The sequence below is a fragment of the Mesorhizobium sp. BR1-1-2 genome, from assembly GCF_020165435.1.
GTDB lineage: Bacteria > Pseudomonadota > Alphaproteobacteria > Rhizobiales > Rhizobiaceae > Mesorhizobium.
The window spans coordinates 1-114863 of sequence record NZ_JAIUID010000009.1 but is presented as its reverse complement, the minus strand read 5'-3'; the positions used below and the strand labels follow the sequence as shown (position 1 = coordinate 114863).

Here is a 114863-nt window from a genome sequence, read left to right as displayed (position 1 = left end):
CGGCCCTCGATCAGCTGCGCGGTGCGGGCGACGATGAACAGCGCATCGCCATACTGCTCGATCTTCGGCCGCTGGTGCGGATGCTCGGCATCCTCGATCGCGAGCTCATGCAGATGAAATTGCGCCTGGACGCGCAGCAGAAGCTCGCGATCGGGTTCAAGCAGCCCGATCCACACGACGTGGCCCGCTTTCCTGGCCCATTCGCCGGCTTCCTCGATCGGGATGTCGGCGATGCGGCGCCCGGCTGTGTAGACGCTGGAGGCGATGACGGCCGATGTCGGCGGCGCGGGCTTGAAACCCCGGACATATTCCATCGCAGCCTCCCGAAGCACTGCCTTTCCTGGGGAACCAGCAGGCTTGCCTCAGGGATATTCTAGCGCAATACGACCAAGCGTTCGAGAGAAAGTGCGTTCACTTGACCGGCTGCGTTGCGGAAAGGCCGATCTTGTCCGTCTTGTCGCCCTTCGGCCGCTCGGCAGGCATCTGGTCGCCGGTGACGATATAGTAGATCGTCTCGGCAATGTTGGTGGCATGGTCACCGATGCGCTCGATGTTCTTGGCGCAGAACAGCAGATGCGTGCAAGGCGTGATGTTGCGCGGATCTTCCATCATGTAGGTCAGCAATTCGCGAAACAGCGACGTGTACATGGCGTCGATCTGGTCGTCGCGGTCACGTACGAAGCCGATCCTTTCAACCGAGCGCGAGGCGTAGACGTCGAGCACTTCCTTGAGTTGGGTCAACGCCAGGTCGGCCAGGGCTTCGAGGCCGCGGAACAGGCTGGTCGGCTGGCGCCCGTCGGCAACCGCCACCACACGCTTGGCGACATTCTTGCCGAGATCGCCGACCCGCTCGAGATCGGCCGAGATGCGGATTGCGCCGACGATCTCGCGCAAGTCCGTCGCCATCGGCTGGCGCCTGGCGATGATGATGATTGCCCTGTCGTCGATTTCGCGCTGGCCTTCGTCGAGGACGGCGTCGTCGCGGATCACCTTCTGGGCAAGGCCGGGATCGGCGTTGACCAGGGCGGAGATCGCCTGTTCGACCATGCGTTCGGCATGTCCGCCCATGGCGGCGATGCGCTTCGACAGATCTTTCAGCTCCTCGTCATAGGCGCTGACTATGTGCACGGACTGCATGACCGGATGCCTTCCCACGGATGATCTGATTTTGAGTCGTTTCCTCGAATCCCCGCTGATACGCTAACCGGATGACAGAAAAAAGAAATGGCACCTTGGAAACTAGGGCGGCTCAGGCCGCCGGCAAATGGACCGAGAAGGCGGCGCCCTTGCCGACTTCGGACTTGATCGAGAGCCTGGCGTTGTGGCGCGTCAGGATATGCTTGACGATCGACAGGCCAAGGCCCGTACCCTTCTGGGTTCGACTGCTCTCGACGTCGACGCGATAGAAGCGTTCCGTGATGCGCGGAATGTGCTCCTCGGGAATGCCAGGGCCAAAGTCCCTGATCGTCACGTCGATGCCCGCTTCGCCCTCGGCGTCGCCGCGCGCGATCGACACCACCACGCGGCCGCCCGACTGGCCATATTTGCAGGCGTTTTCCAGAAGGTTCTCGAAGACCTGGAACAGTTCGTCGCGGTCGCCCGGCACGTCGAGAGGGCCGTCGGCGAAATCCCGCTCGATGACGACGCCGTTTTCCCGCGCCAGCGGGGCCAGCGAATCGATGACGCTGTCGACGGTCTGGCGTAGATCGACCTCGGTCCCCGGCCGCAGATAGGGCTTCATCTCCAGCCGCGACAGCGACAAAAGGTCATCGATCAGGCGTGCCATGCGGCCTGTCTGGTTCTGCATGATCTGCAGGAACTGTTCGCGCGCCGCCGGATCGTTGCGGGCCGGTCCGCGCAACGTTTCGATGAAACCGGATATCGAGGCGAGCGGCGTGCGCAATTCGTGGCTGGCATTGGCGATGAAATCTGCGCGCATGCGGTCGATGCGGCGCGCTTCGCTCTGGTCCTTGAACACCATCACGTAGAGATCAGTGCCGTGGCCGACCGAGGAGGCACTGACCCGGTAAGTCCGCTCGACCGGCAGCCTCTCGGTGTAGTCGATGACATCCGATGCGACCTCGCCCGACAGCACGCCGTCCAGAAGAGCCTGCATTTCGGGCGCCCGGAATTTCAGCGACAGCGATACGCCCGGGGCGATGCCGCCAAAGGCGGCGAAGGCGGCCGCATTGGCATGGACGATCGCCGCGGCATGGTCGAAGATAATCAAGGGGTCGGCGACGGCCGCCGCCAGATATTCGCCGGACAGGCGTTGCAGGCCGATGGCCTCGATCGCCGCGCCGCTTTCGCCGGGCTGGCGCGTGGCTCCAGCCGGCATCATCGCCGCCACCAGCAGCAAAGCCAGGGCCGGCAGCAGCACATAGGCGGAAATGCCCGCAAAGGCATAAACCGCCATGACCGCGACAAGACCGGCGACCAGCAACCACCGGCTGTTCCACAGCCGCGCGGCAAGCGCTTGCGCCATACCCTTCTCGTCTGCGCCCTGGTCAGCCATTCGCGCCTGCGCCCCGCTCCCGGTCCGGCAATTTCGCTGGACCGGCCTGGCGCATGACGCCGAAAAATCAGAATCGATTTTCGGAAAGGATCATGCGCAAAATCCAAAAGTGCAGCGCCCTTTGCGTCTGAAGCGGCGCGCGGCACTGCAATGGCTCAATAGCACGAGTCCGTAAGCTGGAAAGGTTCGTCTCGATGAAAAAAGCCAAGGAAAACACCGCCGCGCCGACCCCGGGGCCGCTGAAGCTCAGGATCGACGGCAAGGAGCGGGAGTTCGACATCGAGAATCCGGCACTGCCGGACTGGGTCGAGGAGCGCAAGCTGACCGCGGGGGGCTATCCCTACGACAAGAAGATGAAAAGCGACGAGTACGACGAGACGCTCGAGGCATTGCAGATCGAGCTGGTCAAGGCGCAGGCGTGGCTGCTGTCGACAGGCAAGCGGATGGTGGCGCTGTTCGAGGGCCGCGACGCGGCCGGGAAGGGCGGCACGATTTTCGTCCTGCGCCAATACCTCAACCCGCGCACGGCACGCAACGTGGCGCTGACCAAGCCGACGCCGACCGAGTTGGGGCAATGGTACTACCAGCGTTATGCGGACCATTTCCCGACCGCGGGCGAATTCGTCACGTTCGACCGTTCCTGGTACAACCGCGCCGGCGTCGAACCGGTGATGGGCTTCTGCACGCCCGAACAGCACGAAAAGTTTCTCGACGAGACGCCGCACTTCGAAAGGATGATCGTCAATGACGGCATCCACTTCTTCAAATTCTGGCTGAACATCGGCCGGGAAACGCAGCTCGAGCGATTTCACGATCGCCGCCACAGCCCGCTGAAGAGCTGGAAGTTTTCGCCGATCGACATTGCCGGCATCACCAAGTGGGACGATTACACCCGGTCGCGCGATACCATGTTCGAGCGCACCCACAAGGAATTCGCTCCGTGGATCATCGTGCGGGCCAACGACAAGCGCCGCGCGCGGCTGGCGGTGATGCGGCGCATCCTCCTGTCGCTGCCTTATGACCGCCGCGACCTCGACATCATCGGCAAGGAAGACAAGAAAATCATCGGCGAAGGCCCGTCATTCCTGGCAAAACAGGACTGACGGTGCCTGCGCCACGCGGCAGTGCACCGCGTGGCGCAACGCCTTCGGCGCGACGCTCAGGCCGCCAACCGGGCAATCCGCTGCAGCCGCCGCAGCGTGGTGTCGTCCTGCAGCGCCTGCTGGAACAGCGAAATCTCCTGATCGATGCGTTCGCAAAGTTCCGCGGGGTTCCCCTTGAGCAGGCCGCGCGTCTGCAGCAACGCGGCGACCGGTTTCCTGGCGAGCTGCCTTGCCCGGCCGAGGGTTGCCTCCTCGACGCTGCCTTCGGAGACGATCTCGGCGACCAGGCCGAGCGCCCTGGCGTCGTCGGCGCGCAGCGTGTCGCCGAGGCAGAAAAAGCGGAAGGCGCCGGCATAGCCGAGCTTCTGCGGCGCCAGGATGCTGGTCGCGGCATCCGGCACAAGGCCGAAATCGACGAACGGCACCCGGAACGTGCTTTCGGCGGACGCGATCACCATGTCGCAATGGAACAGGATGGTGCAGCCGACGCCGACCGCATCGCCGTCGACACAGGCCAGTATGGGTTTGGGGAATGTCGCCAGCGTGCGGAACATGTCGGTGACGGCGGCGATCAGCTTCTGGTGCTTGGTAGCGTCGAGGAATTCGGAAAAATCGCCGCCGAGGCAGAAGCAGCCCGCCAGGCCGCGTAGCACGACGACACGCACATCGTCATTGTCGGCGGCTTCATGAAATGTCCTGGCCAGGCTTTCATAGGCCCTTCTGTCAAGCACCGGCCGGCCGTCGGTCGACGATACCGTGACGATCAGCGTGTGGTTGCGCAGTTCGGGTTGCGGGTGCGGGCTCATGGCCGTTTCCGATCTCATGACGCCCGCCTTTGCCCGAACATATCGGGATATCCCCTGGCCAGAACGGGAGCGTGGTGATTGCGGCGCGAACGCACCACATCCAGCGTGTGCTCGTTGAAGGTGAGCAGCGTCGCGACGACCTGCTGGTTGCCATAGGTACGCTGATACCCCAGCGGCGTGGCCAGGAAATGCAGCTGCAGCGCGCGCAGCACCCACATCGGCTCGAACTCGATGATCACCTTGTCGACGCCGCGCTTCAGCCCCCACTCGACGAAGCCGGCAATGAGCTCGGTTCCGACGGTCGAGACGCCTCGGCGACCGTCGCGAAAGCCGGGGGCGACCGCATAGCGGGTCAATTCCCAGATGTTCGGACCCGAAGGCGGCGTTCCCACGGAAAGATCGGCCAGCACCTCGGTCAAGAGATGCGGCCGCGTGGTCGGCAACATCCTCTGATAGCCCGCGACCTCGTTGCCTCTGATGACGATCTGATGCACCGCTTCGTCATGATCGAACTGGTCGATCTCGAAGCCATCGGGGCGCCGCAGGTCCTCCCACCCCATTTCCTCGACAAAAATCCTGTAGCGCAGCCGATGCACGGCCTCCCATAGATCGGGATGTTCCATCAGTTCTTTTGTTGTAAGGGAAAAAATCATTTTGCCGTCTCCTGTTCAAGAGGAAGATACGGCCGTGCCCTCGCAAGAAAATTACGCGATCACGTAGGCAGGAATTTCTAGGCCGACCCGGCCGACCTAACTAATATAGCCGCGCCTTATCGCTTCAGCGACTGCCTGTACGCGGTTGACGGCGCCGAGTTTGCTTTTGGCGTTAAGGAGGTGTTTCTCCGACGTGTGTTCGGAAATGCCGAGGATTTGCGAAATCTCCCATTCGGACTTGCCGACGGCCGCCCATTGCAGGCATTCGCGTTCGCGCGGCGTCAGCTCGACGTTATCGATGGTCTTGCTGGCCTTCGTGTGGAGTTGCATGGCCCGGCCCACCGCATAGGTCGACACCAGCGACACCAGGCCGAACTCGGCGGCGGACAGTTCCACGGCCTCGCCGCCCAGTGACACCATGACGATCTGGCCGTCGAGCGTGATGAGCGGGAAGGCCAGCCCGTCGCGCAGCTTGAACACGACGGCGTCGCCCATCACCTCGCCGCTGCTTCTGTCGATGCTAACGCCCTGGGCCGCTTCCCTCCACTGGAACGGCGCCTGCAACTGTTTCATGTGGCTGACGATCGGGTCGTGATCGACATAGTTGCGCGCCACGTAGCGCTCCAGCCATTCGACAGGCCAGTCGCAAAGCAGCACATGCTGCTTTTGCTGGCCGGTCGGCGTGCCCGGTTGCGGCACGGTGCCCGCCATCAGAGCGGTCAGGCCAAAATCCGACGTTATGCCCAACAGCCTCTCGCAAACCGCAGCCGCCGTTCCGGCATGCTGCAGGTGATCTATATATTCCAGCGTGCGATCGAACTGACCCATCGCAACATCAACCCCATGTTGCCTCGTTGAAATCGATGATCCGTGCCTTGTTGGCACTTCGCCACCGACCAGGGATTGCAAAGCGTTGCCTTGTGGTTGTGGTTCTCGACCCTGGTCCCCCACCAAGGCAGCCACCGCTGTTTGCAAACCTGCTAAAGCATATCCTGAAATCGACGCGTTGAAATCAAAAAGCATTGTGCCTGTACTATTTTCGTACCAGAACCGATGCGAACACAGGTGCGGTGGAAGTTTTATCATGGCGTTCCAGCGGAGGTCCCTCGTTCTTGCGTCGATGCTGATCGCGTCGCTGGCGTTGGGTGAGGGCGCGCACGCGGCCGAGCCGCAGGTGCCGGTGCTGTGGGATGCCAAGGAGCGGCTGCCGAAACCGGACCTCTCCGCACTGCCGCGGCTGCGGTTCCTGACCACAACCGATTTCCCGCCCTTCAACTTCCTGGACGGCACGGGAAAGCTGTCCGGTTTCCACATCGACCTGGCGCGCGCCATCTGCGCCGAGCTCGGCATCGTCGACAAATGTCAGATCCAGGCATTGCCCTGGGCCGAGCTCGAAGGAGCGCTTGAGAAAGGCGAAGGCGAAGCGATCATCGCCGGCATCGCCGCGACGCCGCAGTCACGCCAGACATACGCCTTCTCGCGCTCCTACCTGCAATTTCCGGCGCGCTTCATCATGCCGAAGGGCGAGGCGCTGACCGAGCCGCTGTTCGCCAAGCTGCGCGGCAAGCGTGTCGGCGTGATATCAGGCTCGGCGCATGAGCGCATGCTGCGCGATTATTTCAATACCGTTCAGGTCGTCACCTTCGACAGGCCGGAAGACCTCTACGCCAACCTCAAGGCCGGCAAGATCGACGCCGCCTTCGGCGACGGCATGCGTTTCGCCTTCTGGCTGGGCGGTTCGGATGCGGCCGGCTGCTGCCGCTTTGCCGGCGGACCTTATCTGGCGCCGGAATATCTGGGTTCGGGCATGGCCATCGCCGCCCGATCCGATGACCCGGCGCTGGCCGCCGCTCTCGACTACGCGCTGCAAGAGATTTCGCTGAAAGGCACGTTCGCCGAGTTCTACCTGCGCTATTTCCCGGTCAGTTTCTTCTGATCCGGTCCCGGTCAGCTTTTTCTGATCCGGTCCCGGTCAGTTTCTTCCGATCGGCTGAGTTCTGCGCTCAGGTCAGCGTGCGCAAGCGCGCCTTGGCCGCGCGGGCGATCGCCGCGACGGTCAGCGTGTCGAGATCGAGCTTGAGGCGAATAAGCTGGAGCACCCGCACCTCCTCCATCCGCATTTCGAGATCGACGGCCGCGACCTCGAAGGCGGCCGCATAGGCGGTGTCTCGCAGGCGCTCCGGCAGGGCCTCGGCCACGCCTGCTAGGACACCGTCCAGCCCGCCCTTTTTATGCAGCTTCTTCTGGCAGGCTTGGGCGACGCCAATCAGGCGGTCGTGGTCGAAATCCTCGAACACCGGCCATGAGCGGACGACCTCGCCGATCCGCGCCAGCTCGACATCCGTCATGTCGCGGTCGGAGGCGGAGGTGATGACCATCAGGTAGATCAGCGCTTCATGCGGGGTCGGCATTCAACAACTCCTCGATAAGGGCTGCGAAGGTAGGAACGCGTTCCCTGCGCTGCAAGGAAAAAGCGCCGCGCTCGTTGACGCTCCGGTCAGGCGCGCATAGAGACCGGTTGAAAATCCTCACTTGCGGCTTTGCCGGCGTCTAATTTTGGAAAACAGTGACATGGCGGGATCAAACATCATCGATCTCAATCCCGAAGTGCTGGCGGCGGCCGCCGAAAGCAAGGCGTGGCCGTTCGAGGAAGCCCGCAAGATCATCGAGCGCTACAAGGGCCGCGAACTCCCGCAAACCGTGCTCTTCGAAACCGGATATGGCCCGTCCGGCCTGCCGCATATCGGCACGTTCGGCGAGGTGGCGCGCACCTCGATGGTGCGGCACGCCTTCCGCGTCATCACGCAGGACAAGGTCGCTACCAAGCTGCTGTGCTTTTCCGACGACATGGACGGCATGCGCAAGATACCCGACAGCGTGCCGGATCGCGCGGCGCTGGAGCCGCATCTGCACAAGCCGCTGTCTTCGGTACCCAACCCTTTCGGCGGCGATTATGCGAGTTTCGCCGACCACAACAATGCGATGCTCTGCCGCTTCCTCGATACGTTCGGCTTCGACTACGAGTTCGCCAGCGCGACGCGGTACTACAAGACCGGCCGCTTCGACGCGATGCTGTTGCGCGCGGCCGAACGCTACGAACAGATCATGGCGGTGATGCTGCCGACGCTGGGCGAGGAGCGGCAGGCGACCTACAGCCCGTTCCTGCCGATCTCGCCGAAGAGCGGCCGCGTGCTCTACGTACCCATGAAGCATGTCGATGCCAGGGCGGGCACCATCACCTTCGACGATGATGGCACCGAGACCACGCTTCCGGTTACCGGCGGCAAGGTGAAGCTGCAGTGGAAGCCCGATTTCGGCATGCGCTGGGCGGCCCTCGGGGTCGATTTCGAGATGTTCGGCAAGGACCATCAGACCAATGCAGTGGTCTACGACCGCATCTGCAACATCCTGGGCGGGCACGCGCCGGAGCATTTCGTCTACGAGCTGTTCCTGGATGAGAACGGCCAGAAGATCTCCAAATCCAAGGGCAATGGGCTGACCATCGACGAGTGGCTGACTTATGCGCCGACGGAGAGCCTGAGCCTCTATATGTACCAGCGGCCGCGGCAGGCCAAGAAGCTCTATTTCGACGTCATCCCGCGGGCCGTGGACGAATATTACACATTCCTTGCAGCCTATCGGAGGCAGGACTGGAAGGAACGGCTGGGCAACCCCGTCTGGCACATGCACGACGGCAATCCGCCCGCCATCGACATGCCCGTGCCGTTCTCGTTGCTGCTCAACCTGGTCAGCGCCTCCAATGCGCAGAACAAGGACGTGCTGTGGGGCTTCATCTCGCGCCACGTGCGTGGCGTGACGCCGGCGACCCATCCCGAGCTCGACAGGCTGACGGGTTATGCGATCCGCTATTTCGACGATTTCGTGAAGCCGACGAAGACCTTCCGCGCGCCCGACGACGTCGAGCGGCAGGCGCTGGAAGCGTTGGAACAGGCGCTTGGCGCCCTGCCGGCGGGCTCGGACGGCGAGGCGATCCAGAACGCCGCGCTCAACGTCGCACGCAAGGTGGAACGCTATCAGGATCATTCCAAGAAGAGCCCCGAAGGTGGCCCCGGCGTGTCGGGCGCCTTCTTCCAGATGATCTACCAGGTGCTGATCGGCCAGGAGCGCGGACCGCGCTTCGGCTCGTTCGCGGCACTCTACGGCATCGCCGAGACGCGCGGGCTCATTCAGAAGGCGTTGGCTGGTCAGCTGGCTTGAGGATGCCGCCGACCTCTTCCAGGATCGAGCCCGGCGCTTGCGGCGCCGGGGCGGGCGCGGCCGGCATCGAAGGCACGCCTGAAAGGCTTGGCGCCGATCCAAAAATGCCTTTCCTTTCGCTGCGCGCCTTTTCCCCGGCTTCGACATAAGGGCCGCCTTTGGCGGCGCGCGCCCAGCCGTTCTCGACCAGCCATTGGCCGACATCCTGCTTGCCGATCCGGCAGTCGGCCGCGATCAGGTCGCGGCCGCCTTCCGGCGGCACGGCGCAGACCACCGCCCGGCCGCGCAGGAAGGCGCGGAACGCCGTGCGCGCACGGACACCGCAGGGCCAGGATTTACCGTCCGAGGTGCAGGTCTCGTCCTGCCCGATGATCTCGATGCCCGAAATCGCGACCGAATAGCCCTTCGCCTCGATAAGTCCGGCGGCGGGCGCGACCGGCTGGAACAGCTTCGTCCCTTTCCAGTCGTCCGGCATTTTCGGCTTGGGCGGCATGGCCAGCGCCAGCTTGCTCAGCGGCGCGCGCGGCTCCACCCGCTCCAGCTCCTTGCTGGGAAGTTCCGGCGGCGCGACGACCTGGGGATCGATCGCACGCGAGTGCGGGCTAGCGGCAGACGGCGGCGGAGCGGCAATGGCCGACGTGGCCGGCTCCTCCGGCACGCCGTCGGTGCCTGGCTCGGAGACCATATCGGCGCTCGGATCGATCTGTTCCACCGCGACGGCAGTTTCGCCGCCCTTCAGCGCGCGGCCGCCGGCGACCACCAGGGCGGCCATCACCGGGATCATCAGAACCGCAAGGACAAGATGAGGAAGCCGCACCCGCCCGCACCCTATTGGCTTGCCCAGACGATCCGCGCCACCCATTCAACCTCGCGCATCGGAATGTCGCGGTCCGGATGATCGGGATTGAGCGAAACCAGTGCGATCGACCTAGCGGTCTGGCGATCGAGCACCTTGGCCATCACTTCGCCGCCGGTCGTCTTGACGACGACGCGATCGCCCTTGCGGATGAGGGCTGCCGGCTCGACGATGAGCACGTCGCCATTGCGGTAGAGCGGCAGCATGGAATCGCCTTGCACCTGAAGCGCATAGGAACTCTCGGTCGATTGCGCCGGCAGTTCCACCAGATCCCAGCCTTGACCGGCCGGGAAGCCGGCATCGTCGAAAAAACCGCCGGCGCCGGCCTGGGCAAAGCCGAGCAACGGAACGGCCCGCCCGCGGGCGGGCATCGCGCCGTGGCCGGCCCGACCTTCTATCAGCCCGGTGAATTCGTCGAGCGAAGCGCCCGTCGCCTCGATGATCTTGGCCAGCGATTCGGTCGAGGGCCAGCGCGGCCTGCCGTCCGACGACAGTCGCTTCGACTTGTTGAAGGCGGTCGAATCAAGGCCGGCCCGCTTCGCCAGGCCGGAAGCCGAGAGCGAATACCGCTCGGCCAGAGCGTCGATGGCGGCCCAAACACGGTCATGCGAGAGCAATTCCGCTCTCCTTGCAAAAAGGAAAAAATGCCTTTCCTTTCTAGTCTTCGAATGAAGGTTTGTCCACCGGCTGTGCCATCGCACCACATCTTTGCTGGCCGCGCCAATTCCGGTTTCCAGGTCAACCCGTCCGCTTGGCCTGATCGCGCAGGTTTTGATGCGAGGCCATGAACGCCCGCTCGGCTTCGCTGGGCGGACGCGGCCGGGCGGAGCGGCCAAGCGCGGCGACGACCTCGTCAATATCGAGAAAGCGCCGGGCGTTGCGGTCGTAGACGCCGGCCGTCGCCATGATCAATGCGGCGGTCTCGCCGTTGTCGAGGACGAAACGGTGCTTGCCGATGACCTGGCTGTCTTCCCAGGTCTCGATCGAAGACACCACTTCGAAACGCCGCCACAGTTTGATCTCACGCACATAGGCCGATTGCAGCCCGCCGATCATCGGCGCCCAGCCATTCGTTCTCGCCAGCCTGATGAGGCCGGCGCGGATGAAGATATCGATGCGGCCAAGGTCCGCCAGCATCATATAGCGGGCATTGTTGAGATGGCGGTTGAAATCGATGTCCGTCGGCAGGCAGCGAAAGGCCAACCGGCTTTCGTCACCCATCTGGTAGGAGCCACGGCTGCCCGCCGTTGCCATCATACGCGCAAGGCGTCCCCAGACATACATTAGGGCGCGGCGCGTCTTTTCGGACGCGCAAGGGATGCCGCGGCACCTTTGATTCCGGCCACGCTCAGGCCGCCTGCTTCACGTCGCCCTTCGCGTAGGGGTCGAAGCGCTGGTAGAAAGTCTCGCCCTTCTCGGCCATGTCGAGCAGCAGCCTGGGCGCCTTGAACTCGGCGCCGTATTTCTTCTGCAAGCCCTTCGCGATCTTGACGAACTTCCCGGCGCCGATGCCATCGATGTAGGACAGTGCGCCGCCCGTATAGGGCGCGAAGCCGAAGGCCAGAATCGAGCCGACATCGGCCTCGCGCGGATCGGTGACGATGCCCTCCTCCATCACCCGAGCCGCTTCCAACGCGATGGTGACCAGCAGGCGCTGCTGCAATTCCGCATAGTCGACCTTCTCCGGCTTGAGCTGCGGATAGAGCTCCTTGAGGCCCGGCCACAGCTTCTTCTTGGCCGGCTTGGCCGGATAGTCGTAGAAGCCCTTGCCGTTCTTGCGGCCGAAGCGGCCGTGGTCGTCGACCATGGTGTTGATCAGCGCCATCTGCTTCGGGTCGACCGCCTTGTCGCCGAGATCCCTGATGGTCTGCTTCATGATCTTCTGGGCGAGGTCGATGGCCGTCTCGTCGGTCAACGCCAGCGGGCCGACCGGCATGCCGGCGGCCTTGGCGGCGTTCTCGATCATCGCCGCCGGAACGCCCTCGATCAACATCTTATAGGCTTCCGACATGTAGCGCAGGACGCAGCGGTTGACGTAGAAACCGCGCGTATCGTTGACGACGATCGGCGTTTTCTTGATGGCGCGCACGAAGTCGATCGCGGTGGCCAGCGCCTTGTCACCGGTCTTCTTGCCAAGGATGACTTCGACCAGCATCATCCTGTCGACCGGCGAGAAGAAATGGATGCCGATGAAATTCTTCGGCCGCGCCGAATTCTTGGCCAGGGCGGTTATCGGAATGGTCGAGGTGTTCGACGCGAAGATCGCCGACGACTTCAGCGCCGCTTCCGCCTGTTCGGTAGCGCTTTTCTTCACCGCGGAATCCTCGAACACGGCCTCGACCACGAGATCGCAGCCGGCAAGCTCGGCATAGTCCGATGTCGGCGTGATCAGCGACAGGAGCCTGTCCTTGTCCTCGGGCTTGGCACGACCCTTCTTCACCTGATCCGAAATCAGGCCATCCGAATGGGCCTTGCCCTTCTCGGCGGACTCCATGTCGCGGTCGAGCAGCACCACCGGAATGCCGGCTTTGGCCGTGACATAGGCGATACCGGCGCCCATGAAGCCCGCGCCGAGAATACCGATCTTCTTGAACCTGGTTTCCGGCACGCCGGCCGGGCGGCGCGCGCCCTTGTTGAGTTCCTGCAACGACACGAACAGCGAGCGGATCATCGCCGCCGCTTCCTTGGTCTGCATGATCTCCGTGAAATAGCGCTGTTCGATCCTGAGCGCGGTGTCGAACGGCACCAGCAGGCCCTCATAGACGCATTTCAGGATCGCCGCGGCGGCGGGATAATTGCCATAGGTCTCGCGGCGCAGGATGGCGATGGCCGGAGGCCACAGATTGGCGCCCGCCGCCGAATAGACCGGGCCGCCGGGCAGCTTGAATCCCTTCTCATCCCACGGTGCCACCGGCTTGAGGCCGTTCCTGATCATGGCCTTCGCGGTCTCGACCAGCTTGGCAGGCTCGGCGACCTCGTGGATCAGCCCCATCGACTTAGCCTTTTGCGGCGACAGGTTCTGGCCCGATGTCAGCATTTGCAGCGCCTGCTGCTGGTCGGTGAGACGCGGCACCCGCTGGGTGCCGCCGGCGCCCGGGAAAATACCGATCTTCACCTCGGGAAGCGCCATCTTCACCTTGTCGGAATCGGCGGCGACGCGGCCATGGCAGGCCAGCGACATTTCGAAGGCACCGCCCATGCAGGTGCCGTTGATTGCAGAAACCCACGGCTTGCCCGATGTTTCCAGCTTCCGGAACAGGGCGGTCATGGTGCCGGCATTTTCGAACAGCGCCCTGGTGGCCTTTTCGAGATCCTTGCCCTTTTCAGCCGCGAAGGTCGTCAGCATCTTCTGGAGCATGGTGATGTCGGCGCCGCCTGAGAACGTGTCCTTGCCGGAGGTGATGACCGCGCCCTTGATGGCGGCGTCGCCCGCCACCTTGTCGACGATGGCGTTCAGCTCGCGCATCACCCCCTCGGTGAAGACGTTCATCGAGCGGTCCGGCATGTTCCATGTGACCAGTGCAATACCGTCGGCGTCGATGTCGAGGGTGAAATTGGTGTAGCTCATCGTTTCTCTCCCCGTCAGACGCGTTCGATGATGGTTGCGGTGCCCATGCCGGCGCCGATGCACAGCGTCACCAGCGCGGTGTTCAAATCGCGGCGCTCGAGCTCGTCCAGCACGGTGCCGAAGATCATCGCGCCGGTGGCGCCGAGCGGGTGGCCCATGGCGATTGCGCCGCCATTGACGTTGATCCTGTCGTGCGGGATCTCGAAGGCCTGCATGTAGCGCAGCACCACCGAGGCGAAGGCCTCGTTGAGCTCGAACAGATCGATGTCCGACAGCTTCATCTTGGCGCGCTTCAACAGCTTCTCGGTGACGTCGACCGGGCCGGTCAACATCAGCACCGGCTCGGAGCCGATGTTGGCGAAGGCGCGGATGCGGGCGCGCGGTTTCAGGCCCATGGCCTTGCCGGCCTTCTTCGAACCGAGCAGCACGGCCGCCGCGCCATCGACGATGCCCGACGAATTGCCGGCATGGTGGACGTGATTGACCTCCTCCACTTCCGGATGCTTCTGCACCGCGACGGCGTCGAAGCCACCCATTTCGCCGGGGATGACGAAGGAGGGATTGAGCGAGGCCAGCGACTGCATGTCGGTCGATGGGCGCATATGCTCGTCATGGTCGAGGATGGTGAGACCATTCTGGTCCTTGATCGGGATCACCGAATTCTTGAAGCGGCCATCGGCCCAGGATTTTGCCGCGCGCTTCTGGCTCTCGACGGCATAGGCGTCGACATCGTCCCGGCTGAAGCCGTATTTGGTGGCTATCAGGTCGGCCGAAATGCCTTGCGGCACGAACCAGCCGGGCAGGCCGACTGAAGGGTCCATGAACCAGGCGCCACCCGAGGCGCCCATGCCGACGCGCGACATCGATTCGACACCGCCGGCAATGACGATCTCATCGGCGCCCTGGGCTATCTTGGCGGCGCCGAAATTGATGGCGTCGAGGCCCGAGGCGCAGAAGCGCGAGATCTGCATGCCGGGTGCCGAGGTCGCGTAGCCGGCCTCGAAGGCCGCGGCGCGCGGAATGACCGACCCCGCCTCGCCGACCGGGTCGACACAACCGAAGATGATGTCGTCGACATTTGCCGTGTCGAGCCCGTTGCGGTCGCGCAACGCCTCCAGCGTCCTGGCGGCGAGCCGCACCGCCGGCACTTCATGCAGCGAGCCATCCTTCTTGCCCCTGCCGCGCGGCGTACGAACGGCGTCATAGACGTAAGCTTCGGCCATTTTCCTGCTCCTTGGGTTTGCCGATCGATGCTCAGAGCGAGCGGCCGATCAGCAATTTCATGATCTCGTTGGTGCCGCCATAGATGCGCTGGACGCGGGCGTCGCGGAACATGCGGGCGATTGGATATTCATTCATGTAGCCATAGCCGCCATGCAATTGAAGGCATTCGTCGACGACTTTGCCCTGCAGGTCGGAAAGCCAGTACTTGGCCATCGACGCCGTCACCGGATCGAGGCCGCCATCGATGTGGCGCGCCACGCAATCATTGTAGAAGACGCGGCCAATCGTGGCCTCGGTCTTCAGTTCGGCCAGCTTGAACTGGGTGTTCTGGAAATCGATGACCGCCTTGCCGAACGCCTTGCGCTCCTTGACGTATTCGATGGTCAGGGCCAGCGCGCGCTCGACCATGGCAATCGCGCCGGTGCCGATCTGCAAACGCTCCTGCGGCAATTGCTGCATGAGCTGGATGAAGCCCTGTCCCTCCTCGTGGCCGAGCAGGTTGGAGGTCGGCACGCGCGCATCGTTGAAGAACAGTTCGGATGTGTCATTGGCCTTCAGGCCGATCTTGTCGAGGTTGCGGCCGCGCTCGAAGCCGTCGACCTCGTCCGTCTCGACGACGATCAGCGAAGTCCCCTTGGCGCCCTTGTCCGGATCGGTCTTGGTGACGACGATGATGAAATTGGCGAGCTGACCATTGGTGATGAAGGTCTTGGAACCATTGATCTTGTATCGGTTGCCGTCCCTCTCGGCCCGCGTCTTGACGCCTTGCAGGTCGGAGCCGGCACCGGGCTCCGTCATGGCGATGGCGCCGATCAGTTCGCCGGTGGCGAGCTTCGGCAACCATTTCTTCTTTTGCTCCTCCGAGCCGTAGTGGAGGATGTAGGGGGCGACGATCGAATTGTGCAGACCGATGCCGAAGCCGTCGACGCCGACATGGCCGATGGCCTCGATGATGGCGCTCTCATGGGCGAAGGTGCCGCCCGATCCGCCATATTCCTCCGGCATGGAGGCGCAGAGCAGGCCGGCGGCACCGGCCTTCAGCCAACTCTCGCGGTCGACCATTTCGTTCTTCTCGAACTCGTCGTAACGCGGCGCGATCTCTTCGGACATGAAGCGGTGCGCCATGTCGTAGAGCATGCCGACCTCGTCCGCCGCCCAGGCGGGCTTCGGCAGGCCAAGGATTTCGGCTGGGTTGGTCATGCGATGATCTTCCTCCCAAGGTCTGCCATCGAAATTGAGATCCGCGCACTGTCGCGGCGCCCCCTCCCGGCCCTTTGGACCGCCCTCCCCTCAAGGGAGAGGATATTTCTAGAACGCTTCCGCCGGCAGTGCCATCAGCGTGTCGGCGCCACTGGAGATGCGGGCGAGACGCGTCGCGGTTTCCGGCATGATCCGCTCCATGAAGAAGCGCGCCGTCACCAGCTTGTTGTCGTAGAAGGACGACGCGCCGTTGGCGCCCGCCTTGCCTTGAGCGGCCCTGGCCATCTGCACCCACATATAGCCGAGCGCCACGAGGCCGAAGAGATGCATGTAGTCGGTCGAGGCGGCGCCGGCGTTGTCAGGCTTGGCCATGCCGTTCTGCAGCAGCCACATGGTCGCCGCCTGAAGATCGTTGAGGCTCTTCTTCAATGCCTTGGTGAAGGGGGCCATCTTCTCGTCGGCGCGGTTCTCTTCGCAGAACTCGCCGACTTCCTTGAAGAAGGCCTGCACGGCGCGGCCGCCGTTCAGACCCAGCTTGCGGCCGACGAGGTCGAGCGCCTGGATGCCGTTGGCGCCTTCATAGATCATGGCGATGCGGGCATCGCGCACGAACTGGCTCATGCCGTGCTCTTCGATATAGCCATGGCCGCCGAACACCTGCTGCGCCATCACGGCGTGATAGAAACCCTTGTCGGTGAGCACGCCCTTAACCACCGGCGTCATCAGCCCGGTGTAGTCGTCGGCCGCCTGGCGGTCCTTGTCGTCTGCGGAGCGATGGGCGATGTCCGACTTGATCGCCGTCCACAGCGCCAGCGCGCGGCCGGCCTCGTTGAAGGCCCTCATGGTCATCAGGCTGCGGCGGATGTCGGGATGGACGATGATCGGATCGGCCTTCTTGTCCGGCGCCTTCGGCCCCGACAGCGAGCGGCCCTGCAAGCGGTCCTTGGCGTAGGCGACGGCGTTCTGGTAGGCAATCTCCGACAGCGACAGCCCCTGAAGGCCGACGCCGAGCCGCGCCTCGTTCATCATCGTGAACATCGCCTTGAGGCCGCCATTGGCCTCGCCCAGCAGCGTGCCTTGCGCCTCGTCATAATTCATGACGCAGGTCGAATTGCCGTGGATGCCCATCTTCTGCTCGATCGAACCGCAGGAGACGGCGTTCCTCTCATCGGGATTGCCAGAAGCATCGAGCTTGAGCTTCGGCACGATGAACAGCGAGATGCCCTTCACCCCTTCGGGCGCCCCCTCGATGCGGGCCAGCACCAGGTGGACGATGTTGTCCGCCATGTCGTGCTCGCCGGCCGAGATGAATATCTTCTGGCCCGAGATCTTGTAAGTGCCGTCGCTATTCGGCACGGCCTTGGTGCGCAGCAGGCCCAGATCGGTGCCGCAATGCGGCTCGGTCAGGTTCATGGTGCCGGTCCAGGCGCCCTCCACCATCTTCGGCAGCCATTTGGCCTTCTGCTCGTCGGTGCCATGGGTGATGATCGCCGCGATCGCGCCCTGCGTCAGGCCCGGATACATCATCAGCGACATATTGGCCGACACCATATACTCGGCCACGGCGGTATGCACGGCATAGGGCAGGCCCTGGCCGCCGAACTCGACGGGCGCCGCCAACCCCATCCAGCCGCCCTCGCGATACTGGTCGAAGGCTTCCTTGAAGCCCTTCGGCGTCGTCACGGAGCCGTCGTCATGGCGCACACAGCCTTCCATGTCGCCGACACGGTTGAGCGGATGCATGACGTTTTCCGCGAGCTTGGCGCCCTCGGCGAGGATCGCCTCCAGCACGTCGGGCGTTGCATCGGAAAAGCCGGGGAGATTGGAATAGCGCTGGTAGCCCAGCACCTCGTTGAGCACGAACAGCGTATCCTGCACCGGCGCCCTGTAGATCGGCATGCTCTTCCTCCACCCTGCGGACCTGATCCGAAACCCCCGAATTCATGTCAGGGTGGCATGCGGACCCGTGTTGCAGCGGGAGATAACAAAAATTGACGTTTGCGTAAACGTCAATTCAGCTAATGCGACAAAATTTCTCCTGCATCGCAGCAAACGGGACGCGATGCAGTGCATGCGGTGGAACCCTCAATGAAAAAAGCCGCGTGGCGCTCGCCACACGGCTTTTTTCGATCATGGATGTTGCGCCGCAAGGCGGCGGGGCCAAATCAGCCGGCGACGCTCGCCTGCGGCGCCGAGCGCTCGACCAACATCTGCCGGACGGCAGCCATGGAGGTGCTCAACTCGCTGATGGCGTCATCGATGAGCGTGCGCTGCTTCTGGAGGCGGGCAAGCTGCTTCTCCGACTTGTCCAATGCCAGCCGCAACTGCTTGGTGTTGGAGCCGGTGGGATCATAGAGATCCATCATCTGCTTGACGTCGCGCAACGAGAACCCGACCTTGCGGCCGAGCAAAATCAGTTTCAGCCGAACCCTGTCGCGGCGCGTGTAGAGGCGGGTTGAACCGTCGCGCTGCGGGTTGAGCAGGCCCTTGTCTTCGTAGAAACGCAGCGTGCGTAGCGTCACGCCGTATTTCTTGGCCATTTCGCCGATGCGGACGAGGTCCTCGCCCGAGTCAACGGATATAGTGTTGGTATTGGCCGCGGTCTCGCCGGCCGAGATAAGCTTCATGGTCACTGGCTTTCCCCGTCTGTGGCGTCGCGGTCCTGGACCAAGCGATGCCTGACTGAAAGCGGGGGCGTGCTTCCAGCCGTGGTTTCGACAAACAAATCGCAAACAGCACGCTTGATGCGCCTTTTACGTTTACGTCAATTCTATACCGATAGCCCTCTCATGACGCAAGGGCGTTGTGCGGGCGGCGCTTTATGCCGCAGCGGCCGGTTCACCGCGAACTTCGTCGCAACTTCTTAAGCTTGGTTAACGCGTTGTTTACCACGTTGGGCGAATTGTGCGCATGTCGGCTACCCGTGTTTATCCTGTATCGAATTTTTCACGGTTTTTCGGAGCGCGGGTGAACCCCGGGAAGCTTGTCTTCCACCGTGGTGCGGCCGCCTTCGTTCCGGCGAGGATTTGGGGAGCTGGTCGCAAACCGGCCAATCTGAAAGACGGACGCACCGATGAACAGCAAGCGGTCCTACCTCGATACACTCAACGCCGGCAGGCAGCGCAGGCCTCAGACCACGCTTGAGCAGCTGAACCGCTCGCTGGAGACGCTGGAACAGCGCCTCGAGAGGACGCGCGAGGACACGATAGGACGTCCCGACCCCCGCCAATATGGCGCCGAACCGCGTTATCCCGCAGCACAGCCTTCCGCTCAGCCGCGCTGGTACCAGGAGCCGGCGCCGCACCCGCAGGCTCCGATGCCGGCGCCGGCCGTCGGCCAGAACTACCAGAACCTTGCCCGCGATATCGACCGCATCCGCGGCCAGGAAGACAGCGTTGCCATGGTCGGCAAGATCGCCGGCGAGCTGCGCGGCATGCGCGAGGAATTGCGCCACCAGATGACTGCCGGGCTGCAGAGCGAATTCGAGGCGCTGCGCAAGGACATCGACCGCGCACTGCTGGCAAACGCCAAGTCAGGCGCTTCGGGCAAGGGCAGCGCCGAACTTGGCCTCGAATTCGAGCGGCTTTCCGGCGCCATCAAGACGCTGTCGGAAAAAAGCGACGACAGAAGCGTCAACATGCTGCGGCTCGAACTCGAACAGGTCAAAGCCGCGCTCGACACGCTGGCGCGCGAGGAGAGCGTGCAGAAGGTCGACCGCCGCTGGGATGATTTCGATCGGCGCTGGACGGCCTTCGAGGACCGCGTCGACGCCGACCAGCGCAACCGCTCACCGGACCCGGCCATTTCGGGCCTGAACGATCGGCTGGAGCAGATCAGCAATGCCGTCAACAACCTGCCGGAATCGCTGTCACTGCGCTCGCTGGAGGAAAAGGTCCGCACGCTGGCCAGCGCGGTGGATCATTTCGCCAGCCAGCAGGACAATCGCGGCGGCAGCACGCTGGCCATGATCGATGAGCGGCTGGACGAGATCTCCCGCGCCATCGTCGCGTCAACCGTCGCGGCACAGGCCAATTCGCTCGACCATGAAGCCTTCGAGCGCATCGAGAAGCGGATCGATTCGCTCGCCCGGCAGATCGAGGAAGTGGCGCAGGACCACCCCGGCAACGCCGTCGTCGACCGGCTGAACACGCTGTCGAGCCGGGTCGACGAACTCGCCGGACGCGCCGCCCTGCCCGAGCAGGCAATGGAACGGCTGGCCAAGCAGATCGCGCTCATCGCCGACAAGATCGACCAGGCGCCGGCCGTGCCCGACGCCGACTATATCTTCCACGGGCTGGAGCAACGCTTCGACGTGCTGTCGTCGATGATGGAACGGCGCCAGGGCGACGCCATCGAACAGGGCAACATGTTGTTCCGCGATCTTGAGCGCCGGCTGGACGAGGTCGCCGACCGGCTCGACCAGCGCATGCCGCAAGTCGACGGCGCCGGCATCATGGAAGCCATCGATGCCCGCTTCACGGCGCTAGCCAAGCGCATGGAAACACGCATTCCCGATCCCGCCGGCGAGGCCGCGATCCGTGGCCTGGAAAGCCGGCTCGAAGACATTTCGAGCCGGCTGGACTCGTCCGCCGCCCAAGTCGCCGGCATCGATCCGGCGCTGATCCGCAGCCTCGAGGCGCAAGTCGCCAGCCTGTCCGCCCACCTGTCCAGGCCCAGCGCACCGCTGCCGGAATTCGAGGACATCAGCCCACGCCTCGATGAAATCGAGAAGGCGCTGGCGGGAACGCGCGATTCCATCCTTGGTGCGGCGCGCGAGGCGGCCGAGAACGCGGTGCGCTCGCTGGCCGGCTCAGGCGCCGACACATCGGCGGTTTCCGGCCTTGCCCAGGATCTGAAGACGCTCGAAACGCTGACGCGCCGTTCCGACGAGCGCAACTCGAGAACGTTCGAGGCCATCCACGACACGCTGCTCAAGATCGTCGACAGGCTGGGTTCGCTGGAAACAAGCGAACCGTCCGAGGCGATGAGCGAGCTCCTGGACGCGCGCCCGGATGAAGCAATCGGCAGGCGCCGTGCGCGAGCCGGCAAGATGGCCGTGGATGCTCCGTCGATGGATATCGACGAGCCCATGCCGCTGACCGGGGACATGGCCGATCTCGACGGCCGCGCAGCCGCGATCATGCGCAGCCAGCCGGCTTCGCCACGCGGGCCGGGTGCGCGCTCGCCCGCGGAGGCCGCCGCCGCTGCCGCCATGGCCGCGCTTGGTTCCGATCCGATCGCCGGGAAGGGCGAGCCGGCAGGCCGCCGCAAATCGATGTTGGGCGGCCTGGCGCGCGCCTTCAAGGGCAAGAAGGAAGCAGACGTTCCGCCGCCGGCGGGCTCGGTGCCGGGCGTGGAAATCCCGAGCGTCGATCTCGACGAGCCGCTCGACCCGAAAATGGCCAACCGGCCACTGGAGCCCGGCTCCGGCGCGCCCGACCTCAACGCCATCATGAAGCGCGTGCGCGACGAGCGCGGGCAACCGGCAAAGCTCAGCGACAGCGATGCCGCGAAATCGGACTTCATCGCGGCTGCCCGCCGCGCGGCGCAGGCCGCCGCCGCCGAGGCCGACGCCTTGAAGCGCCAGTCGACGATGAAGGGACCGGTGAAGGCGCTCAGGATCGGCGACCTGCTCAAGGCGCGGCGCAAGCCGATTCTGATGGCGGCCGCCGCGATCATGCTGGCGCTTGCCGGCCTGCAGCTTGGCAAGGCGTTCCTCGCCGATCCCGCCCAGGTGGCAAGCAATGACGAGCCGGCCGTTGCCTCGCAACCGCTGCAAACCGCATCCGTCGACCCCGCGAGCCCGCCGAAGGCGGAAACCCAGTTGGGGGCAGCGAACAGCGAACCTGCCCGTGAGGTCAGGCAGGCCGAGCCCTCCGCTCCGGCGGCCAAGGACGACATGGTGGCGCAGACCGCGCTCGCCATGCCGTCGGACGGCGATGGGCCGACGAACGCCGGCCCGGCGGCGGAACCGGCTCCGGCGGCGATGGCTCCCATTCTGCCTGCCGGCGCGGCAGCTTCCGACGCGATGGCTTCGGCAGAACCCACTTCCGCCGGTCCCGTCACAGCGGCTCCGGCTACTCCGGCACCGGCCGTTGCAGCCGGCGAGGCGCAAACGGCGGATGTGAACGCCGGTATCCAACCGACAGTGGCTGTACCGGCCATGGCCAAGGACAGCACCGGCGCCGTCGTGTCCGCCGGCACTTCCGCGGCCACGGCCAAATTCGACATTCCCGCCGATGCAGGCCCGGTCGCGCTGCGCGACGCCGCAGCCACCGGCGACGCCAAGGCGCTGTTCGAGATCGGCTCGCGCTATTCCGAGGCACGCGGCGTCAAGGAAGACATGGCGGCTGCGGCCAAATGGTATGAAAAGTCCGCGGAACTCGGCTTCGCTCCGGCCGAGTATCGCATCGGCAATTTCTACGAGAAGGGCATCGGCGTCCCGCGCGACATCAAGAAGTCGAAGACCTGGTACCAACTCGCCGCCGAGCAGGGTAACGCCAGCGCCATGCACAATCTGGCCGTGCTGTTCGCCATGGCCGCTGACGGCGTGACCGACAATGAATCGGCCGCGCACTGGTTCCAGGAGGCCGCCGATCTGGGCGTGAAGGACAGCCAGTTCAATCTCGGCATCCTCGCCGCCAAGGGCGTCGGCATGAAGCAGAACCTTGAAGAGTCCTACAAATGGTTCGCGCTCGTCGCCAAGACCGGCGACAAGGACGCTGCCGCCAAGCGCGACGAGATCGCCAATGCGCTGCGTCCCGAGCAACTCGAGCGCGCCCGCGCCGCCACCGAATTGTGGAAGGCCAAGCCGCTCGACCAGGCTGCCAATTCGGCCGACATCCCCGAATCCTGGCAAGACGGCACGCCCCAGACGACGGCCAGCATCGATATGAAGAAGGCGGTCAAGAACATCCAGCTCATCCTCAACAAGAACGGCTACGACGCCGGCGGCGCTGACGGCGTGATGGGCGCGAAAACCAAGAACGCGATCGTCGCGTTCCAGACCGACAACAAGCTGCCTGCGACCGGTGCGGTCGACGAAAAGCTGGTCAAGGCGTTGCTGGCGCGCAAATAGCGGCAGGAGCGTCGTATCCGCGACGCCCTGCCACACATTTGCCTGTTAACTGCTTGAGATGTTTTTTGTTTCGGGGCGGGGGGGGGGGGGGGGCCCCCCCCCCCCGCTTCGGCGCAAGGAAAAATTGGCTTTTCGGTGGGATACTATCCGCAACGGCGGTATTCGCCGACTGGCAAACTGATCGAGACCGACGGGTGGGCATCTATCTCCCGATTGCGGAAATTTCCGTCAACGTCTTCGTGCTGCTGGCCATGGGCGCTGCGGTGGGCTTTCTGTCGGGCATGTTCGGCGTCGGCGGCGGTTTTCTCATCACGCCGCTCCTGATCTTCTACAACATCCCACCGGCAATCGCGGTGGCGACCGGCGCCAACCAGGTCATCGCCTCGTCCTTCTCCGGCGCGCTGTCGCATATGAAGCGCGGCACGCTCGACTTCAAGCTCGGCGGGGTGCTGCTTGCCGGCGGCATCGTCGGCTCCACCGGCGGCATCTACGTCTTCGCTTTCCTGCGCAGCCTCGGCCAGCTCGACCTGTTCATCTCGCTGCTCTACGTCATACTGTTGGGCACCGTCGGCGGGCTGATGCTGGTCGAAAGCATCAATGCGCTGCGCGCCACGCGCAGCGGCGCGGCGCCGGTGCTGAAGAAATCCGGCCAGCACAACTGGATCCACCGCCTGCCGCTGAAGATGCGGTTCAGGGCCTCGAAGCTGTTCGTCAGCGTCATCCCCGTACTTGGGCTCGGCGCTGCGATCGGCTTCCTTTCGTCGATCATGGGTGTCGGCGGCGGCTTCATCATGGTGCCGGCGCTGATCTATCTGCTGAAAGTGCCGACCAACGTCGTCATCGGCACCTCGCTGTTCCAGATCATCTTTACCTCGGCCTACACCACTCTGGTCCACGCCACCACCAACCAGACAGTCGACGTGATGCTGGCCTTTCTTTTGATGGCCGGTGGTGTTGCCGGCGCGCAATACGGCGCCAAGGCCGGCCAGCGGCTGCGGGGCGAGCAGCTGAGAGCGCTGCTGGCGATGCTGGTGCTGGCGGTTGCGATAAGGCTTGCCATCGACCTCTTCGTGACGCCGCCTAATCTTTATTCGCTGTCCGGCGCGGGCTTCAACTGATGAATGGCCTGAAAGCGCTCGCAACCGCGGCTCTCCTATCATTGATCGCCGCCGCAGCCGCGAAGGCGCAGATGCCGCCGACCGAAGGCATCCAGATCGGGCTCTCCACCGACAGCGTGTCGATCACGGCCGGTTTTTCCGGTGCAGACCTGACCATTTTCGGTTCGCTGGAAAATCCCGATCCGCTGGTGGCACGCCAGGGCCGCTACGACGTCATCGTCGTGCTCGAAGGCCCGCCCAAGCCGGTGGTGGTGCGCCGCAAAGACCGGGTGCTCGGCGTCTGGGTCAATCTGGAATCCGAGACCTTCGAAAACGTACCGGTGTCCTATTCGGTGGCGACGACGCGACCGTTGCAGGACATCACCGAACCGAACAGCTACAGGCAGTTGTCGCTCGGCGCTTCCAATCTCTACATGCAGCCGGCCGACGCCGGCGACAGCCCGGCCACGATCGAGGAATTCACCGCGGCGTTGCGCGAACGCAAGGCCGCGACCGGCCTTTACAGCGAGAATGTCGGCGGCGTGCAGTTCCTGTCGCAGACCCTGTTCCGCGCCACTGTGCGGCTGGCGCCGAACGTTCCGGTCGGGACCCACAAGGCGCGCGCCTTCCTGTTCAAAAGCGGCCTGTTCATCAAGGAGAGCTCGGCCCAGCTCGAAATCCGCAAATCCGGTTTCGAACAGTCGATCTTCCGTGTCGCCCACGACTATTCCTTCCTCTACGGCGTCTTCGCCATATCGCTGGCCATGGTGACGGGCTGGCTCGGAAGGTTGATATTCCGCAAGGACTGAGGCTCCTACAAAGGGGTTTCCCTTTCCCGGATCATGCTATAGACCGCCACCTCCCGGCCCCCGGGCAACATGCACAATTCAATTCGGCAGAGCGGTCCGGCCACCCGGACGACAGAGAGCGCACGCTTCACGGGCGGCGCCGAACCGCTGCCTTGGCAGAGATGACAGGAGGCTGCGATGCGATCAGCATTCGCCGGCATCGATTTTGGCACTTCCAACTCCACCGTGGGCGTGGTCAGGAGCGGCCAGCCGCACCTCGTCGCGCTGGAAGGCGGCGAGGTCACGCTGCCAAGCGCGGTGTTCTTCAATTTCGAGGACAACCGCACCTGTTTCGGCCGCCACGCCATCGCCAATTACACCGACAGCGTGGAAGGCCGGCTGATGCGCTCGCTGAAGAGTGTGCTCGGCAGCGCGCTCGCGCAGGAAAAAACGCGCATCAAGGCGCGCTCGATCGGCTTCATGGAGATCGTCGGCCTGTTCCTCGGCCATCTGCACAAAAGGCTGGAGGAGGATGCCGGCGGCGCCGTCGAGAGCGTGGTGCTCGGCCGGCCGGTGCAGTTCGTCGACGACGACGCCGAGGCCGATGCCAGGGCACAAGGCGAGCTCGAAGGGGCTGCCCGCGCCCAGGGCTTCAAGCATATCGCCTTCCAGTTCGAACCGATCGCGGCGGCCCTCGACTACGAGCAGAAGGTGACGCGCGAGGAACTGGCGCTGATCATCGACATGGGGGGCGGCACATCGGACTTCTCGATCGTAAGGGTCTCGCCGCAGCGAGCCCGCTCGCTTGACCGCAAGGACGATATCCTGGCCAGCCGCGGCATACATATCGGCGGCACCGACTTCGACCGATTGCTCAGCATTGCGCATGTGATGCCGGAACTCGGCTACCTCAGCCCGACCAAGGACGGCAAGCGCAACCTGCCGGCCAGCTACTTCATCGATCTTGCGACATGGCAGCGCATCAATCTGGTCTATACGGCCAAGGCGATGACGCATCTGCGCCAGATCCGCTACGAGGCCGAGCGCGCCGATCTCGTCGACCGCTTCATCCATATCGTCGAGCACCGGTATGGGCACGCGCTGGCCGCTCTTGTCGAAAGGGCCAAGATCGAGCTGACCGACAAGGTCTCGGCCGATGTCGAGGTGAGGCTGCCGGAAGTCCAGTTCGCCGCCGAGATCACCCGAGAGGCGCTGGACGCCACGATCGCCAGGGACATCGAGCGCGTTGCCGCCACGGTCGGCCAGACCATCGGCGACGCCGGGGTCAGGCCGACCGACATCACCGCCGTGTTCCTGACCGGAGGATCCACCGCGATCCCGCTGGCGAGACAAAAAATCCTGTCGCTGGTGCCTCAGGCTTCGGTCATCGAGGGCGACATGTTCGGCTCGGTCGGACTTGGCCTTGCGCTGGACGCGCAGCGAAAGTTCGGCTGATATCCGGACAATTCACGAACGCGCGGACGCCTTCTCGTCGGCCCCCAAATGGGCCTTGAGCGCCATCTGGGCCAGGCTTGCCTGGCGATCGCGATGTGTGATCATGGCGAAGTCGCGTTTCGGCAGTTCGAGTGGCACGGACCGCAAGCTGCCTTCGGCGACGGCGCGTCCAACGACGAGCTCCGAAATGATGGTAGCTCCGGCACCGGCCTCGACCGCCTGGCGAACCGCCTCGTTGCTCGGCAGCACCAGGAATATCTGCAGATCGTCAAGCGAAATCCCTTCGCGGCGCGCCAGATCCTCCAGCACCTCGCGCGTGCCGGAACCGCCCTCGCGGATGATCCAGCGCAGCCCTTTTATGTCGGGGCGGCCCGGCGCGATTTCGGCGATCTCGGGATGAGAACTGGCAACCACTAACATCAACCGGTCGATATCGACCTTGGCGCGGCGCAATATATCGGACTCGGTGCGCCCCTCGACCAAGCCAAGATCGGCGGTTCCATCCAGCACGCTGGCTTCGACCTGCCTGGTGTTGCCGATGCTGACGCTCAGCCTGACCGCAGGATAGGCTTCGTGGAAGGACGCCAGCCGACGCGGCAGCCAGTAGCTGGCGATGGTCAGACTGGCGGCGATGGAGAGGCTGCCGGCAACCGTCTGCGAGACATGTTCCAGCACATTGCGTGCTGCGGCGGCTCGCTCCAGCACGGCCTTGGCTTCGGGCAGGAACCGGTGACCGGTCTGGGCAAGCTCTATGTTGCGGCCGACGCGGTTGAACAGATGGACGCCGTGCTGCTCTTCAAGCGCGCGGATGGCGGCCGATGCCGCCGACTGGGAAATGCCCAGCAACTCCGCCGCCTTGGTCATGTGGCCACGCTCGGCGACAGCGACGAATATCCGCAACTGGTCAAGTGTCATAAGGCATTAAGAACCAATATCGATCGAATTTACAAGAACAACTGATTAGACGGGTTGATAGCTTTATTCTAAGTTTTCAATCGAAGTTAGAAAAAATTCGCCACCGATTGACAGAGAATGAAATGATCGGGCGGTTCAAGTCCCTGTTCGCGCATTGGACCCGCGGTCTGCGGCGGCGGCTGTCCGGCGATCGCTATCATCCGGAAGAGCATTACATGCGCGGTCCCGGGCCGAAAACCAGGGCCAAAGCTGCGAACCGCAAAAGCGCTCGGGGATCATGACCCAAGGACCCCTCCGCGGCGCGAATTCCGCCCCGTCCCAACGCCCGCTCGCCGACACGAACGCACCCGACGAGGACGATGGCGTCGACACCTCGCCCGCCGTCTCCGACCGCGTCGCCAAGACGACCTGCTATATGTGCGCCTGCCGCTGCGGCATCGACGTGCACATCAAGGACGGCAAGGTCCGCTACATCAACGGCAACAGGGATCATCCCGTCAATCGCGGCGTGATCTGCGGTAAGGGCAGCTCCGGCATCATGCAGCATTACAGCCCTGCCCGGCTGAAAAAGCCCCTGCTGCGCACCGGCCCGCGCGGCTCGGGAGAATTCCGCGAGATCGAGTGGGAGGAGGCCTTTTCGATCGCGACCGGGCGGCTGTCGAATATCCGCCGCAGCGACCCGAAGAAACTCGCCTTCTTTACCGGCCGCGACCAGTCGCAGTCCCTGACCGGCTGGTGGGCAAGCCAGTTCGGCACGCCGAACTTCGCCGCGCATGGCGGCTTCTGTTCGGTCAATATGGCGGCAGGCGGGCTTTATACGATCGGTGGCTCGTTCTGGGAGTTCGGCGAACCCGACTGGGACAACACCCGATATTTCATGCTTTTCGGCGTCGCCGAGGACCATGATTCAAACCCGATCAAGATCGGCCTCGGCAAGCTCAAGGCGCGCGGCGCCAAGGTGGTGTCGGTCAATCCATGCCGCACCGGCTACAACGCAATCGCCGACGACTGGATCGGCATTCGGCCGGGCACCGATGGCCTGTTCGTTTTTGCCCTCATCCACGAGCTCCTGAAGGCCGGCCGCGTCGATCTCGACTATCTCCTGCGCTACACCAACGCCCATGTGCTCGTCATCCAGGATCCGGGCGCGGCCGATGACGGGCTGTTTGTCCGCGACAGCGCCGGCAACCTGCTCGCCTGGGACAGGGTGGCGAAGGTGCCTGTCCGCGCTACCGACGCCAGCGCCAAACCGGCACTGACCGGCAGCTTCACCCTCGACGGCCGTCGCTGCGTTCCGGTGTTCCAGCTCATCGCCGATCGATACCTTGATGAGAGCTATTCGCCCGATGCGGTCGCGGAGCGCTGCGGCATCGCCGCCGACACAATCCGCGGGACCGCCGCCGAGCTCGCTCATGTCGCCTTTGAGCAGACGATCGAACTGCCGGTGGCGTGGACCGACTGGGCCGGCCGCCGCCACGAGACGATCAAGGGGCGGCCAGTGTCGATGCATGCGATGCGCGGCATCTCAGCCCATTCCAACGGTTTTCATTCTTGCCGCGCGATTCATCTGCTGCAGGTGCTGCTCGGTACGGTGGACGTCCCTGGCGGCTTCCGCTTCAAACCGCCCTATCCGCGTTGTGCGCCGCCAGGACCGAAGCCTGCCGGCAAGAACGTCCGGCCGATGACGCCGCTCGAAGGGGCGCCGCTCGGCTTCGTCTGCGGGCCTGACGACCTTTTGGTCGACGAGGCAGGCGTGCCGGCCCGCATCGACAAGGCCTATTCCTGGGAGGCGCCGCTCGCTGCGCACGGCTTGATGCACACCGTCATCCGCAACGCCTGGGCCGGCGATCCATACAAGATCGACACGCTGATGATGTACATGTCGAACATGGCCTGGAATTCCTCGATGAACACCGTCGAGACCATCTCCATGCTGACCGACCGCGACGAGACGGGCAATTACAAGATCCCCTTCATCATCTATTCCGATGCCTATTATTCCGAGACCGTGCCGTTTGCCGACCTGGTGCTGCCCGACACAACTTATCTCGAGCGCCATGACTGCATCAGCCTGCTTGACCGGCCGATCAGCCATGCCGACGGACCGGGCGATGCCATACGCCATCCCGTCGTCGAGCCGGACCGCGACGTGCGCCCATTCCAGTCGGTGCTGATCGAACTGGGCGCGCGGCTCGGCCTGCCCGGTTTCGTCGGGGAAGACGGGGCCGTCAAATACGCCGACTACGCCGACTACATCGTCAATCACGAGCGCACGCCCGGTATCGGCCCGCTTGCCGGCTGGCGCGGCAAGGACGGCAATTCGACCGGCAAGGGCGAGCCAAACCCGGACCAGTTGCAGCGCTACATCGACAATGGTGGCTTCTGGCACCACGATTTCGCTGAGGACCAGCGCTATTACAAGATGGCCAACAAGTCCTATCTCGATTTCGCGGTGCAGATGGGCTTCATCGCCAAGGCCGAACCCGTCGTCTTCCAGCTCTATTCCGAGCCATTGCAGCGCTTTCGGCTGGCCGCTCGCGGCCATGGCCGTGTCCTGCCGCCGGAGGGTGAGCGCCAGCGCATCGAGACCTATATGGACCCGCTGCCCTTCTGGTACATGCCCTTCGAGGAAGCGGCCGGCGACCAGCAGAAATATCCGCTGCATGCGCTGACGCAGCGGCCGATGCACATGTACCACTCCTGGGGTTCGCAGAATGCATGGTTGAGGCAAATCACCAGCCAAAACCGGCTGTTCGTGCACGAGAAAACCGCCGCGGGGCTCGGCCTTGCCGACGAGGACTGGGTCTGGATCGAAAGCATCAATGGCAGGGTCAAGGGGCAGATCAAGCTGGTCGACGGCGTGAACGAAAGTACGGTCTGGACCTGGAACGCGATCGGCAAAAGGCGCGGCAGCTGGGGGCTGAAGGACGATGCCGCCGAGAGCAATCGCGGCTTCCTGCTCAACCACATAATCGGCGACCAGACCACGGCAGACACCAACGGCAGGCGGTATTCGAATTCCGATCCGGTGACCGGCCAGGCGGCATGGTTCGATCTCAAGGTGCGCATCGTCAAATGCGCGGCGCAGGAAGCCGGTTTCACCGAGCCGCAATTCGAGCGCTTCCATCAGCCGCCGCAATTCCAGCCATCGCCGGACACACTTCGCTTCGGCGCCGAATTTCGCATGAACAGGGAAGCCGCCAAATGACCTGCGTCCCCGCCCATACCGGAAAAAAACTCGGGCTGGTCATAGACCTCGACACCTGCGTCGGCTGCCAGGCCTGCGTCACCGCGTGCAAGGAATGGAACACCGGCGGCCACATGGCGCCGCTGACCGACATCGACCCCTATGGCGGCCATGTCGACGGCGTCTGGTTCAATCGCGTGCACAGCTACGAGCACACGACCGCGATGGGCGGCCGCACGGTGAACTTCCCGCGCTCCTGCCTGCATTGCGAGACGCCGGCCTGCGTCACCGTGTGTCCGACCGGGGCTTCCTACAAACGGGCCTCGGACGGCATCGTGCTGGTCGACGAGAACAAGTGCATCGGCTGCAAACTGTGCAGTTGGGCCTGCCCCTATGGTGCGCGCGAGTTCGACACCGATGTCGGCGTGATGAAGAAATGCACGCTCTGTATCGACCGCATCTACAATGACAATCTGGCCGAGGAGGACCGCGTGCCGGCCTGCGTCGCCGCCTGTCCGACCAGCGCCCGGCATTTCGGCGATCTCGGCGACCCCGCCTCGGCGGTGTCGCAACTGGTTGGGGAGCGTGGCGGCGTCGACCTGATGCCGGAACTCGGTTATCGCCCGACCAACAAATACCTGCCGCCGCGCGCGCATACCGAACGCGCCGCAAAGGTTTCAGCGCCAACCCTGGAGCCGGTGCGGGCCGAGGGTGGGTTCCTCGGCTGGGTCGACCGCATGCTCTCGAACTGACCACCCATGCATCCAGCCTTCTCCGTCGTCTTCTTCACCACCGCCACCGGCGCCGGCTACGGCCTGCTTGCGCTGCTTGGCGTGCTGGCGCCACTTGGCGTCATCGCACCCGATTTCTGGCTGGGCTTCATCAGCATGGGACTGGCGATCGGCCTGATCACCGCCGGCCTGTTGTCCTCGACCGGACATCTCGGCCGCCCCGAACGCGCCTGGCGCGCCTTCTCGCAATGGCGCAGTTCCTGGCTGTCGCGCGAAGGCGTCGCCTCGATCGCCACCTTCGTCCCCGCGGGACTGTTCGGCGTCGGCTGGGTCATACTTGGCCGGCTCGATGGCTGGGTCGCCGCCGCCGGACTTCTGGCAACGACAGGCGCCATCGTCACCGTGTGCATGACCGGCATGATCTACGCCTCGCTGAAGCCGATCGCCCAGTGGCACAGCCGCTATACTTTGCCTGGCTACCTCATCTTCTCGGCGATGACCGGCAGTGTGCTTCTGGCCGCGCTATGCCAAGGTTTTGCTGTCGGCTCGAAAATGCTTCCGGCGGCCTGCGTACTGCTGATCCTGCTCGGTTGGGCCTGGAAGCTTGCGACCTGGCGGTACAACGACCGATTGGCAATCCCCACCAACGCCAACACCGCAACCGGGCTTGCCGGGGGGACGGTTCGGTCGCTGGAATGGCCGCATACCGAGGAAAATTATTTGCTCAAGGAAATGGGTTTCCGCATCGCGCGCAAGCACAGCGCAAAGCTGCGGCGGATCACCCAACTCCTGGGCTTCGCGCTGCCCGCCTTGCTGCTGATTGCGGCCTTCGCCTTGCCGTCACCTTTGGCGGCCCTCGCATCGGCGTTCGCCGCTGTCGCACAATTTGCCGGCATGCTGGTCGAGCGTTGGCTGTTCTTCGCCGAAGCGAAGCACACGGTCACCCTCTACTACGGGAAATAGGGTCTTCAGCCGGGCCGCAGCATCGAGCCTGAGATCGCAAAGATGCGGTCCGTGCCGAGCATATAGGCCATCAGCGATTCCAGGCGGAACAGGCCGGCATAGGCGCGGTCGAGCACGTTGAGCGAGCCGGTATAGGCGCCGAAGGCGGGCATGATCATGCGGCCGCCGTCGCCGGCGAAGCAGCGCCGCCGCACGGAGCGGCCCTGCTGGACGATGCGGGCGCAGGGATGGAGATGGCCCGATATTTCACCCTCGACGCGCAGCTTCGACGGCTCGTGCCGGAACAGCAACGAGCCGATGGCGAGTTCGCGCACCGTCTCGCCCGGCAGGTCGGCCGGCGCCTCCGGGTCATGGTTGCCGGCCACCCAGAACCAGTCGCGGCCCGCCATCAGCGCCTCCAGCCGTTCGCGGAAACTTCGATGCATGCGCTCGGCGCCGCCGCCATCGTGGAAGGAATCGCCCAGGCTGATGACGATTGCCGGCTGGTAGTCTGAGATGACGGCCTGCAATCGCAGCAAGGTCGCGCCGGTGTCATAGGGCGGGAGCAGCGTGCCGCGCCTTGCCAGCGATGAACCTTTCTCCAGATGCAGATCGGAAACGGCCAGAAGCTTGAGCTCGGGAAAGTAGAGCACGCCGCGCGGATCGCAGACCGCACGTTCGCCGGCGATGCCGACCAGATCGGCCTCGGCGATCAACGATGCGCGTGCCAGCGAAAAATTCATTCCTCAGCCATCTCCGGTCCCATGGCTTCCTCAACCAGCGTCGCCGCGTCCATCAGCAGCGTTTCATCGGCTTCGCCGTGGACCGGCATCTTGCCGATCTCGAGCATGATCGGCACGGCGAGCGGTGATATCTGTTCGAGGTTCTTATGCATGATTCGACCTTGAATGCGCGAGAGCATGTCCGCAAGTCTGCTGACATCGAGCAGGCCCGCCGCCGCATCCGCGCGCGTCGCCTGAAGCAATATGTGATCCGGCTCATGGCTGCGCAGGACGTCGTAGATGAGGTCCGTCGAGACGGTCACCTGACGCCCACTCTTCTCCTTGCCGGGATGACGCTTTTCGATCAGCCCTGAAATCAGCGCGCAATTGCGGAAAGTGCGCTTGAGAAGCCAGCTGTCTGCCAGCCAGGCCTCGAGATCGTCGCCCAGCATGTCCTCATCGAAAAGCGCGCCGAGCGAGGGTTTTCCGGCTTTGAACATCGCGCCCACGTCGCCCAGCGACCAAATGGCCAAGGCATAATCGGTGGCGACGAAGCCAAGCGGCCTGGCGCCGACCCTGTCGAGACGGCGGGTAAGCAGCATGCCGAGCGTCTGGTGGGCCAGCCTGCCCTCGAAGGGATAGGCCACCAGATAATGGCGGTTGCCGCGCGGAAAGGTCTCGATCAGCAGATCGTCGCGTTTAGGCAGCACCGATTTGTCGGCCTGGAAGCGCAACCAGTCGGCCACCTGCTCGGGCAGTTTCTTCCATCGCTGCCGATCGTCCAACATGGCGCGGACCTGTTCGGCGAGATAGGTCGAAAGCGGGAACTTGCCGCCGCCATAATAAGGCACCTTCGCGTCGCTGCCGGGCGCGTTAGAGACGAAGCACTCATTCTCGCGAATGCCTTCGAAGCGAAGAACTTTGCCGGCAAACATGAAGGTGTCGCTATGCGTCAGCGTCTCGAGAAAAGCCTCTTCGATCTTGCCCAAAACCCGGCCGCCGCGCGACGCGGAACCCTTGCTGCCGGCCTGGACATAACGCACGTTGAGTGCCGGCACCTCGATGATGGTACCGACATTCAGCCTGTATTGCTGGGCCACGCGCGGATTGGATACCCGCCACAACCCATCCTTGTTGAGGCGGATGCGGGCGTATCGCTCGTAGCTCTTCAAGGCATAGCCACCGGTGGCGACGAAATCGACGACGCGGTCGAATGTCGGCCGATCGAGGCCGGCATAGGGAGCGGCCGACCGCACCTCCTCGTAAAGATCATCCGCGCGGAACGGCGCGCCGCAAGCGCAGCCAAGGACATGTTGCGCCAGCACGTCGAGCCCGCCATCGACCAGTGGAGGCGTATCCTGCGCGCCGAGATAGTTGGCATCCAGTGCTGCCCTGCATTCAAGCACTTCGAAGCGGTTGGCCGGGATAAGGATGGCTTTGGACGGTTCGTCCATGCGGTGGTTGGCGCGGCCGATGCGCTGCGCCAGCCGGCTCGCTCCTTTCGGTGCGCCGACATGGACGACGAGATCGACGTCGCCCCAGTCGATGCCGAGGTCGAGCGTCGAGGTGGCGACGATGGCGCGCAGCGCATTGTCGCCCATCGCCTTCTCGACCCGCCGCCGCTGCGCGACGTCGAGAGACCCATGGTGCAGGGCGATCGGCAAGGTATCTTCGTTGACGCGCCACAATTCCTGGAACAGCAACTCCGCCTGGCTGCGCGTATTGACGAACAGCAGGGTCGTCTTGTGGCGCTTGATCTCGCGGTAGATTTCGGGGGTCGCGTAGCGGGCCGAATGTCCTGCCCAGGGCACGCGCTCTTCCGAGTCCAGGATGGATATTTCGGGCTTCGCGCCGCCGGTAACGACGATCAGCTCGGCCATGTCGGGGCTCGCCGTATTTTCGGACGGATTCTGGCCGACCAGCCAGCGGCGCAATTCGTCCGGTTCGGCCACCGTGGCGGAAAGGCCGATGGTCTGAAGCTCGGGCCTGAACTGGCGCAGCCGCGCCAGACCAAGCGCCAGGAGATGACCCCGCTTCGAAATCACCAGCGAATGCAACTCGTCGAGCACGACATAGCGCAGGTCTTCGAAGAAACGCCTTGCATCGGGTGCCGCGATCAGCAGCGCAAGCTGCTCGGGCGTGGTGAGCAGGATGTCGGGCGGCACCAGCTTCTGCCGCTGGCGCTTGTGCGCCGGCGTGTCGCCGGTGCGGGTCTCGATGGTGAGGGAGAGCCCTATCTCTTCCACCGGCTTGCCGAGGTTGCGCTCGATGTCGACAGCCAGCGCCTTCAGCGGCGAGATGTAGAGCGTGTGGATGCCGCGATGGGCCTGCCCCGGCTTTCGCCTGGCCCTGACGGCCAGTTCAGTCAGCGAAGGCAGAAACCCGGCCAGGGTCTTGCCGGCGCCGGTCGGCGCGATCAGCAGCACCGACTGCCCTGCTTGGGCCCTCGCCAGCAATTCGAGCTGGTGCGCGCGCGGCGACCAGCCCTTCTCGCCGAACCATCTGAGGAATGGCTCGGGCAGGATGACGGCGGCATTCTGGTCGGCAAGGCGCGGCTTCTCTGTCACGCGTCAGAGGTAGCGCGACGGCGCGCGAACGCCAAGAACAATCGGAACAAAAGGTGATCGAGCAGTTTTTTCCTTTCCCCGGGGAAAGGGAGGATCGCCTACGGCCGCCGGAACCCCGTCGGCCCGCCGTAGAGATAGCCGATGCGGGCGACGGCTTCCTTCAGACCTTCGCGCGACACCAGCATGGTGTGGCCGTTGGCGTGGATCATGGTCTCGGCGTCGGCCATGATGGCGACATGGCCTTTCCAGAAAACGAGATCGCCGCGGCGCAGGCCGGAATAATCCGGGCCCGGATCGAGCGGCTCGCCGATGCTCTGCGCCTGCATGTCGGAATCGCGCAGGACATCGGCGCCGGCCATGCGCATCGCCAGTTGCACGAGGCCGGAGCAATCTATGCCGAAGCCGGAAACGCCGCCCCAGAGATAAGGAGTGCCGAGAAACATCTCGGCCACAGAAACATAGTCGCCAGCCACATTGCTGACAGGGCGCAGATGACCGGCGATGATTGCCTGACCGGAGGGCAGGACGGCATAGTGGGTGCCGCGCGTTTCGGCGGAACCCGTCACCGTGACGGCGGACCCCATCGACAGCTGACCCGCGATCGGAAGGCGCAGATCCGGGCCCGGATAGAGGAAAGTTCGGGGCACGGAGACGATATGGGTGAGCGCATGATCCCGCCCGCCCAACATGGCGTCGGCGACATAGCCGACATAACCGTCCCGTTCGGCCTGGATCCAGGCCCAGCCCTCTCTGTCCTCGAAAACGAGCACGTCATCGCCGAATAGGGCTTGCGTGTTGACACCAGAGTCTGGACGCGGAGCCTTGCGGATATCGGCCACTGGGACCGAAATCCGCGCCGGCCGGCCGGCGACAAAGCGGTCGGCAGCGACCTCTCCTTTCAATCTCGCATCGGCAAGATCGGGCCGAAAGGCGTGGAGGCGGGCATCCCTGGCGGTCAAATTAGTTCATCCATTGAGACGGCTGGTCGTCAGATAGGCAGCTCTTGTGCCTTGGCGATGATACCATCACCGAAGCGCTCGACAAAGAGCGCACCCTCGACCGTACGCTTGATCAGCACGTTGCGCTTGTCGAGTTCGTCGCGATGGCGCGACACCAGTTTGAGCGCACCCATCGTATCGAGCGCGCGGGTGATAACGGGTTTGGTGACGTTGAGACGGGCCGCCAGCCCGCGCACCGTGTGCGGCGGCGGATCGAGATAGATGGTGAACAGGATAGCCGTCTGGCGCATGGTGAGATCAGGCGCGTCGTCGCGCACCTGCGACAGCATCACTTGCTGCCACAGTCGCAAGGCCTGGCTCGGGCGCATCGAAATCGACATCGCACGAGAATGACGGCAAATTGTTTCGGTTCCGTTTCAGTTTCGGCAATCTGCCGGCCCTGAAAATCACCTCCACATCAGCCAAAACGCTTCGAGATGACGTGCTCCAGTGCCCGGATGCCTTGCGCTTCGCCGCCGGCAGGTCCGTGCGGACGATCGGCGGGGTTCCAGGCGAAGATGTCGAAATGCGCCCAGCTTGCCGTCTTCTCGACAAAGCGCTTGAGAAACAGCGCCGCGGTGATGGAACCGGCGAACCCATCCGTGGTGACATTGTTGATGTCGGCGATCTTCGACGACAGCTTCGCATCATAGGGCCGCCACAGCGGCATGCGCCACAGCGGATCCTCGACCGCCAGCGAGGCGGCCGCCAGTTCCGAGGCCAATGCCTCGTCGCCGGTGTAGAAGGGGGGCAGGTCCGGACCTAGCGCGACACGAGCAGCGCCGGTCAGCGTCGCCATGTCGACAAGCAATTGCGGCTCCTCCTCGTCGGCCAGCGCCAGCGCATCGCCCAGAACCAGTCTTCCCTCGGCATCGGTGTTGCCGATCTCGACTGACATGCCCTTGCGGCTCGCCAACACGTCGCCTGGCCTGAAGGCATTTCCGGCGATCGAATTCTCGACGGCCGGGATAAGCACGCGGAGCCGCACGTTCAATCCGGAGGCCATGATCATCGAGGCCAGACCCAGCACATTGGCGGCACCCCCCATGTCTTTCTTCATCAACAGCATGCCGGACGACGGCTTGATGTCGAGGCCGCCAGTGTCGAAACAGACGCCCTTGCCGACCAACGTCACTTTCGGCGCGCTCCTTGGCCCCCAGCCCATGTCGATAAGGCGCGGCGCACTGGACGAAGCCCGGCCGACGGCATGGATCATCGGGAAATTCTGCTTGATGAGATCGTCGCCCTTGATAACCGACACTTCGGCCTTGTGAATTTCGGCCAGGGCTCGAACCGTTTTCTCCAGCTCGTCCGGCCCCATGTCGCTGGTCGGCGTGTTGACAAGATCGCGCGTCAGGAAGACGCCTTCGACGATGCGGCGAACGCGTTTTGCCTCTACGCCGGCCGGTAATTCGAAGCGTAGCGCCTTGCCCGGTTTCTTGCCATAGCGGATAAAGACATAGCCGCCGAGGGCCAGCGCGATTGCCGCCAGTTCCGGCCGGGCCGGCGAGGAGGCGAAGTGCCAGTCGCCCTCCGCCAGGCCTTTCGCCAGCGCGCCGACGGCCAGCGCGCCCTCGCCGTCGCCAATACCGAACAAGGCACCGCCGAGCGCGCCGTTTTCTGCAGGCACGATGAGCGTCCTGCCCGCTTCGCCGGAGAAGCCGTTGGCCCTGGCCCACGCCACGGCAGATGACGCCAGACCGGCCGTCTCCAGACCGTCCTTGGCCACCAGGTGGACAGGAAGCGGGTTGTTCAGCTTGTTCTCGACCAGTTCCACTGACATTCGATGTTCTCCTGCCGACGTCCGTCGATTCGGCGCTTCTTAACTGTCCGTTAGGGTTAACAGAATATTTCTTCGACAGGGAAGATGGCCACGCAATGGCCGCGCGCATGAATGGAGGCCCAGGGTGCCGATGCCGACGAACCGCACGATTAACGCCACCGGAAAGCGGCTCATCACCACGGCCTTCATGCTCGCCCTCGCCGCAGGTGTTGCCGGCTGCGGAACCGACAAGATCAGCACAGGCTCGATCGGACGTACCAGCGGCAAGCCGCTGGAGACCATGTCGGCGGGAGAATTGCACAATGCGACGGCAGCGCTTGGCCAGTCCTATTCCAGGAATCCCAACGACAAGCGGATAGCGACCAACTTCGCCGCTGCGCTGCAGATGGATGGCGATGCCGACCAGTCGCTTGCCGTGATGCGCAAGCTGGCGATCGCCTATCCCAAGGATCGCGACGTCCTTGCCGCCTACGGCAAGGCGCTGGCCGCCAACGGCCAGTTCGAGGCGGCGCTTGACGCGGTGCGCCGGGCGCAGACGCCGGAATATCCCGACTGGAGGCTGGTGTCGGCGGAAGCGGCCATTCTCGATCAGCTCGGACAGAAGGACGACGCGCGCCAGCTCTACCGCAAGGCGCTGGAGCTCAAGCCGAACGAACCTTCGGTGCTTTCCAACCTTGGCATGTCCTATGTGCTGGGAGGCGACCTGCGCACCGCCGAAACCTATATGCGCTCGGCCGCACAGCAGCCGAATGCCGACAGCCGCGTGCGCCAGAACCTGGCGCTGGTGGTCGGCTTGCAGGGCCGCTTCGACGAAGCCGAGAAGATCGCCTCGCAGGAGCTGTCACCCGAACAGGCGCAGGCCAATGTCGCTTATCTCAGGCAGATGCTGGCTCAGCAAAATGCCTGGAGCCAGCTCAAGGACCAGGACAAGGCGAAAGCCGCGACCAACTGAGCGACACCCGGCCACCGGACCATGCATAAGAGAACCGCGCTGCGTCAGCCGCGCGGTTTGTCTTTGGATCGGTCATATCCACCTACTGGCTGCTGGTTTCGTGCGCCTGGCCGAAGATGCCGCGCTGGCTGACCTGGATACCGGCAGGGCCGAGGATGATGGCGAACAGCACCGGCAGGAAAAACAGGATCATCGGCACGGTGAGCTTGGGCGGCAAGGCGGCGGCCTTCTTCTCGGCGGCATTCATGCGCTGGTCCCGGCTTTCACCCGCGAGCACCCGCAACGCATGCGCCACAGGGGTGCCATAACGCTCGGCCTGGACAAGTGCCTGCGACACCGACTTGACGGATTCCAGGCCGGTGCGGCTGGCGAGGTTCTCATAGGCCTGCTTGCGCTCCTGCAGATAGGAAAGCTCGGCGTTCGTCAGGATGAATTCTTCCGCCAAGGCCACCGATTGGACGCCGATCTCGTCGGCGACCTTGCGCAGTGCCGCTTCCACCGACATGCCAGACTCGACGCATATCAGCATCAGGTCAAGCGCGTCCGGCCATGCCATCTGGATCGATTGCTTGCGCTTGGTGGCGCGGTTGTTGACGTAGACGACCGGTGCGTAGAAGCCGCCATAGGCAACGAGGACGCAGACGAACAGCCGGATGAACAATGGCTGCTGCGGCAGTCCTCCGAGCACGAATATGTAGATCACGCCCAGTGCGAAGCCGGCAAACGGAAGCACGAGGCGGAAGAAGAGGAACCGCGTCAGCGGGTTCTGCCCACGAAAGCCGGCAACCTTGAGCTTCTGCAAGGTACCCTCGTCGGCGAGGGCGCGCCGCAGGTCGAGCCGGTCGACGATATTGCGCATGCCGATCGACTGTTCCTCGCGCAGGCCCTTGCGGCGGCGATCCGCCTCGCTTGCAAGCCGCGCGCGCTGCTTGGCGCGCAATTCGTCGCGTTCCAGCGCGACCGACTTCATGCGCGCCTTGAGCTGGTTTCCGCCAAATGCAGGCAGCAAGGTGAAGACCGTCGCGAACACGGCGATACCGACCAACAGCGCGATCAGGAGGCCGGGATCCGTCAGTGATTTGACGACTTGTTCGGTCATGCCGCGGCCCTAGACTTCAAAGTTCATCATCTTGCGCATCACGAAGATGCCAATCGACATCCAGACCGCCGAAACCCCCAGGATCAGGTTACCGATGCTCGTGGTGAACAGCGGCATCAGGTAGTTGGGGCTGGAGAGATAGACGAGAAACGCGACGATGAAAGGCAGCGCGCCGATGATGGCGGCGGACGCCTTGGCTTCCATCGACAGCGCCTGGACCTTGGCCTTCATCTTCTTGCGGTCGCGAAGCACGCGCGAAAGATTGCCCAGCGCCTCGGAGAGATTGCCGCCGGCCTGCGACTGGATCTGAATGACGATGCCGAAAAAGCTGGCCTCGGTGCATGGCATGGTTTCGGGCATGCGCAAGGTGGCATCCGGGATCGACAGGCCCATCTGCTGCGAATCGACTATGCGGCGAAACTCGGCCTTGACGGGCTCGGGGGATTCGTTGGCGATCAGGCGCACCGCATCGTTCAGCGGCAGGCCGGATTTGACCGCGCGCACGATTATGTCGAGCGCGTTGGGAAATTCGTTGAGGAATGCCTTGACCCGCCGCGCGCGGCGAAATGAGACGAACCAGCGCGGCAGGCCGAGCGCACCGGCCAGCAGCACGCCAGGCAAAACAAAAAGCGGCACCCCCACCACAAAGGCGATGATCGTCAGGGCTAGACCGCAAATGGCGGAATAGATGTAGAAGCGTTCGATGGAAACCTTCAGGCCGGCTTGGCGCAGTTGGGCTTTCAGCGGCGGTTTCTTGACCGCGCTGTCCTTGGATTTCTGCTTCTCGTCGAGTTCCTTCAACGAATCCTGGACCGACTTGCGTCTTTTGGCCGCCTCCGCCACGCGATCGCGCGAGGCCTTGACGACGGAGCGATCCGTCTCCGCGGCCTTGATCGTTTCCAGCCGCTTGCCGGCCTGCTTTTCGTTGCTGATCCGGGTGAACAGGAATGCATAGGCGACCGCGCCGGCGCTGAAGCCGGCGAGCACGACAAACGCCAATACGGTGCCGTCAATTCCAAACATCGATCAGAACCCTTAGGCCTGCAGCAGCGTCAGTCAGCGCGTTTCTCCATCGCCTCAAGCGCTATTGCGAGGCGCTGCTCCTCGCCATAGTAACGAGCGCGGTCCCAGAAATGGGGGCGACCGATGCCGGTCGACACATGCTCTCCCAGCAGCCGCCCATTCGCGTCCTCGCCCTTGATGTTGTAGAGGACGATGTCCTGCGTGATGATGACGTCGCCTTCCATTCCGATCACCTCGGTGATGTGAGTGATGCGGCGCGATCCGTCGCGCAGGCGTGCCGCCTGGATAATCACGTCGATGGAGCCGACGACGATTTCTCGCACGGTCTTCTGCGGCAGCGAAAACCCACCCATTGCGATCATGGATTCGATACGATTCAGGCATTCGCGCGGACTGTTCGAGTGGATCGTTCCCATCGAGCCGTCATGGCCGGTGTTCATCGCCTGCAGAAGGTCGAACACCTCGGGTCCGCGCACTTCGCCGACGATGATGCGCTCGGGCCGCATGCGCAGGCAGTTCTTGACCAGATCCCGCATCGTCACCTCGCCTTCGCCTTCAAGGTTGGGCGGGCGGGTTTCCAGACGGACAACATGCGGCTGCTGTAGTTGCAGTTCGGCCGAGTCCTCGCAGGTGATGACGCGTTCCTCGCGGTCGATATAGTTGGTCAGGCAGTTGAGCAGTGTCGTCTTGCCCGAGCCGGTGCCGCCGGAGATGACGATGTTGCAGCGAACACGGCCGATGATCTTGAGAACCTCGGCTCCTTGCGGCGAGATGGCGCCGAACTTCACCAGCTGATCGAGCGTCAGCTTGTCCTTCTTGAATTTGCGGATGGTGAGCGCGGTGCCGTCGATGGCGAGCGGCGGCGCGATGACGTTGACGCGGGAGCCGTCGGGAAGACGCGCATCGCAGATCGGGCTGGATTCATCGACGCGGCGGCCGACCTGGCTGACGATGCGCTGGCAGATGTTGAGAAGCTGCTGGTTGTCACGAAAACGAATGCCGGTCTGTTCGACCTTGCCGTTGACTTCGATGTAGACGTTCTTGGAGCCGTTGACCATGATGTCGGCGATGTCGTCGCGGGCGAGCAATGGCTCGAGCGGCCCATAGCCAAGCACGTCGTTGCAGATATCCTCGAGCAGTTCTTCCTGTTCGGCTATCGACATCGCGAAATTCTTGATCGCGATAATGTCGTTAACGATGTCGCGAATTTCCTCGCGCGCGCTTTCGGGATCGAGCTTGGCAAGCTGCGACAGGTCGATCGTATCGATCAGGGCGGCGAAGACCTGGCTCTTGGTATCGTAGTAGGTTTCGCTCTTTTCGCGCGCCGCCCGCTTCGGCTCCGGAGCTATCGGCGGCGCCTCGACCGCGCGGCGGGCCGGCGGTGCAACAGGAGCGCTCGACGCAGATGCGGCCGCCGGCCTCGCAAGAACCGCCGTATCGGCCGAATCCGCGACGGCTGGCGCGATCGGCGCCGGTGCCGGCTGGCGGAATTCCGGCTTGAACCGGTTGCCGTCGTCGCTGCCTCTCTTACCAAACATGATCGACTACCGATTCCACTGAAGAAGCATCATTTCTTGTTGCGCGAAAGCTTGCCGAGCAGATTTCCGAGACCCGCTTTTTTCTTCACCCGGATTTCGCTGCGGCCGGTCAGCACATGGGCAATTTCGTTGATCGTGGCTACAACCGGGTTCTTGGCGTCCATTTCACCAAGCATACGTCCGTTGTTGGCGGCATTGCCGAATAGCAGCGGGTCAAAGCCGATAATCGCCATCGCGGCCAGGCCGAGCGGCTCAGCGAAATCGGACGGGGAAATCTCCGGCCGTTTGGGCACGCCGGCCTGATTGATGATGAGTTTGGGCGGCGAGTCGTTGGGACGAAGCCGTTTGAGCATGTCGACCAAATTCTTGGTGTTGCGCAAATTGGCCAGTTCCGGCGTCGCCGTGATGACGATCTCATCGGCCTTGATCAGTGTGTTCTTGGTCCAACCCGTCCAGACGTGGGGAACGTCGAGCACCAGGAGCGGCACGGTGCGCTGCGCGGTGTCGACAAGCTGCGTAAAGGCGTCGGGATCGAAATCATAGACGCGTTCGAGCGTCGAGGGCGCGGCGAGCAGCGAAAGGTGTTCGGCGCACTGGGTCAGCAGCCGGTCGAGATAGACTTCATCGATGCGCTCGGGCGAAAATACCGCTTCGGCGATGCCTTGCGCGGGATCCTGGTCGAAATTGATGTTGGCCGTGCCGAAAGCGAGGTCGAGGTCCGCGACGACCACCTCGGATTTGAACAGGGAGGACATCGCCCAAGCCACGTTGTGGGCGATGGTGGAAGAGCCGACGCCACCCTTGGCGCCGACGAAGGCGATCGAGCGGCCGAGCGGCTCGGCTTCCGGATCGACAAAGATCGACGATATGACGCTGACGATGTCGGCCATCGACACCGGCGCGATGACATATTCGGAGATGCCGGAGCGGATGAGCTCGCGATAGAGGCCGACATCGTTGTAGTGGCCGATCACCACCACTTTGGAAGACGGGTCGCAATATTCCGAGAGCTGCGCGAGCTGTTCCAGCAACTGCTTGGGTTCGCTGCGCGACTCCAGCAGGATCAGGTTCGGCGTTGGCGCCGACTGGTAGAATTCGATGGCGGTAGGGAGGCCGCCCATATGGACCTTGAGATGGGCCTTGGTCATGCGGCGGTCCTCGCCGGCGCGCTCGACCGGATTGGCGACACCCTCGGTCTCGCAGAATGCCTGGATAGAGATGCGCGGAACCGGCCGCAGCGCCTGCATCGCGGCAATGTCTTGCGGCGAGGTCTCACCGCCGTCCATGGGGGCGTCATAGGCAAGGTTGCTCATGGTCATCTTTCCGTGACTTCTCTTTTCCTTAGGACGCGGCTCAGTACGTCACTTCAGAATTGCCGAGGAACTCGTCCGAAATACCCCTGCTGCGGTAGACATCGATCACCGCGCCACGATTTTCCGCGTCGATGGTGGTCTGCTTGCGCGGCCCGATCAGGTCGGCCGGATTGGCCATCTGGGCTGCGAGATTGTTTTGATAGGAGCAGCCGAAATCGGCATAGTGTTTGTTCTCAGACGTCTCCAGCAGGTCATCTGGCCATCGTCCGCATTTGTCGGTCTGGGCCTTCACCGCGATATAGGCGACCCGGATCGGGGCGGATGTCTCGCTCGAGGCAGCCTGATACGAGACGACCACGATCCGGCTGCGCTTGACGCCCGCGGCAACCGCGAGCCGTGCGAAATCGCGCGCGGCGGCGGCGGCGGCGATCTCGTTGGCCGAGCCGCTCGGAACCTGGATCGTCAGCGTCGGGGCAGCACTCTTGTCATAGCCGTCGAGGAAACCCAGGAGCGTGTCGCGCTGCGAGCCGGTCATGCCGCGGTCACCCGCGCCGACAGGTAGGTCTATCTTTAGGTTCTTCTCGGCGATCACGATCGGATGGTTGGTGCGGTAGTCGTCTGGAATGGCGCCGACGGTGACACTGTCGCGCTGGGCGCAGCCGGCCAGCAATGCTGCCATCGCCACCGCCAGGGCAGGAATGGCGCGCCGGAGAATTCGCGAACGGCCGAAGCGCGTGGTCATGACGATGGTCCTTGCCTGCAATGCTGACTGAGACATGTCCGCTTCCCCGTTCACTTGTAGATGAAGCCGACGACGCCGTGATAACGGCCGCTGGGCTTGTCCGTCTGCATTGTGCCGTAGACACGATTGACTCGGCCCAGGAACATACCGGCGCCATCGCTGGCGGCGTTGAAATTGTCGTCAGGTTTGGCAAGGTCGTTTCGTGCCACCGGTTTCACCAGATAGGGGGTGATGATGATGACCAGTTCGGTCTCGTTGCGCACGAAGTCTCTGCTTCGGAACAGTGTGCCGAGCACCGGGATCTTTGTCAGCCCGGGCAGGCCGGCGACCGCCTGCCTGACGTCATCGCGGACGAGGCCGGCGATCATCATCGAACCACCTGACGGCAATTCGACGGTGGTGTCGGCAAGTCTCTTGCGGATGGACAACAGCGTGGTTCCGGGCAACCTGCCTGCCGCTTCCAGCGTGGTGGCGCCTTCGGCAGTAGGCTCCGACACGGACGTCCGGACCTTGAGGCTGATCCGACCGGCCGACAGCACAACCGGCTGGAACTCCAGGCCGATGCCGTATTCGAGTTTATCGTTGGTGTATGTGACCTGCCCTGTCTTGTTGTCATCTGAAACATTGTTCGTACGGCTGGTGATGAGATTGAACTCGCCACCGACCTTGAATGTTGCCTTCTCACCCGAGACGGCGGTGAGGGTCGGCTCCGCCAGCGTCTTCATGACGCCGCCTTGCTCCATTGCGTTTAGATACGCCTGAAGCGCCGAGGTGCCGATCGAAGCTCCCGAGAATTGCGACAGCGGTTTCCCAAGCCCGTATGCCGGGGTGCTCATCGCGTCGTAGCTGATACCGTTGCTACCGCCGCTGCCCACCATATTGACGCCAAGCTGCTTCATCACGGAGCGGCTGACTTCGGCGACCGTCACCTTGAGCGTGACCTGGTCGTCGCCGATGATCTGCAAAAGATTGACGATCTTGGAGACGCGGCGTTCCTGGTCCGGATTGTTGATGTCGACACCACTCTGGGCCGAGCCGCCGGCCGCGGTCTGCGAATATTGTCCCGTCGTCGCTTCACCGCCCGAGACGAAGATCGTCGCCAGGTCGACGGCGCGTTTGGCGTCCAGCGGCGTGTCGACGGTTCCTGTCAGGACGACGTTGTCGTTCAGCAGTTCGACCTTGATGGCCGATGTCGGGATGAAGCGCTTGATATAATCCTCCAGGCCTGCGACGTCGCGTTCGACGGCCAGATCGAGGCTGACGATCTGTTCGCCATTCGGCCCGAAGACAAAGATGTTGGTCTCGCCAACCGCCTTGCCGAACAGGTAGATGCGCCTCGCGGTGCGGGTCACCGCATCAGCGACGGTCGGATTGGCGACAAGAATGTCGTAGGCATCACTCGGCAGGTCGATGACCACCGACTTGTTGAGGCCGAGCTTGACGCGCTGGGTGGCCGCCGAAGCCGAAACCTGGGCATTCTTGGCCTCGACCACGCTCTGCACGTTAGTTCCGACGAGCAGCAGGGCGAAAGCCGCTGCCACGACCGCCGGCAGTTTACCGCTTAGCCTCATTTTCTTGCCCCCACTTCGGAAACTTCGCCCGACTTGATCAGCCTCACCGTTCCCTTGCGGCCATTGCCGGAAACGAGATAGTCGGCCTCGTCCACATTCTTTTCCTGGGTGTCCGTGATCGACCGCAGCGCGAGCGTCAGGCGATCCGCCATCTGCTGGGCGACGGTGATGATCTCCGCCTGCTTGGGCGTCAGTTCCAGCGTGGCGGTCTGGCCCACCCTGGTCTTCTTGCCTTCCTCGTCCTCCTGGATGGTCTGGTCGATCGCCAGGACGCGGATGTTCTTGAGGATGGTTTCGGTGTTGAAGCCGGAGCCGCCGCTGTTGGCATCGGCCCGGCGGGTCATGATAACATCGACGAAATCATTCGGAAGGATGAAACCGCCGGCAGAGGTGTCGGCCGATATCGTCGTGGCGACCGCCCGCATACCGGAAGGCAGGATCGACGACATGAAGCTTTGCCCTTCGCCGATCAGCTTGGAACGCCGCACCGGCTCGCCCGCGTACATCGGAACACGGGCTATGGACCCCTTCAGTTTCTCCAGGGCATCGGGGGCAGTGGCCTTGGTGATGAAATTGGCGTTGATGCCGTCAGCCGGCCAGGATTGCCAGGCAATGTTGTTCTCGAGTTGGCTGCCCATGGTGACATCGCCCGACAGGACAAGCACGTCCTGCAATGCCACGGCGGGAGCCGCTGGACCGGACTCGACGATCTGCGGTGGCGGCGCGGCGACCATGTTCTTCGCGACATAGCCAGCACCACCCGCCGCGGCGACCGCCACGCTCAGAATAATCAATCGGGATGCTGGCATCTGTCCGAACCCTCGCCTTGGCAAACCACCTAGCCAGGCCGGACTTTGCAGCGGCAATCGTCAAAACAAGGTTAATGTAATGCTTACGATCGTGATTAATTTAAGGTTTACATAAATTAGCTGTATTGCGCCGTCAGGGACAAACAGCCAGCCCGCTCCGCAGAGCCAGCCCGCAACACAGCCAAGGAATGATCGGTAAGTTCAGGCCGCCAGCCTGGCCAGCGCCCAGACCATCAGGGGCGAATCCGGGTAGGTCAGCAATCCGCCCAAACCGAGCGCGATGCCATAGGGAACCCCGGTTGTCTCATCCGCGAAGTGTCGCAGGAACGGATTGCGGCCGGTAAAAACCGCAAGCGGCGACTTCCGGTAGACGAGAATGGCGAGCGTCAGCAAGCCGCCTATAAAGGTCGAGACCACGAGATACTCGACGAGTTGAATGTTGAGTCCCATCCACACGGCGGTCGCGGCCAGCAGCTTGGCATCACCGCCGCCCATGCCGCCCATTGCAAAGAGGCCGAACGTTACGGCAAGAACCAGCGCGCCGGCGGCGAAATGCCAGCCATAGGCCGCCCATTCCATGCCGGTCAGCGGCGCAACCAGTGCGAAGACGACGACGAGCAGCACCGGCACGCGATTGGCTATCGTCATCGACAGCATGTCGGAGATAGCGGCGAACAGCATGCAGAACGGGAAGACGACGAAGATCAGGGCTTCAAGCATCGGCGCTATGCCTATTGTCGGATCAAGCGGCACTCAATCTAGGCATGTTCGATTAATGATTGATGAGGCCCGGAACAAAAAGGCGATTGATACGGGCAGCGAGACAGAACAAGGGCCGCCATGTGGCGGCCCTTGTTCTGAACTCAAGCTGAAAGTCAGCAATAAGGCAGATCAGCCGCCGGTGGTGTTCAAGGTGGTGCCGATGGCACTGAACTTGGCGTTGATTGCATTGCCGAGCGCGCCAGCGCCGACGATGATGGCGAGCGCGATAAGGGCGGCGATCAGACCATATTCGATAGCGGTCGCGCCGGATTCGTCCTTTACGAAACGTGCAATGAGATTAGACATTCGAGAGCTCCTACTCCACGTGTTACAGCACTTCCGTCAACTTCTGTGATGGTTGATCGGATGCTGCCAATCTAGGGAGAAGCTCTTTCGATGGACTTAATAAACAGCCTTACCGATTCCTTTCCCGGTTGGAACATATTGCGTGGTTAACTATGGGCTAAGCGCCGGCCGAGGCGCAATTCCCAGTCAAGCAGCCGCAAAAGAAATAGCTCCGCGACCACAATCCGCGACAGGAACCGGGTGTGGCCGGCGCACCTGACGATCGCGGCAAATGGCGGCCGGGCCTGCTTAACCGTTGGTTCACCAATCTCGTTCATGTTCCGTTGAACAGTCCGCCCGCCTGGAGCGCCTCAATGGCCGAGCCGAGATCGTCGATCCTGATTGCCGTGCTTCTTGCCGCCGTGAGCTTTGTCATGCCCGCCAGGGCCGGCACCGGCATCGAGGTCACCATGAACCAGGCCAAGATCGTCAAACTGTCGCGCCCTGCCGACACGATCGTGGTCGGCAACCCGGCAATCGCCGACGCTTCCGTGCAGGACGCCTCGACGATCGTGCTGACTGGCAAGGGCTTCGGCGTCACCAACCTCGTCGTCCTCGACCAGGATGGCAGCCCGATCGTCGATGAACAGGTCACTGTCGTGCGGCAGGCGGCCTCGTCGGTGCGCATCTACCGGCGCGCTGAAGTTCAGACCATGTCCTGCACGCCCTATTGCGAAAGCTCCTACAAGAGCGAAGCCGAAAAATCCTCGGAAGCCGAGATGAGCGTCAGCCGGTAGGCACGCGGTCCAGGTTAGCGGGTGGTTAAGACGCCCGCGGCGACTTTAACGATCATTCAAACCGGACTTCAATTGGTTTGCACTAATACACCTGCCGAGACCGTCTGGTGTTGGGCAGGATCAGGGCATGAGCAACGAATTCGTCTCGACAGGTGATCGCACGGCAAGACGGGCACGGTTTTTTGCGCGCTTCGCCGGCGACCGCCGCGGCAGTACGGCACTTGAATTCGCGCTGCTCGCATTGCCGTTCGCGGTTCTTGTCTTCGCCATCCTGGAAAGCTGCATCTCATTTGCCGGCCAGGAAGTGATGGCCAACATCACCGACGACATCGCGCGCAAATTGCGCACCGGGCAGTTGAGGCCGGCCGACGTCGCCGGGGACAAGTTGAAGACCATGATCTGTGACAGGCTGGAGATCATCGTCTCGCAGGATTGCCCCAATCAACTGGACGTGGACCTTCGCGAATATACCACGTTCGCCGACGCGGCCACGGCCACCTTCAAGATCGACAACGGCAACATCATTTTGATGCAGGGCACCAACTCGCAGCCCTTCGCGACCACGCCAGGCCTGGCGGAATCGAAGAACATGCTGCGTGTCTTCTACAAATGGCCCGTCATGACCGATCTTCTGTCTCAGTCGATGGGCGGCAACAAGACACTGCATTTTGCATCGGTGACCTGGCAGAACGAGCCATTCGACAACTGAGTTCGCGGCGGAAGCAAAACCCAGGAAAAAGGGCAACGGGCATGATGCGTGCGGGGGCACATCCAGGAATGGCAGGATGTTGGGGGAAGTTGGTCGGTTTCATACGCGATCGCCGCGGCATCGCGGCGGTCGAGTTCGCCCTCATCGTCCCCATCCTGCTGATCATGTATTTCATCACCATGGAGGCTTCGCAGGCCATCGAGACCAGCAAGAAGGTCAGCCGCATCGGCAGCATGGTGGCCGATCTGGTCACGCAGCAGCCGACCATTGTCGCGGCGGACCTGGATGCCATTATGAAGATCGGCACCTCCACCTTGCAGCCCTACAATCGCTCGACGCCGGACATCACGATCACGGCAATACAGGTTACAACCGATACGCCGCCTGAGGTGAACGTGGTGTGGTCACGCAAGGTGGTCAATGGCGTCTACGGCGCTGACGCCGCCAAGGACACACCCACGACCGTGCCATCCACGCTCAAGGTCGCCGGCACCTTTCTCATCCGTGTCGAAAGCAAACTTGGTTACAAGCCGATAATCACTTGGTCCCCGGACAGTTCACAGAAGGCCGGATTGACGACGATCTTCAACAATATATCGATGGGCGAGACCTATTATCTGCGTCCGCGCCGAAGCCTGACGATCCCCTGCGGCGACTGCTGACGAGCTCTATCGCCGCACGCCACCGTCCGACACCAGACGCACGATGGCGTGCGCCATCTCGTAATCCTTGGAAACCACGGTGGCGAAACCGCCGGAATGCTTCGATTCGAGCAGATCGTAGATATCGGGCGTCGTCGATTTGAGATTGGTGAGAAAGACGGCCAACCGACGCTTGGCTTCCGGGTCGAGATCGCTACGCACCGCATGGGGACCATATCTCAGCAAACCCGACGTCCATACGACTTGAAGAGCGGTCGCCGAAAGCCCGGCAGCTTCGAGCCTTGCCTGCGTGCCCGATAGTCTTGGCTCGCCGTCGGCCGCCGCCGTCGCCCAGCCGAACAAGGCATCTGCCTGGCCATCGACCAGCATTCCTTCCGCGGCCGAGGCGGAATCGGCATAGACCAGAAACGATGCGTCCTCTGCGATCTTGACGTGCTCGGCGGCCAGTCCGGCCAATGGCAAAAGAGAACCAATGCTGTCCGCCGGCGGCATGGCGATCCGGTGGGTTTCCATCGCCGTTAGGCTGGGCACCTTGCCATCCTTCGTCAACAGCACGGCGCGGATGCCGACGGCGCCATCGGAATCGACCGGTGCCACGAGCGGTTCGATGCATTCGCAGCGCTGTGACGCCGTTGCGTAGGCGGCCGCCGAATAGATGGCATATTCGATGTGGGCGTTGGCTTGCGCATCGATCAGCGCGGCGTAGTCACGGGCAACGACGAACTTCACCTTCATGCCCAGAGCGTTGGTAAAGGCCTCGGTCAACCGCGCCAGGCCTGGAACCGTATTGCCTGCTCCGGGTTCGGCAACGATGCCGATGCGAAACGTGCCGATATCCTCGCGCCAGTCGGCGCGCGCCGGGCCGGACCAGACCGCTCCCTGCGCGATGATGAGAGCGGCGCATGCCTTCAGGGCAGCTTTCATGGGAGACCCGGTCCTGCGATCCGTCAATGACTTGGTTCCAGACTATCGCGCCGAGCGGTTGCCGTTTGGTTTCCGAATTGCCAATGCCGCCGTGGAACCCTATGTCTGGATGCTCAAACCGGCAACAATGACCCGATGGCGCGTGCTTTCCTCTTCGTCCTGGATTCCTTCGGCATAGGCGGCGCCGCCGACGCCGAACGCTACGGCGATGCCGGTGCCAACACCTTCGCCCATATCACCGAGGCCTGTGCGGAAGGCCGCGCCGATCGTGAAGGACTTCGCCAGGGGCCGTTGTTTGTCCCCAACATGGCGTCGCTCGGACTTGGCAAGGCTTCCGAGACCGCGACGGGGCTGGGCTTTGCCGCTTTCGGGGCGGATCTCGTCGCCAATGCCTTCCACGGCGCCGCTCAGGAGGTTTCGAGCGGCAAGGACACGCCATCGGGCCATTGGGAGATAGCAGGCCTGCCTGTTCGTTTCGACTGGGGCTACTTTCCCAATACGATCCCGGCCTTTCCCGCCGAACTGACCGAGGCGATCATCCGCGAGGGCAAGGTGCCGGGTATTCTCGGCAACTGCCATGCGCCGGGCACCGAGATCATCGAACGGTTCGGCGAGGAGCACATCCGCACGGGCAAGCCGATCTGCTACACCTCGGTGGATTCGGTCCTGCAAGTCGCCGCGCATGAGATCCATTTCGGCCTGGAGCGGCTCTACGAATTCTGCAAGGTGGTGCGCCGCCTGGTTGATCCGTTGAGGATCGGAAGGGTGATCGCGCGACCGTTCCTCGGCGAGACGGCAGCCAGTTTCGAGCGGACCTACAACCGCCACGACTACGCCGTGCCGCCGCCCGAGCCGACATTGCTCGACCGGCTGACGGGGCGTGGCAGCCGCGTCATCGCCGTCGGCAAGATCGGCGACATCTTTGCCCATCGGGGGGTTTCGGAAGTGCGCAAGGCTGCGGGCAACATGGCCATGTTCGACCAGGCGCTTGATGCAATGGATGCGGCCCGCGACGGCGATCTCGTCTTCGCCAATTTCGTCGATTTCGACACCGAGTTCGGCCATCGCCGCGATGTTGCAGGTTATGCCGCCGCGCTCGAGGCCTTCGACCGGCGACTGCCGGAAGCATTCGCAAGATTGCGACAGGGCGATCTGCTGATCCTGACGGCCGACCACGGCAACGACCCGACCTGGCGCGGAACCGACCACACACGCGAACGCATTCCGGTGATCGGCATCGGACCGGGTCTGACGGGCGGCGACATCGGGCTGAGAACGACGTTCTGCGACATTGGTGAAACCGTGGCCGAACATCTCGGGTTGGCGCGCGGCCGCTACGGCACTTCCTTTTACCCGGATATGGGCGGTCATGCCTGAATTGCCCGAGGTCGAGACGGTCCGGCGCGGGCTGGAGCCGGTTCTGGAAGGCGCCCGCATCATCCGCGCCGAGGCACGCCGGCCGGACCTGCGTTTTCCATTCCCCGAAAAATTCGCCGAGCGGCTGACCGGCAAGACGATCACGGCTCTCGGACGCCGGGCCAAATATCTGACGATGGATCTCGAAAGCGGTCCCGCCCTGATCTGCCATCTCGGCATGTCAGGCTCGTTTCGCATCGAGACGGCCGACGCCGCCGAAATGCCCGGCGTGTTCCATCACGAGCGGTCGAAGAGTTCGACGCACGACCATGTCATCTTCGACGTCGCCTCCCGGGATGGCACCCGCTCGCGCGTGGTTTTCAACGATCCGCGTCGCTTCGGCTTCATGCTGTTTTGCGAAGGGCCGCCGGACACCCATCCGATGCTGGCAGGGCTCGGCGTCGAACCCACCGGCAACGCGCTTGACGGAGTGCTGCTGGCCTCGCTGCTGAAGGGCCGGAAATCGCCGCTGAAGGCCGCTCTTCTCGACCAGAGACTGATAGCCGGGCTCGGCAACATCTATGTCTCGGAGGCGCTATGGCGTGCCGGGCTGTCGCCGCTGCGCGAGGCCGGCACGATCGCCAAAGCCGGCAAGAAAGCCAGTGAGCAAAGCCGGGGGCTTGCCGTGGCGGTCCGCTCGGTCATCGCAGATGCCATTGCGGCCGGCGGATCGTCGCTGCGCGACTACATGCAGACCGACGGTTCGCTGGGCTATTTCCAGCACTCCTTCGCGGTGTATGACCGGGAGGGCGAACCCTGTTCCAGGCCTGGCTGCGGCGGCCATATCGAGCGCATCACGCAGAGCGGCCGCTCGACCTTCTATTGCCGGACCTGTCAGCGGTGAGCTAGATCGATCTCAATTGCCTGGAAGGGGAGCCGAAGCCATGGCCTATGAAACGATCGTCGTTGAAATCAGGGGCAAGGTCGGGCTGATCACCTTGAACCGGCCGAAGGCGCTCAATGCGCTGAATTCCCAGGTCATGGCGGAATTGGTGGCCGCGGTAAACGTGTTGGGGGCAGATGACGACATCGGCGCGATGGTCGTCACCGGTTCCGAGAAGGCCTTCGCCGCAGGCGCCGACATCAAGGAAATGCAGTCGATTTCCTACGTCGATGCCTACATCAAGGACTTTTTCGTCGGCTGGGAAGAGTTGACCCGGGCGCGCAAGCCGATCATCGCGGCGGTGGCCGGCTATGCGTTGGGCGGCGGCTGCGAACTGGCGATGATGTGCGACTTCATCATCGCCGCCGACACGGCAAAATTCGGCCAGCCCGAAATCACGCTCGGCGTCATTCCCGGCATGGGCGGCTCACAACGCCTGACCCGGTTCGTCGGCAAGTCGAAGGCGATGGACATGTGCCTGACCGGGCGGATGATGGATGCCGCGGAGGCCGAGCGTTCCGGCCTGGTCTCGCGCGTCGTGCCTGCCGGCGAGCTTGTCGAGGAGGCCGTCAAGGCAGCGGCCAAGATCGCCGATTTTTCGCTGCCGTCGGTGATGATGGCAAAGGAAGCCATCAACCGAGCCTATGAAACGACGCTCGCCGAGGGGTTGCGGTTCGAGCGCCGGCTGTTCCATTCGCTGTTTGCGCTCGACGACCAGAAGGAAGGCATGGCGGCCTTCGCCGAGAAGCGCAAGCCGAATTTCACCAATCGCTGACAGCGCACCTCCGGGGCGCCAAGTGCTTCGGCGTCACTGAAAAAATGCTCCGGCGCGACGACAGCCAAAAAGAACGCAAGCCAGCGTTGACGCGCCGGGAAAGCTGAACTATAAGCCGCACCAACCGAGGCGGCCCTGTGGCTGCCCGTTTGTTTTTTGTGCCCTGCGGCATGCCGCATGCGCCGACCAGATCAGAAGAGAGGCATCATGGCCAATACATCCTCGGCCAAAAAGGCAACGCGCAAGATCGTCCGCCGCGCGGCGATCAACAAAAACCGCCGCTCGCGCGTCCGCACTTATGTGCGCCAGGTCGAGGAGGCGCTCGCCTCCGGCGACAAGGCCGCCGCGCAGGCAGCGTTCAAGGCCGCCGAGCCGGAATTGATGCGCGCTGCGACAAAGGGCGTGATCCACAAGAACACCGCGGCCCGCAAGGTTTCGCGGCTGGCTCAGCGCCTCAAGGTGCTGTCGGCCTGACGTCCCTTTCCGGACTGATCTTCTGAGAACCCGGCCGATAGTGCCGGGTTTTTTCGTTTGCCGGCAAGCACTTAAAAAGAATACTCGGAAACGGCGTCGAAAGCGGAGTCCGCGGTCCGAAATGCTTTGCCGGCATATGCGTTCCGGCTGATGGTCCAGATACTTGAAAAGTGTCGGCTGAAAAATTCCCCCTCCGCAGAAATAATCAATATTTCCCAATTGGTTACAGATAGTCATCCACACGTTGTCCACAACGCGGCGGAGCGCCAGGAGAACAACTGGCTGTCAAGCGATTTATTTCACAAAATTTCGCGCCAGCCCGGCTTTTTCATATTCGCCGGAAAAGGGTTTGAATCACAATGGCTTTGTCAAACTATAGTGCTGCCGCATGGCACTTCGGGGCGCCGGACCTAACCAGATTCCTTAAAAATCCGTTAGACGTGGCCTTGCTCTATCCACAGCGATTTCGGTAATGTCGGTCCATCGAAAGGGATGGGCCGGGTGGCCCTAACCCAGCCTGAATGGGCCAGCTTAAATTGGCGGGGTTTGTGACGCGGATCAAGTCCGCGGGCAGGTTTGGTTTGCTCTTTTTCGATACGGTAGGGGACTGGCGTAACTAAACATGGCAGGTCGACAGCGCCGGCGATTTTCGCCGGACGGTGTTGCATTGCCCTGACATACCCAACACGGACTGGCTTCCATGGGCCGGCACCGGTTCCCTGGATAATGGGCGACGTTCATCTGCCGGCGGCGGCAGCGGGCGTCGTAGCAAAGCGCAGTCGCTGGAACACGGATGCAGGAGGCGCATCCCCGGCGGAAAAACAGGTACAGAGACAAGGAATTCGATCATGCAGAGCGGCGTCGAAAGGGAGCTTATGAATGAAATCCCATTTTCAGGAAATCTGATCGGAGCTGACGAGATGGCGGCTTCCAGCGACGCGGAACAGAAATTCGACCGGGTCAAGGCCCAGTTGAAGGCGCGCTTGGGTACCGAGGTCTATTCGAGCTGGTTCGGGCGCATGAAGGTCGCGGAGGCTTCAAAGGGCATCGTTCGCATTTCGGTGCCCACAGCATTCCTGCGCTCGTGGATCAACGGCCATTATCTCGACCTTATCTGCGAACTGTGGAAACACGAGGATCCCGAGATCCTCAAGATCGAGATCATCGTGCGCACGGCCACCCGCCAGGGGCGCAGCCATGCCGAACCGGAATTGACGCCGGCGCGCAAGATGACGCGCCAGACGCAGACGGCTCTGGCCGCCGGCACCGTAAGCCCTGGCAGGCTGGAGCGGGCTCCGGCGCCGCGCCCGGGCGGGCCAACCGAGAGCGAGTTCCGCCACAATGTGCTGGGATCGCCGCTCGATCCGCGCTACACGTTCGCCTCCTTCATCGAAGGGCCCTCGAACCGGGTGGCCTTCGCTGCGGCCAAGGCCGTGGCGGAATCGCAGTCGAGCGCGGTGCGCTTCAACCCGCTCTTCCTTCATGCGACGGTCGGCCTCGGCAAGACCCATTTGTTGCAGGCTATCGCCGCGGAATCGCTGAAGCAGAACCCGAAATCGCGCGTCGTCTACCTGACGGCGGAGTATTTCATGTGGCGCTTCGCCACCGCGATCCGCGACAACAATGCCTTGACGCTCAAGGAACAGCTGCGCGATATCGACCTGCTCATCATCGACGACATGCAATTCCTGCAGGGCAAGTCGATCCAGCACGAATTCTGCCACCTGATCAACATGCTGCTCGACAGCGCCAAGCAGGTCGTCGTCGCCGCGGACCGGCCCCCGTCGGAGCTGGAATCACTCGAACCGCGAGTCCGCTCCCGCCTCAATGGCGGCGTCGCGCTCGAAATGTCGGCCCCCGATTTCGCCATGCGCCTGGGCATGCTCAAGCTGCGCCTCGCCACTGCCAGGCACGACGACGCTTCCCTCGACATCTCCGACGAGATCCTCAATCACGTCGCCCGCACGGTGACCGGCAGCGGCCGCGAACTGGAAGGCGCCTTCAATCAACTGCTGTTCCGCCAGTCATTCGAGCCGCAGATCACCATCGATCGCATCGACGAGATCCTCGGCCATATCTACCGCACCGGCGAGCCGAAGCGGGTCCGCATCGAGGATATTCAGCGCATTGTCGCGCGGCACTACAATGTGTCGAAGACCGAGTTGCTGTCCAACAGGCGCACGCGCACCATCGTCAAGCCGAGGCAGGTCGCCATGTATCTGTCCAAAGTGATGACACCGCGCTCGCTGCCCGAGATCGGGCGGCGCTTCGGCGGCCGCGATCACACAACGGTGCTGCACGCAGTGCGCAAGATCGAGGATCTTTCCGGCGGCGACAACACGCTGGCGCAGGAACTGGAACTGTTGAGACGGTTGATCAACGACCAGGCCTGAGCCGTTCGAAAACGCCTGGCGGCGTGCTTCGCCGCCTTTATCCCCAGAAAGCCCGCGTAGCCGGCCCGAACCGGTCGCGCGGGCTTGCGTTTGCTGGTTTTTTCCTGTCAGTTTACGCAGATTCTGAAGCCTGTTCAGACCTTTCGCGGGACGCCGCCAGCCGGAGACCCGCTCATTCATTCAAGCGAGCCTGGTTCGTCATGCGTGTTATCCTGGAACGGTCAAATCTCCTGAAGTCGCTCAACCACGTCCACCGCGTGGTCGAACGGCGCAACACCATACCGATCCTGTCCAACGTGCTGCTCAGCGCCGAAGGCGCCAGCCTGGAAATGAAGGCCACCGACCTCGACCTGGAAGTGACGGAAGCGACGCCCGCCAAGGTCGAGCGGGGTGGCGCGACGACCGTTCCGGCGCATCTGCTCTACGACATCGTGCGCAAGCTTTCCGACGGTGCCGAGGTGATGCTGAAGACGGACGAGGACGGCAACGCCATGACGGTGACCTCCGGCCGCTCGAGCTTCCGCCTGCAATGCCTGCCGCAATCGGACTTCCCCGAGCTTTCGGCCGGATCCTTCTCGCATATCTTCCGGCTCGACTCGGTCGCGCTCAAGGGGTTGATCGAGAAGACCCAGTTCGCCATCTCCACGGAGGAAACGCGCTATTATCTCAACGGCATCTATCTTCACACACATGAGGTCGGCGGCAAGCTGAAGCTGCGCTCGGTGGCGACCGACGGCCATCGCCTGGCGCGCGCCGAGATCGACGCGCCGGCGGGTTCCGAAGGCATGCCGGGCATCATCATCCCGCGCAAGACCGTAAGCGAATTGCAGAAGCTGGTCGATGATCCCGACATGGCGGTCACCACCGAACTGTCGGACACCAAGATCCGCTTCACCATCGGCAGCGTCATCCTGACTTCCAAGCTGATCGACGGCACCTTCCCCGATTATCAGCGGGTCATTCCCACCGGCAACGACAAGAAGCTGATCATCGACCGCCAGAGCTTCGCGGCCGCCGTCGACCGCGTCTCGACCATCTCCTCCGAACGCGGCCGCGCGGTGAAGCTTTCGATCAGTGAGGGCCAGGTGACGCTTGCGGTCAACAATCCGGATTCGGGCAGCGCCACCGAGGAGCTGGCCGCCGACTATTCAGCCGACCCGATCGAGATCGGCTTCAACGCCAAGTACCTGCTCGACGTCGCCGCACAATTGACCGGTTCAGAGGCCCGATTCATGTTGGCCGACGCCGGTTCGCCGACGCTGATCCACGACATGGCCGATGAAACCGCGCTTTATGTGCTGATGCCGATGCGGGTGTAGAGCAGCAGCGGTTGCCGGCGCAAACCCATATAAGTAAGCTTACACTTACAAACTTCCGCAACTATGCGGCGCTGTCGCTCGAGCTTGAGCCGGGCGCGGTGGTGTTTTCCGGTGACAATGGCGCCGGCAAAACCAATCTGCTGGAAGCGATTTCCCTGTTGACGCCGGGCCGCGGCCTGCGCCGCGCGCCTTACGCGGACGTCGCGCGCGAGGGCGGCGACGGCGGCTTTGCGCTGCACGCGCGGCTCGACGGACCTGACGGCCAAGTCGAGATCGGGACGGGCATTTCGGGTGCCGACAGTCTTGGCGAGGGCGGCAGGCGGGTGCGCATCAATGGCGCCACGGCGCGATCGACCGAGGATATGCTGGAATGGCTGCGCGTCGTGTGGCTGACGCCGGCAATGGATACCCTGTTCACCGGACCGGCCGCGGACCGCCGGCGCTTCCTCGACCGGCTTGTGCTGGCGATCGATCCCGGCCACGGACAGCGCGCCCTCGACTATGAAAAGGCGATGCGCGGCCGCAACCGGTTGCTGACGGAAGGTTCGCGGGATTTGAGCTGGTTCGAGGCGATCGAGACGCAGATGGCCGAGACAGGCGTGGCGATCGCCGCGGCGCGCGCCGAAATGGTGCGCCTGCTCGCCGCCATGATCGACCGGCTGCCCGACAGCGGCCCGTTTCCACAGGCCGATATCGGCCTTTCGGGCGATCTGGAGGCCGAGATCGCCACCACGCCGGCTGTCGACGTCGAGGAGCGGTTCCGCCGCACGCTCGCCGGGGGCCGCGACCGCGACCGTGCCGCCGGGCGCACGCTGGATGGCCCGCACCGCTCCGACCTCGTGGTCCGGCACCGGCCCAAGGCGATGCCGGCAGAGCTGTGTTCGACCGGCGAACAGAAGGCCTTGCTTGTCGGCATCGTCCTGTCGCATGCCAGGTTGACCGGCGAGATGTCCGGCTTGACGCCAATCCTGCTGCTCGACGAGATCGCGGCACATCTCGATAGCGGTCGGCGTGCGGCGCTGTTCTCGATCCTGGAGGAGCTGAACTGCCAGACTTTCATGACGGGAACCGATGCGGCGCTTTTTTCCAGCCTGGCCGGCCGGGCGCAGTTCCTGACCGTCGATCACGGCACGGTCGCGCCGACCGCTGTGTGAACACCTGACAAGGTTACTCTCTCGCTATATGGTCGCGCCATGACCGCCGCCGCCCTCACCGACGAAGAACTCGAGCGCTACGCCCGCCACATCGTGCTCCCCGAAATTGGCGGCGCCGGCCAGCAGCGCCTGAAGCGGGCGCGGGTGCTGGTCATCGGCGCCGGCGGATTGGGCGCACCGGTGCTTGAATATCTTGCCGCAGCCGGCGTCGGAACGCTCGGCGTGATTGACGACGACACGGTTTCGCTCTCCAACCTGCAGCGACAGGTGATTCACGGCACCGACACTGTCGGCATGCTGAAAACCCACAGCGCCAAGGCGGCAATCGCCCGCATCAATCCCAACATCGCTGTCGAAATCCACACATTGCGCCTGGCCGCGGACAATGCCCAAGCCCTCGTCGCCCGTTACGACGTGGTCGTCGATGGGTCCGACAATTTCGAGACGCGCTATGTCGTGGCCGATGCCTGCGCGGCGGAGGGAAAGCCGCTGGTGCACGCTGCCGTGGGCCGTTTCGATGGCTCCGTGACCGTGCTGATGCCATTCCAAACCGATAGGGACGGCACTTCCAACCCCGGCTATCGCGACCTCTTCCCGGAGGCACCGCCGCCGGGTCTGGTGCCGTCCTGCGCCGAGGCCGGGGTGCTTGGCGTGCTGACCGGGGTCATCGGTACGTTGCAGGCGATGGAAGCCATCAAGCTGATCACCGGCATCGGCGAGCCATTGATCGGGCGGCTGCTGCTCTATGACGCGCTGGCCGCGCGTTTCGAGACCATCCGCTACAAGAGACGAAACTGACGTTGAAGCGCGCTGCCGATATCACCATCACCCGGATTCCGGCCGATTTCGACCGCTGGAACGAAGTGCTCGCCCTGATCCTGCGCGCTTTCGCCTTCATGAATGGCATCATCGACCCGCCGTCCTCGGCGCACCTGCTCACTGCGGAAACTTTGCGCGACAAAGCCCGCCGCGAGACCGGCCTGCTGGCGCTCGGCGGCAACAGGATCGTCGGCTGCATCTTCGCCCTGGAACGAACCGACCACATCTATGTCGGCAAGCTCGCCGTCACGCCGGACTGTCAGGGCCAGGGCATCGGCAGGTTGTTGATGCAAGCCGTCCAGGATTTTGCCCGCAGCCGCGGCAAAGCCGCAATCGAGCTGCAGACGCGAATCGAGCTGGCTGGGAACCAGGCAGCCTTTGCCCGGCTCGGTTTTCGCGAGACCGTGAGAACGGCGCATGAAGGTTATGCGCGACCGACTTCGGTCACCATGCGCAAGACTGTTTTGTAAGTTTTCACTTACATTATATTGCGAAGCCGCTCAGGTCCTGAGCGGCAGCACGCGATCCGGCGGGCGGTGGCCGTCGACGAAGGCGCGGATGTTGATGATCACCTTCTCGCCCATGTCGATGCGGCCCTCGAGCGTCGCCGATCCCATATGCGGCAAAAGCACGACCTTGCCCTTGGTCGCGAGCTTGAGCAGTTTTCCGTTCAATGCGGGCTCGTGCTCGTAGACGTCGAGGCCGGCGCCGGCGATCCTGCCATCCTGGATCAGCTTGACCAGCGCCTCCTCGTCGATGATGTCGCCGCGCGCGGTGTTGACGATATAGGCGGTGGGCTGAAGCAGCGCCAGCCGCCGCGCCGAAAGCAAATGGAACGTCGCCGGCGTCGACGGGCAGTTGACCGAGATGATGTCCATGCGGGCCAGCATCTGATCGAGGCTTTCCCAATAGGTCGCCTCCAGCCCGTCCTCGACCGCCTGCAAAACGCGATGGCGGTTATGATAGTGGATGGAGAGGCCGAAGGCCTTGGCACGCCTGGCAACGGCGGTGCCGATACGCCCCATGCCGACAATGCCGAGCCGTTTGCCCCAGATGCGCCGGCCAAGCATCCATGTCGGCGACCAGCCGGCCCATTTCTTGTCGCCGGTGAGTACATTGGCGCCCTCTGCCAGCCGGCGCGGCACCGCCAGCATCAGCGCCATCGTCATGTCGGCCGTATCCTCGGTCAGCACGTTGGGCGTGTTGGTGACGGTGATGCCTTTCTTGGCCGCGGCCGCCACGTCGATCTTGTCGACGCCATTGCCGAAATTGGCGATCAGCTTGAGGTTTTCGCCGGCCTGGGCGATCAATGCCGCGTCGATGCGGTCGGTCACCGTCGGCACCAGCACGTCCGCCTCCTTGACCGCCGCGACCAGTTCCGGCTGCGTCATCGGCCTGTCCTCGACATTCAGCCTTGCGTCGAACAGTTCGCGCATGCGGGTCTCGACAGGGTCGGGCAGTTTTCGCGTAATGACCACGAGAGGCTTCTTTTTGCCTGCCATTGTTTCCCTCGTTGAGACCTCTTTAACCAAGACCGGCGAAACTGGAAGCCGGTCGCGGTAGCCGATTTACCCATGTACCAAGCGGTGCCGCCGAAGACAAAGAAAAAGGGGCGCCGGGGCCGGCAGGCCAGCGCCGAAAGGAACGAAAGTGTCTGGTTTCGCGTCGCTTCGCCTGACCCTCAGCGCAGCATTTCTCGGCGCTCTGCTCTATTCACCCCAACTGTGCGCGCAAGGTGCAGCGGCTCCCGCCCAGAGCGTCGTCACGCTCGGGCCGAGCGGCCTGCCGCTGCCACGATTCGTCAGCCTGAAATCCGGCCGCGTCAATTCGCGTGTCGGGCCGGGCGCCAACTACTCGGTCGACTGGATGTATCTGAAGGCAGGCCTGCCGATGGAGATCATCCAGGAATTCGACACATGGCGCCGCGTGCGCGACGCCGACGGTTCGGAAGGTTGGATCAACCAGTCGCTGCTTTCGGGCCGGCGCACGGCGATCGTGGCGCCGTGGCAGCGCGGCAAGGGCGCGCAGATCAATCTCCTCAGGAGCCCCGAAAAGGACGCCAGCGTGGTGGCTATCGTCGAGCCGGGCGTCATGGGCACGATCAAATCCTGCGACGGCCAATGGTGCGAAATGACGCTCGATGGCCATACCGGCTGGCTCGCCCAATCCGTCGTCTGGGGCGCCTATCCCGGCGAACGGGTCAAGGACTGATCGTTGGCCTTGCGCCGATTCGTTTGAACCGCAGGCCGGACCGTTTAGCGGCCGATGCGACCGAGATGGGTATCCTGAAAGCTGCTCGACAGCTTCAAGCCGTAGCCCAGCGCGCGATCGATAGCGATGTGGGCGATCCAGATCAATGCAACCGCTATAGCGGCTGCATTGCCGAACAGGCTGCCGGCAAGCACCAAAAGCACCGGTGGGACCAAGATGTGGAAGGCATTGTAGCAGGCGGCGCCGACGCGCGGCCCGGCGAGATAGCCGAACATGGACAGATCAGGCGCCAGGATCAACAAGGCGAACAACCACCAGGACGCACCGGCGCGTGCATAAAAGACGATAGCGGACACCGCGACAGCGGCCCATTCCAGCCGGATGGCGAGATCGAGGGGTTTCATGCCTGGCCGTTCATACGTGCCTGGCCGTTCATACGTGCCTGGCCGTTCATACGTGCCCAGCCCCGGTCATTCGGCGCGTTTGGGGCGCAACCTCACCACGATGTCGACATTGGCGATCTCCATCCCCTCGGGTGGTTCCGGCAGGTTGGTGACGGTGACCGGACCATTGGCGATGTCGAAAATCCGGTTTTCGCCTTCGATATAGAAATGGTGATGATCGGAGGTGTTGGTGTCGAAATAGGTTTTGGCGCCCTCGACAGCGAGAATGCGCAGCAGTCCCGCCTGGGTGAACTGGTGAAGGGCGTTGTAGACGGTGGCCAACGACACCGGCACGCCGGCGGCGACGGCCTCCTCGTGCAGTTCCTCGGCCGACAGATGGCGGTCGCCCTTGGCGAAAAGCAGGTCGGCAAGCGCAATGCGCTGCCGTGTCGGCCTCAGGCCGGCTTCACGAACCCGCTTGTCCACAGCGACATTTTCCTTCCGGCAGCCCCGGTCCATCTGGTCGTCCAAGCTCACAGTTCCGCCTCAAGACACGTCCAGAATGGCAAAAAAATGGATGTCTGCCGAAACCGGACCCCTTCCGACATATATTCTGTCGTCCGAATGCGATCAATAGCGCGCATTGACCCGGCAAGACTGGCGGGTTAAGCGCAAACGCCGGTTTCCGGCCTGAAACAGATTGTGTTAGGACACCAACGACAAGGGCGCGCCAGCGCCCGGGACATATGGGAACGAGATTGATGGCGGGTTCGAAATCCAGCTACGACTACGAAGAATTGCTGGCCTGCGCCCGCGGCGAGCTGTTCGGACCGGGCAATGCCCAGTTGCCCTACCCGCCGATGCTGATGTTTGACCGCATCACCGAGATCAGCGAAACAGGCGGGGCTTTCGACAAGGGTTTCATCCGTGCCGAATTCGACATCAAGCCGGACCTGTGGTTCTTTGCCTGCCATTTCATCGGCAATCCCATCATGCCTGGATGCCTGGGCCTCGATGCCCTGTGGCAGCTGACGGGTTTCTATCTCGGCTGGCTGGGCGAACCCGGCAAAGGCATGGCGCTGTCGACCGGCGAGGTCAAGTTCAAGGGAATGGTCACGCCCTCGGTTAAAAAGGTCGAGTATGGCGTGGAATTCAAACGTGTGATGCGTGGCCGGCTGGTGCTGGGCATCGCCGATGGTTGGCTAAAGGCGGACGGCGAACCCATATACGCGGCAACGGACCTGAAAGTCGGTCTGTCCAAGCAGTCGGCGGTCGCTTGACCGTCGCCCTGGCCGACTTCGTGGCCAGCATTCCTGGAAGGAGTTGCGAATGAGACGTGTCGTAGTCACAGGCCTCGGCATCGTGTCGTCGATCGGCAACAATGCCAACGAGGTGCAAGCCTCGCTGCATGACGCCAAATCCGGCATCAGCTTCTCCGACTCCTTCGCCGAGCACGGCTTCCGCTGCCAGGTCTGGGGCGCGCCGACGCTCGATCCCAGCGCCATGATCGATCGCCGCGCAATGCGCTTCCTGAGCCAGGGAGCGGCCTGGAACCATGTCGCCATGGACCAGGCGATCGCCGATGCCGGGCTTGGCGAGAGCGACATCACCAATGAGCGCACCGGCATCGTCATGGGCTCGGGTGGGCCTTCCACCCGCACCATCGTCGAGGCGGCCGAAACCACGCTCAAGAACGGCAGCCCCAAGCGCATCGGCCCGTTCGCCGTGCCGAAGGCGATGTCGTCGACCGCGTCGGCGACGCTGGCCACCTGGTTCAAGATCCACGGCGTCAACTATTCGATCTCGTCTGCCTGCTCGACCTCGGCGCATTGCATCGGCAATGGCTACGAACTGATCCAGTGGGGCAAGCAGGACATGGTGTTCGCCGGCGGCCACGAAGATCTCGACTGGACGATGTCGGACCTGTTCGACGCCATGGGCGCCATGTCGTCGAAGTACAATGACAGGGCATCGGCCGCGTCCCGCGCGTATGACGTCGATCGCGACGGCTTCGTCATCGCCGGCGGCGCCGGCGTGCTGGTGCTCGAGGAACTGGAGCATGCCAAGGCGCGTGGCGCCAAAATCTATGCAGAGATCGTCGGCTACGGCGCCACCTCGGACGGCTTCGACATGGTTGCGCCCTCGGGCGAAGGCGCCGTCCGCTGCATGCGGCAGGCGCTGGCGACCGTCACCACCCCGGTCGACTACATCAACACCCACGGCACCTCGACGCCGGTGGGGGATTCCCGCGAAATGGGCGCGATCCGCGAGGTGTTCGGCGAGAAGATGCCCTTCATCACCTCGACCAAATCGCTGACGGGCCATTCGCTGGGCGCGGCCGGCGTGCAGGAATCCATCTATTCGATCCTGATGATGCAAGGCGGCTTCATCGGCGAAAGCGCCCATATCGAGACTCTCGACCCCGAATTCGAGGGCATGCCGGTGGTGCGAAAGCGCATCGACAACGCCAGGATCGACACCGTTTTGTCCAATTCCTTCGGCTTTGGTGGCACCAACGCAACGCTGGTTTTCCAGCGCTATTCCGCATAAGGCCACGTTTTTTCCACGAGGATTGGCGATCATGGACGGATTGATGAAGGGCAAGCGCGGGCTTGTCATGGGCGTCGCCAACGATCATTCGATCGCCTGGGGCATAGCCCGGAAACTGTCCGAACATGGGGCCGAACTTGCCTTCACCTACCAGGGTGACGCCTTTGGCCGCCGGGTCAAGCCGCTCGCCGACAAGCTCGGTGCGGCGCTGGTGGTTCCCTGCGACGTCGAGGACAGCGCCTCGGTCCGCGCCACCTTCGAGACCTTGGGCAAGGCCTGGGGTGGGCTCGACTTCGTGGTCCATGCCATCGGCTTTTCAGACAAGAATGAGCTCAAGGGCCTCTACGCCGACACCAGCCGGGACAATTTCGTCCGCACCATGGTCATCTCCTGCTACTCCTTCACCGAGGTCGCGCGCCACGCCGCGGCCCTGATGCAGGAAGGCGGATCGATGATCACCCTGACCTATGCCGGTTCGGTGCGCGTCATGCCGAACTATAACGTCATGGGCGTCGCCAAGGCCGGCCTCGAGGCCAGCGTGCGCTATCTCGCCAACGATTACGGCCCGCGCGGCATCAGGGTGAACGGCATATCGGCGGGACCGGTGCGAACGCTTGCCGGCGCCGGTATTTCCGATGCGCGCCACATGTTCTCTTACCAGCAGCGCAATTCTCCGCTGCGCCGCACCGTGACCATCGACGAGGTCGGCGGCTCGGCTCTCTATCTCCTGTCCGACCTCGCTTCCGGCGTCACCGGCGAAATCCACTATGTCGATTCAGGCTATCATATCGTTTCCATGCCGACGCTCGAGGAGCTGAAGCAGACGGATCGCGCGAGCGAATAGGCCATTTCGCGAAATAGTCTTTTCTCCTGTGAAGAAATAATTCCCTTCCAATAAAATTGGATGCATTCGCGGAAACTCATTTTAAGGGCCTATCCGCTACAAAGTCCCGCAATTTGGGGACTTTCAATGCCTGCCGTCAGCAACCCGAACCGCACACCGGTGTTCCGGCTGATCACCATAGCCAGTTCGGGCATTGGCAGTTTCATCCTCGGCATCTGGGGCCTGAAGCACGCGCTTGGCGACGGCTTTGCCGGCATGCCGGCGGACGTGATGGTGGCGATCATGGCTGCCCTTTGCGCGCTGGCGGCGGCGGGAGCCGCGATGTCTTTCTTCGCCGGCGTCGATGAATCGGCTGATTTCGTCTTCAACGAAACCCACTTCGACAAGCTGACCGGATTGCTGGCGCGTCCGGCAATGGTCGGCAAGATCGCCGAGGCAGCCTGCGCGACGAGCCGCACCGGGGCCCCGATGTTCCTCATCGACATCGACATCGACCGGTTCAAGCAGATCAACGACGCGATCGGCTACAGCCAGGGCGACGAACTGATCCGCGCCTTCACCAAGCGGCTGCAGGCCTGCGTGCCCGAGCGCGTGCTGATCGGACGCATCGGCGCCGGCGAGTTCGCGGTGCTGCTTCCTGATCATCAGATCCAGGGCACGATGGAAGCTATGGTGGAGAGGCTCATCGACGAGATGATGGAGCCCTATGAGCTAAGCAGCCACCAGCAATCGGTGAGCCTGTCGGTGGGCATCGTGGCGATGCCCAAGGACGGCGTCGACCCAGTCCTCATCCTGCGCCGCTCCAACCTGGCGCTGCAAAATGCGCGCGCCAGGGGAGTCGGCAACTGGTCGGTCTTCGATACCGAGATGGGGCGGGTCGCCGATCATCGCCAATGGGTCGAATCCGAGCTGCACATCGCATTCGAGCGCGGTGATTTCGACCTTCACTATCAGCCGCAGTTAGACCTGCCGAGCGGCCGCATCGTCGGCTATGAAGCGCTGATCCGCTGGAACCATCCAGAACGCGGCATGATCCCGCCTCTGGAGTTCATCCAGATCGCCGAGGAAACCGGCATGATCAATCCGATCGGCGAATGGGTTCTGCGCAAGGCATGCAGCGACGCCCGCCATTTGCCCGACGACTGCTTCGTCGCCGTCAACATCTCGCCGGTCCAGTTCATGACCAAGGACTTCATCGGCCTCGTGCGCGACACGATGCGGACCACCGGCATAAAGCCGTCGCGGCTGGAGCTGGAAGTCACCGAGACGGCCATGATGCAGGACCGCGACCGCGCCGCCGCCATCCTGAAAGAGCTTGCCGATATGGGCATCTCGGTTGCCGTTGACGATTTCGGCACCGGTTATTCCAATCTCAGCTACCTGATCGATTTCTCCTTCGGCAAGCTGAAGATCGACCGCTCCTTCGTCAGTCGCATCGATACGGATTCGAGCTCCGGCGCCGTCGTATCGACCATTGTCGGCCTCTCGCGAGCACTCGGCGTCAGTATCATTGCCGAGGGTGTCGAGACAGAGGACCAGGCGACCCTGCTCAGGGCTGCCGGTTGCGAGGTGGTGCAAGGCTATCTGTTCGGCCGTCCGGCGCCGCTTGCGGTCATGGCCGGCGCGGAACATGTCGTCGAGGATTCGAGGCGCGTCGCCAATCTGCACTGAGTGCCACGCCGTTGCGTGTCAGCGACGCGCGGAAAGAACCTTGAACATGCCGTCACGGGCGAGCTCGGCATGGCTGGAGAAGGCAGCGGCCAGCACGGGCTCGTAGGGTAGCTGGCGGTTCGCCACCATGTACAGCCGTTCTCCCGGCTTCAGCGCCTTTGCCGCTGCCCGGATCAGGCCGGCGCCGATCTCCGGTTCAGCCGCCCGGCTGCGATGAAAGGGCGGGTTCATGACCACCGCGTCGTAGCGACGCTCGACCGGCTCGCCCTGCAGGTCCGTCCAGAAGAAACCTTTCGCAACCGACTGGCTGGCCATTGCAAGATTGGCTTTGGCGGCTTCGAGAGACCCGAAATCCGCCTCATAGAGATCAAGTGCCGAGATGCCGGGCGAACGCGCTTCCATCTCCGCCGCCAGATAGCCCCAGCCGGCGCAGAAATCGGCGACATGGCCGCGCAGGTCGGCCGGAAGATGGTCGGCCAGCAACTTCGAACCGGCATCGACACGATCAAAGGAAAACATGCCGGGCGCCGTGCTGAAGCGGCCGTCGACCAGCCCGGCGGGATTGGCGGCACGCAGCGCGGCTGCTGCCGTCGCCCCGGCCGGACGGCGAAGCCAGAAGGCGATGCCGTGATATTTGGGCAGATGGCCTTCGAGCGGCACAAGCTCGTCGATGCGCTTGCGCAGGCTGGCGATGCCGTCATCCTTGCCGCCGGCAATGACGATCAATCCGCCCTCGGCGACGCGCTCCAGCGCTTCCGCGATGCGCAGCTCGTTCTGGCCGCGATGGCGGCCCGCGAGCACCAGCGCGGCCTCAAAGCCATCGCCTTGCGTTTGCGGGGTGACAGTGAAGCCCGCGGCTTGCAGCGCGCGAAAGTGCGGCCGGAAGCCTTGCACCACGTGCAGCTCGGCGTCGAAGTCCTGCGGTGTCCGCAAGCCGGATTCGGCCCCGAGAAAAAGCACGCGCTCGCCCTTTCGCGGCAAGGCGACCGCCTCGGCCTCGAATGGATGGAACAGCGTCTTCAGCGCTTCAGCGGACATGCCTTTGCTCCATAAACGAAAGCGGGCGCGACATGAGCCGCGCCCGCTTCGATTTTTCCGTCAGCCCGTTCAGGCGGCGTTTTCTTCGCTCTCGGCCTTCTTGTCGCGAACGATTTCCTTGCCGGTGGCCTGGTCGACGACCTTCATCGACAGGCGGACCTTGCCGCGCTCGTCGAAGCCCATCAGCTTGACCCACACCTTGTCGCCTTCCTTGACGACGTCCGAAGTCTTGGCGACGCGGTCGTTGGCAAGCTGCGAGATGTGGACGAGGCCGTCACGCGGGCCGAAGAAGTTGACGAAGGCGCCGAAGTCGGCGGTCTTGACGACCGTGCCTTCGTAGATTTCGCCGACTTCCGGCTCGGCGACGATGGTGTGGATCCACTTCTTCGCCGCCTCGATCTCCTTGGCGTTCGCCGAAGCGATCTTGACCGTGCCGTCATCCTCGATGTTGATCTTGGCGCCGGTCTTCTCGACGATCTCGCGGATGACCTTGCCGCCGGAACCGATCACGTCGCGGATCTTGTCGGTCGGGATGTGCATGACCTCGATGCGCGGCGCGAACTCGCCGAGCTCGGCGCGCGCGCCGGACAGCGCCTGGCCCATTTCGCCGAGAATATGCTGGCGACCGTCCTTGGCCTGATCGAGAGCGATCTTCATGATCTCCTCGGTGATGCCTTCGATCTTGATGTCCATCTGCAAGGAGGTGATGCCGTTGACGGTGCCGGCGACCTTGAAATCCATGTCGCCGAGGTGATCCTCGTCGCCCAGGATGTCGGAGAGCACGGCGAAGCGCTCACCTTCCTTGATCAGACCCATGGCGATACCGGCGACGGGCTTTGCCAGCGGCACGCCGGCGTCCATCAGCGCCAACGAGGTGCCGCAGACGGTTGCCATCGACGACGAGCCGTTGGACTCGGTGATCTCCGAGACGACGCGCAGCGTGTAGGGGAACTGGTCTGATGTCGGCAGCATCGGGCGGATGGCGCGCCAGGCGAGCTTGCCGTGGCCGATCTCGCGGCGGCCGGGCGAGCCCATGCGGCCGGTCTCACCGACGGAATAGGGAGGGAAGTTGTAGTGGAGGAGGAACTTCTCCTTGTACATGCCGGTCAGCGAATCGACATACTGCTCGTCCTCGCCGGTGCCCAGCGTAGCGACGACCAGCGCCTGGGTCTCGCCGCGGGTGAACAGCGCCGAACCATGGGTGCGCGGCAGGACGCCGACCTCGGACACGATCTTGCGCACGGTCTTCAGGTCACGGCCGTCGATGCGCGAACCGGTGTCGAGAATGTTCCAGCGCACGACCTTGGCCTGGAGCTCCTTGAATACGCTGCCGATCTGCTCGGAGGAATATTTCGGCTCTTCGCCTTCGGCCGGAGCGAAAGCCGCCTTGACCTTGGCCTTGACGGCGTCCACGGCGGCATAGCGCTTTTGCTTGTCGGTGATCTTGTACGCGTCGCGAAGCTCGTCGCCGACGATCTTCAGCATCTCGGCTTCGAGAGCGGAATAGTCCGGCGCGGTGAAGTCGCGCGGATCCTTGGCGGCGACCTCGGCTAGCTTGATGATCGCGTCGATCACCGGCTGGAAACCGCGATGGCCGAACATGACCGCGCCGAGCATCAGGTCTTCGCCGAGTTCCTTGGCTTCTGACTCGACCATCAGCACGGCGTCGGCGGTGCCGGCGACGACGAGGTCGAGCTTGGATTCCTGCATCTCGTCGACATGCGGGTTGAGCACGTATTCGCCGTTGATGTAGCCGACGCGGGCGCCGCCGATCGGGCCCATGAAGGGCACACCCGACAGGGTCAGGGCCGCTGAGGTGGCGACGATCGACAGGATGTCCGGATCGTTCTCGAGATCATGCTGGACGACGGTGACGACGATCTGCGTGTCGTTCTTGTAGCCGTCGGCAAAGAGTGGGCGGATCGGGCGGTCGATGAGGCGCGAAACCAGCGTTTCCTTTTCGCTCGGACGACCTTCACGCTTGAAATAGCCGCCCGGGATCTTGCCGGCGGCGTAGGTCTTTTCCTGGTAATTGACGGTCAGCGGAAAGAAGTCGAGGCCCGGCTTGGGCTCCTTCATCGAAACGACCGTGGCGAGAACCTTAGTCTCGCCGTAGGTGGCGAGCACGGCGCCGTCGGCCTGGCGCGCGATCTTGCCGGTTTCGAGGATGAGCGGGCGACCGCCCCATTCGATTTCCACTTTGTGGTGATTGAACATGTCTTGTCCTTCATATGAGGAAGGGCCGCGCCGTTTCAGCGTGCGCGGGTGCCCTTCCCCTGGCTTCCTTTCTCGGGCAGCCACGGGCAAGACAACGGGAAGCTCGATCCATGTCGGCCGGATGGCCGCACGAGCGTCCTGCAATCCTGCCCCATGACCGTCCATGGGGTGGCTTCGAGGGGGCCCTCTGCACGCTCGAAGCCGGATTTGGCCAATCGATCCGACTGGCCCTGCGCATGACCCACAAGCAGCGGCTTGCGGAATGCGTCACGCGCAAACTCAACTTGTTGGAGCGTCCGTCCGGCATCCGGATGGGTGCGCGGCGCTCCAGTCCTGCATTCGAGATCGGATTGGTCCGGTGCTCAAATGCGCGACCGGCGGGCCCTTGTGAGGGCCCGCCGGTCAATTCGTCAACGGCGCAGGCCGAGCTTCTCGATCAGCGTCTGGTAGCGCGTGTCGTCCTTGCGCTTGAGATAATCAAGCAGGCTGCGGCGCTGGGAGACGAGAGCGAGCAGACCACGGCGGGAATGGTTATCCTTCTTGTGGTCCTTGAAATGGTCGGTCAGGTTCTTGATGCGCTCGGAAAGGATGGCCACCTGAACTTCCGGAGACCCGGTGTCGCCCTTGGCGGTTGCGAATTCAGTCATCAATTCCTGTTTGCGCTCGGCAGTGATCGACATCGTGTTTTTCCTTATCTGTTCGAGGAAACGGGTCGCCCTCAGCCGGGATGTCGTCCAGCAGGGGCCGGTGCAAGCAGAGCGTCATAGCGCTAAGCTGCGGCGCATATAGTGCAATTCCCAAGAAAACACCAGCCCAATTCACGAAGCCGGCTTTTCACGCCAAAACGGCAAGTTATCCCTGTCAAAGCCATTTCTTCCATTTGAAGAACGCAATCAGCCCAACCGCCACCACGGCCATGAACAGCAGAGCCAAGGGATAGCCGTAATAGGCCTTCAGCTCCGGCATGTTCCAGGGCGACGTCTCCGGATCGAAATTCATGCCCCAGACGCCGACCAGAAACGTGAGCGGCATGAAGATGACCGACACGATCGTCAGATAGGAGATGACCTCGTTGGTGCGTGCCTGGCTCAGCGACAGATGCATCTCGATCAGGCCGGTCAGCATGTCGCGCTGGTTCTCGACCAACTCGATCAGCCGCAGCGCGTGGTCAAGCGTATCGTTCAGGAAGACCTTGGTTTCGGCTTTCACATAGGACACGTCGTTGCGGATCAGCGTCGCCAGCGCGTCGCGCATCGGCCACAGAACCCCCTTCAACACATTGGCGTCGTGCCGCAATCCATGAAGCTGCTGCATCTGATGCTTGTGCGGCGCGTGCAGCATCTGGTCCTCGATGCTGTCGACGAGTTCGCCGGCCGCCTCGATCGGCGGAAAGTAGCTGTCGACGATGGCGTCGATCAGCGCATAGGCGAGATAGTCGGCGCCACGGGCGCGCAGCCGGTTCGGCGCCGAGCTTTCGATGCGCTTGCGCACCGGATCGAACGGATCGCCTTCACGCTCCTGGAAAGTGACGACGAAATTCTTGCCAAGGAAGACGGCGATCTGCTCGTAGCGGTGCGAGGCGACGTCGTCGATCACCCGCATGACCACGAAAGCGTGATCTTCGAAGAAATCCACCTTCGGCCGCTGGCCTGTGTTGACGACGTCCTCCAGCGCCAGCGGATGCAGGCTGAAGATGCGGCCGATCTCCTCGATCAGCTCGATATTGGCTAGGCCGGTGCAGTCCAGCCAGATGACCGGCCACTTTTCGCAATTGGCATTGACGTCGTCGATGCTGGCATTGTCGATCGTTTTGGACTTTTGCGGCGAGATCAGGGTGAGCCGCAGTTCCGAGCGTCGCGCCGCGGGATCGGCGATCAGCGTGCCGGGAGATGCGCCTACCGGCGGCCGCCTGATCCTGAGCGGCGCCCGTGTCTTGATCGCCTCAACCTTTGCCATGCGGTCCCTCGGATAGATGTCGCATAGAGATCAGATGAGGGTTCTCACCCGGCAAAAACCCGTTTGGGCTTGAACATGCCCTGCTCGACGGCGCCGATGGCCACCAGCTTGCCGCGCGCGGTCGCGCAGGCTTCTTCGGCCTCCACCGGCGCGTCGCGGCCGCGGATGATGACAGGATTGCCGAGGCGGATCTTCGTCGCCGCATCGTCGCTGATGGCGATCTGCGGCAGGCAGTCGAGTGCTGCCGAGGTGTCGACAAGCAGCGCATCGATCGCGCCAAAATCGATCGGCGCTTCTATCGTATCGGGGGACGGTTCGTGCGTGCCATGACCCTGCTCGCCGAAGCGCGCCGCCTCCAGTTCGGCGACGGTGACGAAATCCTCGGCAGTGAACGGCTCGACCTCGATCCGGCGCAGTTCAGAAATATGGCCGAAGCAGCCGAGATCGCGGCCCATATCGCGGGCCAGCGAGCGCACATAGGTGCCCTTGCCGCATTCGACCTCGAAAACCGTATGACCGGCCCCGTGCTCGACGATGTCGAGGCGGCCGATTTCGATCTCGCGCGCGGGAATATCGACCGTCTCGCCGTCGCGGGCGAGATCATAGGCGCGTTCGCCCGCGATCTTGATGGCCGAGAATTGCGGCGGCGTCTGCATGATGACGCCGGTGTATTTCGACAGCAGCGCCTGCACTTCGGCCTCCGCGGGACGCCGATCGGAGTCCCTCGTCACCGAACCTTCGAGGTCGTCGGTCGAGCGCTCCTGCCCCCAGGCGACGGTGAAGCGGTAGATCTTGGCGCCGTCCTGAACGTAGGGCACGGTCTTGGTGGCTTCACCGAGCGCGATCGGCAGCATGCCGGAAGCGAGCGGATCGAGTGTGCCGGCGTGGCCGGCCTTCTCCGCCTGGAACAGCCACTTGATCTTGGAGACGGCCTCGGTCGAGCCCATGCCGACCGGCTTGTCCAGCACCACCCAGCCCGAGACCGGCCGGCCCTTCTTCTTGCCGCGGCGCGCCATTATTCGCTGTCCTTATCGTCGTCGTTCGCATCCAGATCGCGCGATACTTCCGGCGATTTCAGGAGATCGTTGATCCTGGCGAAATTATCGAAGGAGGTGTCGAGCCGGAAGCGAAACTCGGGCATGTACTTCATCTGCCGCAGCGCGCCGGAGACACGGCCGCGGATGAACTTGGCATGCCTGTTGAGCGCCTCGACCACCGCGCCGGCGTCCGTGGCGCCGAGCGGCGAGATGAAGGCGGTTGCGATCTTGAGGTCGGGCGACATACGCACTTCCGAGACCGAAACCACGGCATTCTCGACCAGCGGATCGATGATCTCGCCGCGCTGCAAGGTTTCGGACAGCGCATGGCGCACCTGCTCGCCGACGCGCAGCATGCGCTGGGATGGGCCTGATGTGGTCGAACGGGACATTTTTCTCGATCCTGAAAGCGTGGGGCGCGGGATAGGACCGTGCCTCATGTCTCAAATGTTAGCCAGGCGGCAGCCTCTCGGCCACCGCCTGGCATGACGGACGTCGCACGAACTCAGAGCGTGCGGGTTACCATCTCGACGCGGAAGCACTCGATGATGTCGCCGACGCGCATGTCCTCGTAGTTCTGGAAGGCCATGCCGCATTCCTGGCCGCCCGGGACTTCCGAAACCTCGTCCTTGAAGCGCTTCAGCGTCTTCAGCGTGCCTTCGTGGATGACGACGTTGTCGCGGATCAGGCGCACGCCCGCGCCACGCTCGACCTTGCCTTCGGTGACACGGCAGCCGGCGATCTTGCCGACCTTGGTGATATCGAAGATCTCGAGGATCTGCGCATTGCCGATGAAGGTCTCGCGACGCTCCGGCGAGAGCATACCCGACAGAGCCGCCTTCACGTCATCAACGAGGTTGTAGATGATCGAGTAGTAGCGGATCTCGATGCCCGCGGCCGCGGCGGCGGCGCGTGCCTGCACATTGGCGCGGACGTTGAAGCCGATGATCGCCGCACCCGACGTCTCCGCCAGCGACACGTCGCTTTCGGTGATGGCGCCGGCGCCGGCATGGACGATGCGCGCACGCACCTCGTCGGTGCCGAGCTTGTCGAGCGCCGCGTTGATCGCCTCGATCGAACCCTGCACGTCGCCCTTGATGACCAGCGGGAACTCCTTCAGTCCGCTCGTCTGCAGCTGCGACATCATCTGTTCGAGCGAACCGCGCTGGCCGGCATGGCGGGCAACCGCCTTCTCGCGGGCCAGACGCTGGCGATATTCGGTGATCTCGCGAGCGCGGGCCTCGTTGTTCACCACCGCGAAGCGGTCGCCGGCCTGCGGCGTGCCCTGGAGGCCGAGCACCTCGACCGGCATCGCCGGCGGCGCTTCCTTGACGTGTTCGCCACGATCATCGACCAGCGCGCGCACACGGCCCCATTCATTGCCGGCGACAAGGATGTCGCCCGGCATCAGCGTGCCGGTCTGCACCAGCACGGTGGCGACGGGGCCCCGGCCCTTGTCGAGCTGCGCCTCGATGACGACGCCCTCGGCGGTGCGGTCCGGATTGGCCTTGAGGTCGAGGATTTCGGCCTGCAGCAGGATCGCTTCGAGCAGCTTGTCGAGATTGGTGCCCTTGGTCGCCGACACTTCGACGTCCAACACCTCGCCGCCCATCGATTCCACGAACACCTCGTGGCGCAACAGCTCGGAGCGCACTTTCTGCGGATCGGCGTCATGCTTGTCGATTTTGTTGATCGCCACGATGATCGGAACGCCGGCCGCCTTGGCATGACTGATCGACTCGATCGTCTGCGGCATCACGCTGTCATCGGCCGCCACCACCAGGATGGCAATGTCGGTGGCCTGGGCTCCGCGGGCGCGCATGGCCGTGAAGGCGGCGTGGCCGGGCGTGTCGATGAAGGTGATCTTCTGGCCGTTCTTCTCGACCTGATAGGCGCCGATATGCTGGGTGATGCCGCCGGCCTCGCCGGAGACGACATTGGCGTTGCGGATCGCATCGAGCAGCGAGGTCTTGCCGTGGTCGACATGGCCCATGATGGTCACGACAGGCGGACGCGACACCAGGTCTTCCGGACGGTCGGCGATGTTGAACAGGCCTTCCTCGATGTCGGACTCGGCGACGCGGCGGACCGTGTGCCCGAATTCAGTGGCGACCAGTTCCGCCGTGTCGGCGTCGATGACGTCGCCCGGCTTCAGGATCTGGCCCTGCTTCATGAAGAACTTGACCACATCGACGGCGCGCTCGGACATGCGCTGCGCCAGTTCCTGAATGGTGATGGTTTCGGGCAGGATCACTTCGCGCATAACCTTCTCGCGCGGCTCATTGTGCATCGCGCGCTTGAACTTTTCCTGGCGGCGGCGCATCGACGACAGCGAACGGGCCCGCGCATCCTCGTCGGAAAGCGCGGAGTTCAAAGTCAGCTTGCCGCGACGGCGGTCTTCCTCGCCCTTGGTCGGCTTGGCCGGACGCGCCACTTCGGGCGTCACCAGACGGCGCACCGGCGCACCGGCGCCAGTCCGCTTCGGCTTGACTTCTTCTTCCTCGTCTGCGGTCGCCAGTTCGGCGGCCTGCGGCGCGCGGCGACGCGCCTCTTCCTCGGCGCGGCGGCGGGATTCGGCCTCGGCCTGCAACCGCGCTTCTTCCTCGGCCTGGCGGCGTGCGGATTCCTCGCGCTCGCGCTTGCGGCGCTCCTCATCCTCGGCGCGGCGCTTAGCTTCCTCGACGGCGCGCTGGCGGTCCTCGACCTCACGGGCCTTGGAGCCTTCGAGCGCCCTGCGGCGCGCTTCCATTTCGCTACGCGACAGCTCGTTCAAGACCATGCCGCTACGCTCGACCGGTGCCGGCGGAGGTGGAGGCGGTGCCTTGGGTGCCTCCTGCACGACGGGAGCCGCCGCGACCGCCGGCTTCGGGGTGAACACGGGCGCCGCCACCGCCGGCTCCGGCTTGTCGCCGGGCAGCGAGAATTTGCGCTTCTTGGTCTCGACCACGACCGACTTGGTGCGGCCGTGCGAGAAGTTCTGGCGCACGGTGCCCTGTTCCATGCCGGGGCGCTTCAGCGTCAAGGTCTTCTTCGGCGTAACACTCAACGTCTTGTCGTCGCCCGATTTCGTATCGCTCATTCCATATCCTCTGCGGCCTTATCTTCGTCAGCAACGGCCGCAAGCATTGCCAGATCGTCCGGGGTACCGCCCCGATATCGGTCGAGCGCAACCATGCGCTTCTGGACCGCCTTACCCGCGTCTCCCGCGAGGACGGCAGCATGTATCACATTTGTACCCCCCAATGCCAAGCTCAACTCGGCCTCGGAGAAAAGTTTGTAGGCAAGGATGGAGGGGCCGCCAATATGGACGGTCGCCCGCCGCGCCTGGCTGATCTTGCGCACACCATCGTCTGAAGCTTCGGTCGCGTGGAGCACGAAAAGCGCCAATCCACCGCGCACCGCGCTCTCCACCTTGGTGGCGCCCAGCGCGATCGCCCCTGCCTTGCGAGCGAGACCCAGCATGCCAAGGGCGGATCTGGAAAGCAGCCCATCGACCATGCCGCCGAGATCGGGCGGTACGATCACCTGTGCCTTGAAGGCGCGAGCGAAGAGGTTCTTCGCCGCCGCCTTGTCGATATGTAGGCGGTCGGCGCTCACCCAGCAACCACGGCCGGGCAGATTTCTCTTGAGATCCGGAACGACGGCCGAATCCGGGCCGACGACGAACCGGATCAGTTCATCCGGTTCGGCCTGCTTGCGGGTGACGATGCAGGTGCGATCGTTCATCTCGTCCAAGGGCGGTTTCTGTGCGATGCGGTTTCACCTCACGCACCAACGGCTTCGTCAGCCGGCGCTTCTTCGGCTGCAAGCTCGTCTTCGGAAATCCAGCCGGCCTTGAGACGGGCCGCGAGCACCATCTGCTCGGCATCGGCGCGCGAAACGCCATGATCGGCCAGCACGCCCGGATACACCTTGGTCTCGCCGTCCTTGCGTTCCTTCCAGCCGGTGAGGTCGTCGGCGGCATAGCCGGCGAAATCCTCGATCGTCTTCACGCCGTCCTCGCCAAGCGTCACCATCATGGCGGTGGTGATGCCGGGGATTTCGCGCAGCTCGTCCTTGACGCCCAGCGCCTTGCGCTTTTCGTCGTGCTCGGCTTCGATCTTCTCCAGATATTCGCGGGCCCGGGTCTGAATCTCCGAGGCGGTATCCTCATCGAAGCCGTCGATCGAGGCGATTTCGCCAGCATCGACATAGGCGACTTCCTCGACGCTGGTGAAGCCTTCGGAGGCAAGCACCTGGCCGACCATCTCGTCGACGTCGAGAGCTTCCATGAACAGTGCCGAGCGCTCGACGAATTCCTTCTGGCGGCGCTCGGATTCCTCGGCCTCGGTCAGGATGTCGATATCCCAGCCGGTGAGCTGCGAAGCAAGGCGCACATTCTGGCCGCGGCGGCCGATGGCCAGCGAGAGCTGGTCGTCCGGCACCACCACTTCAATGCGCTCGGCGTCCTCGTCGAGCACGACCTTGGCGACTTCCGCCGGCTGCAGCGCGTTGACGATGAAGGATGCGGCCGAGGGCGACCACGGAATGATGTCGATCTTCTCGCCCTGCAATTCGGCGACGACCGCCTGGACGCGGCTGCCGCGCATGCCGACGCAGGCGCCGACCGGATCGATCGAGCTGTCGCGCGAGATGACGGCGATCTTGGCGCGCGAACCGGGATCGCGGGCGACCGACTTGATCTCGATGATGCCGTCATAGATCTCCGGCACTTCCATGGTGAAGAGCTTGGCCATGAACTGCGGATGGGTGCGCGACAGGAAGATCTGCGGGCCGCGCTGCTCACGGCGCACGTCGTAGACATAGGCGCGGACGCGATCGCCATATTTGTAGTTTTCGCGCGGGATCAGCTCGTCGCGGCGGATGATCGCTTCGCCACGGCCGAGATCCACGATGACATTGCCGTATTCGACGCGTTTGACGGTTCCGTTGACGATCTCGCCGATGCGGTCCTTGTATTCATCATACTGGCGGTCGCGCTCGGCCTCGCGCACCTTCTGCACGATGACCTGCTTGGCCGACTGGGCGGCGATGCGGCCGAAATCCATCGGCGGCAGCTGTTCGGCGATGAAGTCGCCGAGCTGGGCGTCGGGATTGCGCTCGCGCGCCGAGGAAATGGCGATCTGCGTGGCGTAGTCGTCGACCTTCTCGACCACTTCCATCAGTCGCTGCAGCTTCATCTCACCGGTGTTGGGGTTGATGTCGGCGCGGATGTTGGTCTCCTGGCCATAACGCGAGCGTGCCGCCTTCTGGATCGCATCGGCCATGGCGGCGATGACGATCGACTTGTCGATCGACTTTTCACGCGCGACCGCGTCGGCAATCTGCAGCAGTTCAAGTCTGTTGGCGCTTACAACCATGTTTTTTCTCCCGAGCCTGTTTGCCGGCCCTTGGGGCCTGGCAGCTCAATCAACTTTCCTGTTCGTGTTCTTCCGTAGCGCCCGAATCCGCACCCTCCGGTACGTCGTCGTCCGGTTCGCCGCGGCGTTTCCTGGCTTCCTTGCGCGCCCTGTTGTCCTTCGACAACGCATCACGGATGAGGTCGTCGGTCAGGATCAGCCGGGCTTCGGCAATGGCGTCGTAGGGCACGCGCACTGTCGGCTCCTCACCGTAGGCCGCCTTGTCGCGCTCGATCAGCACATCGTTCTCACCGGCTTCGGCGATCTTGCCCTTGAAGCGCTTGCGATCCGCGACAACGACCGATGTTTCCATCTTCACCAGATGACCGGTCCAGGTCACGAAATCCGATTTGCGCACCAGCGGCCGGTCGATGCCGGGCGATGAGACTTCGAGATGATACGCCTTCTCGATGGGATCGTCGACGTCGAGCGCCGGCGACACCGCACGGCTCACCTCTTCGCAATCCTCGACGGTCATGGTGCCATCCTCGCGCTCAGCCATGATCTGCAGCGTCAGCCCGTTCTGGCCGGACAGATGCACGCGCACAAGGCGAAAGCCGATGCCGCGCAGCACCGGCTGGACGATCAGCGCGATGCGCGCATCGATGCCGCTTTCGCGGATGATGCGATCGTCGCTCTCGCTTGCCGTTGACGTCATTCGATTCCTGTCGATCATTCTCTAGCCGTCGGCAGGTAATAAAAAAGAGCGGGACCGGGTGGACCCACTCTTCGTCATACCGACCAAGAATTTGAGGCTGATATAGACGATCCGCCCCCGTGTTTCAAGCCCGCCGTCCCAACTGCGCGCATGTCCGGTGCATTGGGCTTGCGCCAGGTGCATGCCATCCATGCGGCAACGGCCCTTGTTGGTCCTCAAGCCGCGCTCCTATCTGTGTTGCATTGCACAAAACGATAGCGATAGCGCGTTACCGCACGCGAAAGGACATGACAATGAACAGCCGCAAGGTTTTTTCCGCCATAGGCGATCTCTTCACCACATTCGGCAGCGCCGTAGCCGCGTCGCGGGCTGTGGAAGCCGGCCGCAAGCCGCGCGTCCACGATCTGCGCAGGCTCGGCATGGATCCGACGGCTTTCGACAAGATCGGCCGTTTCTGAACTCCGGCCAGCGGGCGACATTCGATTTCCATGTCCCCGCAACAGTTGAAGATCGCGCCCTCACGAGGGGCGCCCAAATCCCGATGCCTAGGTCCCGATGCCTAGGTCCTGATGAAGGTAAGGTAGGCCGGCCGCCTGCCCTCGCGGACGGCTTTCGCCTCATAGCGGGTGCCTGGCCAGCCATCGTAGGGGCGATGCCAGTCGGCGGCCTCTGAAGCCTGCCAGGCGAAACCGCCATGCGCGCGGCAATGCAGCAGGGTCCAGTTCACATAGGTGTCGATGTCGGAAGCGAAACGGAACTCGCCACCACGCTTCACAACGCGTGCGAAACGCTCGAGATTGACCGGACTGACGAAACGGCGCTTCCAGTGCTTCTTCTTCGGCCACGGATCGGGATAGAGCAGGTCGATGCCATCGAGCGAGGCCTGCGGCAGCCAGTCGAGCAGTCCGGTGGCGTCGTCGTCATAGACCCTGAGGTTGGCCAGCGGCTTTTCCCGCACCGCCATCATCATCTTGGCCATGCCGTTGACGAAGGGCTCAACGCCGATAAAGCCGGTCATCGGTGCTTCGGTCGCGCGATGCAGGAGATGCTCGCCGCCGCCAAAGCCGATTTCGAGGCGAACGGCGGAAACATCGGCTTCGAACAGAGCCCGCAAATCCGACGGCGCCTCGGTCGTCAGATCGAGCCGATAGGTGTCGAGGCCGCTTTGCAGCGCCGCCGCCTGCTGCGGGCGAACCGGCTTGCCGCGCCGACGGCCGAAGAAGGCTTCTGTCGCGCGGCTTGGCCTGTCTCCGGAGTTCATCGGCTGATCAAGGCCCCGTCGCCGCCCTCAGGCAGCGACGGCATCCTTGAGCGCCTTGGCGAGATCGGTCTTTTCCCAGGAAAAAGATCCATCGCGGCCGGCCTTGCGGCCGAAATGACCGTAGGACGAGGTCTTGGCGTAGATCGGCTTGTTGAGGTCGAGGTGGCGGCGGATGCCGGACGGCGACAGGTCCATCACGCTGCGCAGCGCCTCCTCGAGCCTTGCTTCGTCGACCTTGCCGGTGCCGTGCAGGTCGACATAGACCGACAAGGGCTGGGCGACGCCGATGGCGTAGGAAAGCTGGATGGTGCAGCGGTCTGCAAGTTTCGCCGCCACAACGTTCTTGGCCAGGTAGCGCGCCGCATAAGCGGCCGAACGGTCGACTTTGGTGGTGTCCTTGCCCGAGAAGGCGCCGCCGCCATGGGGCGCGGCGCCGCCATAGGTGTCGACGATGATCTTGCGGCCGGTCAGCCCGGCGTCGCCATCAGGCCCGCCGATGACGAACTTGCCGGTCGGATTGATGTACCACATGCAGTCGTCGGCGATCTTGAGGTCACCCAGTGCCTCGCGGATATAGGGCTCGACGACCTTGCGCACCTTCTTGGAATCCCAGCTCGCATCGAGGTGCTGGGTCGACAGCACGATCTGCGTCGCCTCGGCGGCCTTGCCGTCGATATAGCGGACGGTGACCTGGCTCTTGGCGTCCGGCCCGAGCTTGCCGGCATCGCCGTTGTTCTGGTGGCGGGCGGCGGCCAGAAGTTCGAGGATCTTGTGGCTGTAGTAGATCGGCGCCGGCATCAGGTCCGGCGTCTCGCGGCAGGCATAGCCAAACATGATGCCCTGGTCGCCGGCACCCTCCTCGCCCTGCCGGTCGGAGGCATTGTCGACGCCTTGGCCGATGTCGGGCGACTGGCCATGCAACAGAACGTCGATCTTGGCCTTTTTCCAGTGGAAGCCGGCCTGCTCATAGCCGATCTCGCGGATCGCCTTGCGGGCGACCGACTTGAACTTCGCCGGGTTGACGACCGGATGGCCGGCGGCATCCCTGAGGATGTTGCCTTCCTTGTCCTTCTTCAGCAGCGTCTCGGGGACGCGCACCTCGCCGGCGATGACGACGCGGTTGGTGGTCGCCAGCGTCTCGCAGGCGACGCGGACTTTCCACGGGTCCATGCCCGTCTTCTTGGCCTCACGGTAGACCAGGTCGACGATCTCGTCGGAGATCCGGTCACAGACTTTGTCGGGATGGCCCTCGGCAACGGATTCCGAGGTAAAGAAGTAGTTCTGCCGCGTCACGGGTGTCCCCTCTTGAAAAAACGATCGGCAGGCTGCCGATTTGGCGCGCCACGTGTTAGCGGGGCGAAGCGCCGCTCGTCAAGCGGTGCCGCCCTTCTGGCATGAATGTCGATGTCGATATTTTGTACCACCAGCGGCCGGAATGCCGCCGGTTCGAGTCCTGTTGCGGATCAGTCGGAATCTTCGGACGCCAGCGACTTCACCAGGTCTATGATCCTGCGACGCACCTTGACGTCGGCGATCTTGACGAAGGCCCGGTTGAGCTGAAGGCCCTCCGGGCTGCCGCAGAATTCCACGGCGAAAGCCATCGAAGCATCCTCCGCGAATCCGCGGCCGGCCGGGCTCTCCTGGCCCGGCGCATCCTCGAAAAAGAAGGCGACAGGCACGCCGAGTATGGATGCTATCGCCTGCAGGCGGCTTGCGCCGACACGGTTGGTGCCCTTTTCATATTTCTGTATCTGCTGAAATGTGATGCCGAGGTTCTCGCCTAGTTTTTCCTGGCTCATTCCCAACATATTGCGGCGAAGCCGGATGCGACTTCCAACATGGATGTCGATCGGATTCGGTTTCTTCTTGTTATCTTCTGTCATTTTTTCCTCGCCGAATTTTTTCGGCTTTGTGATTTTTTTCCTACCCAAACAAAGCCGGAGGCGACTGCCCCAACAGAACGATCCACCGACTTCGAGAAATTTTCAGGCGTTACAGTATGAGTTTCTAATGTGTCGACTGTCAATTCACCCGTAGCCTTTGCCTTACATTGAACAGGACGGCAGTCAGGGCAAACAGCAACATGATCAGCATTCCGTTAATGCGCAGCTGGCCGGCGGACACGACCGCCTGCCGCGAGATTGGCACACGGACATCGATGGCCCCGCGCGCGTCGATCGCCAACGCATCGACGATGCGCCCGCGTGAGTCGACAACCGCCGAGATGCCGTTATTGGCCGCACGCAACAAGGGCAACCCGTTCTCCACCGCGCGAATCTGAGCCTGCCGGAAATGCTGATAGGGACCCGGCGTATCGCCGAACCACGCATCGTTGGTAACGTTGACAATAAGCTGCGCTGACGTTGCGTCAACCGCCACCAACTCGGGAAAGATCACCTCGTAACAGATGAAGGGCAGGGCGCGGACGCCGTCCGGCAGCGTGATCGCATGACGCTCATTGCCTGCCGTGAAGGTCACCGGGCCAGCGACCAGTTGTTCGATGCCGAAACGGTCGAGCAGGTCGGCGAAAGGCAGGTATTCGCCGAACGGCACCAGATGGACCTTGTCGACGGCGTCAGCGATTTCGCCCTTGTCGTTGATCGCCACCACGGAGTTGTAGTAGCGGCTGCCGGCACCGGCCGCCGGGCCGCCTTCCTCGCGCACGACGCCGGCGATCAGCATCTGGCCGGCGTCCAGCATGTCGCCCAGTGCGGTCAACGCGTCCGGCCGCTCGGTGAGGAGGAACGGGACCGAGGTTTCGGGCCACAGGATCAGTTTCGGCTTTTCATGGCCGGGGTCCGGCGCCTTGGCCGACAGGCCTATCAAGGTGGCGAAGATGCGGTCGCGTACCGAGGCGTCCCACTTTTCCGAAAGGTCGACGGCCGGCTGGACGATGCGCGCATCGATCGTGCGGGTCGCAGGCGCGGCCGGAGCGTTGAGCCTGAGATAGCCGAAGCCGGCATGAGCGGCGACCAGCACGACAAGCAGCGCGACGCCAAGACGAAGATGGGTGCGCGCCGCCAGCAGCGCCGGCAGCGAGAAGACGAACACGGCGAGCACGTTCATGCCGACCATGCCGGTGACCGAGACGCTCTGCATCAGCAGGGGCACCGGCATCGCCGCGTAGCCGATCGCATTCCAAGGAAAGCCGGTGAACAGGAAGCCGCGCAGCCATTCGGCCAAGCCGAAGGCGGCGGCCAGGGCCGCGATGCGGCCGATGTCGTTGCTCCACAGGAGCCGGGCGACCATGGCCGCAAAGCCGTAGAAGAAGGCCAATGCAAAGGGAATGCCGACCACCGCGAAGGGCAGCGCCCAGGCGAAACTGTCGGCCTCTACCAGCAGGGCCGAGCCGATCCACCACAGGCCGGCGAGGAAATAGCCGAAGCCGAACCACCAGCCGACGGCAAAGGCGGGCCGCAGCCGCGCAAAAAGGCTGCCCGAGGCCTCACCGGTCGCCCCGTCGAGCAGCCAGACCAGCAGCGGAAACGAAATGAAACAAGCGGCAAAGAAATCATACGGTGCCTGGCCGAGCACCGCCAGGGCGCCTGCGAGGAACGCCACGAGCGCACGCCGCCAACCCCAAAACAGAATTATCCGGCCGGCCAGGCGGTTCATGCATGGTTCCGAGTCGTGCGAATCACGGCAGCAGATTTATCAGGCCGAGGCCTGCGCTCCAAACTTCGGGTGGCCTGCCGCCAAGACGGCATGCTTGAAGGGGTCTTCGGTCATCCGCGGGCGCTTAAGCCTGCTCGGTGCGCGCCGCGGCGCGGCGGCGGCGTTCGCCCTTCTGGTTCTGCACGATGCGCACGCGCTTGACGCGGCGCGGATCGGCGTCGAGCACATGGAACTCGAAGCCAGGGATGGCCTGCACCACCTCGCCGCGCGCCGGCACCCGGCCAAGCGTGTTGAAGATCATGCCGCCGATGGTGTCGACATACTCGCCATGTTCGCCGGCGGCGAAATCCCCGCCGATCATCTTGGCAACCTCGTCGATCTCGGCCTTGCCGTCGACGATGAACACGCCTTCACCGGTCTGGGTGATCAGCGGCTCGTCGTCGTCATGCTCGTCCTCGATGTCGCCGACCACCATCTCGACGATGTCCTCGAGCGAGACAAGCCCGTCGGTGCCGCCATATTCGTCGATGACCAGCGCCATCTGCGTGCGGGTCGTCTGCATGCGGCCCATCAGATCGGAGGCCAGCATGGACGGGGGCACGAACAGCACCGGCCGGATCAGGTTCAGTTCGCCTATGGTGCGCGAGAGGTCGACCTGGGTGAGGTCGAGAACCGTGGCGGCGGGTGTCTTCCTGGTCGCCCGGCCCTTCCTGACGCGCGCAATCTTGGTGATATGGGCCAGCACGTCGCGGATATGGACCATGCCGCGCGGGTCGTCGAGCGTCTCGGCATAGACCGGCATGCGAGAATGGCCGGACTGCTCGAACATGCCAAGCAGATCGCCAAGCGTGGTCGCGATCTCGACCGCCTCGATGTCGGCGCGCGGCACCATGACGTCCTCGACGCGCACCTCGCGCAGCCGCAGGATGTTGTTGAGCATGGCGCGTTCGCCCGGCGAGAAGGATTCGACATCGCTCGTCGTCTCGGCGAGCGCGCCGGCGATCTCCTCGCGCAGGCTGGTTCCGTTGCGTTGCCTGAACAGGCCCAGAACGCGGTTGAACAGGGAAGGGCCGGCAGGCGACGGCTCGCTGGCGGCGCTGCCGGTGTTGGCAACACCAGGGGTAACGGTACTCGGACTTGATCCCTCTTCCGACGTATCGGAAGCCTTGGTCGCACTGCCGGCGTCGGCGCGGGCGGCAGTCTCTGGTTTGTCGTTCATCTTCGTCCGGTCAATTGGTTAGAAGTAGTTACGCATAGGGATCGGGAATGGCAAGTCTGGCGAGCGCGGCGCGCTCGATCGCCTCCATCTCCTCGGCCTCCGCGTCGATCTCGTGATCATGGCCCATGAGATGCAGCAGGCCGTGGATGACGAGATGGGAAATATGGTTCTCCAGCGGCTTGTCTTCCAGTGCCGCCTCGCGCGCCACCGTCTCCGCGGCCAGCACGATATCGCCGAGCATCGGCGGCAGCGGACCGCCCTTGGGGAAAGGAAAAGCCGGAAAAGACAAGACGTTGGTGGGCTTGTCCTTGCCGCGCCAGTTGGCGTTGAGCGCCTGGATGTGAGCATCGTCGGAAAAAACGACGCTGAGTTCGGAATGGCCAGCCACACCCATCTCGGCGAATGCCGCGGCGGCGGCGGCGCCGACCAGCCGGACAAGCTCGGCTTCGTCCGGCCAATGCCCGGCCTCGACCGTCAGATCGATGTCGACGGGCAGCGGCGGAGCCGGCCCGTTCGGCGTTTCGGGCTCAACCATGAGGTCGCTCGATCAAATCAGCCTTCGGTCCCCAAGCCGCGGGCGAGCTTGCCGTCACGGTCGTAGGCCTTGACGATCTCGGCGACCAGCGGATGCCTGACGACGTCGCCTTCATTGAAGCGGACCGTCACCATGCCGGTCACACCGTCGAGGATCCGGAGCGCCTCGACAAGGCCGGACTTGGTGTTCTGCGGCAAGTCGATCTGCGTCGGGTCGCCGGTGACGATCATGCGCGAATTTTCGCCCAGACGGGTCAGGAACATCTTCATCTGCATCGGCGTGGTGTTCTGCGCCTCGTCGAGGATGACGGCGGCATGCGCCAGCGTGCGGCCGCGCATGAAGGCGAGCGGCGCGATCTCGATCACCTCGGCGGCAATGGCGCGTTCGACCTTGTCGGCCGGCATCATGTCGTAGAGCGCGTCATAGAGCGGCCGCAGATAGGGATCGACCTTCTCCTTCATGTCGCCGGGCAGAAAACCCAGCCGCTCGCCGGCCTCGACGGCAGGCCGCGACAGCACGATGCGCTCGACCATGCCGCGTTCGAGCAGCATCGCCGCATGCGCCACCGCCAGATAGGTCTTGCCGGTGCCGGCCGGGCCGATGCCGAACACCAGCTCCGAGCGCTCCAGCGCCCGCATATAGGCATCCTGCGTGAGCGAGCGGGCGTAGATCGTCTTCTTGCGCGTCGATATCTGGGCGGCCGAGACCTTGCCCTTGCGCTCCAGCGTCGGCAGCGTGAGCTGGTCATCGGCGGCGACCGCCATGCGCACGGCGCCGTCGACATCGGACTGGCCGATATCCACCCCCTTCTGGAGGATGCCGTAGAGGTTGTCGAGCGCGCGGCGGGCCTGCTCGGCGGCGGAAGCCGACCCCTTGATGGTCAGCTGGTTGCCGCGCGAGCGGATGTCGACGCCCAGTTTCTGCTCGAGCCGGGCGAGGTTCTCGTCGAACTGGCCGTAAAGGGCGCTGGCAAGCTTGTTGTTGTCGAAAGTCAGTACGATGTGCGCCATGTCAGAAGCCCCAGATGCCGGTACCGGGGGCAGGTTCTTCAGCTCCGCTGCGCTCAACCGTCTCTCCTCATCTGCCGAGGCCATCAGACCAATTCGGCGAACAGGCTATTGTAGCCCGTCTTCGTGATTCGCACCTGGATAATGTCACCGATTTCGCCGGCCTTTTCATCAACAATAACGGGCTGAAGCCAAGGTGAGCGGCCGACCTTCTGGCCGGCCTGGCGACCGGGCTTCTCGATCAACGTATCTATGGTGCGGCCGACGAGACTCAAGCCGAAATCCTGCTGCTGCTTCAAAAGCAGCGCCTGGAGCCGCTGCAAACGCTCGTCCTTGACCGCTTCCGGCACATGGCCGGCCATCTCGGCGCCCGGCGTGCCGGGGCGCGGCGAATATTTGAACGAGAAGGCCGAGGCGTAGTTCACCTGGCGTACCAGCTCCATCGTCGCCTCGAAATCCATCTCGGTCTCGCCGGGGAAACCGACGATGAAATCGCCCGACAGTGCGATATCGCGCCGTGCAGCGCGGATGCGGTCGAGCAGCGCCAGATAATCATCCGCCGTATGCCTGCGGTTCATCGCCTTCAGGATGCGGTCGGACCCGGATTGCACCGGCAGATGCAGATACGGCATCAGTTCCGGCAGGTCGCGATGGGCCGCTATCAGTTCGTCGTCCATGTCGCGCGGATGACTGGTCGTGTAGCGAAGGCGCGCCAGCCCTGGAATTTCGGCCAGCCTGAACAGAAGGCGGCCAAGGCCCCACTCCTCGCCGTTCTCGCCCTGGCCATGCCAGGCATTGACGTTCTGGCCAAGCAGCGTCACCTCGCGCACGCCGGCCTCGGCCAGACGCTCGGCCTCGGCGACGATCTGTGCCACCGGCCGCGACACTTCGGACCCCCTTGTGTAGGGCACGACGCAGAAGGTGCAGAACTTGTCGCAGCCTTCCTGGACGGTGAGGAAGGCGGTGACGCCGCGCTTGATCACCTCGGCGCGCTTCGGCTGCGGCAAGTGCTCGAACTTGTCCTCGATGGCGTAGTCGGTCTCGACGATCTTCTCGCCGCCCCGCACCCTGGCCAGCACGTCCGGCAGCCGGTGATAGGTCTGCGGGCCGATGACCAGGTCGACGGCGGGCGAGCGGCGGATGATCTCGGCCCCCTCGGCCTGCGCCACGCAACCGGCGACACCGATCAGCAATTCGCGTCCGGCGGCGGCGCGTTCGGCCTTCATTTCGCGAATGCGACCGAGCTCGGAATAGACCTTTTCAGCCGCTTTTTCCCTGATATGGCAGGTGTTTAGCAGCACCAGATCGGCTTCCCCGATGGTCTGCGTCGCCGTGTAGCCGTCGGCGGCCAGCGCATCTGTCATGCGCTGCGAATCATAGACGTTCATCTGGCAGCCATAAGTCTTGACGAAGACCTTTTTCGCTGCCGAGGAAATCACCGCCTGCTGTCCAGCCGCAGTGCCGATGTCGTCGCTTTCAACCGTGTTCAAGTCCATGCGGCGGCTTCTAACGCCTTTCCGTGACAAAAAACAGACGATTCTGCCTGGGGGTCTTCGGGATTCAGCGGCTCGGGCGCGGCGCGGCCAGTGCCGCCTGCATCATTTCGCGCACGCGGCTTTCCATCAGCTTCGCCGTTTCCTTCCGGTTCGACCCCTTGGCGAAGGCAATCGGTTCGCCGAAATGCACCTCGACATCGAGCGCGCCTTCCGCCATCAGCACCTTGAGGTGCGGCATCAGATCCTCGTCGCCGATCCATGCCGCGATCGGCCGGTGCCGGCGGCCGAGCGGCACGCCATGCAGCCGGGTATAGGCGATCGCCACCGGCTGGATGAAGACCTGCTCCGCCGCGCCCTCCGAAATCGCCATCGAGGCGGCGCCGAACAGCGTGCTCTTGAACGGCAGGACGATGTTGCCGTCCCCGGTCGAGCCCTCGGCAAACAGCACCATGGCATCGCCCTTGGCCATGCGGTTGGCGATCTCGCTCGCCTGGTCGCCGGACGAGCGCTTGCGCTCGCGCTCGATGAAGACGGTGCGCTGGAGCTTCGACAGCATGCCGATCAGCGGCCAGCCTTCCATGTCGGCCCTGGCGATGAACTTCACATCGGCAAAAGAGCCCAGCACCATGATGTCGGTCCAGGAGATGTGATTTGAGGCGATGAGCAAGGGCCGCCGGTCGGATATCGCGCCGTTGACATGGATGCGCATGCCGAGCGCCCTGACGATCAGCCTGTGCCAGATCTTGAGGATGAAGGTTTCCGGCCACCAGCCGGTCTTCATCGACAGGACCTGTAAAGGCACCAGGATCAGCGACCCGGCGACGACCAGCCCTATCGCCAGGAAAATCCTGATTTTTCCGATCATCGCTCCACCCCGAAACCCTGGCTAGCGAAGATCGCGGCGCATGACAAGCGCGCCGGTCGGGCCATGCTCGGGCGACCTGTAATAGTTGGGGCGCTTGCCGACCTCGCGGAACCCGAGACGCCTGTAGAGGGCGATCGCGGCGACATTGGTCTCGTCGACCTCGAGGAAGAGCGCTTCGGCGCGCTGCGCGTGCAGTTCGCGCAGCACCGCGTCCATCAGCTGCCAGCCTAGCCCCTGGCGGCGATGCGACCGCGCCACCGCGACGGTCAGGATCTCGCCCTCGCCGGCCGCCAGCCGGGCCAGCACGAAGCCGACCGGTGGCTTGGCGCCCTGCCCGGTTTCGCGCGCGGCATAGCCGAATACGGTGTCCTGTTCGAGCAAGGCCGCGAACTCGCCATCGGTCCAGGGGCGGACGAAGTCCTCGCGGTGCAGCAGCGAGACCGCCGGACTGTCGGTGGTCCTGAGCGGTTCGAGCGCGTAATCGCGGCGGCGCGGCTGGAGAAAAGGTATGCGCATTATTTCCCTTGCCTGGAAAGTATGAACCCGGCCTGCGGCTTGGCGTCGGCGCCGCGCAGATAAAGAGGTTTCGGCCTCTCGCCCTCGCCCTTGGCGGCCGCCAGGCGGGCGTAGGTGAGAATGTCCGCGGTCGCCGTCTCGGGTCCGGTGCCGAAGGCGCGTCCGGCGGAGGCCGCGATCCGCGTCGCGGCGGTTCCGGCGAGCACCGAAGACCGCTCGCTCGCCATGGCCACGGCATCCGCCAGCGTGACCACGGCCGGAGCGTAACTCAAAACCGACATTTCATCATAGAGAGCGGCATGGACCTCCTCGCGGCCGGCATCGAGCGCGGCCAGCACGGCGCGGCCGGGAAACGCCCCTGCCGCCTCGGCCGCCAGCGCCTCGAGCGTCGTCACGCCGATTGCAGGCACCTTGAGCGCCAGCGCCAGGCCACGCGCCGTGGAAACTCCGACACGCAGGCCGGTGAAGGAACCGGGGCCGACGGAGACGGCGATGGCGCCAAGGCCGGCATAGGCGGTCGCGCCGGCCTTCAGCGCCTCGGCGATGACTGCCATCAGATGCTCGGCATGGCCCTTGCCGAGATCGAGCACCGCGCGGCCGAGCTCCTGCCCCGCGCCGGCGTCATAGACGCAGGCAGCGCAGAGGTTGGCGGCACAATCGATGGCGAGCACTTTCATGAAACGACCGGTTCGAAAACAATTCCCTGTGCCTGCCACAGCGCGCCACCGCAAGGGGATAGCTCATAATTTGTTAAGCGGCTTCGCTCCGACGCAGCGGGAAAGGTGTCTAGGCGCCCCGCTCGATGCGCAGCATGTGATTGTCCCAGACATAGTCCGGTTCCGACCGCGTCGCGCCATTGCCTTCTATGATCTCGCCTGCGCCCGTCGTCGCCATGAAGCCCCCCTTGTCCGGCGCCACGCCGCAGACCTCGACCAACGCACTGGTCGCGACCACCTTGCCGCTCGCCGCCTCGATCATCACAAGCGAATTGCCTTCCGGCGAAGAGACGGCGACGGTACCGGCAGCCGGATTGGCGGCGACGGAACCGATATAGTTGCGGAAGCCGGACAGGACATCCCGCGGCATGTCGAGGAGCTGCAAATCCTTGCCGCGCGCCGCGCGGCCGACCAGCAGCGGACGGTCGGTGCCGGGTCCCCTGTACTGGCAGCCGAACCAGACGGTGCCGGTCTGGTCGGCGTCCATGTGGCGGATCGACAGCTGGTGCAGCGCCGCCGGCAATTCGTGCTTCTCGACCAGGTCGCCGGTGACACGGTCAATGAGCACATAGGATGGCTTCATGGTGGCGATGTTGAGCTCGGCGCGGCCATAATCGGGATGGGTCTCGATGCCGCCATTGGCAACGGCGATCGTCCTGCCGTCGCCCAGGAGCAGAAGCTCGTGGGGCCCCATGCCATAGGTCGGGAATTCACCAAGGCGCTTGAATTTCGCCCGCGCGTCGTAGACGCCGACGACGCCGGCCGCGTTGTCGAAATCGTTCTCGGTGGCGTAAAGCAAGGCGCCGTCCGGGGAGAATACGCCATGGCCGAAGAAATGCCGGCCGGTGATGCTGGCGATGGTCAGCGGTTCATCGCGCCCGGCGTGATCGAAGACCACGGCAAAGGTGCCGGGCTGGCGGGCGAAGACGACCGAGCGCTTCGATATGGGATCGAAGGTGACGTCGTGGCCGCGGTCGGGCAAGTCGATCGCGTGCAGGAGCTTGCCGGCCTCGGACAGGATTGCGGCGCCATAGCTGCCGTCGCGCTTGACGAAGGCGGTGGCGAAGACGGCATCGGCGGCAAGCGTGTTTGCCCAGGCCGGCGGCGCCATCGCCGCCACGAAGCCTGCTCCCGCGGCTCTCAGGAAATCGCGACGGTCGATGAGGGAGGTTTTCACGCTCAGTCCCCATCCAGCGAGGAAAACCCGGCGGTCAGGCCGAATTCGGCGGTCAGCCTCGTGCCGAACAGGGTCGACAGGCTGGAAGTGATCAGCGCGAAATGCTCGAGCTTTTCGCGCAGCGCCGGGTCGGCGAGCGCCAGATCGATCGGCCCCTGGACCGACTTCGCGGTGGCGATGCCGTTAACAAGCTGGATGTGGATCGATTCCGCCATCCAGCGCGCATCGGCCGGCAGCGCATCGCCGAGCTTCGAGGCCTCGAACAGCCCCTCGATGCCGGCAAGGTTTCCAGCCAGCGAATTGGTGGTGTTTTGCGAACGCCAGTAGATCGCCTGTTTCGGCTTGTCCGCCTCCGGCTTGCCGCCCAGGAAGCCTTTCAGGCGCACGTCGCGAACCATTTCCAGCTCGTTGATGAAGATGCCGACCAGTTCCGTCACCGCTTCCGTGCCGTCGCGATAGAGCGGATTCTGCGGCCCCGGATTGGCCCAGAGCGCCGCAAAGCCGTCCGGCTTGTTCCAGGCGTCGGCGACATCGCCGGCCATGGTTTCGATGTTGCCGGCAACCGCGGCGCCATAGGCGCAGCGATAGGGATCGTCATTGCCGGCAAGCGCATCGGCGCCGTCACCGTAGAGCACGAACTCCAAGGCGCCGAGCCCCTGCATGGCGACGCTCTTGCCGGAAAGCTGTGCCGGATCGGTGGCGCTCGGGTCTTGGGCGGCCAACGCGGCCTGCACCTGTTTCAGGCCAATGCTTTTGCGATCCGGCCAGAACAGCATTCGCTCCAGCCGGTTGTTTTCCTTGATCGGGCCGAACCCGATGATCTCGGCCGATGACCAGGCATCCACCGTGCGCGAGAATTCGGAACGTGCCGCATCGAGATCGCCCTTTGAGGGTTTTTCGCAAAGCGCGTGCATCGCCTTGTTCAAGCCCGCCGCGCGATCGTGCAGACTGGCATAGGCCGGGCGGACAAAGCCGTCGATTGCCCGCTGGATGACGTCAGTGGCCTTCACCGCCGCCGCCCATGTCGGGGTGGCGCCCAGCAGGGCCAGAGGAAGAAGGATTACCAGCGCGGAACGCTTCAACATCACAGGGACTCCAGGAATTTGACCAAGGCATCGCGGTCGGCCGCATCGGCGGCGGCGAAGCGGTCGCGCGACTTCTGGCCCTCGCCGCCATGCCAAAGAATCGCCTCGACCAGGCTGCGGGCGCGGCCATCGTGCAGATAAAAATTGTTGCCGTTGACCGTTTCGGTGAGGCCTATGCCCCATAGCGGCGGGGTGCGCCATTCGTTGCCCGTCGCCTCGCCCACCGCCTGGCCGTCGGCAAGGCCGGGGCCCATGTCGTGCAGCAGGAAGTCGGAATAGGGCCAGACAAGTTGGAAGGCCTGCGCCTTGTTGGGCGCGTCGCGGCGGGTGACGAATTTCGGCGCGTGACATGAAACGCAGCCGATCTCGTAGAACAATCTCTTGCCCGCGAGCACATCAGGGGCGCCGAGGTCGCGGCGTGCCGGCACGGCCAGGTTCTGTGAATAGAAGGTGACGAGGTCCATGACCGGCGCCGGCGCCTCGGCCGGGCCGAGCCGCTCCTGCACGCCGTCCGGCATGGCAAGGCAATCCTTCTCGGCGGCGGTGCAGTCGCCCCAGTGTTTCGGCTCCTCCGGCGTCGAGATGCCGATGTCGCCGGCAAAGGCATCCGCGGCCTGCTGGCGGATCGACGCGGTCTGCGCCTTCCAGCCGAAACGGCCAAGAGTGAGTTCGCCGCTCATGCCGTCGCGCACGATGTTCGGCCTGCCGGAAATGCCGTCGCCGTCCCGGTCGTTCGGATCGGCATGGGCGAGTATATCAGCAGGCGCGATCTGCTCGATGAGGCCGAGCCCGATCATCGGCGGCGTCAGGCGCGGCGACAGCGTGGTGCGCGGATCGAGCGGGCCGTAGGCTAGATCATCGACCGCGTAAGCGGGTTTGCGCAGCGAAACCACGGTGCCGTCGCCGAGCCCGACCTTTTCCTCGCTGTAATCGACGCGCATCCGGCCCTCGCCGCGCAGGCCGGGGACGGCTAGGTCCTGCAGCTGCGAACCGTAGACCGGATCGGGGATGTTGAGCAGTCTGTGGTCGGCAACCCCAGCCTTCTCCTCCTCGCTGCTCGCCTCGCGCGCCAGCCGCAGGAACATCGACGTGGTACCAGCCGCGCCCTGCGGCGGGCGGCCGCGGCCGTCCTTCAGATGACAGTTCTGGCAGGCGCGTTCGTTGAACAGCGGTCCAAGCCCGTCGGAGGCCTGCGTCGAGGACGGCGACGACACCCAGTTCTTGCGGAACAGGGCGTTGCCCAGCTTAAAGGTGCCTTCTTCCTCGAAGGTGATGTTGGCCGACGATTGCGAGAAGGAATCGCGGTTGACGTCCTTCCTGGATGTGCCGGCGCCGCCTTGCATCAATTCGAACTGCTCGGGTTTCGAGAAGTCCTTGGTCGGCCTGGTAACGGCTGTGACGCGCGCCTGATCCTTCGGGCTGAGGTCGGTGCGCGTGGCGGCGAAATTGGCGGGCTGCTGCGAGTCGGACCCGCCCGTGGCGAAGGCCAAAAGAACGATGGCGGCAGCACCGGAAAGCACGACGGTTCCCGGTTTTCTGTTTAACGACGGGCCTTTGGCCCGCCGCCAGCGGCGCAGCAATGCTAGGGTGCGCCGCATTCCCGCATGCCCTTACTCCGCCTCGTCCGCCGATGCGGCATTGAGCTGGCCGTATTTTTCCTCGCCGATCGAGGCAAGCAGATCGAGCTGCGTCTCGAGGAAGTCGATGTGCCCCTCCTCGTCGGCCAAGAGCTCCTCGAACAGCTTCATGCTGACATAGTCACCGGCTTCGTTGCAGATCTCACGCGAGCGCTTGTAGGCGGTGCGAGCGTCATACTCGCCGGCAAGATCGGATTCGAGCACTTCCTTCACGTTCTGTCCGATACGCAGCGGCGCCACGGACTGCAGATTGGGATGGCCTTCTAGGAAGATGATACGGGCCACGAGCTTGTCGGCATGGTGCATCTCCTCGATCGATTCGGCGCGTTCCTTCTTGGCGAGCTTGGCGTATCCCCAATCCTCCAGCAGACGGAAATGCACCCAATACTGATTGACGGCACCAAGCTCCAGGAACAGAGCCTCGTTAAGCCGCTCGATGATCTGTGGTTCGCCTTTCATGGGTTCTGCTCCCGTATTGGACGCGCAGGCCTCTGACGCGATCCAGATGTGAAACGATGTCAACGCCGCTCGCCTCCGAGCGGGCGTGGTATTTCTCGGTGACCCGAATGATCGTTTCGACCACATTTGGGAAGCAGCCGCAACAGCGACCGCGCTTGTGCATGGCGTGATAGACTTTTGCCGGTACGATGAGCTGCCAGGGATCCTGGTCCAGCAGCCCGACGATCGTCTGCTCAATCTCCTTCTCGGTGATGATGTTGCAATGGCAGATCAGCATAAACTTGCTCGGATGGCTGACGGCGCCTCCCGCGCCGTGTGGCTTGACTCTATCTTGCCCGGGCCGAAGCCGTGTGACCCCGGCCCGTGCTTCCAGCTTCGACGCTTACTGGAACACCTTGTCCGGCGCGTCGAGGCTGTCTGAACCCTCAAAGGCGATGGCGTTGAGCTTCAGCGCGCCGACGGCGCGTTCGACCGATTTGGTCTGGTCGATCAGGGCGTCGATTGCCGCCTGCACCGTGGCGTTGCCCTCGGTGTTGCCTTCGGCGATCTGCTGGTCGTAAGCCTCGCCGCCTTCGGCGCGGGCCTTGATCGCCTCCATCCTGGCGACGGTGACATCGAGCTTGTCAGACAGTTCCTTGTCGATGGCCGGATCAGCCGCCTTGACCATGTCCGCCACCGACGGCCCTGAAACGACGGTGCCGTCCAGCCTGGTGTAGCTGGCGTGATAGGCGGCGCGGATGCCGACGGCGTCATAGAGATGGGAATTGTAGGTGTTGTCGGAGAAGCAGTCATGCTCCTCTTCCGGATCGTGCAGCAGCAGGCCGAGCTTCATGCGCTCGCCGGCGAGTTCGCCGTAGGAGAGCGAGCCCATACCGGTGAAGATGGCCGAAATGGCCGTGTTCGGCTCGCCGTCGACCAGGTTCTTGCGCGCAGCGCCGCCTTCCTTCCAGTCGCCGACCATCTCCTGGAGGTCGGACACCAAAAGGGTGCTTGCGGACTTCAGATATTCCGCGCGGCGATCGCAATTGCCGCCGGTGCAGTTCTTGAGATCATAATCGGTGTAGGGGCGCTCGCCGGCGCCCGGTCCTGTCCCGTGCAGGTCCTGGCCCCAGAGCAGGAACTCGATGGCGTGGTAGCCGGTGGCGACATTGGCCTCCACGCCGCCCGCCTCCTGCAGCGTGCCTGCGAGGAATTCCGGCGAAAGCTTCGAGGCGTCGACCTTCTTGCCGTTGATCTCGATCTCCTTGTTGGCGATCACATTGGCGGTATAGAGCGAATTCGAGTCGGATTCGGTGCCGTAGCTCTTGGCGACATAATCGACCAGGCCTTCGTCCAGCGGCCAGGAATTCACCTTGCCTTCCCAGTCGTCGACGATCTTGTTGCCGAAGCGGTAGACCTCGGTCTGCTGGTAAGGAACGCGCGATGCCTTCCAGGCCTCGCGGGCGGCATTGAGCGTCTCGGCCGAAGGCTTGGCCAACAAGGTGTCGACCGCCTTGTCGAGCGCCTGCGCGGTGGTCAGCGAATCCTCGTATTTGGCAAGCGCGATGTCGGCATAGGTCTTGATGACCGCCTTGGGATCGTTCTCGGCCTTGGCCGGCAGCACGAACACCGCCGCCGTCAGCAGGGCCGTGGCACCGATCGCCGCAAGCCTGCTGCCATGTCGTGCCGTCATTATCGCTCTCCAGTTTTTCGGGAATCTTGTGAACGGCGCGCGCGACAACCGGCGCCAGGCCATGTGCAGGCCGTCATTCGCGGGGTATGCCGCGCTGTCGCGCGGGTCGAGGAAGAAAGACACCAAAATGCCTCCAATCGAAAGGGTTCAAGGCCCAGACATCAAAGGGATGCGCCGATGCGCGAGGCTCCATAAAGCTTCAGGACCGATGGAAGTCAACGAAAATCGACAGGAAAACTCAATCGAAACAACAGTTTAGAATTATTCTAAACTGCGATAGTCAACTTTAGCCGCCTGCACCGTGTACCGAGTTCGTCGCCGAACTGTCCGATTGACAGCCGCCGCTCCGGGTGCGACCCGCAAATGCCCCCTTGCGGCGGCGCCAGACAATTGCCACGTGGCGAGACACCCTAAAATCAAGCTTGGGATCGGAATGTGATGAAGAACGGCGTGGTCATTGTCGGTGCGGGACATGCGGGCGTGCAGGCGGCGGCAAGCCTGCGCGAGGAGGGTTATGAGGGGCCGGTGGTCCTCGTCGGCGACGAGAACGAACTGCCCTATCACAAGCCGCCGCTGTCGAAGACCTTCATCAAGGATGCCGAGGCCAAGCCGCAACCCTTGCGTGGCGAGGCATTTTACACCGGCAACGCCGTCGACTACCGGCCGGGCGTTCGGATCGATCGTATCGATGCCGGCAGCCGTCGTTTGAAAATATCAGGCGGCGGCGAACTTGCCTTCGATCATCTGATCCTCGCCACCGGCTCGCGCCCGCGCCTCCTGCCGCTGCCGGGCGCGGATCTGTCCGGCGTGGTGTCGCTGCGCTCCCTGGCGGACGCCCGCCTGATCCGGGACTTGAGCGCACGTAGCGAAGACGTCGTCATCCTGGGCGGCGGCTTCATCGGGCTGGAGATCGCGGCGACGCTGCGGGCGGCCGGCCGCACCGTAACGGTCGTGGAAGCGGTCGATCGGCTGCTTGGCCGCGCCGTGGCGCCGGTCGTGGCGAGCCATGTCCGCCAACGGCTGGAGGCTATCGGCGTGCACATTCTCACCGGCACCACGATCGCAAGGCTCGAAGGCGAAAACGGCCATGTCACGGCCGCGATCACATCGTCAGGCGAAAGGCTGCCGGCGCGCATGGTCGTCGTCGGCATCGGCGCCGTGCCCAATGTCGAACTGGCCGGGGAAGCCGGCCTCACCATCGCCAACGGCATTCGCGTCGACCACCAGATGCGCAGCTCGGTGCCGGAAATCCTCGCCATCGGCGACGCCGCCTCCTATCGGCATTGGTTCACCGGCCGCGACGTGCGGCTGGAATCGGTACAGAACGCCACCGACCAGGCGCGGCTTGCCGCGCGCACCATCACTGGCCATGCCGACGCCTATTCGGCCGTGCCCTGGTTCTGGTCCGACATCGGCGACATGAAGCTGCAGATGGTCGGCCTGACATCCGGCGGCGACAGCCATGTCGTGCTGGGCGATCTCGCCGACAACAAGTTCTCGATCTACCACTATGCCGCAGACAGGTTGCTCGGCATCGAATCCGTCAACCGCCCCGGCGATCATATGCTCGGCCGCAAGATGCTCGGCGCCGGCTTCTCGCCGACGCCTCAGATGGTTGCGGCGGGACCCGACGGACTGAAGGCGGCGCTGGCCGCGTTTCAGAACATGGAGCCAACCAGGGCCAGTGCATAGGATTGCCAATTTTTGCCATTCCCCATAGAATGCCTGAATGAGCACCATGAATATCTCGCTGCCAGACAGCTTGAAGCATTTCGTCGATCAGCAAGTAACGGATCGCGGCTATGGCACAAGCAGCGAGTATGTGCGTGAATTGATCCGCCACGATCAGGACCGCCAACGTCTGCGCGGCCTGCTCCTTGAAGGCGCATCATCCGAGCCGGGTGTTCCCGTTGACGACAGCTATTTTGCCGCGCTGCGGAAGCGGGCGCAGGGTCAGTAAATAGGTGGCTATAAAGACAGTTGTTCCTCGAAAACTAGCTCTGCGGGATATCGAGGACGCTATCGACTACTATGTGGGCGAAGTTGGTTCGCATGTGGCATTGGGCTACGTCGAGGAGCTTCAAAACGCCTAGAAATTGATAGCGGACCATCCAGCATCCGGCTCTCTCAGATATGCCTACGAACTTGGACTGCCCGGTCTGCGCCGTGTGTGAAGCTTAAGCGCTATCCATATCTGATTTTCTATGTTGAGCAGCCCGACACTGTCGATGTGTGGCGAGTGCTGTATGCCAAGCGGGACATTCCAGCTTGGCTTCCAAAATCCGAGCTCCTGACTGTGCGTCCACCCGCTTCGGCATGGGCCGTCAGGAAACTGGCGCCGCCTTTTCAGGCGGCGCGGACTTCGCGGATCGAGCTTTCCAGAATATCGAGCGCCTCGTTCATGATGCCGTCCTGGATGGTGATCGGCGCCAGGAAGCGGATGACGTTGCCGTGGACGCCGCAGGTGAGCAGGATCAGTCCCTTGTCGAGCGCCTTCAGCCTGACCGCATTGGCCATCTCGGCCGACGGCAGCCCCTTCCTGACGTCATTGAACTCGACCGCATTCATGAAACCGGGGCCACGGATGTCGACGATTTCCGGGACGTCGTCGCGGATCGAGCCCAGACGCTGCTTCAGCCTGGCGCCGAGCGAATTGGCGCGGTCGCACAATTTCTCTTCCTCGATCACGTCAAGCACCGCGTGCGCGGCGGCAACGCCGATCGGGCTGCCGCCATAGGTTCCGCCCAGCCCGCCGGGGCCAGGCGCATCCATGATCTCGGCGCGGCCGGTGACCGCCGCCAGCGGAAAGCCGCCGGCCAGGCCCTTGGCCATGGTGGTGATGTCGGCAGTCACCTCATGATGCTCCATAGCGAACATCTTGCCGGTGCGCGCGAAGCCGGTCTGCACCTCGTCGGCAACGAGCAGGATGCCGTGCTGATCGCAGATCTTGCGCAGCGCGGTCATGAAATCGCGCGGCGCTTCATAGAAACCGCCCTCGCCCTGCACCGGCTCGACGATGATGGCCGCGACCCTGGCCGGATCGACGTCGGCCTTGAACAGGCGATCGAGGGCGGCAAGCGAATCGGCCACCGACACGCCGTGCAGCGGCACCGGGAACGGGGCGTGGAAGACGTCGGCCGGCATGGCGCCGAAGCCGACCTTGTAGGGCACGACCTTGCCGGTCAGCGCCATGCCCATGAAGGTGCGGCCATGGAAGCCGCCGGCAAAGGCGATGACGGCTTGGCGGCCGGTGGCATTGCGGGCGATCTTGATGGCGTTCTCGACCGCCTCGGCTCCGGTGGTAACGAAGATCGTCTTCTTCTCGAACTTGCCCGGAAGAAGGCCGTTCAGCCGTTCGGCCAGCCTTACATAGCTCTCATAGGGCACCACCTGGTGGCAGGTGTGGGTGAAGCGGTCGAGCTGCGCCTTGACCGCCTCGATGACCTTGGGGTGGCGATGGCCGGTGTTGACGACGGCGATGCCGGAGGAGAAATCGATATAGCGGCGGCCCTCGACATCCCAGATCTCCGAGTTCTCGGCCCGGTCGGCATAGATCTGGGTGGTCATGCCGACGCCGCGCGAGATCGACTGGCTCTTGCGTTCGGAAATGGCTGAGTTCTTCATTATGTCCCTCATGGGCCGGCGCCCGTTCTGCTTGATCAGATGTCTTCTGGGCTTATTTCATGATTTCCTCAAGTCGGCACCGCCGGCAGGCGATTGGGCCTGAGGTATCGCGCCTGACCAGCCGGCGATACCTGTACCAGGGCAACGGACCGCGTAACGGGTTCGGAGCCTTCGCGGCGCGCTATAGAGGAGCATTGAACGAAAAACCCGCCTGTGCGGCGGGTCCCTTGGCGCAACTCAGCACCATGACCGAATATCTACCATAGTTGCCTTCACCCAGTCAAGAAAAAATTCCTATTGTCAGAAACCGGCACAGCCGGACTGGCCGTCGTCAGGCCTTTGTCGGTCCGAAATTCGGAGCCCTGATCCGTGTGCGAGACCGGTTTTCTTTTTCGGGAGATCGACTATCGTGCCGGGATCCGCGAGGCATCGCGATCGGCGAGCTGCCCGCGACCGAGGGAGCCCATGAGCAGGAACGCGACATCGTCCGTCTCGCCGCCATCGGCCAAACCTTCCAATTTTTTGACCTTTCCCATCGGCGCAGCGCTTTTCACCTGCATCGCCGCCCTGCTTTTGGCCGGCTGCCAAAAACAGGAAGCGGCCGAGAAAAAACTGCCGATCATGGTGCGCACCGAGACCGTGGCGATGGCCGACTATGCGCCGAGAACCTCGCTGACTGGGGTGATCGCGGCGCGCACGCTGAACAATTTGTCGTTCCGGGTCGGCGGCCGCGTCGCCGAACGGCTTGCCGATGTCGGCCAGCATGTCGACAAAGGCGCGGTGCTTGCCCGCATCGACCCGCAGGAACAGGAATCCGATCTGCGCTCGGCGCAGGCCGATCTCGACGCGGCGCAAGCGCAGTTGACCCAGTCCGCCGCCGCCTTCGGGCGGCAAAAGACGCTGCTTGCTCAGGGTTACACCACCAGGCGCGACTATGACGCCGCCGACCAGGCATTGAAGGTGGCGCAAGGCAGCCTCGACGCAGCGCAGAGCGCGTTCGCCAATGCCAAGCAGAACCTGTCCTTCACCGAACTCAAGGCAAGCGCCGCGGGCGTCATTACCGCCCGCCAGGTCGAAACCGGCCAGGTGGTGCAGGCTGCGCAGACCGTCTTCACCGTCGCCGAGGACGGCGACCGAGACGCGGTGTTCAACGTCCAGGAGACGCTGGTCGCCAGGACGCCGACGTCGCCGGCGGTGACGATCACGCTCCTGTCCGATCCGCAGATCAGGGCAACGGGCAAGGTGCGCGAAATCTCGCCGGCGGTCGATCCGGCGTCGGGCTCGATCCGGGTCAAGGTCGGCATTGCCGATACGCCCGCCGGCATGCCGCTGGGCGCCGCCGTTATCGGCTCGGTCGGCGCAAAACCGGCGAAGGCGATCCTGCTGCCCTGGCAGGCACTAATGTCCAGCGCCGGCAAGCCGGCGGTCTGGATCGTCGATCCCTCGACCGGGACGGTGACGATGGCGCCGGTCGAGGTGCTGGCTTTCAATTCCGGCACCGTCGTCATCGGCGGGGGACTGGAGGAGGGCCAAAGCGTCGTCACCGCGGGCGGACAGTTGCTCAGTGCGGGCCAGACAATCGAGGTATCGGGAGCGGGCCAATGAGCCGGCTGCAGCGCCTCCTGCTTGGCGTGATCGCGCTTGGCGCGCTCGCCGCCTGCTCGAAATCGGAGGAGAAGCCGCCGGAGATCATCCGGCCGGTGCTGTCGGTGGTGGTCGAGCCGCGCACGACGCAGGTCTTCGGCTTCGCCGGATCGGTCGAGCCGCAGGTCAGCGCCGATCTCGCCTTTCGCCTGCTCGGCCGGGTCGTGTCCCGCGACGTCAATGTCGGCGACATCGTCAGCAAGGGCACGACGATCGCGGCACTGGATCCGACCGCCTTGGAGCTGTCCGTCCAGGCGGCCAAGGCCGAGCTCTCCAATGCCGAGGCACAGTTTGCCAACGCCGCCGCCAGCGAGGAGCGCCAGCGCCAATTGCTTGCCACCGCCAACACCACACAAGCCGTCTTCGATGCCGCGCAGCAGGCGAGGAAGGCGGCCGAGGCCAGTGTCGAGCGGGCCAAGGCCTCGCTGGCCAAATCGCAGGAGCAGCTCGGCTATGCCAGGCTGTTCTCCGATTTCGACGGCGTCGTCACCGCTGTCGGCGCCGAGGTCGGCCAGACGGTTTCCCCCGGCCAGACGGTCGTCACCGTGGCGCGCTCGGACCCGCGCGAAGCGGTGGTCGATATTCCAGACCAGTTGACCGGCGATCTCGCGGCCGGCACGCCGTTCCAGGTCATCCTGCAATCGTTGCCGACGATCCGGACCGAGGCCAAGCTTCGCGAGATCGCGCCGCAGGCCGAGGGTTCGACGCGCACGCGGCGCGTGCGGCTGACGCTCACCGATCCGCCGCAGGCCTTCCGGCTCGGCTCGACCGTGACGGCAACGCGCATGACCACGGTGGAGCCGACGATCGAACTGCCGCTCTCGGCGCTGCTCCAGAGGAACGGCTCCGACAGGGTGTGGATCGTCGATGCGCAGACATCGAGCGTGAGCACGCGCGAGATCAAGGTTGCCTCCAGAAACGGCGGAACCTTCACGGTGGCTCAGGGACTGGAAGCGGGAATGCGCGTCGTCACCGCCGGCGTCCACAGCCTGACCGAAGGCCAGAAGGTCAAACTGCCCACGGGAGGGGCCTCGTGAAGGGCTTCAACCTCTCCGACTGGGCGCTCAACCACCGCTCGATGGTCTGGTATTTCATGCTGGTCTTCGTTGCGGCCGGCATCTTCTCCTACCTCAACCTCGGCCGCGAGGAAGACCCCGCCTTCACCATCAAGACCATGATCATCCAGGCCAATTGGCCCGGTGCTTCGGTCAAGGAGACGGTGCAGCAGGTGACCGACCGCATCGAGAAGAAGCTCGAGGAACTCGACAGCCTCGACTACACGAAATCCATCACCACAGCCGGCCAGACCGTCATCTTCGTCAACCTGAAGGACACCACCAAGGCGCGCGATGTCGTGCCGAACTGGATTCAGGTGCGCAACATGGTCAACGATATCAAGGCGCAGTTCCCGCAAGGCGTCCAGGGACCGTTCTTCAACGACCGCTTCGGCGACGTCTACGGCAACATCTATGCCTTCACCTCGGACGGACTGACGCCGCGCCAGCTGCGCGACTATGTCGAGGATGTCAGGACAAAAATCCTGACCGTGCCGAATGCCGGCAAGGTGGATCTGGTCGGTGCCCAGGACGAGGCGATCTACCTTGAATTCTCGACCCGGCAGATCGCGGCGCTCGGCCTCAACCAGCAGGCGATCGTGGCCAGCCTGCAGGCGCAGAACGCGATCACGCCGTCCGGCGTTATCCAGTCCGGCCCGGAACGCATCAGCGTGCGCGTCGGCGGCCAGTTCACCTCCGAAGACAGCCTGCGCGCCATCAACCTTCGCGTCAACGACCGCTTCTTCCGGCTGAGCGACGTGGCGACGATCACGCGCGGCTATGTCGATCCGCCAACGGCACTGTTCCGCTTCAACGGCCAGGACGCGATCGGGCTCGCCATCGGCATGAAGCCCAACGCCAACCTGCTCAAATTCGGCGAGGCGCTGCATGAGGCGATGAACAAGGTGCTGGCCGACCTGCCGGTAGGCGTCGGCGTGCATCTGGTCGCCGACCAGCCGGTCATCGTCGAGGAGGCGGTCTCGGGCTTCACGCGCGCCCTGTTCGAGGCGGTGGCCATCGTGCTGGCCGTGTCCTTCATCAGTCTCGGCATGCGCGCCGGCTTCGTCGTCGCGCTGTCGATCCCGCTGGTGCTGGCCATCACCTTCACGGTCATGGCCTATCTCGGCATTTCGTTGCAGCGCATCTCGCTCGGAGCGCTGATCATCGCGCTCGGGCTTCTGGTCGACGACGCCATGATCGCGGTCGAGATGATGGTGGCGCGGCTGGAGGTCGGCGACAATCTGCGCAAGGCGGCGACCTATGTCTACACATCGACCGCATTCCCGATGCTGACCGGCACGCTGGTGACGGTCGCCGGCTTCATCCCGATCGGGCTCAACAACAGCGCCGCAGGCGAATACACCTTCACCCTGTTCGTGGTCATCGCCGTGTCGCTGCTGGTGTCGTGGATCGTGGCGGTGCTGTTCGCGCCGCTGCTCGGCGTCACCATCCTGCCGGCGACGATGAAGACGAAGCACCACGACCAGCCCGGCCGTTTCACCTCGTTGTTCCGGCGTGTCCTTGTCGGCTCGGTGCGCCATCACTGGCTGACCATCATCGCCACGGTGCTGTTGTTTGCCGCCTCGATCGCCGGCTTCGGCCTGGTCCAGCAGCAGTTCTTCCCGCCCTCGGACCGGCCGGAGCTGATCGTCGACTGGAACCTGCCGCAGAATTCCTCGATCGCCGACACGCGCGAGCAGATGGAGCGGTTCGAGCAGCGGGCGCTGGTCGGCAATCCCGACATCGACCATTTCTCGTCCTATATCGGCCAGGGCGCGGTGCGGTTCGTGCTCGCCTATGACGTGCAACCGGCCAATCCCTATTTCGGCCAGACGGTCATCGTCACCAAGAGCATCGAGGCGCGCAACCGGGTGAAGCCGGCGCTGGAAAAGCTGCTGCGCGAGGAATTCGTCGGCACCGACGCCTTCGTGAAGCTGCTCGAACTCGGACCACCTGTCGGCCGCCCCGTGCAGTACCGCGTCGGCGGGCCCGACATCCAGACGGTGCGCTCGCTGGCGCAGCAATTCGCCGGCGTGATTTCAGCCAATCCCAAACTCGCCGCGCCGACCTTCGACTGGAACGAGCCGCAGCGCGTGCTCAGGGTCGACGTGCTGCAGGACAAGGCGCGGCAGCTCGGCATCACCTCCTCCGACATCGCCAGCGCGCTCAACAGCACCGTCGGCGGCGCCACCATCACGCAAGTGCGTGACGCCACCTACCTGATCAACGTCGTGGCGCGCTCGCGCGAGGCCGAACGCGGCTCGATCGAGACTTTGCGGAACATGCAACTGCCGACCAGCACCGGCGAGGCCATCCCGCTCGCGGCGGTGGCCAACTTCCGCTACGAGCTCGAACAGCCGACGGTGTGGCGACGCGACCGCATCCCGACCATCACGGTGCGGGCCGGCCTGGTCGGCGACGTTCTGCCGGCAACGGTGGTCAACGAATTGAAGCCTTCGGTCGATGCCTTCATCGCCAAGCTGCCGCCGGGCTATTCGATCGAGACCGCCGGCTCCGTCGAGGAAAGCGCCAAGAGCCAGGGGCCGATCGCGGCCGTCGTGCCGCTGATGCTGTTTGTGATGGCAACCATCCTGATGGTCCAGCTGCAGAGCTTCCAGCGCCTGTTCCTGGTCGTTGCGGTGGCGCCGCTCGGGCTGATCGGCGTGGTGGCGGCCCTGGTGCCGAGCGGCGCGCCGCTCGGCTTCGTCGCCATTCTCGGCGTCCTGGCGCTGATCGGCATCCTGATCCGCAACTCGGTCATCCTGATCGTGCAGATCGAGGACCTTGTCGCAGAGGGCAAGGACCGCTGGGCCGCCGTCATCGAAGCGACGGAACACCGCATGCGGCCGATTGCGCTGACGGCCGCCGCCGCCAGCCTGGCGCTGATCCCGATCGCGCGCGAAGTGTTCTGGGGACCGATGGCCTACGCGATGATGGGCGGCATCATCGCGGGTACTGCGATCACGCTGCTGTTCCTGCCAGCGCTGTATGTGACGTGGTTCAGGATCAAGGAGCCGAAAGACAGGGGAGAGCCGTCCGTTCTGGAGAGCGGCGAACCGGCGCGAGGTTCGACTTAAGACCCTGCCGCATCACTCGTTATCATTGGAGGGTACAGGGAGCGATTTGGCGCGCTGCCACGGTGACGATTTGGAACTGCGCCAAGCATGCCAACCTTTCGGCAAATCGGCCAGCGCAAGGATGCTTTGATCCAGCCGAACGACCTCTTGCAGGCCGACGAGCATTATCTCGCGTTCGTCCCAATTTCGCGTGTCGCTGCTGTGAAATCGCCAACTGCCGCCTTCATCGTTATCGTTATCGATGTCGTCATCGTCAGCTTCATGCACAACGTATGCGATCCAGTCGTCACGTTTGAATATACTCTTGTCCGATAACACCGCGACATTGGGTGGATCTGCAAACTTCCATTCCTTCATGGAATTCCCCGAAGACGGTTGGTTTGCGCACAGGAAGCATGAATTCAGGCCGTTCTCACAAACCCCTCGGATGCCCTCAGCAGATTGCGCGTATAATCCTTTGTCACACGCCGTTCTACAAGATCGCCAGCCGCCAGATTCTCCACTGCCTCGCCGCCCTGCATCACCATCAGCCGCTCGCACATATGGGTGATGATGGCGAGGTCGTGGCTGACCATCAGGAAGGTCAGCTTGCGCCGCCGGCGGACCTCCTCAAGCAGGTTGAGCACCTCGGCCTGCACGGAGGCATCGAGCGCCGAAGTCGGCTCGTCGAGCAGCAGGATCGAAGGTTCGAGGATCAACGCGCGGGCAATGGCGACGCGCTGGCGCTGGCCGCCGGACAATTGATGCGAGTAGCGGAAGCGGAAGCCGTTGCCGAGGCCGACCTCGTCCAGCGCCCGCTGGATGCGCTTTTCGCCGTCGCCAAAGCCATGGATGGCGAGCGGCTCCTGCAGCAGGCGGTCGATGGTCTGGCGCGGGTGCAGCGAGCCGTACGGATCCTGGAAGACCATCTGCACTTCGCGGTAAAAGGCCTTGTCGCGACGCGCGCCGAGCTTCTTGCCGTTGACCGTGATGCTGCCCGAAGCTACCGGCGCAAGGCCGGCGATCGCCCTGAGCAGCGTCGATTTGCCGGAACCGGATTCGCCGACAAGGCCGAAGGATTCGCCCGGCTGCACGTCCAGGCTGACGCCCTTCAGCGCGCGAAAGCGGTCGAAGATGACTTCCAGCCCGTCGACGGCGATTGCTGACGTCATGCCGCCCACTCCGGCTTGCGGTCGAGCACCGGCAGCGGGTGACGATCGGCGCCGATCTTGGGCATGCAGTTGAGCAGGCCGCGCGTGTAGGGATGCTGGGCGCGGCCGAGTTCGGAGGCCTTGAGCTGCTCCACCACCTTACCGGCATACATGACGATGACGCGGTCGCAGAAGGACGAGACCAGGCGCAGATCGTGCGAGATGAAGATCAGCCCCATGCCGCGCTCGGCTACCAGCCGGTCGAGAATGCCGAGCACGTCGAGTTGCACGGTGACGTCGAGCGCCGAGGTCGGCTCGTCGGCGATCATCATTTCCGGCCCGGCGATCAGCATCATGGCGATCATGGCGCGCTGGCCCATGCCGCCCGAGACCTCGTGCGGATGCAGGTCGAAGACACGCCCGGGGTCGCGGATCTGCACCGCCTCCAGCATGGCCAGCGCCCTCTCCCGCGCCTCGGCCTTGGAGACCTTCTCATGCGTGCGCAGCGTCTCGACGATCTGGCGGCCGATGCTCATCACCGGGTCGAGCGAATATTTCGGATCCTGCAGGATCATGGCGATGCGATTGCCCCGCAGCGCGCGGCGCTCGCGCGTCGAGACGCCGAGCAGGTCGATGCCGTCGAAGGCCAATTTATTGGCTGATATCCGCGCCTGTGGCGGCGTCAGCCCCATGATCGCGCGGCCGGTCTGCGACTTGCCCGAGCCGCTCTCGCCGACAATGCCCAGCCTTTCGCGGCCGAGCGAGAAAGAGACGCCGCGCACGGCCTCGATCAGCCCGGTGCGCGTCGGGAAGGTGACGCGCAGATCCTCGACTTCGAGCAGCGTCTTGCTATTAGCGTTCATTGGTCGCCGCTCCGCGGGTCGAGCGCGTCGCGCAGGCCGTCGCCAAGCAGGTTGAAGCCGAGGCTGACGATGAGGATGGCGAAGCCCGGCGCGCCGGCCACCCACCATTGGTCGAGCACGAAACGGCGGCCCGACGCGATCATCGTGCCCCATTCGGGCAGCGGCGGCTGCGCGCCGAGCCCGAGGAAGCCGAGGCCGGCGGCGGTGAGGATGATGCCGGCCATGTCGAGCGTCACGCGGATGATCAGCGAGGAGATGCAGAGCGGCATGATGTGGCGCAGAACGATGCGGAAGGGCGAGGCGCCCATCAGCTCCACCGCCTTGATGTAATCGGAATTGCGCACGGTCAGCGTTTCGGCACGCGCGATGCGGGCATAGGGCGGCCAGGAGGTGATGGCAATGGCGAGCACCGCGTTCTCGATGCCGGGGCCGAGGGCCGCGACGAAGGCCAGCGCCAGGATCAGCTTGGGAAAAGCGAGGAAGATGTCGGTGATGCGCATCAGTATGGCATCGGTCCAGCCGCCGGCATAGCCGGCGACGGTGCCGACCACGAGGCCGATGGGGGCGGCGATGATGGCGACCAGGATGACGACATAGAGCGTCCAGCGCGAGCCGTAGAGGATGCGCGAGAGTATATCGCGGCCGAGATCGTCGGTGCCGAACCAGTGCTCAGCGCTTGGCGCCAGCAGGCGCGCATTCTTCAGATCGCCGAAGGTCGGCGAATAAGGCGCCAGCACCCCGGCAAGGGCGGCAATGACCAGCAGGGCTATGATGATGAGCAAGCCGAGAAAGGCCAGCCGGTTGGCGGAGAAACGCCGCCACGCGACATAGGCGCGGCCGAGCCTTGCCTGCATGCGCGAGGCCGGCCGCTCGCTGAGCAGCCAGTCGCGGCGGCTCTGGATCGCCTCGGCGCTCATGCGGATTTCGTCCTCGGGTCGAGCACCCGGTAAAGCAGGTCGGAGAGGAGATTGATGGCTATGAACACCGAGCCGATGACGATGGTGCCGCCGAGCACCGCGTTCATGTCGGCATTCTGCAGCGAATTGGTGATGTAGAGGCCGATGCCAGGCCAGGAGAAGACCGTCTCGGTCAACACCGAGCCTTCCAGCAGCCCGGCATAGGAGAGCGCGATCACGGTCACCATCGGCACGGCGGCATTGCGCAATGCATGAGCCCAGATGATGCGAGTTTCCGACAGGCCCTTGGCGCGCGCGGCGACGATGTATTCCTGGGTAAGTTCGTTGAGCATGAAGGAGCGCGTCATGCGGCTGATATAGGCGAGCGAGAAATAGCCGAGCAGCGAGGCCGGCAGGATGATGTGGCGGAAGGCATCCCAGAAGACATCCCACTGACCCTGCATCGCAGAGTCGAGAAGGTAGAAACCAGTGATCGGCGTGAAGGTGTATTCGTAGACGACGTCGAGCCGCGCCGGGAAAGCCACCCATTGCAGCTTGGCGTAGAACAGGACGAGCCCGAGCAGGCCAAGCCAGAAGATCGGCACGGAATAGCCGATCAGGCCGATGACGCGCACGACCTGGTCGATGATGCTGCCGCGCCTGACGGCAGCCAGCACACCCAGCGGCACGCCGAACAATGCGCCGATCAGCGTGCCCAACGTCGCCAGTTCCGTCGTTGCCGGAAGGGCGCGGCGGATGTCGGTCATGACCGGATTGGTGGTCAGCACCGAGGTGCCGAAATCACCATTGAGGGCATTTTTGACATAAATGTAGAACTGCTCGACCAGCGGCAGGTCGAGACCCATCTCGCGGCGCGTGCGTTCCACGACATTGGCCGGCGCCCGGTCGCCGAGCACGGCCAATACCGGGTCGATGGGAATGACGCGGCCGATGAAAAAGGTCACCGCGAGCAGACCGAGATAGGTCGTGATCGCGATCACCAGGAAGCGGCCGATCGATGAGAAAATGGCGACGGCACGGGCGCTGCCGCGCCCTGCCGCCGCCTGATTTTCAGCTACGCTCATCCGCCGGCGCTATTCCTTGGAAACCGGCCCGACGAAATTGGTGTCGAAGCTCGGGCCGAGAGCGAAGCCCTTGAGGTTCTTGCGCAACCCGGCGACTTCCAGCTGCTGGTGGATGATGACGAAGGGACTGGTGTCGAGGATCTTCTGCTGCAGATCCTTGTACATGTCGGCGCGCTTGCCCGAATCCTTCTCCAGCAAAGCCGCTTCGGTTTGCTTGGTCAGGTCCGGAATGTCCCAGGCGTTGCGCCAGGCCAGCGTCTTGGACTTGCCCTCATCCGAATTGTCCGGGTTCGAGGCAAAGGTCTGGGCATTGGAGTTCGGATCGAAATAATCCTGGCCCCACTGACCGATATAGATGTCGTGGTTGCGGGCGCGATACTTGGTCAGCGTCTGCTTGCCGTCGCCGGGAATGATCTCCAGCTTGATGCCGGCCTGGCCAAGCGTCTGCTGGATCGATTCCGCCATGCCGGTCGTCGGCTGGCCGGTGCGCACATCCATGGTCACGCTGAAGCCGTCGGGCAGGCCCGCCTTGGCCAGCAGTTCCTTGGCCTTGGCGACGTCGAGCTTGAACGGATTCTTGTCCAATTCGCCGAGCACGCCCTTGGGCAGGAAAGTCTGGTGGATTTCACCGATGCCCTTGAGGATGGTCGAGCTCAGCGCGTCATAGTCGACCAGATATTTGAAGGCCTGGCGGACTTCGGGCTTGGCGAGGTTCTGGTTCTTCTGGTTGAGGCTGATGTAGTAGACAGTGCCCTTCGGCGCACTGGTGGTGGTGAGGTCGGCGTTCTTGGCAATGGCGTCGAGGTCGTTCGGCTCGAGATTGCGGGCGACGTCGATGTCGCCGGCCTCAAGCGCCAGGCGCTGTGCCGAGCTTTCCTTCATGTTGCGGTAGATGACGCGGGCAAGCTTGGCCTTTTCGCCGTAGTAATTGTCGTTCCGCTCGAGCACGACGGCCTCGTTGGCGCGCCACTCACGTAGCTTGTAGACGCCCGAGCCGGCATAGCCGGTCTTCAGCCAGGCATTGCCGAAATCATTGTCCCATTTGTAGTCGGCGCTCGGCGTGACCGCCGCGACATGTTCCTTGACCAGCTTGGCGTCGACGACCGAGGCGACGGTGGCCGACAGGCAGTTCAACACGAAGCTCGGCGCATAGGCCTTGTCGACGATGAACTGGAAGGTGGTGTCGTCGACCGCCTTGGCCTTTTCGGCGACATTATCGCCGCTGATGCCGAACTGGTCGATGATGAAGGCCGGGCTCTTGTCCAGCTTGACGGCGCGTTCGAACGAATAGGCGACGTCGGCCGCGGTGATCGGGTTGCCCGAGGCGAATTTCAGGCCGGGCTTGAGCTTGAACGTATAGGTCAGGCCATCGTCCGAGACGGTCCAGCTTTCGGCGAGGTCGCCCTTGACCTTGGAGGTGTCGCTGAGGTCGAGCCGGACCAGCAGGTCATAGGTGTTGCCGGTGACCTCGGCGGTCGACAGCTCGAACGCCTCGCCCGGATCCATGGAGATGATGTCGTCGATGGCGAAGCCTTCGACCAGCGTGTCGGCTGGCGTGACCGCGCCAGCCGGCGCTCCCGCCAGAAGCAGCGCCGACATGGCGGCACCCGCAAGCAGAATGCGGGATCGTAGAGCAAGCTTTTCCATCATCATGGTGATTGTTCCCTGTTTTGTTGACCTGAGTTCCCGGCTCAGGGTTGCGGTGTTTTCCAGGCCGACAAGGGCCCCCTTTGACCACTTACCGTCGTGGTTTTTGTCCAGTTGGTCAACAGCATATCCGGCGGCCTCGCGGCGGGCAACGAGCATTTATGCGTCGGCTCACTGGATCATAGTGGCAGGCGGGCGAGCCGGAGCAGGCGAAGGCCAACAGAGGCCGGCAATCGAGAAAAAACCATGACTTGGGAGTTACTTCAGCGCGGCAACCAACCCGGCATCGGGGAAGCAGGTGGCGGACTTGCCGTTCTTTTCCTGCCAGGCGCCGATCGAGCGGCGGGTCTTGAAGCCGGGCAGTCCGTCGGCGCTGCCGACATCGTAGCCCTTGGCCTCCAACGCCCGTTGCAGGGCGGCGATGTCGGAGCGGTGGAGGTCGCCGACCGCACCCCAGCTGCCGGAAAAATTGGCATCGCCATGGGCGATGCGGTCGGCGCCATGGCCGATGAACAGCGCATAGAGATCGCTGGTGTTGTATTGCTTCAACACGTAGAAATTGGGCGTGGCGATGAAGGCCGGGCCGCTGCGGCCGGCCGGCATCAGCAGGAAGCCCTCGGCCTTCAGTTCGCTCGCCGGGAATGCCTTGCCGCCGACACGCCTGATGCCCATTGCGGCCCATTTCGAGATTGTCTTGCCCTGGTCTGGGCCTTCGAGCGAACAGGAGACGCTCTCGGGCACGGTCACTTCGAAGCCCCAGCCACGCCCCCTCACCCAGCCATAATGGACGAGATAGTTGGCGATCGAGGCGAGCACGTCAGGCGTCGAGCTCCAGATGTCGACACGCCCGTCGCCATCGAAATCGACGGCATGCTTGAGGAACGATGTCGGCATGAACTGCGGCTGGCCGAGCGCGCCGGCCCAGGACGATTTCATCGCATTCACCGGGGCCAATCCGCGCTGGACGATCTCGAGCGCCGCCAGCAGCTCGGTGCGGAAGAAGTCCTTCCTCGTCGACATGAACGCCTTGGTACCCAGCACCTCGAAGGCGTCGTAAGGCATCTTCGCCGCGCCGAACCCGGTTTCGCGGCCCCAGATCGCCAAAAGGACCTCGCCCGGCACGCCATAGCGCTTCTCGATCGCGGCGAGCGTCCTGGCGTTGGCCGCCTCGCGCGCCCGCCCGCCCGATGTGACGGCGCGGATGGTCTTCTCGGCGAAATAGGCGCCGGGCGAGCCGAACTCGGCCTGATGCTGCTTCTGCGGGGTCTTCGGCTTCTCGCCGGGCATGACCAGATCGGGCAGCTTGAGATTGGGTTTGACCCCGTCGAAGGCGGCGGCGAAGGTTTTTTGAGAGATGCCTTTGGCCCTGGCCTGCGGCCAGAGGTCGGTTTGCAGCCAGGAGCGGAACTGGTCGTCGATGGGGGCGGCCGAGGCGGGTGTGGCGAAGACAAGGAAGGCGAGAGCAGCCAGGAAGCACGCAAGACAGAGCTGGCGAAGTCCGCGTTCTGTGTTGCCCCCCTCTGTCCTGCCGGACATCTCCCCCTCAAGGGGGGAGATTGGCAGTTTCGCGCTTGGCGTTTTTTCTTGAGCGGTGGCGGTTGGCGAAAGCAGAGACAACAGTCGATCTCCCCCCTTGAGGGGGAGATGTCCGGCAGGACAGAGGGGGGCGTGCCCCACCAGCTTCAAAAGATGCGTGACAATCACGGCGCGCATCTCTCCTGCCAACCCTGTCAAAACGCCGTCCTGGAGCGCAGCGCTGCCGCCAGCGTGCCTTCGTCGAGATAGTCGAGTTC

Annotated in this window: 104 protein-coding genes and 1 pseudogene (1 of these 105 running past the window's edge); 35 read left to right on the top strand and 70 right to left on the bottom strand. The window is 63.6% G+C overall.

All coding sequences use genetic code 11. The features are described 5' to 3' along the window. The 3 genes from LB551_RS20735 to LB551_RS20725 all read right to left on the bottom strand — a co-directional run. On the bottom strand, positions 1–314 hold the 5' portion of the coding sequence (locus tag LB551_RS20735; RefSeq protein ID WP_224624989.1) for a magnesium and cobalt transport protein CorA. It extends 694 nt beyond the left edge of the window; 314 of the gene's 1008 nt are visible here — the first part of the coding sequence; its start codon is at positions 312–314; its stop codon lies beyond the left edge, outside the window. Between the two features lie 97 nt (positions 315–411). Then, positions 412–1137: a phosphate signaling complex protein PhoU gene (gene phoU / locus LB551_RS20730; RefSeq protein WP_140550037.1), complete on the bottom strand. Its 726-nt coding sequence runs from the start codon at positions 1135–1137 to the stop codon at positions 412–414. A 112-nt stretch (positions 1138–1249) separates the two neighbouring features. Next, positions 1250–2515 (bottom strand): ATP-binding protein, encoded by a 1266-nt coding sequence (locus LB551_RS20725; RefSeq protein WP_224660302.1) that lies wholly within the window; start codon positions 2513–2515, stop codon positions 1250–1252. 194 nt (positions 2516–2709) lie between these two features. Between LB551_RS20725 and ppk2 the strand changes: the two genes are divergently transcribed. Then, complete coding sequence (gene ppk2 / locus LB551_RS20720; protein ID WP_224624987.1) at positions 2710–3618, top strand: polyphosphate kinase 2; 909 nt, start codon at positions 2710–2712, stop codon at positions 3616–3618. 56 nt (positions 3619–3674) lie between these two features. Here the strand turns inward: ppk2 and LB551_RS20715 are convergent, their stop codons facing one another. The 3 genes from LB551_RS20715 to LB551_RS20705 form a co-directional block, all read right to left on the bottom strand. Next, positions 3675–4442 (bottom strand): enoyl-CoA hydratase-related protein, encoded by a 768-nt coding sequence (locus LB551_RS20715; RefSeq protein ID WP_224660301.1) that lies wholly within the window; start codon positions 4440–4442, stop codon positions 3675–3677. Further along, positions 4439–5077 carry an acyl-homoserine-lactone synthase gene (locus LB551_RS20710; RefSeq protein ID WP_140496654.1) on the bottom strand — a complete coding sequence of 213 codons (639 nt, stop codon included), beginning with the start codon at positions 5075–5077 and terminating at the stop codon, positions 4439–4441. Before LB551_RS20710 ends, LB551_RS20715 begins: the two co-directional genes overlap by 4 nt. 96 nt (positions 5078–5173) lie before the next feature. Next, on the bottom strand, positions 5174–6100 hold the full coding sequence (locus LB551_RS20705; RefSeq protein WP_224624985.1) for a helix-turn-helix transcriptional regulator: 927 nt from the start codon (positions 6098–6100) through the stop codon (positions 5174–5176). 61 nt (positions 6101–6161) lie between these two features. Between LB551_RS20705 and LB551_RS20700 the strand changes: the two genes are divergently transcribed. After that, the gene (locus tag LB551_RS20700) at positions 6162–7013 is read left to right on the top strand and encodes a transporter substrate-binding domain-containing protein (protein WP_224660300.1); all 852 of its coding nucleotides are present in this window, start codon (positions 6162–6164) and stop codon (positions 7011–7013) included. Positions 7014–7080: 67 nt separating this feature from the next. Here the strand turns inward: LB551_RS20700 and LB551_RS20695 are convergent, their stop codons facing one another. Then, entirely contained in the window at positions 7081–7488 is a 408-nt protein-coding gene (locus tag LB551_RS20695; protein WP_224660299.1) for a tellurite resistance TerB family protein, read from the bottom strand. A gap of 160 nt (positions 7489–7648) precedes the next feature. On the opposite strand from LB551_RS20695, the gene LB551_RS20690 reads away from it, so the two are divergent. Continuing rightward, entirely contained in the window at positions 7649–9295 is a 1647-nt protein-coding gene (locus LB551_RS20690; protein ID WP_224660298.1) for a lysine--tRNA ligase, read from the top strand. Here LB551_RS20690 and LB551_RS20685 read toward each other — a convergent pair. The 8 genes from LB551_RS20685 to LB551_RS20650 form a co-directional block, all read right to left on the bottom strand. After that, positions 9261–10112 (bottom strand): thermonuclease family protein, encoded by an 852-nt coding sequence (locus tag LB551_RS20685; RefSeq protein ID WP_411970955.1) that lies wholly within the window; start codon positions 10110–10112, stop codon positions 9261–9263. The genes LB551_RS20690 and LB551_RS20685 overlap by 35 nt on opposite strands. A gap of 11 nt (positions 10113–10123) precedes the next feature. Then, positions 10124–10768, bottom strand: a complete 645-nt coding sequence (locus LB551_RS20680; RefSeq protein WP_140496665.1) for a helix-turn-helix transcriptional regulator — start codon at positions 10766–10768, stop codon at positions 10124–10126. A 121-nt stretch (positions 10769–10889) separates the two neighbouring features. Further along, positions 10890–11435, bottom strand: coding sequence for a thioesterase family protein (locus LB551_RS20675; RefSeq protein WP_224660297.1), 546 nt, complete (start codon positions 11433–11435; stop codon positions 10890–10892). A 64-nt stretch (positions 11436–11499) separates the two neighbouring features. Then, positions 11500–13719: a 3-hydroxyacyl-CoA dehydrogenase NAD-binding domain-containing protein gene (locus tag LB551_RS20670; protein ID WP_224660296.1), complete on the bottom strand. Its 2220-nt coding sequence runs from the start codon at positions 13717–13719 to the stop codon at positions 11500–11502. A gap of 14 nt (positions 13720–13733) precedes the next feature. After that, a complete protein-coding gene (locus tag LB551_RS20665; RefSeq protein ID WP_224660295.1) occupies positions 13734–14942 on the bottom strand; it encodes an acetyl-CoA C-acetyltransferase in 1209 nt (402 codons plus the stop codon). 31 nt (positions 14943–14973) lie between these two features. Continuing rightward, a complete protein-coding gene (locus LB551_RS20660) occupies positions 14974–16143 on the bottom strand; it encodes an acyl-CoA dehydrogenase family protein (RefSeq protein WP_140550046.1) in 1170 nt (389 codons plus the stop codon). 108 nt (positions 16144–16251) lie between these two features. Further along, positions 16252–18042, bottom strand: a complete 1791-nt coding sequence (locus LB551_RS20655) for an acyl-CoA dehydrogenase (RefSeq protein WP_224660294.1) — start codon at positions 18040–18042, stop codon at positions 16252–16254. Between the two features lie 266 nt (positions 18043–18308). Then, a complete protein-coding gene (locus tag LB551_RS20650; protein WP_140497287.1) occupies positions 18309–18770 on the bottom strand; it encodes a MerR family transcriptional regulator in 462 nt (153 codons plus the stop codon). Between the two features lie 446 nt (positions 18771–19216). Here LB551_RS20650 and LB551_RS20645 point away from each other — a divergent pair, with 446 nt between their 5' ends. The 4 genes from LB551_RS20645 to LB551_RS20630 all read left to right on the top strand — a co-directional run bounded on the left by LB551_RS20645 (position 19217) and on the right by LB551_RS20630 (position 26561). Then, on the top strand, positions 19217–23221 hold the full coding sequence (locus LB551_RS20645) for a peptidoglycan-binding protein (RefSeq protein ID WP_224624977.1): 4005 nt from the start codon (positions 19217–19219) through the stop codon (positions 23219–23221). Between the two features lie 194 nt (positions 23222–23415). After that, positions 23416–24339 (top strand): sulfite exporter TauE/SafE family protein, encoded by a 924-nt coding sequence (locus LB551_RS20640; RefSeq protein WP_140550049.1) that lies wholly within the window; start codon positions 23416–23418, stop codon positions 24337–24339. Then, complete coding sequence (locus LB551_RS20635) at positions 24339–25127, top strand: TIGR02186 family protein (protein WP_224624976.1); 789 nt, start codon at positions 24339–24341, stop codon at positions 25125–25127. Before LB551_RS20640 ends, LB551_RS20635 begins: the two co-directional genes overlap by 1 nt. A 177-nt stretch (positions 25128–25304) precedes the next feature. Then, complete coding sequence (locus LB551_RS20630; RefSeq protein WP_224660293.1) at positions 25305–26561, top strand: Hsp70 family protein; 1257 nt, start codon at positions 25305–25307, stop codon at positions 26559–26561. A 12-nt stretch (positions 26562–26573) separates the two neighbouring features. On the opposite strand, the gene LB551_RS20625 is transcribed toward LB551_RS20630, so the two are convergent. After that, positions 26574–27476, bottom strand: a complete 903-nt coding sequence (locus LB551_RS20625; protein ID WP_224624974.1) for a LysR family transcriptional regulator — start codon at positions 27474–27476, stop codon at positions 26574–26576. Between the two features lie 277 nt (positions 27477–27753). On the opposite strand from LB551_RS20625, the gene LB551_RS20620 reads away from it, so the two are divergent. The 3 genes from LB551_RS20620 to LB551_RS20610 are packed head-to-tail and all read left to right on the top strand — an operon-like array spanning position 27754 to position 32357. Beyond that, positions 27754–30684, top strand: a complete 2931-nt coding sequence (locus tag LB551_RS20620) for a molybdopterin oxidoreductase family protein (RefSeq protein WP_224624973.1) — start codon at positions 27754–27756, stop codon at positions 30682–30684. Further along, positions 30681–31415 (top strand): 4Fe-4S dicluster domain-containing protein, encoded by a 735-nt coding sequence (locus tag LB551_RS20615; protein WP_224624972.1) that lies wholly within the window; start codon positions 30681–30683, stop codon positions 31413–31415. Before LB551_RS20620 ends, LB551_RS20615 begins: the two co-directional genes overlap by 4 nt. 6 nt (positions 31416–31421) lie before the next feature. Next, entirely contained in the window at positions 31422–32357 is a 936-nt protein-coding gene (locus tag LB551_RS20610) for a dimethyl sulfoxide reductase anchor subunit family protein (protein WP_224624971.1), read from the top strand. A 5-nt stretch (positions 32358–32362) separates the two neighbouring features. Here LB551_RS20610 and pdeM read toward each other — a convergent pair whose 3' ends face one another. The 5 genes from pdeM to LB551_RS20585 form a co-directional block, all read right to left on the bottom strand. Further along, positions 32363–33079, bottom strand: a complete 717-nt coding sequence (gene pdeM / locus LB551_RS20605) for a ligase-associated DNA damage response endonuclease PdeM (protein ID WP_224624970.1) — start codon at positions 33077–33079, stop codon at positions 32363–32365. Then, positions 33076–35625, bottom strand: coding sequence for a ligase-associated DNA damage response DEXH box helicase (locus LB551_RS20600; RefSeq protein ID WP_224660292.1), 2550 nt, complete (start codon positions 35623–35625; stop codon positions 33076–33078). Before LB551_RS20600 ends, pdeM begins: the two co-directional genes overlap by 4 nt. 98 nt (positions 35626–35723) lie before the next feature. Further along, positions 35724–36584 (bottom strand): NlpC/P60 family protein, encoded by an 861-nt coding sequence (locus LB551_RS20595; RefSeq protein WP_224624968.1) that lies wholly within the window; start codon positions 36582–36584, stop codon positions 35724–35726. Between the two features lie 29 nt (positions 36585–36613). Then, entirely contained in the window at positions 36614–36964 is a 351-nt protein-coding gene (locus LB551_RS20590) for a MarR family winged helix-turn-helix transcriptional regulator (RefSeq protein WP_140513216.1), read from the bottom strand. A gap of 77 nt (positions 36965–37041) precedes the next feature. Beyond that, the gene (locus LB551_RS20585; RefSeq protein WP_224624967.1) at positions 37042–38406 is read right to left on the bottom strand and encodes a leucyl aminopeptidase family protein; all 1365 of its coding nucleotides are present in this window, start codon (positions 38404–38406) and stop codon (positions 37042–37044) included. A gap of 130 nt (positions 38407–38536) precedes the next feature. Here LB551_RS20585 and LB551_RS20580 point away from each other — a divergent pair, with 130 nt between their 5' ends. Next, on the top strand, positions 38537–39358 hold the full coding sequence (locus LB551_RS20580; protein ID WP_224660291.1) for a tetratricopeptide repeat protein: 822 nt from the start codon (positions 38537–38539) through the stop codon (positions 39356–39358). Positions 39359–39440: 82 nt separating this feature from the next. Here LB551_RS20580 and LB551_RS20575 read toward each other — a convergent pair whose 3' ends face one another. The 9 genes from LB551_RS20575 to LB551_RS20535 all read right to left on the bottom strand — a co-directional run bounded on the left by LB551_RS20575 (position 39441) and on the right by LB551_RS20535 (position 48521). Further along, positions 39441–40457, bottom strand: coding sequence for a type II secretion system F family protein (locus LB551_RS20575; protein WP_140550059.1), 1017 nt, complete (start codon positions 40455–40457; stop codon positions 39441–39443). Between the two features lie 9 nt (positions 40458–40466). Further along, entirely contained in the window at positions 40467–41480 is a 1014-nt protein-coding gene (locus LB551_RS20570; protein WP_224660290.1) for a type II secretion system F family protein, read from the bottom strand. Between the two features lie 29 nt (positions 41481–41509). After that, entirely contained in the window at positions 41510–43018 is a 1509-nt protein-coding gene (locus LB551_RS20565; protein WP_140550061.1) for a CpaF family protein, read from the bottom strand. Between the two features lie 29 nt (positions 43019–43047). Further along, on the bottom strand, positions 43048–44331 hold the full coding sequence (locus LB551_RS20560) for a CpaE family protein (protein ID WP_411970954.1): 1284 nt from the start codon (positions 44329–44331) through the stop codon (positions 43048–43050). Positions 44332–44371: 40 nt separating this feature from the next. Next, positions 44372–45109 (bottom strand): CpaD family pilus assembly protein, encoded by a 738-nt coding sequence (locus LB551_RS20555; RefSeq protein WP_224624965.1) that lies wholly within the window; start codon positions 45107–45109, stop codon positions 44372–44374. Between the two features lie 14 nt (positions 45110–45123). Next, on the bottom strand, positions 45124–46644 hold the full coding sequence (locus LB551_RS20550) for a type II and III secretion system protein family protein (protein WP_224624964.1): 1521 nt from the start codon (positions 46642–46644) through the stop codon (positions 45124–45126). After that, entirely contained in the window at positions 46641–47453 is an 813-nt protein-coding gene (cpaB, locus tag LB551_RS20545) for a Flp pilus assembly protein CpaB (protein WP_140550065.1), read from the bottom strand. The genes LB551_RS20550 and cpaB overlap by 4 nt, the downstream gene beginning before the upstream one ends. 201 nt (positions 47454–47654) lie before the next feature. Continuing rightward, complete coding sequence (locus tag LB551_RS20540) at positions 47655–48173, bottom strand: prepilin peptidase (protein ID WP_224660288.1); 519 nt, start codon at positions 48171–48173, stop codon at positions 47655–47657. 171 nt (positions 48174–48344) lie between these two features. Beyond that, positions 48345–48521 carry a Flp family type IVb pilin gene (locus LB551_RS20535; protein WP_224624963.1) on the bottom strand — a complete coding sequence of 59 codons (177 nt, stop codon included), beginning with the start codon at positions 48519–48521 and terminating at the stop codon, positions 48345–48347. 353 nt (positions 48522–48874) lie between these two features. On the opposite strand from LB551_RS20535, the gene LB551_RS20530 reads away from it, so the two are divergent. The 3 genes from LB551_RS20530 to LB551_RS20520 all read left to right on the top strand — a co-directional run bounded on the left by LB551_RS20530 (position 48875) and on the right by LB551_RS20520 (position 50668). Further along, entirely contained in the window at positions 48875–49297 is a 423-nt protein-coding gene (locus tag LB551_RS20530; RefSeq protein WP_140550068.1) for a pilus assembly protein N-terminal domain-containing protein, read from the top strand. 127 nt (positions 49298–49424) lie between these two features. After that, the gene (locus LB551_RS20525; RefSeq protein WP_224660287.1) at positions 49425–50006 is read left to right on the top strand and encodes a TadE/TadG family type IV pilus assembly protein; all 582 of its coding nucleotides are present in this window, start codon (positions 49425–49427) and stop codon (positions 50004–50006) included. A 41-nt stretch (positions 50007–50047) separates the two neighbouring features. After that, positions 50048–50668 carry a TadE/TadG family type IV pilus assembly protein gene (locus LB551_RS20520; RefSeq protein ID WP_224660286.1) on the top strand — a complete coding sequence of 207 codons (621 nt, stop codon included), beginning with the start codon at positions 50048–50050 and terminating at the stop codon, positions 50666–50668. 6 nt (positions 50669–50674) lie between these two features. On the opposite strand, the gene LB551_RS20515 is transcribed toward LB551_RS20520, so the two are convergent. Next, on the bottom strand, positions 50675–51592 hold the full coding sequence (locus LB551_RS20515) for a phosphate/phosphite/phosphonate ABC transporter substrate-binding protein (protein ID WP_224660285.1): 918 nt from the start codon (positions 51590–51592) through the stop codon (positions 50675–50677). 135 nt (positions 51593–51727) lie between these two features. Between LB551_RS20515 and LB551_RS20510 the strand changes: the two genes are divergently transcribed. The 9 genes from LB551_RS20510 (at position 51728) to LB551_RS20470 (ending at position 61295) form a co-directional block, all read left to right on the top strand. After that, positions 51728–52969: a phosphopentomutase gene (locus LB551_RS20510; RefSeq protein ID WP_224660284.1), complete on the top strand. Its 1242-nt coding sequence runs from the start codon at positions 51728–51730 to the stop codon at positions 52967–52969. Beyond that, complete coding sequence (mutM, locus tag LB551_RS20505; RefSeq protein ID WP_140550073.1) at positions 52962–53852, top strand: bifunctional DNA-formamidopyrimidine glycosylase/DNA-(apurinic or apyrimidinic site) lyase; 891 nt, start codon at positions 52962–52964, stop codon at positions 53850–53852. Before LB551_RS20510 ends, mutM begins: the two co-directional genes overlap by 8 nt. A 40-nt stretch (positions 53853–53892) precedes the next feature. Next, positions 53893–54666 (top strand): enoyl-CoA hydratase, encoded by a 774-nt coding sequence (locus LB551_RS20500; protein ID WP_224660283.1) that lies wholly within the window; start codon positions 53893–53895, stop codon positions 54664–54666. Between the two features lie 207 nt (positions 54667–54873). Then, positions 54874–55140, top strand: a complete 267-nt coding sequence (gene rpsT / locus LB551_RS20495) for a 30S ribosomal protein S20 (RefSeq protein WP_140496747.1) — start codon at positions 54874–54876, stop codon at positions 55138–55140. 848 nt (positions 55141–55988) lie between these two features. Further along, a complete protein-coding gene (gene dnaA, locus LB551_RS20490) occupies positions 55989–57533 on the top strand; it encodes a chromosomal replication initiator protein DnaA (RefSeq protein ID WP_224660282.1) in 1545 nt (514 codons plus the stop codon). Between the two features lie 200 nt (positions 57534–57733). Beyond that, entirely contained in the window at positions 57734–58852 is a 1119-nt protein-coding gene (gene dnaN, locus LB551_RS20485) for a DNA polymerase III subunit beta (protein ID WP_224660281.1), read from the top strand. 11 nt (positions 58853–58863) lie between these two features. Further along, positions 58864–60006 carry a DNA replication/repair protein RecF gene (recF, locus tag LB551_RS20480; RefSeq protein ID WP_224660280.1) on the top strand — a complete coding sequence of 381 codons (1143 nt, stop codon included), beginning with the start codon at positions 58864–58866 and terminating at the stop codon, positions 60004–60006. A gap of 39 nt (positions 60007–60045) precedes the next feature. Further along, the gene (locus LB551_RS20475) at positions 60046–60804 is read left to right on the top strand and encodes a molybdopterin-synthase adenylyltransferase MoeB (RefSeq protein WP_224660279.1); all 759 of its coding nucleotides are present in this window, start codon (positions 60046–60048) and stop codon (positions 60802–60804) included. Between the two features lie 2 nt (positions 60805–60806). Beyond that, on the top strand, positions 60807–61295 hold the full coding sequence (locus LB551_RS20470; protein WP_224660278.1) for a GNAT family N-acetyltransferase: 489 nt from the start codon (positions 60807–60809) through the stop codon (positions 61293–61295). Positions 61296–61325: 30 nt separating this feature from the next. Here LB551_RS20470 and LB551_RS20465 read toward each other — a convergent pair whose 3' ends face one another. Further along, on the bottom strand, positions 61326–62327 hold the full coding sequence (locus LB551_RS20465) for a 2-hydroxyacid dehydrogenase (protein WP_140496760.1): 1002 nt from the start codon (positions 62325–62327) through the stop codon (positions 61326–61328). A 148-nt stretch (positions 62328–62475) separates the two neighbouring features. Here LB551_RS20465 and LB551_RS20460 point away from each other — a divergent pair, with 148 nt between their 5' ends. Further along, a complete protein-coding gene (locus tag LB551_RS20460) occupies positions 62476–63036 on the top strand; it encodes an SH3 domain-containing protein (RefSeq protein ID WP_140496762.1) in 561 nt (186 codons plus the stop codon). Between the two features lie 44 nt (positions 63037–63080). Here LB551_RS20460 and LB551_RS20455 read toward each other — a convergent pair whose 3' ends face one another. Beyond that, the gene (locus tag LB551_RS20455) at positions 63081–63440 is read right to left on the bottom strand and encodes a DUF4260 domain-containing protein (RefSeq protein WP_224660277.1); all 360 of its coding nucleotides are present in this window, start codon (positions 63438–63440) and stop codon (positions 63081–63083) included. Positions 63441–63506: 66 nt separating this feature from the next. Next, positions 63507–63938 (bottom strand): iron response transcriptional regulator IrrA, encoded by a 432-nt coding sequence (irrA, locus tag LB551_RS20450; RefSeq protein WP_181165297.1) that lies wholly within the window; start codon positions 63936–63938, stop codon positions 63507–63509. Between the two features lie 242 nt (positions 63939–64180). On the opposite strand from irrA, the gene fabA reads away from it, so the two are divergent. The 4 genes from fabA to LB551_RS20430 all read left to right on the top strand — a co-directional run bounded on the left by fabA (position 64181) and on the right by LB551_RS20430 (position 68484). Next, positions 64181–64699, top strand: coding sequence for a 3-hydroxyacyl-[acyl-carrier-protein] dehydratase FabA (fabA, locus tag LB551_RS20445; protein ID WP_140496768.1), 519 nt, complete (start codon positions 64181–64183; stop codon positions 64697–64699). A gap of 49 nt (positions 64700–64748) precedes the next feature. Continuing rightward, complete coding sequence (fabB, locus tag LB551_RS20440; protein WP_140496770.1) at positions 64749–65969, top strand: beta-ketoacyl-ACP synthase I; 1221 nt, start codon at positions 64749–64751, stop codon at positions 65967–65969. A gap of 31 nt (positions 65970–66000) precedes the next feature. Further along, positions 66001–66813 carry an enoyl-ACP reductase FabI gene (gene fabI, locus LB551_RS20435; RefSeq protein WP_224660276.1) on the top strand — a complete coding sequence of 271 codons (813 nt, stop codon included), beginning with the start codon at positions 66001–66003 and terminating at the stop codon, positions 66811–66813. A gap of 126 nt (positions 66814–66939) precedes the next feature. After that, entirely contained in the window at positions 66940–68484 is a 1545-nt protein-coding gene (locus LB551_RS20430) for a putative bifunctional diguanylate cyclase/phosphodiesterase (RefSeq protein ID WP_224660275.1), read from the top strand. Between the two features lie 18 nt (positions 68485–68502). On the opposite strand, the gene LB551_RS20425 is transcribed toward LB551_RS20430, so the two are convergent. The 10 genes from LB551_RS20425 to rimP form a co-directional block, all read right to left on the bottom strand. Continuing rightward, positions 68503–69522, bottom strand: a complete 1020-nt coding sequence (locus LB551_RS20425; protein ID WP_224660274.1) for a class I SAM-dependent methyltransferase — start codon at positions 69520–69522, stop codon at positions 68503–68505. A 69-nt stretch (positions 69523–69591) separates the two neighbouring features. Next, positions 69592–71739, bottom strand: coding sequence for a polyribonucleotide nucleotidyltransferase (gene pnp / locus LB551_RS20420; protein WP_224660273.1), 2148 nt, complete (start codon positions 71737–71739; stop codon positions 69592–69594). 410 nt (positions 71740–72149) lie between these two features. After that, positions 72150–72461, bottom strand: coding sequence for a 30S ribosomal protein S15 (rpsO, locus tag LB551_RS20415; protein ID WP_281405124.1), 312 nt, complete (start codon positions 72459–72461; stop codon positions 72150–72152). Between the two features lie 139 nt (positions 72462–72600). Next, positions 72601–73695 carry a magnesium/cobalt transporter CorA gene (gene corA / locus LB551_RS20410; RefSeq protein ID WP_140550085.1) on the bottom strand — a complete coding sequence of 365 codons (1095 nt, stop codon included), beginning with the start codon at positions 73693–73695 and terminating at the stop codon, positions 72601–72603. Between the two features lie 44 nt (positions 73696–73739). Beyond that, the gene (truB, locus tag LB551_RS20405; protein WP_224660272.1) at positions 73740–74711 is read right to left on the bottom strand and encodes a tRNA pseudouridine(55) synthase TruB; all 972 of its coding nucleotides are present in this window, start codon (positions 74709–74711) and stop codon (positions 73740–73742) included. After that, positions 74711–75124, bottom strand: a complete 414-nt coding sequence (rbfA, locus tag LB551_RS20400; RefSeq protein ID WP_224660271.1) for a 30S ribosome-binding factor RbfA — start codon at positions 75122–75124, stop codon at positions 74711–74713. Before rbfA ends, truB begins: the two co-directional genes overlap by 1 nt. Before the next feature lie 113 nt (positions 75125–75237). After that, positions 75238–77811, bottom strand: a complete 2574-nt coding sequence (gene infB, locus LB551_RS20395) for a translation initiation factor IF-2 (protein WP_140513170.1) — start codon at positions 77809–77811, stop codon at positions 75238–75240. Further along, complete coding sequence (locus LB551_RS20390) at positions 77808–78458, bottom strand: RNA-binding protein (RefSeq protein ID WP_224660339.1); 651 nt, start codon at positions 78456–78458, stop codon at positions 77808–77810. The genes infB and LB551_RS20390 overlap by 4 nt, the downstream gene beginning before the upstream one ends. 38 nt (positions 78459–78496) lie before the next feature. Beyond that, complete coding sequence (gene nusA / locus LB551_RS20385; protein ID WP_140496790.1) at positions 78497–80092, bottom strand: transcription termination factor NusA; 1596 nt, start codon at positions 80090–80092, stop codon at positions 78497–78499. 49 nt (positions 80093–80141) lie between these two features. Continuing rightward, positions 80142–80789: a ribosome maturation factor RimP gene (rimP, locus tag LB551_RS20380; protein WP_224660270.1), complete on the bottom strand. Its 648-nt coding sequence runs from the start codon at positions 80787–80789 to the stop codon at positions 80142–80144. A gap of 293 nt (positions 80790–81082) precedes the next feature. Here rimP and LB551_RS20375 point away from each other — a divergent pair, with 293 nt between their 5' ends. Beyond that, entirely contained in the window at positions 81083–81247 is a 165-nt protein-coding gene (locus LB551_RS20375) for a hypothetical protein (protein ID WP_140550089.1), read from the top strand. 101 nt (positions 81248–81348) lie between these two features. On the opposite strand, the gene trmB is transcribed toward LB551_RS20375, so the two are convergent. From trmB to LB551_RS20290, 17 genes are all read right to left on the bottom strand, one after another. Beyond that, a complete protein-coding gene (gene trmB / locus LB551_RS20370; protein WP_224660269.1) occupies positions 81349–82050 on the bottom strand; it encodes a tRNA (guanine(46)-N(7))-methyltransferase TrmB in 702 nt (233 codons plus the stop codon). A gap of 27 nt (positions 82051–82077) precedes the next feature. Next, complete coding sequence (gene metK, locus LB551_RS20365; protein ID WP_140550091.1) at positions 82078–83343, bottom strand: methionine adenosyltransferase; 1266 nt, start codon at positions 83341–83343, stop codon at positions 82078–82080. Between the two features lie 170 nt (positions 83344–83513). Further along, complete coding sequence (locus LB551_RS20360; RefSeq protein ID WP_140496800.1) at positions 83514–83933, bottom strand: helix-turn-helix domain-containing protein; 420 nt, start codon at positions 83931–83933, stop codon at positions 83514–83516. Between the two features lie 139 nt (positions 83934–84072). Further along, a complete protein-coding gene (gene lnt, locus LB551_RS20355; protein WP_224660268.1) occupies positions 84073–85665 on the bottom strand; it encodes an apolipoprotein N-acyltransferase in 1593 nt (530 codons plus the stop codon). A 124-nt stretch (positions 85666–85789) separates the two neighbouring features. Next, positions 85790–86884, bottom strand: a complete 1095-nt coding sequence (locus tag LB551_RS20350; protein WP_224660267.1) for a hemolysin family protein — start codon at positions 86882–86884, stop codon at positions 85790–85792. Between the two features lie 28 nt (positions 86885–86912). Then, on the bottom strand, positions 86913–87419 hold the full coding sequence (gene ybeY / locus LB551_RS20345) for an rRNA maturation RNase YbeY (RefSeq protein WP_224660266.1): 507 nt from the start codon (positions 87417–87419) through the stop codon (positions 86913–86915). 17 nt (positions 87420–87436) lie between these two features. Beyond that, complete coding sequence (locus LB551_RS20340) at positions 87437–88429, bottom strand: PhoH family protein (RefSeq protein ID WP_224518987.1); 993 nt, start codon at positions 88427–88429, stop codon at positions 87437–87439. An 83-nt stretch (positions 88430–88512) separates the two neighbouring features. After that, positions 88513–89922 (bottom strand): tRNA (N6-isopentenyl adenosine(37)-C2)-methylthiotransferase MiaB, encoded by a 1410-nt coding sequence (gene miaB / locus LB551_RS20335; RefSeq protein ID WP_224660265.1) that lies wholly within the window; start codon positions 89920–89922, stop codon positions 88513–88515. Between the two features lie 64 nt (positions 89923–89986). After that, the gene (locus tag LB551_RS20330) at positions 89987–90787 is read right to left on the bottom strand and encodes a lysophospholipid acyltransferase family protein (RefSeq protein ID WP_224660264.1); all 801 of its coding nucleotides are present in this window, start codon (positions 90785–90787) and stop codon (positions 89987–89989) included. Positions 90788–90808: 21 nt separating this feature from the next. Then, on the bottom strand, positions 90809–91303 hold the full coding sequence (gene rimI / locus LB551_RS20325) for a ribosomal protein S18-alanine N-acetyltransferase (protein WP_140496816.1): 495 nt from the start codon (positions 91301–91303) through the stop codon (positions 90809–90811). After that, positions 91303–91980, bottom strand: a complete 678-nt coding sequence (tsaB, locus tag LB551_RS20320) for a tRNA (adenosine(37)-N6)-threonylcarbamoyltransferase complex dimerization subunit type 1 TsaB (RefSeq protein WP_224660263.1) — start codon at positions 91978–91980, stop codon at positions 91303–91305. Before tsaB ends, rimI begins: the two co-directional genes overlap by 1 nt. Positions 91981–92089: 109 nt before the next feature. After that, positions 92090–93196: a DUF1513 domain-containing protein gene (locus LB551_RS20315; protein WP_224660262.1), complete on the bottom strand. Its 1107-nt coding sequence runs from the start codon at positions 93194–93196 to the stop codon at positions 92090–92092. 2 nt (positions 93197–93198) lie between these two features. Beyond that, on the bottom strand, positions 93199–94281 hold the full coding sequence (locus LB551_RS20310; protein ID WP_224660261.1) for an imelysin family protein: 1083 nt from the start codon (positions 94279–94281) through the stop codon (positions 93199–93201). Next, positions 94281–95879 (bottom strand): di-heme oxidoredictase family protein, encoded by a 1599-nt coding sequence (locus tag LB551_RS20305; protein ID WP_224660260.1) that lies wholly within the window; start codon positions 95877–95879, stop codon positions 94281–94283. The genes LB551_RS20310 and LB551_RS20305 overlap by 1 nt, the downstream gene beginning before the upstream one ends. 12 nt (positions 95880–95891) lie before the next feature. Then, complete coding sequence (gene bfr, locus LB551_RS20300; RefSeq protein WP_140550103.1) at positions 95892–96377, bottom strand: bacterioferritin; 486 nt, start codon at positions 96375–96377, stop codon at positions 95892–95894. Beyond that, positions 96343–96654 carry a (2Fe-2S)-binding protein gene (locus tag LB551_RS20295; protein ID WP_140550104.1) on the bottom strand — a complete coding sequence of 104 codons (312 nt, stop codon included), beginning with the start codon at positions 96652–96654 and terminating at the stop codon, positions 96343–96345. The genes bfr and LB551_RS20295 overlap by 35 nt, the downstream gene beginning before the upstream one ends. A gap of 105 nt (positions 96655–96759) precedes the next feature. Continuing rightward, the gene (locus LB551_RS20290; protein WP_224660259.1) at positions 96760–98049 is read right to left on the bottom strand and encodes an imelysin family protein; all 1290 of its coding nucleotides are present in this window, start codon (positions 98047–98049) and stop codon (positions 96760–96762) included. 438 nt (positions 98050–98487) lie between these two features. On the opposite strand from LB551_RS20290, the gene LB551_RS20285 reads away from it, so the two are divergent. The 3 genes and pseudogenes from LB551_RS20285 to LB551_RS20275 all read left to right on the top strand — a co-directional run. Then, positions 98488–99741, top strand: a complete 1254-nt coding sequence (locus tag LB551_RS20285) for an NAD(P)/FAD-dependent oxidoreductase (protein ID WP_224660258.1) — start codon at positions 98488–98490, stop codon at positions 99739–99741. Positions 99742–99778: 37 nt separating this feature from the next. Further along, a complete protein-coding gene (locus LB551_RS20280; protein ID WP_224660257.1) occupies positions 99779–100009 on the top strand; it encodes a type II toxin-antitoxin system ParD family antitoxin in 231 nt (76 codons plus the stop codon). A 10-nt stretch (positions 100010–100019) separates the two neighbouring features. Continuing rightward, positions 100020–100324, top strand: a pseudogene (locus tag LB551_RS20275) (type II toxin-antitoxin system RelE/ParE family toxin); the annotation flags it as partial. Between the two features lie 71 nt (positions 100325–100395). Here LB551_RS20275 and LB551_RS20270 read toward each other — a convergent pair. After that, a complete protein-coding gene (locus LB551_RS20270; RefSeq protein ID WP_224660256.1) occupies positions 100396–101673 on the bottom strand; it encodes a 4-aminobutyrate--2-oxoglutarate transaminase in 1278 nt (425 codons plus the stop codon). A 465-nt stretch (positions 101674–102138) separates the two neighbouring features. On the opposite strand from LB551_RS20270, the gene LB551_RS20265 reads away from it, so the two are divergent. The 3 genes from LB551_RS20265 to LB551_RS20255 are packed head-to-tail and all read left to right on the top strand — an operon-like array spanning position 102139 to position 107449. Further along, positions 102139–103278, top strand: a complete 1140-nt coding sequence (locus LB551_RS20265) for an efflux RND transporter periplasmic adaptor subunit (protein WP_224624936.1) — start codon at positions 102139–102141, stop codon at positions 103276–103278. Beyond that, the gene (locus LB551_RS20260) at positions 103275–104354 is read left to right on the top strand and encodes an efflux RND transporter periplasmic adaptor subunit (RefSeq protein WP_224660255.1); all 1080 of its coding nucleotides are present in this window, start codon (positions 103275–103277) and stop codon (positions 104352–104354) included. Before LB551_RS20265 ends, LB551_RS20260 begins: the two co-directional genes overlap by 4 nt. Beyond that, positions 104351–107449 (top strand): efflux RND transporter permease subunit, encoded by a 3099-nt coding sequence (locus LB551_RS20255; RefSeq protein WP_224660254.1) that lies wholly within the window; start codon positions 104351–104353, stop codon positions 107447–107449. The genes LB551_RS20260 and LB551_RS20255 overlap by 4 nt, the downstream gene beginning before the upstream one ends. A gap of 12 nt (positions 107450–107461) precedes the next feature. Here the strand turns inward: LB551_RS20255 and LB551_RS20250 are convergent, their stop codons facing one another. The 8 genes from LB551_RS20250 to LB551_RS30135 form a co-directional block, all read right to left on the bottom strand. Next, positions 107462–107806 (bottom strand): hypothetical protein, encoded by a 345-nt coding sequence (locus LB551_RS20250; RefSeq protein WP_224660253.1) that lies wholly within the window; start codon positions 107804–107806, stop codon positions 107462–107464. A gap of 44 nt (positions 107807–107850) precedes the next feature. After that, entirely contained in the window at positions 107851–108600 is a 750-nt protein-coding gene (locus tag LB551_RS20245; RefSeq protein ID WP_224660252.1) for an ABC transporter ATP-binding protein, read from the bottom strand. Next, positions 108597–109442: an ABC transporter ATP-binding protein gene (locus tag LB551_RS20240; RefSeq protein ID WP_224660251.1), complete on the bottom strand. Its 846-nt coding sequence runs from the start codon at positions 109440–109442 to the stop codon at positions 108597–108599. The genes LB551_RS20245 and LB551_RS20240 overlap by 4 nt, the downstream gene beginning before the upstream one ends. Continuing rightward, positions 109439–110359 carry a nickel transporter permease gene (gene nikC / locus LB551_RS20235; protein WP_140550114.1) on the bottom strand — a complete coding sequence of 307 codons (921 nt, stop codon included), beginning with the start codon at positions 110357–110359 and terminating at the stop codon, positions 109439–109441. Before nikC ends, LB551_RS20240 begins: the two co-directional genes overlap by 4 nt. Then, the gene (locus LB551_RS20230) at positions 110356–111423 is read right to left on the bottom strand and encodes an ABC transporter permease (protein ID WP_140550115.1); all 1068 of its coding nucleotides are present in this window, start codon (positions 111421–111423) and stop codon (positions 110356–110358) included. Before LB551_RS20230 ends, nikC begins: the two co-directional genes overlap by 4 nt. 9 nt (positions 111424–111432) lie before the next feature. After that, positions 111433–113076: an ABC transporter substrate-binding protein gene (locus LB551_RS20225; RefSeq protein ID WP_140496855.1), complete on the bottom strand. Its 1644-nt coding sequence runs from the start codon at positions 113074–113076 to the stop codon at positions 111433–111435. Positions 113077–113328: 252 nt separating this feature from the next. Beyond that, the gene (locus LB551_RS20220; RefSeq protein WP_224660250.1) at positions 113329–114606 is read right to left on the bottom strand and encodes a lytic murein transglycosylase; all 1278 of its coding nucleotides are present in this window, start codon (positions 114604–114606) and stop codon (positions 113329–113331) included. Positions 114607–114800: 194 nt separating this feature from the next. Continuing rightward, positions 114801–114863, bottom strand: a 63-nt coding sequence (locus tag LB551_RS30135) for a hypothetical protein (RefSeq protein ID WP_411970956.1), incomplete at its 5' end; no start/stop codon positions are given.

Excerpts from the sequence above, each read along its gene's own strand:
- phoU (WP_140550037.1), bottom strand. The coding sequence starts at position 1,137 with ATGCAGTCCGTGCACATAGTCAGCGCCTATGACGAGGAGCTGAAAGAT.
- LB551_RS20725 (WP_224660302.1), bottom strand. The coding sequence starts at position 2,515 with ATGGCTGACCAGGGCGCAGACGAGAAGGGTATGGCGCAAGCGCTTGCC.
- ppk2 (WP_224624987.1), top strand. The coding sequence starts at position 2,710 with ATGAAAAAAGCCAAGGAAAACACCGCCGCGCCGACCCCGGGGCCGCTG.
- LB551_RS20715 (WP_224660301.1), bottom strand. The coding sequence starts at position 4,442 with ATGAGATCGGAAACGGCCATGAGCCCGCACCCGCAACCCGAACTGCGC.
- LB551_RS20710 (WP_140496654.1), bottom strand. The coding sequence starts at position 5,077 with ATGATTTTTTCCCTTACAACAAAAGAACTGATGGAACATCCCGATCTA.
- LB551_RS20705 (WP_224624985.1), bottom strand. The coding sequence starts at position 6,100 with ATGCTTTTTGATTTCAACGCGTCGATTTCAGGATATGCTTTAGCAGGT.
- LB551_RS20700 (WP_224660300.1), top strand. The coding sequence starts at position 6,162 with ATGGCGTTCCAGCGGAGGTCCCTCGTTCTTGCGTCGATGCTGATCGCG.
- LB551_RS20695 (WP_224660299.1), bottom strand. The coding sequence starts at position 7,488 with ATGCCGACCCCGCATGAAGCGCTGATCTACCTGATGGTCATCACCTCC.
- LB551_RS20690 (WP_224660298.1), top strand. The coding sequence starts at position 7,649 with ATGGCGGGATCAAACATCATCGATCTCAATCCCGAAGTGCTGGCGGCG.
- LB551_RS20675 (WP_224660297.1), bottom strand. The coding sequence starts at position 11,435 with ATGTATGTCTGGGGACGCCTTGCGCGTATGATGGCAACGGCGGGCAGC.
- LB551_RS20670 (WP_224660296.1), bottom strand. The coding sequence starts at position 13,719 with ATGAGCTACACCAATTTCACCCTCGACATCGACGCCGACGGTATTGCA.
- LB551_RS20665 (WP_224660295.1), bottom strand. The coding sequence starts at position 14,942 with ATGGCCGAAGCTTACGTCTATGACGCCGTTCGTACGCCGCGCGGCAGG.
- LB551_RS20660 (WP_140550046.1), bottom strand. The coding sequence starts at position 16,143 with ATGACCAACCCAGCCGAAATCCTTGGCCTGCCGAAGCCCGCCTGGGCG.
- LB551_RS20655 (WP_224660294.1), bottom strand. The coding sequence starts at position 18,042 with ATGCCGATCTACAGGGCGCCGGTGCAGGATACGCTGTTCGTGCTCAAC.
- LB551_RS20650 (WP_140497287.1), bottom strand. The coding sequence starts at position 18,770 with ATGAAGCTTATCTCGGCCGGCGAGACCGCGGCCAATACCAACACTATA.
- LB551_RS20645 (WP_224624977.1), top strand. The coding sequence starts at position 19,217 with ATGAACAGCAAGCGGTCCTACCTCGATACACTCAACGCCGGCAGGCAG.
- LB551_RS20635 (WP_224624976.1), top strand. The coding sequence starts at position 24,339 with ATGAATGGCCTGAAAGCGCTCGCAACCGCGGCTCTCCTATCATTGATC.
- LB551_RS20630 (WP_224660293.1), top strand. The coding sequence starts at position 25,305 with ATGCGATCAGCATTCGCCGGCATCGATTTTGGCACTTCCAACTCCACC.
- LB551_RS20625 (WP_224624974.1), bottom strand. The coding sequence starts at position 27,476 with ATGACACTTGACCAGTTGCGGATATTCGTCGCTGTCGCCGAGCGTGGC.
- LB551_RS20620 (WP_224624973.1), top strand. The coding sequence starts at position 27,754 with ATGACCCAAGGACCCCTCCGCGGCGCGAATTCCGCCCCGTCCCAACGC.
- LB551_RS20615 (WP_224624972.1), top strand. The coding sequence starts at position 30,681 with ATGACCTGCGTCCCCGCCCATACCGGAAAAAAACTCGGGCTGGTCATA.
- LB551_RS20610 (WP_224624971.1), top strand. The coding sequence starts at position 31,422 with ATGCATCCAGCCTTCTCCGTCGTCTTCTTCACCACCGCCACCGGCGCC.
- pdeM (WP_224624970.1), bottom strand. The coding sequence starts at position 33,079 with ATGAATTTTTCGCTGGCACGCGCATCGTTGATCGCCGAGGCCGATCTG.
- LB551_RS20590 (WP_140513216.1), bottom strand. The coding sequence starts at position 36,964 with ATGTCGATTTCGATGCGCCCGAGCCAGGCCTTGCGACTGTGGCAGCAA.
- LB551_RS20585 (WP_224624967.1), bottom strand. The coding sequence starts at position 38,406 with ATGTCAGTGGAACTGGTCGAGAACAAGCTGAACAACCCGCTTCCTGTC.
- LB551_RS20580 (WP_224660291.1), top strand. The coding sequence starts at position 38,537 with ATGCCGACGAACCGCACGATTAACGCCACCGGAAAGCGGCTCATCACC.
- LB551_RS20575 (WP_140550059.1), bottom strand. The coding sequence starts at position 40,457 with ATGACCGAACAAGTCGTCAAATCACTGACGGATCCCGGCCTCCTGATC.
- LB551_RS20570 (WP_224660290.1), bottom strand. The coding sequence starts at position 41,480 with ATGTTTGGAATTGACGGCACCGTATTGGCGTTTGTCGTGCTCGCCGGC.
- LB551_RS20565 (WP_140550061.1), bottom strand. The coding sequence starts at position 43,018 with ATGTTTGGTAAGAGAGGCAGCGACGACGGCAACCGGTTCAAGCCGGAA.
- LB551_RS20560 (WP_411970954.1), bottom strand. The coding sequence starts at position 44,331 with ATGAGCAACCTTGCCTATGACGCCCCCATGGACGGCGGTGAGACCTCG.
- LB551_RS20555 (WP_224624965.1), bottom strand. The coding sequence starts at position 45,109 with ATGTCTCAGTCAGCATTGCAGGCAAGGACCATCGTCATGACCACGCGC.
- LB551_RS20550 (WP_224624964.1), bottom strand. The coding sequence starts at position 46,644 with ATGAGGCTAAGCGGTAAACTGCCGGCGGTCGTGGCAGCGGCTTTCGCC.
- cpaB (WP_140550065.1), bottom strand. The coding sequence starts at position 47,453 with ATGCCAGCATCCCGATTGATTATTCTGAGCGTGGCGGTCGCCGCGGCG.
- LB551_RS20540 (WP_224660288.1), bottom strand. The coding sequence starts at position 48,173 with ATGCTTGAAGCCCTGATCTTCGTCGTCTTCCCGTTCTGCATGCTGTTC.
- LB551_RS20535 (WP_224624963.1), bottom strand. The coding sequence starts at position 48,521 with ATGTCTAATCTCATTGCACGTTTCGTAAAGGACGAATCCGGCGCGACC.
- LB551_RS20530 (WP_140550068.1), top strand. The coding sequence starts at position 48,875 with ATGGCCGAGCCGAGATCGTCGATCCTGATTGCCGTGCTTCTTGCCGCC.
- LB551_RS20525 (WP_224660287.1), top strand. The coding sequence starts at position 49,425 with ATGAGCAACGAATTCGTCTCGACAGGTGATCGCACGGCAAGACGGGCA.
- LB551_RS20520 (WP_224660286.1), top strand. The coding sequence starts at position 50,048 with ATGATGCGTGCGGGGGCACATCCAGGAATGGCAGGATGTTGGGGGAAG.
- LB551_RS20515 (WP_224660285.1), bottom strand. The coding sequence starts at position 51,592 with ATGAAAGCTGCCCTGAAGGCATGCGCCGCTCTCATCATCGCGCAGGGA.
- LB551_RS20510 (WP_224660284.1), top strand. The coding sequence starts at position 51,728 with ATGGCGCGTGCTTTCCTCTTCGTCCTGGATTCCTTCGGCATAGGCGGC.
- mutM (WP_140550073.1), top strand. The coding sequence starts at position 52,962 with ATGCCTGAATTGCCCGAGGTCGAGACGGTCCGGCGCGGGCTGGAGCCG.
- LB551_RS20500 (WP_224660283.1), top strand. The coding sequence starts at position 53,893 with ATGGCCTATGAAACGATCGTCGTTGAAATCAGGGGCAAGGTCGGGCTG.
- rpsT (WP_140496747.1), top strand. The coding sequence starts at position 54,874 with ATGGCCAATACATCCTCGGCCAAAAAGGCAACGCGCAAGATCGTCCGC.
- dnaA (WP_224660282.1), top strand. The coding sequence starts at position 55,989 with ATGCAGAGCGGCGTCGAAAGGGAGCTTATGAATGAAATCCCATTTTCA.
- dnaN (WP_224660281.1), top strand. The coding sequence starts at position 57,734 with ATGCGTGTTATCCTGGAACGGTCAAATCTCCTGAAGTCGCTCAACCAC.
- LB551_RS20475 (WP_224660279.1), top strand. The coding sequence starts at position 60,046 with ATGACCGCCGCCGCCCTCACCGACGAAGAACTCGAGCGCTACGCCCGC.
- LB551_RS20465 (WP_140496760.1), bottom strand. The coding sequence starts at position 62,327 with ATGGCAGGCAAAAAGAAGCCTCTCGTGGTCATTACGCGAAAACTGCCC.
- LB551_RS20455 (WP_224660277.1), bottom strand. The coding sequence starts at position 63,440 with ATGAAACCCCTCGATCTCGCCATCCGGCTGGAATGGGCCGCTGTCGCG.
- irrA (WP_181165297.1), bottom strand. The coding sequence starts at position 63,938 with ATGGACCGGGGCTGCCGGAAGGAAAATGTCGCTGTGGACAAGCGGGTT.
- fabA (WP_140496768.1), top strand. The coding sequence starts at position 64,181 with ATGGCGGGTTCGAAATCCAGCTACGACTACGAAGAATTGCTGGCCTGC.
- fabB (WP_140496770.1), top strand. The coding sequence starts at position 64,749 with ATGAGACGTGTCGTAGTCACAGGCCTCGGCATCGTGTCGTCGATCGGC.
- fabI (WP_224660276.1), top strand. The coding sequence starts at position 66,001 with ATGGACGGATTGATGAAGGGCAAGCGCGGGCTTGTCATGGGCGTCGCC.
- LB551_RS20430 (WP_224660275.1), top strand. The coding sequence starts at position 66,940 with ATGCCTGCCGTCAGCAACCCGAACCGCACACCGGTGTTCCGGCTGATC.
- LB551_RS20425 (WP_224660274.1), bottom strand. The coding sequence starts at position 69,522 with ATGTCCGCTGAAGCGCTGAAGACGCTGTTCCATCCATTCGAGGCCGAG.
- pnp (WP_224660273.1), bottom strand. The coding sequence starts at position 71,739 with ATGTTCAATCACCACAAAGTGGAAATCGAATGGGGCGGTCGCCCGCTC.
- corA (WP_140550085.1), bottom strand. The coding sequence starts at position 73,695 with ATGGCAAAGGTTGAGGCGATCAAGACACGGGCGCCGCTCAGGATCAGG.
- truB (WP_224660272.1), bottom strand. The coding sequence starts at position 74,711 with ATGGCGCGCCGCGGCAAGAAGAAGGGCCGGCCGGTCTCGGGCTGGGTG.
- rbfA (WP_224660271.1), bottom strand. The coding sequence starts at position 75,124 with ATGTCCCGTTCGACCACATCAGGCCCATCCCAGCGCATGCTGCGCGTC.
- infB (WP_140513170.1), bottom strand. The coding sequence starts at position 77,811 with ATGAGCGATACGAAATCGGGCGACGACAAGACGTTGAGTGTTACGCCG.
- LB551_RS20390 (WP_224660339.1), bottom strand. The coding sequence starts at position 78,458 with ATGAACGATCGCACCTGCATCGTCACCCGCAAGCAGGCCGAACCGGAT.
- nusA (WP_140496790.1), bottom strand. The coding sequence starts at position 80,092 with ATGGTTGTAAGCGCCAACAGACTTGAACTGCTGCAGATTGCCGACGCG.
- rimP (WP_224660270.1), bottom strand. The coding sequence starts at position 80,789 with ATGACGTCAACGGCAAGCGAGAGCGACGATCGCATCATCCGCGAAAGC.
- LB551_RS20375 (WP_140550089.1), top strand. The coding sequence starts at position 81,083 with ATGAACAGCCGCAAGGTTTTTTCCGCCATAGGCGATCTCTTCACCACA.
- trmB (WP_224660269.1), bottom strand. The coding sequence starts at position 82,050 with ATGAACTCCGGAGACAGGCCAAGCCGCGCGACAGAAGCCTTCTTCGGC.
- LB551_RS20360 (WP_140496800.1), bottom strand. The coding sequence starts at position 83,933 with ATGACAGAAGATAACAAGAAGAAACCGAATCCGATCGACATCCATGTT.
- lnt (WP_224660268.1), bottom strand. The coding sequence starts at position 85,665 with ATGAACCGCCTGGCCGGCCGGATAATTCTGTTTTGGGGTTGGCGGCGT.
- LB551_RS20350 (WP_224660267.1), bottom strand. The coding sequence starts at position 86,884 with ATGAACGACAAACCAGAGACTGCCGCCCGCGCCGACGCCGGCAGTGCG.
- ybeY (WP_224660266.1), bottom strand. The coding sequence starts at position 87,419 with ATGGTTGAGCCCGAAACGCCGAACGGGCCGGCTCCGCCGCTGCCCGTC.
- LB551_RS20340 (WP_224518987.1), bottom strand. The coding sequence starts at position 88,429 with ATGGCGCACATCGTACTGACTTTCGACAACAACAAGCTTGCCAGCGCC.
- miaB (WP_224660265.1), bottom strand. The coding sequence starts at position 89,922 with ATGGACTTGAACACGGTTGAAAGCGACGACATCGGCACTGCGGCTGGA.
- LB551_RS20330 (WP_224660264.1), bottom strand. The coding sequence starts at position 90,787 with ATGATCGGAAAAATCAGGATTTTCCTGGCGATAGGGCTGGTCGTCGCC.
- rimI (WP_140496816.1), bottom strand. The coding sequence starts at position 91,303 with ATGCGCATACCTTTTCTCCAGCCGCGCCGCCGCGATTACGCGCTCGAA.
- tsaB (WP_224660263.1), bottom strand. The coding sequence starts at position 91,980 with ATGAAAGTGCTCGCCATCGATTGTGCCGCCAACCTCTGCGCTGCCTGC.
- LB551_RS20310 (WP_224660261.1), bottom strand. The coding sequence starts at position 94,281 with ATGTTGAAGCGTTCCGCGCTGGTAATCCTTCTTCCTCTGGCCCTGCTG.
- LB551_RS20305 (WP_224660260.1), bottom strand. The coding sequence starts at position 95,879 with ATGCGGCGCACCCTAGCATTGCTGCGCCGCTGGCGGCGGGCCAAAGGC.
- bfr (WP_140550103.1), bottom strand. The coding sequence starts at position 96,377 with ATGAAAGGCGAACCACAGATCATCGAGCGGCTTAACGAGGCTCTGTTC.
- LB551_RS20295 (WP_140550104.1), bottom strand. The coding sequence starts at position 96,654 with ATGCTGATCTGCCATTGCAACATCATCACCGAGAAGGAGATTGAGCAG.
- LB551_RS20290 (WP_224660259.1), bottom strand. The coding sequence starts at position 98,049 with ATGACGGCACGACATGGCAGCAGGCTTGCGGCGATCGGTGCCACGGCC.
- LB551_RS20285 (WP_224660258.1), top strand. The coding sequence starts at position 98,488 with ATGAAGAACGGCGTGGTCATTGTCGGTGCGGGACATGCGGGCGTGCAG.
- LB551_RS20280 (WP_224660257.1), top strand. The coding sequence starts at position 99,779 with ATGAGCACCATGAATATCTCGCTGCCAGACAGCTTGAAGCATTTCGTC.
- LB551_RS20270 (WP_224660256.1), bottom strand. The coding sequence starts at position 101,673 with ATGAAGAACTCAGCCATTTCCGAACGCAAGAGCCAGTCGATCTCGCGC.
- LB551_RS20265 (WP_224624936.1), top strand. The coding sequence starts at position 102,139 with ATGAGCAGGAACGCGACATCGTCCGTCTCGCCGCCATCGGCCAAACCT.
- LB551_RS20260 (WP_224660255.1), top strand. The coding sequence starts at position 103,275 with ATGAGCCGGCTGCAGCGCCTCCTGCTTGGCGTGATCGCGCTTGGCGCG.
- LB551_RS20250 (WP_224660253.1), bottom strand. The coding sequence starts at position 107,806 with ATGAAGGAATGGAAGTTTGCAGATCCACCCAATGTCGCGGTGTTATCG.
- LB551_RS20245 (WP_224660252.1), bottom strand. The coding sequence starts at position 108,600 with ATGACGTCAGCAATCGCCGTCGACGGGCTGGAAGTCATCTTCGACCGC.
- LB551_RS20240 (WP_224660251.1), bottom strand. The coding sequence starts at position 109,442 with ATGAACGCTAATAGCAAGACGCTGCTCGAAGTCGAGGATCTGCGCGTC.
- nikC (WP_140550114.1), bottom strand. The coding sequence starts at position 110,359 with ATGAGCGCCGAGGCGATCCAGAGCCGCCGCGACTGGCTGCTCAGCGAG.
- LB551_RS20230 (WP_140550115.1), bottom strand. The coding sequence starts at position 111,423 with ATGAGCGTAGCTGAAAATCAGGCGGCGGCAGGGCGCGGCAGCGCCCGT.
- LB551_RS20225 (WP_140496855.1), bottom strand. The coding sequence starts at position 113,076 with ATGATGATGGAAAAGCTTGCTCTACGATCCCGCATTCTGCTTGCGGGT.
- LB551_RS20220 (WP_224660250.1), bottom strand. The coding sequence starts at position 114,606 with ATGTCCGGCAGGACAGAGGGGGGCAACACAGAACGCGGACTTCGCCAG.